Origin of the sequence: Nocardiopsis alba, assembly GCF_000710955.1 — a bacterium.
In the GTDB taxonomy this organism is placed as follows: Bacteria; Actinomycetota; Actinomycetes; order Streptosporangiales; family Streptosporangiaceae; genus Nocardiopsis; species Nocardiopsis alba.
In genome coordinates, this window is sequence record NZ_BAZE01000008.1 from 1 (window position 1) to 115343 (window position 115343).

The following is a 115343-nucleotide window of genomic DNA, read 5'->3' on the forward strand; positions in this document are numbered from 1 at the left end:
CGCGTGCCTGTGGTGCCGCGCACGTGCGCTTCCTATGGAGTGTCGATCTGTTCGCGCGGATGCGGGGGTTGTTCCTGAGGCGGATGGAGGAGCAGGTCCCCGAGGTCCGTGAGGATCCGTTGGGTGAGTGGTTGTCGGGGTTGGCGGCCCGGTACGGGGTTGGTTTCGACGAGGAGTTGGTGGTGGGTCAGGCCACCATCGATCAGGTCCCGGACGTGTTGCGGATACCGGTCGATGACCGGTTGGGGGTGCGGTATCTGGGGATGCGGTTCGTTCCCTACAACGGTCGCGCGGTGGTGCCGGACTGGCTGCGTGAGCGGCCCGAGGGTCGGCGTCTGTGTTTGACGTTGGGGACCAGCGCCACGGATCGGTTCGGTGGGTACACGTTGCCGTTGGGCGAGGTGTTGGAGGCGTTGGGTCAGGTGGACGCCGAGGTGGTGGCCACCGTCCCGCTCAAGGCCCGCCAGGATTTGGGCACGGTGCCTTCGAACGTGCGGTTGGTGGACTACGTGCCGTTGCACGCTCTGGCCGCGACCAGCACCGCCACCATCAACCACGGAGGGCCGGGAACGGTGTTCACCATGGCGGCGCACGCCGTCCCCCAGGTCATCGTGGGGCGGGCGCGTCTGTTCGACGAACCGGTCCTGGCGCGCCGGATGGCGGAGGCGGGCGCGGCCGTGGCCCCGGAGCCCGAGCGGGTCGATACGCGGACCCTGTACGAGGGGGCCGTCCGGGCACTGGAAGGCGAGTCCCTCACCCGCGGGGCCCTGGCGCTGCGGGAGCGAATGGCCTCACAGCACGACCCCGCAGCGATCGTCGAGTGCCTGGAACGGCACACGATCGAACGGCGGCCCGCCTGAACCCTCGGGCGGACCGCCGTTCGGTCGAACTCAGAGCTCAGAGGGTTCGAACCGTGAGTGCTCGGCGGTCAGTCGCTCGATCCGCTCCACCAGCCGGTCCGGGGTGGGGGCGGCGTCCAACGCCTCGCGCAGTCGTTCCGCGGCCCGGGCCGCCTCCGGGTCCGCCATCAGCCGGACGGCCTCCTCGGCCACCGAGTCGGACTCCGCCTCGCCGTGGGGCAGGACGGAGCCGGCGCCGAGCGCGGCAAGGCGCTCCGCCGACGCGACCGCGTCGGGAAGTCCCGGATCGGGCAGGACCAGCTGGGGCACCCCGTGCCGGCCCACCTCGCAGAACGTATCGATGCCTCCCGCGTGCACCGCGAGCGAGCAGGTGGGGGCCAAGGCGTGCAGCGCCCCCTGCCCGACGGCCCGGGTGACGCCGGACGGCATCTCCGCGTCCTCGTCCTCCCCTTCGGGGAGCACGAGCACGATCTCGGTGTTCTCGAGTGTTCCGAGTCCGTCCAGTACCCGGCGCAGGGCCTTGTCGTCGGGGTCTCCTCCGGCGGCCCCGGCGGCGCGCCAATCCAGGAGTACCCGCCGAGGGGCGTCCGGGGCCGGGGTCTCTCCCGGCCTGTCGCGCAGCCAGGTGGGGATGGTGGTCTGGCCGCCGTAGTGGATGTGGCGTAGACGTTCGGGACCGTCCTGCGTTCCGTCCAGCACGGTGGCCAGAGGGGTCAGGGAGAAACGGCCTCGTGTCAGTTCCTCGCCGAAACCGACGCCGTGGCGCTCGGCGTGGGGGGCCAGCCACTCCCGCAGCGGATCCTCGCTCCGGTCCGCTTCCGGCTCGGCCCGCCGGGAGAGGAAGTGTTTACGGAGGGCGCCGTGCAGGTCCGGGCTCCACAGGAAACGCGCGTGAGCGGCGCCGCACGCCTCGGCGGCCACGGCGCCGGCGACCGTCGTCGGTTCCCACAGCACCAGGTGCGGAAGCCACTGCCGGCAGAGCAGGACGAGGTCGTCCAGGATCGGTTCGTTGACCGCCCTCAACCGTTCGTCGGCCAGGGTCCTCTGGACCGAGAGCAGGCTCTCCCAGGACAGGTCCGCGATCTCGCCGGGGTCCGGCAGGAGATCGCGTACGCCCGTGGCCGTTCTCGCCGCGTCGGCGGATCCGGGCGCCTCGCCCGAGGTCTCCTCGCCCACCGCGACCACGGTCAGGCCGGTGTCGGCCGCGGCGTCGACCAGTGCGGAGCGGGTGGCCACACGAACCTCGTGGCCCGCCGCCCGCAGGGCCCAACCCAGGGGGACCATGCTGAAAAGACTCGACCGTGAACCGTTGGCCGCTATGAGGACACGCACGCTCTACCAGTTCCCTTTCGATCGTCATCCGGGCGCGGCGCGCGGGGAGCGCGGCGGTCGCCCGGGGCCCGACCGCCCCGGGGTGGAAGAGGGTCGGGACGCGGGTGTCGAACGGTGAAAATAGCACGGCCCCGCCACCGCGGATAGGTCGGTGATTCGGCCTTGGTCTTCCCTTCCCCATTCTCTTGTACTGTGTCGCCGTCGTTCGACCCCGAACAGGAGCGAACATGAGGGGAATTCTCCTTGCAGGAGGACGAGGAACCCGGCTCCAGCCGGTGACTCGGGCAACGTCCAAGCAGTTGCTTCCGGTCTATGACAAACCGGTGATCTACTATTCACTTTCCGTGCTGATGCAAATCGGTATCCGAGAGATATTGATTGTCTGCGCCCCGGATGCGATGAGCGCATTCCGTGCTCTCCTGGGGGACGGCCGGCACCTGGGGATCGAACTCTCCTACGCGGCCCAGGCCAGGCCCCGAGGGATCGCCGAGGCCCTGGTCATCGGCGAACCCCACATCGCCGGGGGCGACTGCGCCCTGATGCTGGGCGACAACATCTTCCACGGTCCGGGGCTGGGGGAGAGGCTGCGGAAGGCCGCCGCGGACCTCGACGGGTGCGTCCTGTTCGGCAAGGAGGTCGCCGAACCGCGGAGCTTCGGCGTGGCCGGGTTCGACGAGGACGGGGCACTGGTCTCCGTCGAGGAGAAGCCCGAGAACCCCAGGTCGAAACAGGCCGTGACCGGCCTCTACTTCTACGACGATCGGGCCTCCCGGATCGCCGCGGAGCTGAGCCCCTCGCCCCGCGGTGAACTGGAGATCACGGACGTGAACCGTTTCTACGTGGAGGAGCGGAGCGCACACCTCGTTCCGCTCGACGACGACTTCCTCTGGTACGACACCGGGACGGAGGAGTCGTTGTTCGACGCGGGCGCGCACGTACGCCGGTTGACGCACGAACACGGCCTCCGGGTCGGCTGTGTGGAACAGGTGGCCCTGGAAATGGGGTTCATCGACGCGGAGGAGTGTTTCCGTCTGGGACGCGAGATGGGCGACTCGCCTTATGGCCGATACGTGGTAGACGTGGCCCGAAGTCTCGACAGAGAATATCGCGAAGGTGAAGTCCTTTGAGAGTGCTGGTCACCGGCGGAGCCGGATTCATCGGCTCGAATTTCGTCCGACGATTGGTGTCGGGTCACTATCCGGGGTTCGGGGACGTCGAGGTCGTCGTGCTCGACAAACTCACCTATGCCGGAACACGTACGAGTCTCGAATCCGTTCTCGATGACCCGCGGGTCCGGTTCGTGCACGGGGACATCCGCGACGCCGACACGTTGGACGAGGTGCTCTCCGGGGTGTCCGTGGTCGTCCACTGCGCCGCCGAGACCCACGTCGACCGTTCGATCGCGGACGGGTCCGACTTCGTGACGACGAACGTGAACGGGACGTTCACCCTGCTCGATCGGTCGCTCAGGGCGGGTGTGCGCAAGTTCGTCCACGTCTCCACCGACGAGGTGTACGGGGACATCGGCACGGGGGCCTGGGACGAGTCCGACGCGCTGGAGCCCAACTCCCCGTACTCGGCCTCCAAAGGTGCCTCCGACCTGATCGTCAGGGCCTTTCACAAGACCTACGGGCTCCCGGTGAACATCACCCGGTGCTGCAACAACTACGGCCCGTTCCAGTTTCCGGAGAAGCTGCTCCCGCTCTTCATCACCAACCTCCTCGACGGCGAGACGGTCCCTCTCTACGGGGACGGTACGAACGTGCGGGAGTGGATCCACGTGGACGACCACTGCGACGGCATCGCCCTGGTCGCCCTGGAGGGCGCCCCGGGACGGCGGTACAACATCGGTGCCTCCAAGGGCATGACCAACGAGCAGATCACCGGGATGTTGCTGGAGACGATGGGCGCCGATTGGTCCCGCGTGCGCTACGTGGAGGACCGCAAGGGGCACGACCGCAGGTACGCCGTCGACTTCTCCCTGATCCGACGCGAGCTGGGATATCGGCCCAGGATCGACTTCCGTTCCGGGCTGGAGGAGACGGTCCGGTGGTACACCGAACGCCGCGACTGGTGGGAACCGCTCAAGCACCGTATGGCGGTGACCGCCGAGAACGGCGCGTGAACGACCGGAGGGTCGGGGAGCGACCGGGACACCCGTCCCGCCGGCGGGACGAATGCGGCCCCATCATGGGCGTCGTCCGTCCCGAGCACCCGATTCGACATGTGGCAGGAGCATGAGGGAGGACCGATGACCGTGGTCGGTGAAGGCGGCACGGGATACGAGCGGATCACGGCGGCCCGGCTGCTCTCCGAGGGCCTGGAGGCCCCTCGGTTCACCGAACGGCCCTGGGTCGTGCGGTGGGACCTGGAGGCCCGGACCGCGCGGGACCTGCTCCTGGAGGCGATGCCCGAGGAGCTGCGCTTCCGGACCTCCGGTACCACCGGCGAGGGCCGGACCTGGGTCCGGAGCCGGGAACAGCTGTGGGACGAGGCGGGCCTGGTGGCGGACATGCTGGCCGGGGACGATCCCGAGGCCGTCCTGTCCTTCGCGCCGCCCCGACACCTGTACGGCATGATCGTCTCGGTGCTCGTTCCGGCCCGGCTGGGGCTCCCCGTCTGGTACCGGCCGCAGTTCGCCCCCATGCCCGAGGGCACCTCGCACGAGCGTTGGGCCGTCATGGCCATCCCCTGGACCTACCGCATCCTGAGGCGGCGGTCGTCCTGGACCCGTCGTATGCGGCGGTTGAGCCTGGTGCACAGCACCGCCAAGCTCCCGACCGAGGCCGTGGAACTCCTGGAGGAACTCGGGGACTCGGGCTCGATCCTCGAACTGCTGGGCTCCACCGAGACCGGTGTGGTGGCGACCAGGCACTCTCGCTCGGGAGACCGCCACTGGCGGCTCTGCCCGGACTTCGAACTGGTGCGGCCCCGCCCCGGAGACGGCGAGGAACCCCTGGTGGTGAGCGGTCCCCGGCTCGCGCGCCCGACCGAGGGGGGAGCGCCGACCGAGTGGCGGATGGACGACTACGTGACCGCGCTCGACGGGCGAACGATCGAGATGACCTACCGGCGCGGCCGACTCGTGAAGGTGAACGGCCGCAGGTTCGATCTCGACGCGCTGGAGGAGCTGGCCAGGTCCGCTCTCCCGTGCTCGGATCTGGCCTGCGTTCCGGTGACCGACCCCGTGATCGGTGAGCACTTCGACCTGCTCCTGGTGCCGAGGCCGGGGGACGACCCCGCGCGGATCGACCCGACCACGCTGCTGTCGCGGCTGCCCTGCCGACCTCGCCGGATCGCGGTCGTCGAGGGGATCGACCGGTCGGACACCGGCAAGCTGAGGCGTCTCCAACCCGACCCCGGGCTGGAGCTGAGGAGGATCAGTGCAAAGTAGACCCCCGAGCCTGGGAGCCCTGCTCCGCGCGGCGGACTGGGAGGCCTCCATCGAGGCCGACGAGGAGGACGTCTTCCGGATGCGCTCCAGCGTGGGCGCCCTGGAGAAGGCGTTGGCCGACGGACGACTCGTCTATGGGATGAATCGCGGCTACGGGGCACTGGTGGAGTTCAGCGCCTCGGAGTCCGTGGACGAGCAGGGCAGAGGGCTCATCGCGCACCTGGGCACGGCCCAGGGACAGCCGCTCCCCGCGGAGGTGAGCCGGCTCGCGGTATGGATCCGGCTGAACAGCATGCGCTCGGGATACTCGTCGGTTTCCCCCGAACTCTGGGGCGGGTTGGCCGACCTGTGGAACCGCGGGTTCACCCCGGTCATCCCCCGTGACGGCACGGTGAGCGCCAGTGGAGACCTCCAGCCCCTGTCCTCGGCGGCCTCCGCGTTCGCCGGAGAGGGCGAGTGCTGGCACCGCGAGGACGACGGGACCCTCGTGCCCCGCCCGGCCGCGGAGGTCCTGGCCGAGCTCGGCGCGGACCCCGTCCGGTGGCCGGCCCGTGAGGCGCTCGCGTTCGTCAACGGTACGTCGGTCGGCCTGGCCCGCACCGTGCACAACCATCGCGAGGTCCTCTCCCTGCTCCGCGTGGGCGCCCTCCTCACCGGGAGGATGGCCACGCTGCTGGGGGCCGATCCGGTCGCCTATCACCCGGACCTGTCGATGGTGCGCGGTCAGGTCGGCCAGTCCACCGTGGCGGGCTGGATCCGCTCGTACATGCCGGAGTCCGCGGTCCGCGCGCCCTCGCGCCCGCTTCAGGAGCCCTACAGCCTCCGATGCGCCCCTCAGGTGCTGGGCGCGGTCCTGGACCAGTTGGACGCGATGGAGCCGATCCTTCTGCGCGAGGCGGTCGGGGTCACCGACAACCCGGTTCTGGTCGACGGCGAGGTGCTCCACGGGGGTAACTTCCACGCGATGCCCGTCGCGTTGAGCTCGGACCAGCTGGGGCTGTGCCTCCAACAGGTCGCCTTCCTGGCCGACCGGCAGCTCTCGCTCCTGTGCACCCCCGAGACCAACGGCGGGCTCCCGCCGATGCTCACCCCCCGGCCCGGCGCCGGAAGCGGTCTGGCCGGAGTGCAGATCAGCACGACCTCCTTCGTCAGCCGCATCCGCCAGCTCGTCACCCCGGCCTCGCTCACGGCGCTCCCGTGCAACAACGGCAACCAGGACCACGTCCCGATGGCCCTCAACGGGGCCAACGCCGTCTCCGAGGCCGTGGAGCACGCGTGGAACGTCCTGGGGTCCCTGGCCGTGGGTCTGGCCCAGTGCGCGGCCCTGACCGAGTCGGCTCCGGCGGACGGAGACCGGTGGCGGGACCTGGCCCGGATCTGCCCGCCGTTGGAGGCGGACCGGCCCCTGGCCGCCGAGGTCGTCGCCGCCAGGACACTGGTCCGGGAATGGGGCCGTGAGCTGGTCCTCGAGGAGGGAACGCCGTGATACCCGAGACGAACGGTGACTCCGGCGCCTTCACCGACGAGGCCGTCTGGAGCAGGCTGGACGCCGCCCACCTCCCCCTCGGCCCCTTCTCCGACACCACCATCGATCGCTTGATCCGCAGCGCGCGCCTGGGGTCCGCCCCTCGGATCCTCGACATCGGGTGCGGTCTCGGAGCCTGGATCCTGCGCGCCCTCGAACTGCACCCCGACGCTCACGGGGTGGGCATCGACATCTCCCGCAAGTACATGGATCGCGCAGTGTCCGACGCCGAGCGCCGCGGACTGGGCGAACGGTTCGTCGGGCACGTCGGCGACGCTTGGGACATGGACCTGTCCGAGGAGGGGTTCGACCTCGTCATCTGTGTGGGTCTGAGCGACCCCCTCGGTGGTACGGAGAAGGTCCTGCGGGAGCTGATCCGGCCCAGGCTCCGGGACGGAGGCCTGATCCTGCTGGGCGAACCGTTCTGGGAGCGGCCGCCGAACCAGGTCGCCCAGCGTGCCCTCGGTGTGTCCGCCGAGCGTTACCCGGACGCGGACGGCGTCTATGACCGGGTGATGGCCGGGGGTGGGCTGCCGATCGACGTCCACGTGAGCACGATCACGGAATGGGACGAGTACATGTGGGCCTGCGTCCGCGCGTTGGCCGAGTGGGGCCTCGACGACGCCCCCCACGAGCAGAGGGCGGGCATCCTTCGCTTCATGGCGGATTATCGGGACGCCTGGCTGCGCGAGATACGGGGGACCTTGGGCTTCACCACCCTGTTGCTGAGGCCGCTCCCCCTGCCGCTGAGTATTCTGACCGGCCGTCGCCCGGACTGGGCCGCCAAGCCCCGGACGCGGTGACCGCCCCCGCCCCGCGGTGAGACCGGGGCATTCCTGTGCGGCGCGCGTCACAGCGGTGCCCTCAGGCCTCCTCGCCCACCCATCCTCCCCTGGCCGCGGGGCCACCGCTCCCGCAGCCGGGACCCACCGAACGGAGTGTGACCCGGTGTTCGACAACATGGAGATCTACATCCAGGCGGACCCCCTCTTCTATGAGGACCCCCGCCGCTGGGTCCAGGGGCCGCCCTTTCTGAAGACCCACGGTTTCTCGGTGTCGGAACGGCGGGTCCCCGACGGTTGGTCGCGCCGGGACCACGGCCTGTGGACCCACGTCTCCCCTGACGGGGTCGTGCTTCCCGAGCAGGGCTGGAAGATCCACGTGTCGGCGACGTTGGACAACGGCGACGCGCTCTGCGACGAGGTCTGGGACTACTGCGTCGCCGAGGGTCTGCCCTTCAAGTACCTGCTGGATCGCAGGATCCAGTACCTGTGCAACTCCAAGTACGCGCCCCGCGGTTCCAGCGGCAAACTGATCACGATCTACCCCCGGGACGAGGAGGAACTGGAGAAGGTCCTCACCGGGCTGGGCGAGCGGGTCGGCGGTCACGAGGGGCCCTACATCCTCAGTGACCTGCGCTGGGAGCAGGGCCCGCTGTACGTGCGGTACGGGGCCTTCGCCGATCTCCAGTGCCTGGACATCGACGGCCGTCCGGTCCCCGCGATGCGGCGGCCGGACGGCGTGCTGGTCCCCGACCGGAGGCGCCCAGGGTTCTCCGTGCCTCCCTGGGTGAGCCCGCCCGAGTTCCTCGAACGCCAGATGCGGGCTCGGGGCGGCTCGGAGGAGGCCCGCCCCTATCGGGTGGACAAGGCGCTGCACTTCTCCAACTCCGGCGGCGTCTACCTGGCCACACGCCTCAGCGATGGGGAGCGGGTCGTGCTGAAGGAGGCGCGGCCGCACACCGGTGTCGACGGCAACGGCGAGGACGCGATCGTCCGACAGGAACGTGAGAAGCGGGCCCTGCGCCGCCTCGACGGGATCCCGGGCGTTCCTCGTCTGTACGACGAGTTCACGATGGGCGGGCACGGCTTCCTGGTACAGGAGTACCGAGAGGGCCTGCCGATGTACTCCTGGTGCGCCGCCCACCATCCGCTGGTACTCCGGGCCCACCCCTCGCGGGAGGAGATCGCGGAGTTCACCGAGCGGATGCTGAAGGTGCTCCGGACCGTCGAGGAGATCGTCCGGGCGATCCACGATCGGGGGATGGTCGCCGGCGACCTGCACCTGAACAACGTGCTGGTCGGTCCGGACGATCAGGTGACGGTCATCGACTTCGAGCAGTCGTTCGAGGTGGGCGAGGACTGGACGCCGGGGCTGGGCGCCCCGGGGTTCATGGTCGCGCACCGCGAGGGCCGGGGCATCGACGAGCACAGCCTGGCGCTGCTCCGTCTGACGGCCTTCCTCGCCTTCGCCCCCATCTCGACGATGGCCCCGGGCAAGATCCGGTCCTACGCCGACCTGGTCGAGCGGACGTTCCCGGTGCCGCGCGGCTGGACGCGACCGAGCGTCGAGCAGCTGACGGCCGGCGGTGAGGGCACCGACCCCGCACGGGACATCGAGTCCCCCGCGGAGCTGGAGAGCCTCCTGGCGGCCGGGATCAGGGCCGCCGCGACACCCGACCGAGAGGACCGCCTCTTCCCCGGGGACATCGAGCAGTGTGTCTCCGGCGGGTACGGGTTCGCCCACGGCGCGGCCGGGATCCTCTGGGCCCTGGACGTGTGCGGTCACGGTCGACGCCCGGAGTACGAGGAATGGTTCGTCTCCTCGGTGTTCCGGCAGCGTCGCCTCGCCCCGGGCTTCTACGACGGCGTGGCGGGCATCGCGTACACGCTGGACCACCTCGGATACCGGAAGGAGGCCGTGGAGCTGATCGACCGCCACTCGGACACCCCGACCGGCGGCCTCTCCCTGTTCTCCGGCCTGCCCGGGATCGGGGCGTCGCTGCTGCACCTGTCCCGGGACGGGGGCGAGCCCCGGTTCCTCGACAAGGCCCTCGAACTCGCCGACGAGATCGGCGATCGGGTGACCGGTGTCAGGCTTCCGGGGTCGGCGGGCACCGGGACCGAACTGCGCGCCGGACTCATGCGCGGATGGACCGGAGCGGCGCTCTTCTACGTTCGGCTCTACGAGCGCACCCTGGACGAGGGCTGCCTCGACCTGGCCGTGCGCGCGCTCCACCGCGACCTCGACCAGTGCACGGAGAACGACGACGGGGCTCTACTGGTCAGTGATCGAGGGATCCGAGGCCTGCCGCATATCGAGGGCGGCGGACTCGGGCTGGCGCTGGTCGCCCAGGAGATCCTGGCGTACCGGGAGGACGGGCGACTGAGGGAGTCGATCCCGGATCTGGCCCGCTCGGCCCACCCCGTCCTCACGGTGCGAGGCGACCTGATGTTCGGCAAGGGAGGCCAGATCGCGGCACTCGCGCGCCTGGGGGCCGAGAAGAGCGCCGTCGACGACCGCGTCGACGAACTCCGCAGCTTCCTGGTGCCCTACAAGGGCGGACTCGCCCTGCCCAGCGGACGGGGGTTCCGTCTGTCCATGGACCTGGCCACCGGGAGCGCCGGTCTGCTGCTGGCCCTGGCCACCGCGAGAGGGAACGGAGGCCCCTTCCTCCCCCTCTTCCGTGACCTCTCCATCGACACCGGGGTCGGAGGCGCCTGATGAGTGCGGCCGTGTCCGAGCGGGTGGTCAATCGAGGTCTGTCCCACGACCTGCGTGTGGTGAAGGTGGTCCTCTACCGGGACCTGATGCGTTTCCTGTACGACGTCGGTCGTGCCATGGCGACCCTTCTCCAGGGCCTCATGATGCTCTTCGTGATCGGGGTCGGCTTCGGGTCGCTCATGCCCGACGCGCCCGGCGGGGTGGAATTGACGACGGTGATGTTCCCCGGGGTGATCGCGATGCTGGTCATCAGCACCGCCATCGCGTCGGCGGGGTCGGTCGTCTCCGACCGGGAGCACGGTTTCCTGCGGGAGATGCTCGCCTCACCGGCCCGGCGCGGCGCCATCGCGCTGGGCAAGGTGTGCGGCGGTTCCGTCCTGGCCCTGCTCCAGGGCAGCCTGCTCCTGATCATGGCGGGTCTGGCCGGGGTCCCCTATCACCCGGTGCTGCTCCTGCAACTGGCCGGACTCATGTTCGTCCTGGCCTTCACCACCTCCGCGCTGGGGGTGCTCACCGCGACCCTCGTGCGCCACCCCGAGGCCTTCCTCGGTATCTCGCAGATGGCCATCATGCCCCTGGTCCTGCTGTCCGGGGCCCTGTTCCCCATCGCGAACCTGCCGGCCTGGCTCAAGACCATGGCGCTGGTCAACCCGATCACCTACGCGGTCGACCCGATGCGCAGGGCGGTGTTCGAGAGGGTGGAGACCACCCCGGAGGCGGAGGCCCTGTTCAACCCCGGCGTCACCTGGTTCTCCTGGCAGGTGCCGGGGGCGGTCGAGGTCCTGATGGTCGGTGGTGCGGGGCTGCTGTTCTTCGCCCTGGCGGTCAGGAGGTTCGCCAGGATGACGGTCTGAACCGAAGACCCGTCCGCCACCGACCATCACACGCGTACACGCGAGGCCGGCGGGCCGATCAGGAGACGCTCACCTCGGGGACGTAGCGGATCCATCGGCCGCCGGCCTTCTGGAATTCCGTCTCCTTCGCCATGATCTCCTCGGCGTGGTTCCACGCCAGCAGGAGGGCGTAGTCGGGGTAGGCGCGGCGGTACTCCTCGGGCCCGCGCACCGGGATGTGCGTCCCGGGGGTCAGACGCCCCTGCTTGGCGGGGGTGCTGTCGCAGATGAACTCCACCAGGTCGGGGCCGATGCCGCAGAAGTTCAGCACGGTCGCGCTCTTGGCGGTGGCGCCGTAGCCCACGACCCGCTCACCGCGCTCCTTGATCCGGCGCAGCTCCGCGAGCAGGTCGGTGCGCACGCGCTCCACGTTCTCCACGAAACGGGCCAGGGTCGCGGGCGAGGTCAGCTCTCGCCGCTCCTCCTCGACCATGAGCAGCTTGACCGCCTCCGAGGCCTCACGGGCTCCGGCGTGCGCCAGGGTGTAGCGGATCTCGCCGCCGTGCGTGGGCAGGTGCTCCACGTCGACCAGTTCCATCCCGCTGAGCTCGGCCATCCTCGCCACCGACCGCGCGGTGAAGAAGAAGAAGTGCTCGTCGTAGATCTGGTCGAACGAGGTGCGCTCGACGATGTCCCCGAAGTAGGGGTCCTCGAAGACGAACACGCCGTCGGGGCCGAGGAGGGCCTTGATCCCCCGGAGGACGGAGTCGACGTAGGGGATGTGGGAGAAGGTGTTCGCCGAGAAGATCACGTCCGCGTGGCCGTGCTCGGCGAGGATCTCCCGGGCGACGGACTCCTCGAAGAAGTCCTTGCGGACCGAGACCCCCTCGGCCGCGGCGAGGTCGGCGACGCCGCCCGACGGCTCGACACCGAGGTGACGCACGCCGGCCGCGGCGACCGTCTTGAGCAGCACGCCGTCGTTGGAGCCGATCTCGACGACGAAGGGGTCGTCCGAGCTCATCTCGGTCTCCAACAGCCTGGTCGCGATCCCCTCGAAGTGCGCCCGCATGACCGTGGACCCGGAGGACAGGTACGGGTAGTCCTCGTGGAACATGCGCTCGCGGGGGACCTCCTCCATGAGCTGGGCCATCTGGCAGTCGGCGCAGGTGCCCACGGCGAGACGGTAGAAGAACTCGGGCTCCGGGGACTGCGGCAGCCGGAACGCGTCCGCCAAGGGCTGTCGTCCCAGGTCGATGAACTCGGTCACGAGACCTGAACAGATGCGGCACTCGGAAGTGCGGGCCATGAACTACTCCTTGTCGTTCGGTCGCCGCGGGCGGGCCACAGGCCGCCCGCCGCTGGAGGGGGAGAACCGTTACGGGGACGTGCGCGGATGCGGTCGCCGTGCTATTCGGGTGCTCTGTCCGGCCGGGCCAGCCACCAGGGGCTGGACCGGGCCCACTCGGTCGTCCGTTCGATCCCCTCCTGGAGCGGGGTGGTCGCGCTCCAGCCCAACAGGGAACGGGCCTTCGAGGCGTCGGGGACGCGGCGGTTCAGGTCCTGGTAGGCGGAACCGAAGCTCACACCGGTGTCCAGGTCGGCGATGTCGGCCTCGAGTCCGGTCGACTCGATGATCAGCTCGATCACGCTGCGGATGGAGATCTCCTCCGAACCGCCGATGTTGAAGCACTCGCCGTCGGCAACGGAGGAGCGGCCCACGAGAGCGGTCGCCTGCACCGCGTCCTCGATGTAGGTGAAGCTCCGCGTCTGCTTCCCCTGGTCGTAGACGACCGGGGCGATACCGCGCAGCGCCCGGTGCAGACTCCGGCTGACCAGGAACGCGGGACGCTGCCGGGGCCCGTAGAGGTTGAAGTAGCGGATGATGGAGGCCCGCACCCCGTACTGACGCATGAAGGCGAACACGTAGTGCTCGGCCAGGGCCTTGCTCGACGCGTAGCCCCACCGGTCGGCCGTGGTCGGACCCAGCACGCGCTCGGCGTCCTCCCGCCACGGGACGTCGGGGTTCTTGCCGTAGACCTCGCTGGTGCTGGCGAAGACCACCTTCGCGCCCACCTCGCCCGCCAGTTCGAGGACGTTGCGCGTACCGACGACGTTGACGTCGATGACGTCCAGGGGACGGCCCAGGTAGTTGTCGACGCCGACCACCGCCGCCAGGTGGTAGACGGTGTCGACGCCGTCGGTGATGACCTTCGCCAGCTGTTCCTTCTCACGGACGTCGCCCGCGACGAAACGGTCTCCCTCCGGGGAGGGGTGGTCCGTGTGGCGGTCGGTGTCGAAGGTGATCACCTCGTCGCCCGTGGCCGTGAGGTGTTCGACCAGATGACTGCCGAGGAAACCGCGTCCCCCGGTGACGATGACTTTGGCCATGCTCGTTACCGTCCGATCCCGCGATAGGAGTAGCCCGCCTCCCGCAGCGATTCCACTGCGGGGACGGGGAGGTGGGCGCGTCCGTCGACGACGGCGCAGTTCGGGGCGACCTTGTCGCGCAGGAGGGTGAAGTCGATCCGCCGGAACTCTCCGTGCCAGGCGAGGAGCGCCAGACAGTCGGCGCCCTCGACCGCCGCGTCCAGCGACGCGCACGGCGTGGAGCCGAAGATCCGCTCCACCTCGGTCGGTTCGGTCAACGGGTCGTACAGGCGCACGTCCACCCCCGCCGCGCGAAGGTAGGCGACCGCGGGCGCGACCGGGGTCTCCCGCAGATCACCGGTGTCGTTCTTGAACGCCAGCCCCAGGACGGCGACGCGCGCCTCCTCCGGGGCCCTTCCGGCCCGCGCCAGCTCGTCCAGGATCAGCCGTGCGGTCAGCTCCGGCATCGAGTCGTTGACCTTACGGGCGGCGCTGATCATCTCCAGGTCGACGCCGTTCTCACGGGCGGCCCGCCACAGCATCCACGGATCCTTGGTCAGGCAGGATCCGCCGACCCCGACGCCGGGGAGGAGGATGTTGACCCGTCCGTTCCCCTTCGGGATGGAGTTGGTCGCCTCGATGACCTCGATGACGTCCACGTCGAACGAAGCGCAGACCTGGGCCAGCTCGTTCGCGAGGGCGATGTTGTGGTCGACCCACCAGTTGTTGGCCAGCTTGGCGAGTTCGGCGGACTCGGGGGAGGAGCACGAGACCACGTGGGCCCCGAGACCACGCCGCCAGAACTCCTCCGCGGCCGAGGAGCTCTCCCGGCACCACCCGCCGACGATCACCGGCAGGCTGCGCAGTTCGTCGAGGGCGGCGCCCTGGGAGAGACGCTCCGGGCAGAACGCCAGCCCGAAGTCCTCGCCACAGGTGAGACCGCCGCTCTCCAGCAGCGGAACGACCAGCCGTCGGGTCGTGCCCGGGGGGATCGTGCTCTTGAGGATGACCAGCTGACCGGGGCGCAGGTGTCGCGCGAGCTCCTCACAGCAGCCGCGAAGCTGGTCGTCCACCAGACGGCCGTGGTCGCGGGTCGGGGTGCCCACCGAGATCAGGACCACGTCGGAGTCGGACACCGCGCCGTAATCGGTGGTGAAGCGGAGTCTGCCCGTGTCCACGCCTTGGGCGATCATCTCGGGGAGTCCGGGGTCGCGGAAGCGGCTCACGCCCTCGCGCAGCCCGGAGACGGTCTTCTCGTCCTTGTCGACGCCGGTGACCTCCAGCCCGCTCTCGACCAGAGTCGCGGCGAGGCAGGAGCCGACGTATCCCATGCCGATCACGGATACGACAGGACCTCTTCCAACCGGCAGGAAACGCATGCGAACTCCGTTCAGTGTGCATTCGAAGGCGGAATAGGGGCCATCGGATCCACGCATCGATGAATGGACCAGAGATTCGGGGAGAGGCTGTTCGCGGGGCAGGCTACACCGGGGGAGAGGTGTGCACATGCCGCGAGAGTATGTTGACTTCGCGCGGTCCGAGGATTCCCCGGCGGATGAAGGTCCACGTTATGAGAGATCCGGGAGTTCTTCATTCGAGAGGGGAACAAGGTTGAATATCGTGAGTGCGCCGATGATAAGGGAGGCGTGAACATGCGTGTGGTGATCGCGACTCCCGCGGAGCGAACACATTTCCTGAATCTCGTTCCGTTGGCGTGGGCGTTGAGGTCGGCGGGGCACGAGGTGGTGGTGGCGAGCCAGCCGGAGCTGGCCGGTGCGGTCTCCGCCGCCGGGCTGCCCTTCGCCCCGGTCGGACGGGACCACCGTCTACGGGAACTCACCCGTCGGCTGTACAGCCTGCCGGGAGCGGCCGACGCGGTCGACTGGGGCGACGAACGGACCTGGCGGTTGCCGTGGAACGTGCTGCGCGTTCACTACCGACAGATCGTCGGTTTCTGGTGGAAGGCGATGAACGAACTCCTCGCCGACGACCTCGTGGACCTGTGCCGTACCTGGAGACCCGACCTCGTGGTGTGGGAGCCGACGACCTTCGCGGCGGCGGTGGCCGCGCGCGCCACGGGGGCCGCGCACGTGCGCTTCCTGTGGAGTCTGGACCTGATCGCCCGGATGCGGGGTTCCTATCTGGAACGTATGGCGGAGCAGCCCGCCCACTCCCGTGAGGATCCGCTGGGCACGTGGCTGTCGGGGCTGGCGGCCCGTTACGGGGTGGAGTTCGACGAGGAACTGGTGGTCGGACAGCTCACGGTCGACCAGATCCCGCCCGGGATGCGCTTGGACGTCGGGGAAAGGGCCCGGTACGAGGGGTCTCGGTTCGTTCCCTACAACGGTCGCGCCGTGGTGCCCGACTGGCTGCGCCGGCCCGCCGAGGGTCCTCGTCTGTGTCTGACGTTGGGCACGAGTTCGACCGGTTGGTACGGCGGGGACTCCTCTCTGCTCCGGTCCTCCATCGACGTGCTGGGCGAGGTGGAGGCCGAGGTGGTGGCCACCGTCCCTCCGAAGGCGAGGGAGGAACTGGGAACGGTGCCCTCCAACGTGCGGCTGGTGGACTACGTGCCGCTGCACGCTCTGGCCGCGACCAGTACCGCCGCCGTCAACCATGGAGGCCCCGGCAGCGTGCTCACCTCGATGTCCTACGGTCTCCCCCAGGTGATGGTCGCCGACTCCCGGCTGTTCGACACACGACTGTTGGCGCGCGGAGTGGCGGAGGCGGGCGGCGGGATCTCGTTGGAGGCCGACCGCGTCGGCCCGGATGATCTGCGCCGGGCGGCCCTGCGGGTCCTGGAGGACGAGGAAGCGCGTCGGGGCGCGGCGGAGCTGCGCGGACGTATGCGCTCTCAAGGCGGCCCGTCCGCTCTCGTCGGCCGTCTGGAACGACACGTCACCGACGGGCGGACCTGACGGCGGCAGGGGTGTCCCGCCGGCAGGACACCCCGATCGTGGACATCTCCCCGGCGTGCCGCGGGCCCGTCCCGCCGGTGGATCGGGACGATTCGGTACGGAGACGGTTATGCGTGTTGTCGTGGCGACGATCGCCGAACGAAGTCACTTTCTCGCGGTGGTCCCGTTGGCGTGGGCGTTGAGGTCGGCGGGGCACGAGGTGGTGGTGGCGAGCCAGCCGGAGCTGGCCGGTGCGGTCTCCTCGGCCGGGCTGCCCTTCGCCCCGGTCGGCCGGGGGGACGTCCTGGCCCGGGTGCTGCGCCGGCTGCGGGGCCGTTCCGGAACGATGGAGGCCGTCGACTGGCACGACGCGCGGACCTGGGAGCTGCCGTGGTCCGAACTCTCGACACACATGCGACACATGGTGACGTTCTGGTGGCGGATGGTCAATGAGCCCATGGTCGGCGACCTCGTGGACCTGTGCCGTACCTGGAAACCCGACCTCGTGGTGTGGGACCCCATCACCCTCTGCGCCCCGGTGGCGGCGCGTGCCTGTGGGGCCGCGCACGTGCGCTTCCTGTGGGGTGTGGACACCTTCGCCCGGATGAGGGGTTCCTACCTGGGGCGGATGGAGGAGCAGGTCCCCGAGGTCCGTGAGGATCCGTTGGGTGAGTGGTTGTCGGGGTTGGCGGCCCGTTACGGGGTGGAGTTCGACGAGGAGCTGGTGGTGGGTCAGGCCACCATCGATCAGGTCCCGGACGTGTTGCGGATACCGGTCGATGACCGGTTGGGGGTGCGGTATCTGGGGATGCGGTTCGTTCCCTACAACGGTCGCGCGGTGGTGCCGGACTGGCTGCGTGAGCGGCCCGAGGGTCGGCGTCTGTGTTTGACGTTGGGGACCAGCGCCACGGACCGGTTCGGTGGGTACACGTTGCCGTTGGGCGAGGTGTTGGAGGCGTTGGGTCAGGTGGACGCCGAGGTGGTGGCCACCGTCCCGCTCAAGGCCCGACAGGACCTGGGCACGGTTCCTTCGAACGTGCGGTTGGTGGACTACGTGCCGTTGCACGCTCTGGCCGCGACCAGCACCGCCACCATCAACCACAGCGGCTTCGGCAGCGCCCTCACCTGCCTGGAACAGGGGCTCCCGCAGGTGCTGTTCACCGACCGTCGGATGTTCGACACCCCTGAGTTGGCGCGGCGGATCACCGGTGCCGGCGCGGCCGTGCTCTTGGAGTCCGGGTCCGCCGGACCGGAGGACTTCCTCCGCGCGGCGGAGAGGGCCCTGACCGAGACCGGTCTCACCGAGAGGTCGGCATCGCTGGGCGAGTGGATAAGGACCCGGCCCACCCCCGCCGCGGTGGCCGCCGAATTGGAACGGATCGCACACGTTCCGTGAAATCAATCGCGTGAACGAATGACTGCGGAATGTACACGAACTCGAAACAAGGTTTTTCGATATCGATTCGATCCCGCCGACGTTAAGTAAACGTTTACATTCGTGGCGGGCTCGGGGGCTTCGGGGGCCGCCTATCGCCCTGTCGGTGGTTCTGGTCGGCGTGGTGGCCGGGAGAAGGCGAGCATCTTGATGTCCATCCTCGCATTTCATGTTTCGGGTCGGCCTCTTCCTTGCTCGTGGGCATGGCCGCCCATCCTTCTCCGGGTGGCTCGCTGGAAGGGTGAAGAGTCGTCATGAAGCGCCTCTGACCAGTTGAAACCTGCCGACCCCTCTTCATGGAACGGAGTTCCATTTCTCTCGCGCCCCACCTTCGGGCCGGCCTTGTGTCCTGCGGGGGCGGTGGCGCTCGGGGGTGGGTTATGGGCATCCATGAATCGGATATATGACCCGAGGGGTGTGTTAATCGAGTGAAAGCTGGTAAATTACCGCCACCCCCTTACATCGCTCATCGTGCAAGAGGAAGTAATTCATCTCCCATGGTCAAGGTAGCGATGCCTGTAAAAAGCCATACAGAAAGTATCGGCCGCAACTCGCGGCGTAACGGTCGAATCGCCATGCGGGGAGTGACCACACGCAGGACGACACTCCTGCTCCCCACCGGGATGCCGATCGACGATTGGGAGGCCATCGGGCATCACATATTCGTGATCTCCGATTCCTCGGGATGGTGGCTGGGTGACTGGCTGGTCTACGGCCAGGAAAACTATCCGAACCGCTACAAGTGTGCCATCGCGGCTACCTCTCTGGACTATCAGACACTGCGCAACTACGCGTGGGTGGCGCGCAAATTCGTTCCCGAGCGTCGGCGCGAGAAGCTGAGTATGCAGCATCACGCCGAAGTCGCCGGCCTCTCTTTGGAGGAGCAGGAGCACTGGCTCTCCCAGGCCGAGGCCGAGGGATGGTCGAGGAACGAACTTCGGAGACGGACCCAGGCCGGAGCGAAACGTACACCCGCTCAGATCTCCTCCGTGCAGGTGAACGTGAGGGGTTCCCGTAAGGAGCATTGGCAGAAGGCGGCCGAGAGCTCCGGCATGGAACTGGTGGATTGGATCGGTACCACTCTCGACACCGCCGCGCAACACGCGCTGACCTCGGTGGTGGAGAAGGCCGAAGCCCAGTAGAACAACTGAGCGATTCGACCGTTCAAGGAAAAGGGTGAGGATCTTGACCACGTACGTCTGGGGTTACCTGGAGGAGTACGCGCAGGAGCGGGAAGACCTGCTCGACGCGGTGGACACCGTCTTCAAGTCCGGTCAACTGGTGTGGGGTCCCTTCGCCGAGGCCTTCGAGCGGGACTTCGCGGACTACCACGGTGTCGCGCACTGCGCCGGTGTGGACAACGGGACGAACGCGATCGTGCTGGCGCTGAGAGCGCTCGGCGTCTCCCCCGGGGACGAGGTCATCACCGTCTCCAACACCGCCGCGCCGACCGTTCTGGCGATCGACATGGTCGGTGCCGTACCGGTCTTCGTCGACATCGACCCGAAGACCTATCTGATGGACGTCGACCTGGTGGAGGCGGCGATCACCCCGCGCACCAGGTGCATCCTGCCCGTCCACCTGTACGGGCAGTGCGTCGACATGGATCCCCTCCAGGCCTTGGCCGCCGCTCACGACATCCCCGTGCTCGAGGACTGCGCCCAGGCCCACGGCGCGCGCTACAAGGGTCGGATCGCCGGTTCGATGGGGCAGGCGGGCGCCTTCTCCTTCTACCCGACCAAGGTCCTGGGCGCTTACGGCCACGCGGGCGCGACCATCACCGACGACCCGGAGATCGACGCGCGACTGCGCCGGCTGCGCTACTACGGGATGGACGAGCAGCAGTACTACGTCGTGGAGCAGGGGGGCCAGAACAGCCGCCTCGACCAGGTCCACGCCGAGATCCTGCGCCGTAAGCTCACCCGTCTCGACGGCTACATCGAGGCCCGCCGCACCATCGCGGCCAGGTACGACGAGAGCCTGAAGGACCTGCTCGACAGCGGGCTCATCCTGCCCGAGACCGTCGGGTACAACGAGCACTCGTACTACCTGTACGTGGTCCGGCACCCGGAGCGCGACCGCATCATCGAGGCCATGAAGGCCTATGACATCTCCCTGAACATCAGCTACCCGTGGCCGGTGCACACGATGACGGGCTTCTCCCGCTTCGGCTATGGGAAGGGGGACCTGCCGCACACGGAGGAGGTCGCCGGCGAGATCTTCTCGCTGCCGATGTTCCCCTCCCTGGGCGAGTCCAAGCAGGCCGAGATCATCGAGGCCCTGCGTACGACCGTGGAATCCCTGTGACCGGGAGGGACGCCGCTCGTTTCACCGGGTCGGCCTCCGGCCACGGAACCTCCCAGAGCACGGACGACGAGATCTGGGAGTGGTGGACGGGGCTACCGCGTGAGGACGCCTTCGAGGTCGACCCGATCCCCTTCGACCGGATGCGGGGGTGGGGCTTCGACGACAAGGGGAACCTGGTCCACGACAGCGGCCGGTTCTTCTCGATCGAAGGGCTGAGGATCGACACCGACGACGGTGTCATCACCCAGCCGATCATCGACCAGCCGGAGGTGGGCATCCTCGGTCTCCTGATGAAGGACATCGGGGGGACGCCGCACTTCCTGATGCAGGCGAAGTTCGAGCCCGGCAACCTCAACGTCCGACAGCTGTCGCCGACCGTCCAGGCGACGAGGAGCAACTACATCGGCGTGCACAACGGGCGCGCCACCCCCTACGTGGAGCACTTCCGCTCCGCGCCCCGCGAACGCGTCCTGGTCGATGTCCTCCAGTCCGAGCAGGGCGAGTGGTTCTGGCGCAAGCGCAACCGGAACATGGTGGTCGAGGTCGAGGGTGACGTCGAGGAGCGGGAGGGTTTCCGCTGGCTGACGCTCGCGCAGATCAACCGGCTGATGGCCACCGACGACGTGATCAACATGGACGCCCGGACCGTGCTGGCCTGCCTGCCCTTGGCACCCGCCGAGGAACCGGGCCCGGGCGAGCCCGACGACGCCTTCGTCCGGGCACTGCGACGCTCGTACCACGTGAAGGACGACGATCCCGCGGCGGCGAACACGCTGGCCGGGATCGTCGGCCTGCTCACCGACGTCAAGGTCGCCTGTACCCGGGACCGGCGACTCGTTCCGTTGACCGAGGTCGAGGGGTGGTCGATCACCGACGAGGAGATCGTGGACGACGCCCGCCGGGAGTTCCGGGTGATGGCCGTCGACGTGCGGGCCGAGGGGCGAGAGGTGGGTCGATGGACCCAGCCCCTGCTGGAACCTCACGACGTCCACACGGCGGTGTTCCTGACCAAGGACATCGGCGGGGTGCTCCACGTACTGCTCGCGACCCGGGCCGAACCCGGGCTGGCGGACATGGTGGAGTTCGGTCCCACGGTGCGTCTGCGTTCGCCGGAGGAGGACCCCGGGCTTCCCGAGGGGTTCGCTGAGGCGCTCGCGCTCGACGACCCCGAGCGGGTCCGGCGCGACGTCGTGCTCTCCGAGGAGGGGGGCCGGTTCCGTGCGGCACGGACCCGCTACAGGGTGATCGACGCTGGTGGGATCCTGCCCGACCGGGCGCCGGAGGGCCACTGCTGGGCGACGGTGGGACAGCTCACCGAACTCGTCCGCCACGGTGGTTACCTCACCATCGAGGCGCGTACGTTGCTGGCCTGCCTGCACGGCCTCTGGTGAAGAGCGTCCACCGCCGGCGGCGGTGGACGGACGAGCATAGAAAGCGAGATGCCGGATGCGCATCCTCTTCGTGACCCAGGCCGAGAAGACGCACATGCTCAGCATGGTCCCCCTCGCCTGGGCACTGCGGTCCGCCGGCCACGACGTCCGGGTGGCGAGCCAGCCGGACCTGCGCGAGGCCGTCGTCGAGACGGGTCTGCCGTTCTGCGCGGTGGGTCCTCCCTACGCCCTCGAACAGTATCTGCGGGCCTTCAAGGCGTTGGAGAGCCAGCACGTCGACGGTGAGGCCGGAGCGGGCCTGGGCGTGACCGTCGACCTCGACGGTATGGACACCGACGAGCTGCTGGAGCTGTACGGCGGCGTCGTGAACTACTGGCTGCGGATGGTCAACGACCTGATGCTCGACGACCTGGTCGCCCTGTGCCGTCAGTGGGGGCCCGACCTGGTGATCTGGGAGCCCAAGACCTACGCGGGCGGCATCGCGGCCGAGGCCGCGGGCGCCTCTCATGCCCGTTTCCTCTGGGGCATGGACGTACTGACGCAGATGCGCATCGAGATCGAGGACAGGACCCCCGACCCCGAGCAGGCGTGGGAGAGGGACAACCTGGCGCGCTGGCTCGCGGGCCGGGCGGCCCGCTACGGCGTCGAGTTCGGCGAATCGCTGGTCCACGGCCAGGTCACGCTCGACCCCTTCCCCGAGGAGGTCCAGCTGGACCTGGGGACGAGGACGTCCCGTCGACCGATCCGGTACGTTCCCTTCAACGGCGCGGCGCGGGTGCCCGCCTGGCTGCGTTCCCGGCCCGACCATCCCCGTGTGTGCGTGACCATGGGGTCGTCGAGCATGGAGCGTTTCGACGGCAACCACCATCTGGGCGACTTCCTGGCGGCTCTGGCCGAGCTGGACGTGGAGATCATCGCGACCCTGCCGGACGAACAGAGCGAGGAACTGCGGACGTTGCCCGACAACGTCCGGATCTTCTCGCACGTGCCCATGCAACCCCTGTTGGAGACCTGCGACGCGGTCGTCCACCACGGCGGCGCCGGCACCTGTCTGACCGCGATGTCGCTCGGCGTTCCGCAGCTGATCATCTCGGACCTGGTCATGCCCAAGTACCAGTTCGACGAGCGGGTCCTGGCCGGGCGGCTCGCCGCCCAGGGCGCCTCCATCGAGCTCTCCGGTGAGGACGTGACGCCCGCGAGGACGCGGGAGGCCCTCCGGTCGCTCCTGGCCGGCTCGGGGTTCCGTCGAGGGGCGGGCCTGCTGCGCGAACGGATGCTGGGCACACCCACGCCGGCGGAGTTCGCCCGGCGGGTCGAGGAGCTCGTCATGGGGGGCGTCCGGCCGGACTATCCGGTGCCCACCGCCTGACACGGGTCGTGCCGTCTCCGAAACGCCTCGGTCGTGGGCGTCCCCTTCGGAGAGCACCACCAACGAACATCGGGAGAACCTGTTGCTTGTTCCACACCTGGAGACCCGGCGCGTCGTGTTCCGGACCGCCACTCCGGACAGCGCCGACGACCTGTACGACAGCCTGCTGCGCGCGGGGCTGGAGACGCTGCCCGCCCTCGACGACTTCCGCAGCGGTTTCGAGATGGCGGTACAGGAGGACTTCACCCTCTTCGCGATCTGCCTGCGCTCCAACGGCAGGTTCGTGGGCTTCGGAAGCCTGCGGGACCGCGACCCGGCCGGCCACCTGAAGATGGGCATCTCGATGAACACGGAGATGCTCTCCTACGGTGAGGGGGCCGAGGCGATGCTCCTGCTGGCCAACTACGGGTTCGCCCGGTGGGACCACATCCGGCGCGTGTACATCGAGAGCACCGAGGCGAGCATCGCCCGCTTCGGGGCGGCCCTGTCCTCCCTCCGGAGCGAGGTGACCCTGCGCGACCACACCTTCTTCCGCGGTCGGCTGTGGGACATGCACTACTACGCGGTGACCCGTGACGAGTGGGAGCGCGGCGGCGCCCCCGTCCTGGAACGACTGGTCCCTCGGTAGGAGCCCGACGGAAGCGGACGGAACCGTCCGGGGCGGGGAGCCCCCGCCCCGGACGTCCGATACCGCGGAGTGGGGCTCACCACCCACGAACAGGGTGGTGGACGCCGTTCACCGGGTGGAACACTGCGATCATGCTCGGCATCATCGACCTGCCCACCTACCTGGCCGGTCTCATCCTCATCGTGCTCCTCCCGGGGCCCAACTCGATCTACGTGCTCTCCGTGGCCGCGCGCAGCGGCACCCGGGCCGGGTACACGGCCGCCGCGGGGGTCTTCACCGGCGACGCCGTGCTCATGATCCTCGCCGCCGCGGGCGCCGCCACGCTGTTGGGCACCAACCCGCTGGTCTTCGCGGTCGTCAAGTTCGTGGGCGCCGCCTACCTGGTGTGGATGGCGATCGGGATGCTGCGCACCGCCCACGCCATGTGGACCTCCCGGCATCAGCGGGCCGAGGAGCAGCGCGCCGCCGACGCCGCCCCGGCGCCGAGCACCGGAGAGCGGCCCTACCGACGGGCGCTGGTGGTCTCGCTGTTCAACCCGAAGGTGATCCTGTTCCTGATCTCCTTCTTCGTGCAGTTCGTCGACCCGAACTACGCCTACCCGGCGCTGTCCTTCCTGGTCCTGGGTCTGCTGTTGCAGCTGGTCAGCTTCCTGTACCTGTCCGCCCTGATCTTCAGCGGCACCCGGCTGGCGGCGGCCTTCTCCCGGCGTCGGCGTCTCTCCGCCGGAGCGACCTCGGTGGCGGGCGCCCTGTTCCTGGGGTTCGCGGTGAAGCTCTCCCTCAGCACCGCCTGACCTCGGCCGCCCACCACCGCTTCGGCCCGGTCCTCTCCTCATGAGGGCCGGGCCTCGTCCTTTCCGGGGGCACGCTCCCGGGCGGCGGGTTCTCGGGGACCGGTCCGACGCGTCCCGTCGAGAGGGTCGACGATCTTCGGGTGACCGCCCTAACGTTGAGGAGATGAGCGCCGAGAAGATCTCCATGCCCGACCTCAACGGTCGCACCGCCGTCATCACCGGGGCCAACAGCGGCCTCGGCCTGGAGACCGCCAAGGTCTTGGCCGGGCTCGGGGCCCGTGTGGTCCTGGCCGTGCGCGACACCGGGAAGGGGGAGGCCGCCGCCCGGTCGATCGAGGGCGAGACCGAGGTCCGCCGTCTCGACCTCGCCGACCTGGCCTCGGTGCGCGCCTTCGCGGAGGGGTGGAAGGGCGACCTCGAACTCCTGATCAACAACGCCGGGCTCATGGCGGTCCCGAAGTCCACCACCGAGGACGGCTTCGAGACCCAGTTCGGCGTCAACCACCTGGGCCACTTCGCCCTCACCAATCTGCTGCTGGAACACGTCACCGGGCGGGTGGTCACCGTCTCCTCCGGGCTGCACCGGCTCTCGCGCGGTATCCACTTCGACGACGTGAACCTGGAGAAGGGGTACACCCCCTACCGGGCGTACGGGCAGTCGAAGCTGGCCAACCTGCTCTTCACCCTGGAGTTGCAGCGCCGACTCGACGAGGTCGGATCGCCGGTCCTGGCCGTGGCGGCCCACCCCGGTTACGCGGCCACCAACCTTCAGGGGCGTACCGGCAACGCGTTGGAGGACCGGGCCATGGGGGTGTTGAACAAGGTCGTCGCGCAGAGCGCCGCGCACGGTGCCCTGCCCACGATCCACGCCGCCACCCAGGACGTGCCCGGCGCCTTCTTCGCCGGCCCCACGGGTCTGTTCATGAACGGCGCGCCCGGCCCGTCGAGTCGCTCCTCCGCCGCTCGGGACGCCGAGGCCGCCCGTCGGCTGTGGGATCTGTCCGAAGAACTGACCGGGGTCTCCTTCCCGTTGTGAGACCGGTCCGGGGTAACGCCGAAGAACATGGCCAGCGTTACCCCGGCCCGTGACCACCTCCGGGCGGGGAGAACGCGGTGCTGAAACGCCGACGGCCCCAGATGGAGTTACACCATCCGGGGCCGTGCGCCTCAAGGACGACCGGTCAGGGGGTGAGGGTGAGTTCGTCCGTGCTCGCCTCGCGGACGGCCTCCTCGGTCACAGCCCACGGCAGCGAGGAGCCCTCGGCCCACAGCTCCAACTGGTCGTCGTAGTTGGGGTGGAAGGCGTGCCCGGAGTTACCGGTGAGGTGGATCCAGGTGGAGGCGTCCCGGTCGGCCAGGTTCGCGACCATGCGCATGGACGGGACGGTGGTGATGCCGTACCCCTCGGTCGCGTTCCAGCCGGTCGCGTTGACGATGCTCGAACCGCCGGAGCTCTCCACCGGGCCGCGGTTGAACAGCCACTCCACCGGGGCGATCCCGGAGCTGCCGAAGGACTCGTGGGTGGCGGTGAGGGTGTGCAGATCGCCCCAACGCCAGTCGGCGGGGGTGTCGCCGAGCAGGTCGGTGAGCTCCTCGGCGGCCTCGTCCATGGCGGTGGCGAGCACCTCCTCGCGGCCGTCGGCCTTCTCACCCTCCCACCAGGAGGACTCGGGGTCCTCCAGCAGCAGGCCCACCACGTACATGCCGCGCGAACCGGTGTTCATGTCCACGTCGCCCAGCTCGTCGAAGAGCAGCGGCAGCAGGTGGCGCCAGGTGGCGTTGTAGAAGGCGGCGCCCGCCGAGTCGGTGTCGTTGACGTGGTCCCAGTCGGCCAGCTCCTCCTGGGCCTTCGCGGTGACCCCGTCGACCTCGACGTCCAACAGGTAGGGGGTGATGTCGACCGCGGCCTCGTGGCGCGAGTCCATCATCACGTCCTCCATGTCCTGGACGGTGACCGGACCGGCGGCGATCCGCTCCGCCAACAGGTCGTTGATCCGCTGACTCCGGTAGCCGTAGTCCCAGTCGGTGGTGAGGAAGTGCTCGTAGTCCTCGTCGACGACCGACTGGTTGGCGGTGACGATGAACCCGGACTCGGGGTTGAGCACGCTGGGCAGCTCGTCGAAGGGCAGGTACTCCTCATCCCAGTCGTAGTCGGAGTCCCAGCCCGGGGCGGGCCAACGGCCGTCGCCCTCGCCGCGCACCGGCACCCGGCCGGGCGCCTGGTAGCCGATGTTGCCCTCCTCGTCCGCGTAGACGAGGTTCTGCGCGGGGACCTCGAAGCGGGAGGCGCCGGCCCGGAACTCGTCCCAGTCGCGGGCGCGGTTCATGGCGAAGATGGCGTCGGCGGTGGCCCCTGGCTGGAGCGCGGTCCAGCCGAGGGAGACCGCGTAGGGGGCGTCGTCGCCCTCGGAGGGGTTCTCGCCGATGGTGGCCAGGTTCGTGCCGAGCCCGGTGTCGGACATGATCGGCCCGTGGTGGGTGGCGCGGATGGTGATGTCGACGTCCTCGCCGCCGGCGACCTCGATGGTGTCCTCGATGATCTCCAGCGGGCGCTTCTCGCCGTCGACCACGTACTCGTCGCCCTCGATCCGCTCGAGGTACAGGTCCATGACGTCGGGGTTGAGGTTGGTGAAGCCCCAGGCGATGGAGTCGTTCTGGCCGATGATCACGCCGGGCAGACCGGAGAAGCCGAAGCCGCTCACGTCGAAGGGGCAGGCCTCGCTCACCTCGGTGCAGTGGAGGCCGATCTGATGCCAGGTGGAGGGCATGGAGGCCCCGAGGTGGGGGTCGTTGGTCAGGAGCGGGGAACCGGTGTCGGTGTGCTCGCCGGAGACCACCCAGGAGTTGGAGCCCAGGTCGGGGTGGCCGGAGGGGCCGATGAGGTCGGGGATGGTGTCCTGGACGCCGGACAGGTTCGCGAGCGCGTCGAGGGCCTCGTCGGGAAGCTCGGGGGCTGAGGCCAGGTCGGCGTCGGGGGCGGCGCCGTCGTGCTCGTCGGTGTCGGTGATCGGGACGTGCCGCTCGGTCGGGTAGGCCGGGTACAGCTCCTCGATCAGGTCGCGGTCGAGACCGTTGGCGAGCAGCAGGGCGCGGTCGGTCTCCTCCTGGAGGTTGCCGCCCAGGTCCCAGGCCATGGCCTTGAGCCAGGCGAGGCTGTCGGTGGGGGTCCACGGCTCGATGTCGTAGTCGTCGGCGGTGATGCCGAGCAGACCGTACTCCAGGCTCGCGGAGAGCCCGTCGTTCTGGTCGAGCCAGGCGTTCACCCCGGCGGCGTAGGCGTCGAGGTAGCTCCGAGAGTCCTCGTCGAGGAGATCGTACTCCTGCTCGGCGACCCGGCGCCAGCCCATGGTGCGCAGGTAGACGTCGGTCTCGACCTGGGCCTCACCGAAGAGTTCCGCGGTGCGCCCGGCCGTGACGTGACGGCGGAAGTCCATCTCCCAGAAGCGGTCCTGCGCGTGGGTGAAGCCCTGGGCGACGAAGAGGTCCTCGGCGTCGTCCGCGTAGATGTTCGCGACCCCGTACTCGTCGCGCAGCACGGTGACGGGGGAGCCCAGGGCGGGGAGGGAGAGCTCTCCGTCCGTGGTCGGGAAGGACCGGCGTACCGCCCACACCCCCAGGAGGGAGGCGATGAGGGCCAGCACGGCGATCGTCGCTATAAACCACAAAAGGACACGAAGTAGGACATTTTTCCGCAATACACCCATGGCGGAACCATAGAGTGTGCCGCGTCACGTGTTCCAGGCCTCACGACCTGCCGGTTTCAATCGTTACCAACAGGTAGGTAAGGGGAGATCGGGGCGGGATCGGCCCGAGTCGAGCGCCCGCCCCGTGACGTGCCCGGAGAGGGGTTCCGGAGGGCGTTCCCTAAGGTCGGGGCCCCACGAATCGGCGCCCCCTGGAGGCGGAAAGGCCCCGACCGGATCCTTGGCCATCGCCGTGATCGTGGCGGCCCCGAGCCCTGGGGTCGGCTCGGGGCCGCGCGATCAACCCAGGAGTTCCACCAGCCGGTCGGCGATCAGCGGAACGCTGTAGTAGTCCAGCCGGAAGGCCTCCGCGCCCAGCGTGAAGGCGCGTCCCTCCTCGTAGGCCGGGGTGCTCTCCAGGATCGGCGCGGTCTCGGCGTAGTCGGCCGGCTCCTCGCCCTGGGTGTTCACGAACAGCAGCGTGCTGTCGCCGAAGTCGGAGGCGCGCTCGGGGGACAGGCGCACGATGTCCGCCCGCTCGGGCCCGCCCTGGTTCCCCGAGGCGGCGAGGTCCTCGGGCATCTCGTGCAGGGTCAGACCGAGCTCGTCGATCAGGCGGCCCTGCGCGGACTCGGAGGTGAAGACGTTGAACCCGTCCGGGGTGCCGGTGAGCACCACCACGTCCTCCTCGGCGGACAGGGCCTCGGAGGTCTCCGCCACGAGGCGTTCGTACTCCTCGGCGATCTCGTCGGCCCGGTCGCCGCGGTCGAAGGCCTCGGCGTATTGCTCGGTGAGCTCGGTCCAGGGGGTGTCGGACTCGCCGTAGACCACGGTGGGCGCGATCTCCGACAGCGTCTCGTAGGTGTCCTGGTCGATGGCGTCGGCGCCGAAGCCGTTGCCCACGATCAGGTCGGGGGCGGCGGCACCGACCGCTTCCAGGGAGACCTCGGGACCGGGCAGGGGCTCGACGCCGCGTTCGACGGCGACCTCGGCCCACTGGGCGAAGAAACCGTTGTCGTCGGTGAGGGCGGAGGGGCTGGTGGTGGAGGAGGCGGTGACGGGGATGTCGAGGCTCAGAAGCACCGCGGTGCTGGTGACGCTCACCGAGACCACGTTGGCGGGATCGGCGGGGATCTCGGTCTCGCCGAACACGTGCTCCACGGTCCGGGTGCCGGAGGCCTCACCCTCGGTGGTGGAGGGGCTGTCGGTGTCGCCGGGGTCGGTCCCGCAGGCGGCGAGCACGAGTAGGGCGAGGGCGCCGGAGCAGGCCCCGGTGACCAGCGTGGATCTGGAGTGCGTTAGCTTCATGGGAGCAATATTTAGGTAAGGCTATCCTTATGTCAATGTCACGCGATGTGAACCCGACCCTCATGACCGTCCCGCCCCGTCTCAAGCGCGCCACCCGTCCTCCGCGAGGCGTCTCGCCGCTCATCACCGACCTCGAACGGGCCGCAGCCGAGGGGGACACGGACACCGAGGCCTTCTGGGAACGGGTCGAACGGACCGGCACACCGATCGTCGGAGAACGCGACGACCAGGGCCGACGCACCGCCACCTTCCTCTGGCGCGGCGGCGACGAGCTCGCCGACGTCATCCTCACCGCCGACCGGATCGCCGCCGCCGACTCCTACGAGCGCAACCGCATGGAGCGGATCCCCGGCACCGACGTGTGGCACCTCACCTACCTGATGCGCTCGGACTGGCGGGCCTCCTACAGCGTCGCCCCCGTCCCCGCCGACGGCACGCCCGCCCCCGAGAACGCCCTGTCGGCCACCACCCGCACGCGCCGCGAACGCGCCCTGGCCCTCTCCGACCCCGAGGACAGGCCCGCCGTCGCCCGATGGTTCGACGCCCTCGCCCACGCCCGCCCCGACCCCCGCGCCCGCGAAGCGCTGGACGCCCACCACTCGGTGGTCTCCCTACCCGAGGCGCCGCCCCGACTCCGGCACGACCCCGACGCCCCGCGCGGAACCCTCACCCGGCGCACCCTCGCCTCCGAGCGGCTCGGCAACACCCGCGACGTCTGGATCCACCGACCGGCACGGGAACCGGTCGACGGCACCTGGACCGTCGCGATCCTCCTCGACGGACGGACCTGGCACGACCTGCCCCTGGCCCCGCTGCTCGACGGCCTGATCGCCGACGGCACCCTGCCACCGATGCTCACGGTCATGGTCGACTCACTCGACCAGGCCACCCGCACCAGGGAGCTGGCCTGCCACGACCTCTTCGTCGACTTCCTCGACACCGAACTCCTGCCCTGGCTCGGTGAGCTCCACCCCGTCACCGACGACCCCGGCCGCACGCTCATCGCCGGCCAGAGCCTGGGCGGACTCACCGCCCTCTACGCGGCGCTGCGCCGGCCCGGACGCTTCGGACGGGTGCTGTCCCAGTCCGGCTCCTACTGGTGGCCCAACCCCGCCGTCACCGGGGGAGAGACCGAACGCACGGTGCGTCTGGTGCGCGAGGCCGACGCACTGCCCGAACACGTCCACCTCAGCGCCGGCCTGCACGAATGGGCGCTCCTGGGCGCCAACGGCCGCGTCCACGAGGCCCTGATCGAACGCGGCCGGGAACTCGGACTTCCCGGCGACTTCGCGGACTTCACCGAGTACAACGGCGGACACGACAAGGCGTGCTGGCGCGTCGACCTGCCCCACGGGCTGATCGCGCTCACCGAGGACCACGCCCGCTGACCGGGGGCGGGCGCGCGGCACTCAGATACGGGCGCCCGCCTCCACGGCCTCGGCCCGCAGCGTCGACACCAGCTCTCCCGCCGACAGCTCCCGCGAACGCGCGAAACCGGTGCCCGCCCACAGCGCCATGCCCTGCGGGTCGGCCATCCGGGCGGCCGCCGCGCGCAGCGGCTTCGTCATGTGGTGCACCTCGGGGTAGGCGTCGGGCGCGTCCCGGTGCTCGGCCATGAACCGGTTGGTCAACCCACGGGCCGGACGACCGGTGAAGGCCCGCGTCAGCGAGGTCTCCGCGAAGTCGGACCCGGCCAACGCCGCCTTGTGCAGCGGCTGCGCGCCGCTCTCGGGGCAGCGCAGGAACGCCGTGCCCGACTGCGCCGCGGCGGCACCGGCGGCCAACACCGCGGCGACGTCGGAACCGTCCATGATCCCGCCGGCGGCGATCACCGGCACGTCCACCGCGGCCACCACCTCCGGCAGCAGCCCCAGCAGAGGGCGGTCGTCCGCACGCTTCGGGTCGAAGGTGGCCCGGTGACCGCCGGCCTCCAGCCCCTGAACGCACACCCCGTCCGCGCCGCGCTCCACGGCGGTCCGGGCCTCGGCCACCGTGGTGACGGTGACGATCGTCGCCGACCCCACCTCCCGGAACCCGGCCAGTACCTCCGCCGACGGGCAGCCGAAGGTGAAGCTCACGACCGGCACCCGGGCCTGGACGAGCAGGTCGATCTTGGCGGCCCAGCCGTCATCGTCGTACAGGGCCTCGCCCACCTCCACGCCGTAACGGAGCGCGTCCGAGGAGAGCGTGGCGCGGTAGGCCTCCGTCACCGACTCGGGGGCGGCGGCCTCGGAGGGGACGAACACGTTCACCCCGAACACGGTCGTGCCCGCGCCCCGGACCTCCTTCATCCGCCGGGCCAACGCCTCGACGCCCAGGTAGCCGGCGGCCAGCGAACCCAGCCCGCCCGCGCTGTCCACCGCCGTCACCAGCTCGGAGGTCGACGCCCCTCCGGCCATCGGCGCCTGGACGATCGGGCGTTCCCGCAGGAGTTCGGACAGGTCCATGGTCACTCGTTCCCCCCAGGTCGATTCGGGCGCAGGCTAACAGGTCGAGGGTCAGGGGCCCTTCGGCGACTCCTCCCGAGAACGCGTGTCCTCGGAGCGCTCACCGTTCTCCACGTCGAGCTCCTCGGCCTCCGCGTTCCGCCGCACCGCCCAGGTGAAGTCGATGGACTCGGGGACCAGTCGGGACAGGACCAGCGAGGCCATCGCCACCACTAGCGCGAGCACGGACAGCAGGGCGACGGCGGTGGGGATGCTCCACAGGTCCCACAGCAGCCCGAACGAGCCGGTCGTGACCGCGGCGCCGAACAGGGTCACCACCGTCACCGCCGAGAACATCGTGTTCCGGTTCGCGTCGGTGAACATGAGCTGGCTCCACACCCCCGACAGCACACCGCCCAGACCGATCAGGAACTCGGCGAGCACCAGCCCCACCACCAGCGGGATCACGTCATAGGCGGCCAAGAGCAGGGGGAGGGCGATACCGCTCGCCACCACCGGCCCCCACAGATGGGGGCGGTCCCGGTCCACCCAGCGCGCGCAGGCGGCGCCGGCCATCAGGGCCAGGCTCATCACCAGCAGGACCAGACCGTTCAGCCGCACGTCCTCGCCGCCGTACTCGGCGGCCAACAGGGGCTGCCAGGCGACCACGAGGAGCATGGTCGCGACCATCAGCGCGGACGCGAGCAGTACCAGCGGGAGGAAACGGCGCGAGGCGACCAGGACCACCGACTCCACGAGGATCGCGCCGACCCGACGGTCCGGGTCGACCGGCGTGGTGGGGAAGCACTTCGGCGCGAGCAGGGCCAGGACCAGGAGCAGGACGCCGCCCACGGCCACCAGGGGACCGGCGGACAGCCACGTGCCGGCGATCATCACCGAGGCCGCGCCCAGGACCGAACCCAGCCGCGTGGAGACCGCGGAGATCCGGACGATCCGCTCGATACGGGCGGTGCGGTCCGTCGTGCCGACCCGGTTGACCAGGATCGCGCTCAGGGTGCCGGACTTCAGCGAGGCACCGACGTGGCCCAGACACATGCCCACCAGGGTCAGGACCAGGCCCGAGGCCATACCGATGGTGAGGAGCCCGACGCCCCAGAACACGAGGCCGACCGTCAGCAGACGACGGTGTCCGTACCGGTCGCCCAGGGCACCGCTCGGGGCCTCCATCAACAGCCCGATGACCTGTCCCGCCGCGATGATCGCGCCCACCATCCACGGGTCGGCGCCACGGGCGAGGATGACGGTGACGAAGACGGCGCCGTAGACGAAGTCGGCCAGGGTGGACAGGCTCGTGTAGACGCCCAGCCGGGCGAGGAGGGAGACCCTGCCGTCGCCGGGGGAGGCCGTGGGGGTGGCGGGCTCGGTGGTGGGAGGACCAGGGGTTTCGTGTCGGGGGGATGTGGTCATGGCCGGACCGCTTCCGTCGGGACCCGTGCTCGGGCCGTGCGGGTTTCGCCGACGGTAACAGTGCCCGTCCCGGCACTCCACGTGTTTTCAGGCGCCTGAGGGAGGGGTCCGGAAGAGCCGGCCGCTCGGCGCCTCGTCGAGGCCCTCGGGAATGGCGGCTCAGGTCAGGGGCCGGGACCAGGCGACCTCGCGGTCGAGCTGTCCGGTCTCTTTGAACAGCCGTACCTGGTGGGTCTCGCTCAGGACGTTCGCGAGTTCGTACCGGTCGGCCGGCGCGCAGCCCAGGCTCTGCCAGAAGGGGCCGGAGCGGCGGCTGAACAGCCAGGCGGTGGAGGCGCCCTCCTCCGCGGCCTTCTCGAAGGCGAACCGGGCGAGGGCGCTCCCCTTGCCGGAGGAACGGTGCGCGGGGTGGACCGCGACGCTTCTGATGAGCGCGTGCGCGCGGTCGTCGCCGATCTCGTAGCCGGTACTGGCGATGATCGCGCCGTCGTCGTCACGCTCGACCCACAGGCGGACGGTGGGGGAGTCGAGCCCGCTGAGGGTCAGGTCCACGACCTGGAGGAAGTCGGCGAGCGCCGGGGCGTCGTACGCCCTCACCCTGCTCAGGGCGGTGCTGATGCTCATGGTGCGAGTAGATCACCCGGGCCTTCGCGGCCGGCGAGCAGGTGGCCGCGGGCGTTCGAGATGAGACCCGACGACCCTTCCGACCGCGTACGGGCCGGGATCGCGTGTTCGGGAGCGCGTCAGCATACTCGTAAGGGTCCCCGCCCCCCCGGCCAGGAGAAGCCACCATGCTCGACGGTTCCTCGGATCGCTCCGTCTCCAACTCGATGAGGGACGTCCACGGTGGGCTGGTCATCCAGATGCGTGACCAGTTCGGGGAGATCCACCTTCACCAACAGCGGCCGGACGAGACCGTCCCGCTCCCTCCCGTGCACGAATGGCCCCGGTGCGGGGACACGGCGCCCGAGACGGTCGGGGTGCACCCCACCAGACAGAGTGAGGGGCTCCCACCTCTCCCGCCGTACGTGCTCAGGGAGACGGACCGGGAACTCCGCGCGAGGATCCGGGACGCGAAGCGGGGAGGGTTCGTACTGGTCACCGGACCCTCCAGCGTGGGGAAGACCCGTGCCGCGTTCGAGGCCGTTCGGGCGGAGCTGCCCCGCCACACCTTCCTGGCCCCGGCCGAGAACGCCGATCTGAGCGGACTCCCCGCGCTGGCCGGGACCCGTCGGCTTCGGTCGGGTCTGGTGCTGTGGTTGGACGACCTCAACCGCTATCTGTCCCGCGACTCCGTGAACCTGTCCCTCCTGAACCGGCTGATCGAGGCCCGGGTCACCGTGGTGGCCACCATCAACAACAAGGCGCTCAAGGCACAGTTCGATCGGGTCGATGGGACGAGCGACACCGTCCGCCTGCTCAGGGCCGCCGACCCTCTGCCGATCGGGCAGGTCTGGACGGCGGACGAGGTCGATCGGGTCTCCGAGGCGAAGGATGAGCGCTTGGAGGCGGCTTTGACCGCGCAGGAGGGGAGCCCACGCGTCGCCGAGTATCTGGTGGCGGGCCCCCAGGTATTGCGGGACTGGCGTGTGGCCCGCGAACCCGGCGACGACGGTCACCCCAGGGGGTACGCCCTGGTGGCCGCGGCGCTCGATCTGCGTAAGACCGGGCTGTGGAGGCCGCTGTCACGAGAGCTGTTGGAGGAGCTGCACCACCTCTATCTGAGGGAGGACACCGACCCCGAACCGTTGGAGGAGGCCTGGCGTTGGGTGAGCGAGCTACGGTACGGAGTCGCCCGCCTGCTCGTTCCGGACGACACCGGGCCCGGCCTGTGGGACCCCTACTACTACCTCCTGGAGACGGCGCACCGATTCGATGAGGAGGAGATCCCCGAACAGGTGTGGGAGGCCGCCGAGGGACGGCTTCGAGAGGTCACCGATCGCATCTCCTACGGCATGCGGGCCGTGGCCCATGACCGGAAGGAGTACTGCGTACGGGCGCTGCGACCGCTCCCCGTCGATGAGCTGGTCCGGGCGGCCGTCATCGCGGGGAGGAGGGGGCACACCGACATGACCAGACTGGCGTTCGACCTGGCACTGGACATTGACGCGGGCACCGCCCACTACTACGTCGCGCTCCACTACTGGGATGAGGGGCCCACGGACGAGAACATCGGCATCCTACGCAGATCCGCCGAGCACGGGAACCTCGACGGTATGAGCATGCTCGCCCTCTACCTGTTCCTCCGCAAGCGCTATGAGGAGGCCCGGCCGTGGTTCCTACGGGCGGCAGAGGGCGGAGACGTCAGGGCCATGACCCTGGCGGCGCTGTACGCCGAGCGTGAGAAAGACCCCGATGAGGCCGAGAAGTGGTACCGGGCGGCGGCCGAGGCCGGGGGCGCTTGGCAGATGCACGAACTCGGCATCCACCTGCTCCGATACGCAGACCGAGAGGAGGCCGTGGGTCGCCTCGGGGAGGCTTCGGCGAACGGCTATGCCCTCGCCACCTGGGCTCTGGCCGAGCTGATGTTCCAGGACGGAGATCATGATGAGGCCGAGCGGCTTCGTCAGAGTGTTCCCGAAACGGAGCGAGCGGAGCTGATCGTCGAGATCGCCGAGGTCCTCGGACCGATCATGTACTTCCATGAACGGTGGGACGACGCGGAACGACTATGGCGTGCCGCAGCGGAGGCGGCCCCCGATCAACCGGGGCCGCGTGTGAACCTGGGGTGGTTTCTCCACATGAGAGAGCGCCACCAAGAGGCCATCGCGGAGGTGAGAGGCCTCGCCATGAAGGGGGACGAGGACGCGATGCTGCTCCTCTCCTCATGCTTGGAACACACCGACAGCAGGTTCATGGGGCGTGGGTGGTCGAACCTGTGGTTCCGCTCCAGGTACAAGAGCTACTACAGGAGGGTCAGACTCCACGTCATCTGTGCCTGCGCCGCGTTCCTCGTTCCCGAGGCGCTGCTGTTGGGCGCGCTGACCTCTCAGGACACGAATCCGGTTCGAACGCCGCTCCTGGTGGCCGGTCTGGCCGTGTTCCTCGTGGTCCTGACCGTCCCCTACCTGTTCCGCAGGGGCGGGTTCTTCCTGCCCCGACCGGTGGCGACCCTGGCCGCGGTCGGTACGTCGATCGTGGGCCTGGCCCCGGCTCTGATCCTGGGACCGGAGGCCGGTGCCTGGCTGCTTCTCGCCGTGCCCGTGGTCCCCTTCGCTCTGAGGGCGATGTCCGAGCACCTCATCGTCGACCTGGGCCCCGTCGACGATGAGGAAGAGGGGGGGAAGGAGAGGGACGCGAGCCCGTCCGAGTGACCGCCTGTGCCGTGGGCGCGGGGCCTTCCGGTCGGGAAGCTGTTCCTACCGGTCGGTCTCTTCCCTATGACAGGTCTCTTTCAGCAGAGTCTTGAGATCGTCGGTTCCTGTGAGGGGAAATCCTTGAACAGAGCACTCATCTATTAAAGTTTAAAGCTTTATACTTTAATGGATCGTATTTCTGTGAAAGGAAAGCACCGATGGCCACATGGGAAGAGGAGCACTGGCAGTCCAGTGTGGCCTCCGGCGTGCCCCGGTCCGCGCGGCGCGACCGCCTACCTGGCCCGTGAGGTGCTGGAGTTGATCACGATGGCCGAGCGCGCCTTGGCCAGTACCAGGTTCGACACACGTGTCTCGGCCCCCGGCCGTTCCGTGCCGGCGCGGCCGCAGGTCTGAAGGCGGAACGTCCACCTGCTTCGTGCCGGAGTGGTGTCGCGGAGGCATCCACGCGCTGTGAGAAGTAGCGGGCGAGCCCGGACGGGAAACTGTTCCTACCGGTCGAGGTCGGTGTACTTGGTGGCCGTGCCGTAGGCGCGGTCGACGGGGTACCTGGTGTCGTTGAGGTCGATCTTGTCCTTCAGGGCCTGTTCGAGGTCCACGTCCAGGACGGTCGCCAGGCGCAGGAGGTAGGAGAGGACGTCGGCCATCTCCTGGCGTACGGCCTCGGCCTTGGCGGGGTCCTCCATGACCGTCTGGGATTGTTCGGGGGTCAGCCACTGGAACTCGGCGGCGAGCTCGCCCGCCTCACCGGCCAGCGCCATGGCCAGGTTCTTGGGGGTGTGGAACTGTTCCCAGTCCCGCCGCCGCGCGAAGTCGGCCAGGGCGAGCTGAAGCGAGGAGATGGACATGGTCGAGGGATATCACGCTTGAGCGGGGACGGCCCACTCGGACCGGAGAGGGGGAGGGAGTGTCCGGACGTCCTGGCGGCTCGGAGGTCCGGGCACGGGTCTTCGACATGACCTGAGGAGATCTGAGTGGGTACACCCACTCAGATCTCCTTACGTTTCGAGCTCAGGGAGGGCCTGGGCTGAAGATGGTGTGAGTGCCGACCCGACGCCAGATCACGTGCGGCTTGCCTGGGAAGCGTTCGTCTCCGTACTCCCATGTGGCTCGACCATCAGGTGCCCAAGTCATCTCGTAGACACCCGGAGCGCCCTGGACGCCCTTGACCCGAAGGCTGGGGCGGAACTCCCCTTTCTGTACATCGGGCGCGAACTCGCCCGTGACCACGCGCCGAAAGCGCGTGACCTGCTCCCTGGTCAGTTTCTTGAAGTCCGCCTTGAAGCGGGGGGTGGTAGCGAACGTGGCCAACGGATCTTCAGCGCTCCTGTTCAAGAGCGTCGAACATCGACTCCGCGTCCTCGAACTCCTCGGTCCGACCGGCGGCGATCTGCTCACTGGCCTCCCGTTCACCCTGCTGCCACTCCCGGTCCCAGAACCAGGCCTGATCGGCCGGGACCACGGTCATGCCGCGCAGTACGACCTGACCGTCCTCACCGATCTCGAATTCGACCTCGTCGCCTTCACGGATGTGCAGCGCCTCGGTGACCTCCCGAGGCAGAGTGAGCTGGTTCTTACGACGCATCACCGAACGTCGACGTCTCTTCTTCGTGTCCTTCACTTTCGAGGACCTCTCTGTCGTGCTGCGCCGCTTCCCCAACCGGCGGCACCTTGTCTCAATCCTACAGTCAGAAAGTCGGATTTTCCGAAGCCTTGGCGATTCACTTTGGACCTGCCGAGTCTGCGAGCGTCGTTCACCCCCGTGATCGACGGCCACCGCATTCTCCGGATGACGATCGGAGCGGTGCTCACACCTGTGCTCGGCGCACCCGTTCGTCTTCCGGCGGCCGACGGAAGACGTCTACTGTGGCCGCATGCGAGTCGACGACCGGTCTCGTGGCGCGGTGGCCATCATCGCCAACGCCCGCGGAGACCTCCTGCTGCATCTGCGCGATGACCTTCCTCAGATCGCCTGGCCCGGTCATTGGTCGGTGCTGGGCGGTGGGTGCGATCCGGGTGAGAGCCCACGTCAGACGATCGTGCGCGAACTGGACGAGGAGGCCGGGTTGGTCGTCGAGGACTTGGTCGAGCTGTTCGAGGTCCCCGATGTTCACGGGTCCGGGCGGCTTCTCACCTTCTACGCCGGAGTGTGGGACGGAGACGCCGAGGCCCTGCCGCTGACCGAGGGGGTCAAGCTCGCCTGGGTCGCCCCCGATCTTCTCGACACCCTGCTGATGCCGCCCTTCATCCGTACCGCGCTCTATCGCTATCTGGAGGATCGTTCCTGACCACGGCGTTGGCCTGAACGCGGTCGGCTTCGAACGGGAGGGCGAGGGGTGTCGGTTTTGTCTGTTTCTCGACAACATGCAGAAATGACGGGTCGGCCGGGATAGCGTTGCAGGTCAGAAAGACTGCTCCCCGCGCACGCGGGGATGGACCCTTCTTCTCCGCGGCCCGGTTGGTGATCTGCTCCTGCTCCCCGCGCACGCGGGGATGGACCCGACCTCGCCCCAGGTCGAAAACGACCGCCCTTCTGCTCCCCGCGCACGCGGGGATGGACCCGAGCCCCAGGAGACCGTGCTGGTGCGCCATGTCTGCTCCCCGCGCACGCGGGGATGGACCCAGCACGCACGAAACACGAAGGAGCCCTCATGGCTGCTCCCCGCGCACGCGGGGATGGACCCGACCTCAGCCCCAGCGTCCTGGGCCAACTCAGCCTGCTCCCCGCGCACGCGGGGATGGACCCTACGTGACCGCGTACCTGGACGAGAACCCGCACTGCTCCCCGCGCACGCGGGGATGGACCCTCGTCGTGGCCCTCGGTCGCCTTGGTCGTGGGGTGCTCCCCGCGCACGCGGGGTTGGACCTCACTCCTGTCCACGTTCATGACAGTCCCTACCCCTCATCCGTAAGCCAGGTATGCCAACGAAGAGGATCGCGGACGACCTGATGAGGTCGGTGGCCCGGATGCTTTCGGAGGGCACGATCTCGCCCCGGTCGAAGCGCGAACTCGAAGAGGTGTCTTACGCTCTTCGCACGGTTCAACGGCGCTGGAAGGGTTTCCAGAATGGGCGAGCAGCAGGACGTGCGGGCACTGGACTACCTGTACGAGGCCGGTCTCCTCAAACGCTACAAGCGGACCGGCTGGGTCGTTGCCGGTGTCCCTGACCCGGAGTCGATAGCGGACCACTCGCACCGCACCGCCCTCACGGCGGCCGTCATCGCGGAGCTCGAAGGCGCGAACCCAGAGCGCGCCGCGTTCCTGGCCCTGTTCCACGACACTCAGGAGACTCGGCTGACGGACATCCCCTACATCGGGAAGCGGTACCTGAAGGCCTCCAGCAACGCGGAGGTGACCGCGGATCAGACAGCGGGGATGCCGGAGGGTCTCGCGCGGTTGATCGGTGGTGCGGAAGCGGAGTACGAGGCCAAGGAGTCGGCGGAGGCGCGATGCGCGAAGGACGCCGACAAGCTCGAATGCCTTCTCCAGGCCGTGGAGTACCGGGAGCAGGGGACGGACACACAGGCGTGGATCGACACGTCTCTCGCGGCGTTGAAGACCGACGGCGCGCAGAGGCTCGCGAAACTGGCGTTGGACCGGTCGCCGTTGGCATGGATGCACGAGGCGCGGGACTCCAAGCCCCCGAAGTAGCCGGACATGTAGGACGGACCCTGAACCTTGCGCACGCGGGGATGGACCCGATGTTGAGGTCAGACGCCAGGACGGCGCGTCCTGCTCCCCGCGCATGCGGGGATCCCTCATCCCACCCGACCACCCACAGCTCTCACCCCACGAAGCGAGGCCCGCACCACCTCGCCACCGGCGTCGCCGTAGGTCCCACTCGGGTCGCCACCCGCGTCATATCGTCGACCCATGACCACAGCTCAGGAGCTCGCCGGCCAACGTCATCGTGACCACATGCGGAACCTGCTCGTCCAGGCGGCTGAGGGGTTCGGTCTGACTCTGGTCGGGGAGCCGGTGTTCGGGTGGCGGGATCGCACCATCGGCGCTCCCGGACGCGGTCCGCACGGTGACCTGTGGGTGCGGGTCACCACCGAGTTCCCCGCCTGGGCCTCTGGTCGGGCCTGGACCGGTAACTCCGACGCCGACGCGCTCAGTGGGGTGCCGCGGCCCGAGGTCGTCGAGGTCACCGAGTGGGACGACCCTCCCCGCCGAGTTCGTGCCGAGGCCGCCACCCTGCTTCCCGGGGACGTCCTCTCGACCACGCGCTTCCTGCACGGGCGGCCCGAGGCGGGAGAACTCTGGTGGAGCGATCTACGCGACGCTCTCGACCGCCTGGCCGAACAGGACACGGATCGGGTCGCCGTCGACCAGGAGACCATCACCCGGCGCCTGCTGGTGTTCTTCGGCGACGCCATCGATCCGACCGTCACCCGTTGGACGACCGCCCACGGCGACCTGCACTGGAACAACCTGCTCGGCCCCGACCTGGGCGTCCTGGACTGGGAACTGTGGGGGAGCGGCCCGGCCGGTCTGGACGCCGCCACGCTGTACTGCCACAGCCTCACCCACCCCGAGACCGCTGAACGGGTGCGTCGGGCGTTCGTCGACCTGCTCGACACCCCCGACGGGATACGAGCGCAACTGTTCGTCATCACCCGGCTGCTGCTGCGCATCGAGCGCGGCGACGACCCGACCATCGCGCCTCTGCTGCACCGAAAGGCGCGCGAGCTCCTGGACGATCAGAGCCGCTAGCCCCCGCGTCCCGAGCTCCACGCGCCCCGGCCCCCATCGGCCGCGCTCGTTCGCGATGGTGGGCCCCGGCGCGGTCTCCACCGCCCGGAGCCCACCTGAGCCCTCCCGTCCCTCGCGAACGACGTGTGGTCAGGCCACCGACACGATGACCTTGCCGCGCGTGTGCCCATCGGCGACGAGGTCCTGGGCGGCGGCGATCTCCGAGAGCGGGAACTCACGGGCGATCGGCACCCGGAGGCCGCCGTCGGCGATGGCGTCCATGACCTCTTGCAGAGCGTGCTCGAAGCCCGGCTCCCTACCGGTGACGAGGATCCCGCCCTGCTCGGGGACCTCGGGGTCCACGAGCGTCGCGATGGGGGCCGTCTCGCTCGAAAGCGCCCGGAGGTCCGTGAACTTTCCGCCGGTCACCAGGTCGAACGCCGCGTCGAAGGGGCGGTCCGTGGCGGCCCGCGCCCGGGCCTGCCAGCCCTCCCCGTACTCGATCGGGACGACCCCGAGTTCCCGCAGGTGCGCGTGGTTGGCCTGGGACGCCGTTCCGACCACGGTGGCCCCGCGGGCGATGGCGAGCTGGGTGAGGAAGGTGCCCACACCGCCGGACGCGCCGTCGACCAGGATCATGTCGCCACGGGACACCCCCGTGAGTCCGAGGGCCCGTACCGCGGTGCCGCCCCCGACCCCGATCGTCGCGGCGACGCGCAGGTCGACGGAGTCCGGGACGTGTACCAGTGTGGCCGCGTAGGTGTTCACCAGCTCGGCGGCCGCGCCGCTCGGGGAGAGGCCGGCCACCCGGTCACCGGGGGAGAAGCCGGTGACACCGGCACCGATCCGTTCGACCGTTCCGGCGACGTCCATTCCGGTGATCGTGGTGCCCTGGAGCGGGCCGCCGTCGCCGAGCGTCCCGGTACGGATCTTGATGTCGACCGGGTTGACGCTCGCGTAGGAGACCCGGACCTGTACCTCTCCCGCTCCGGGCTCGGGGACCGGGAGTTCGGACACCTGGAGGACGTCGCTATCGCCGTATTCGGTGTAGAAGGCCGCGAGAGTCATGTGGACCATCCCTTCTCTGCTCTTGTGTGTCGTCATGGTCCGAGGAAGTCCGCACGTGGCGTGGGCCCCTCGGGGTGCGGTCGGACCGCTCGATCGGAGTTCTGCCCCGGCTCGGTCATGGCGGGCCCGGCGGTCCAACCGCCGTCGACGGCGCGTTCGGCTCCGGTGGCCACGTTCGCTACCATCCCCCGCTTCAAGGCGGACTTCAATGAAATGGCCGATGATCAGGTCGCTCGTTTCCGGAGTGACACCGGCCGGTCGCCCCCGCGCACGCGGGGATGGACCCTTGGCGAGCTACGTCGAAATGGCGACCCGTACTTGCTCCCCGCGCACGCGGGGATGGGCCGAGGGGCGCACGCGACGTCATCCAGCGGACGCACGCGGGCCGGCGCCGGGGTCAGTCGTTGATCACCGACCACATCCTCAGCGTCGGCCCCTTCCGAAGGGCGTCGTCATCCCGCGGGGGTGTAGGCCCAGAGCCAGATGGCCGGGGTTCCCAACAGGCACAACACCCTGATCACCCATTCGGGGGCCGACTGCCGGCCGGTGGCGAACGGCAGCGGGGAGTGGAACATCCACCATCGTTTCCCCCGGTACTTCAGAGGCCAGGCCAGGGGGACCCCGGCCGGGGTCAACCAGTCGCCGAGGATGTGCACCAGAGCGCCCACGCCGACGGTGATCCCGAACAGCCGCGGGTCGGCGCCCACCAGGTGGGGGGTCGTCGCGACCAGGTAGGTCAGGGTGGCCGCCAGCAGGGCCAGGGACAGGATGGCCGGGGTGGCGCGGGCTCGGCTCTGGCCGGTCACCTCTCGCCAGATCACTCCGATCCCGAGCGCGGTCATCAGCCACACCAGGACGGGTGCTCCCCAGAGTCCGGACGAGGCCAGCAGCCATGCCAGAGCGCCGAAGCCGGCCGCGGCGGGCAGAGTGTGGGTGAGGTGGCGGTGGCCGCCCTCATCGTGGCCGGCCGAGTCCCGCGAGGTCGCGGTCCATCGGTAGACCAGACGGGACAGGCCTCGGGTGAGGTGCGAGATGCCTTCGGTGATCGGGGCCAGGGAGCGGCCGACGCTGGAGTTGGGTTCGTCCAGGTCCGGTAGGAGAGCGGCGCCGGCTCCGACGGCCGCGCAGAGGACGAGGTCGGCGGGGTGGTTGCCGAGGACTGCGCCCAGGGCGGCTCCGGTCAGTAGGCCGGTCGCGGCGTGGGAGGTGCCCATCATGAGAGGGGGTCGCTTTCGTGCCGTAAGGGGTGTTCCGCACCTGTTCGGGAGAGTCCGAGGGTAGATGTGGGGCGGCAACAGAATATGGACACTTTTGTCTTCTTGTAGAGGGAAAAGGTCCTTATAGCGCCTCTGAGGTCGAACGGGGATCTGAGCTCTCACACGTGGGGGTGGTCTGAGGTCAGGGTGCCGTGGAGCTCATGGCCGAGTGGTCCTCCGAGCACGCGGGGATGACCTCGTACATCAGCCGATCGAGGTGGGCAGAGGGGTCTGCTCTTCGCGTATGTGGGCCGATCCCATCTCGTTGAGGTCGGCCCCGGAACCTCGCCCCTGCTTTTTGTGGGGTGTCTAGGCTGGTGGGGATTGGTGTTCGGGTGGGTGGTCGAGGAGTGTCGGTTTTGTCTGTTTCTCGACAACGTGCAGAAATGGCGGGTCGGCTGGGATAGCGTCGCAGGTCAGGAAGACTGCTCCCCGCGCACGCGGGGATGACCCCCGCTCTTCGATGCGGTCGCCAAGGGATTCAAGCTGCTCCCCGCGCACGCGGGGATGACCCCACCCGGGCCCGAGCGGCCGCTCGGAGCAACGGCTGCTCCCCGCGCACGCGGGGATGACCCCACCATCCACGCCCGTCCCAACCGGCGCTACTTCCTGCTCCCCGCGCACGCGGGGATGACCCCCACATCCTGGCGGACCATCCCGTGTCCAGGTTCTGCTCCCCGCGCACGCGGGGATGACCCCCGGCGGGGTTTCTTCGTTCCGTGTTCCATCGGCTGCTCCCCGCGCACGCGGGGATGACCCCGGCCGAAGAGATACAAAGGCTCACTCATCGAGCTGCTCCCCGCGCACGCGGGGATGACCCCCGCCAGGTGCAGCGGGGCCTGGCCGACGCCGACTGCTCCCCGCGCACGCGGGGATGACCCCTGGGTACACGGACACGCCGAGCCTGCCCTGGCGCTGCTCCCCGCGCACGCGGGGATGACCCCCCGACCGAATGGGGCATCGCGCCGCAAGCTCGCTGCTCCCCGCGCACGCGGGGATGACCCCGACTTCACCTTGCCCGTCCTCGGAATGGGCTACTGCTCCCCGCGGATGTGGGGATGGGTGGAGTGGTCGTTCTGGGCGTGGGGAGGCCCCGGGAGTTGGCTTGGTGCTTCCGGGGCCTGGTTGGTTTTGGGGTTATCGGGTGAGGGTGGTGAGGAAGGCTGCCCATTCGTCGGTGGGGAAGGGCAGGTGGCCGTCCGTCCTTCGTTTGGTGTCGCGGATGGCGGAGGTGCCGGGGATGTCGGCGACCTCGACGCAGTTTCCCTGACTTCCGGAGTAGCTGGACTTGCGGAAGTTCAGGGGGTGGGTGGTCTCAGGCATGGTGGGCCTCCGCGCGGCGAGCGGTGGTGAGGAGGGCGGTCCATTCGCTGCTGCTGAAGGTGAGGTGTCCTGAGGCGGGGTTCTGTGAGTCGCGGATGGCGGAGGCGCCAGGGATGTCGGCGACCTCGACGCAGTTGCCAGTCGGCTGACTGTAGGAAGATTTGCGGAAGGTGAGGGCTTCGGCCTGGGGGAGGGGCATCGTCCATCGCTCCTGAGTCGGGTGCTGGGGGAGCCTCAGGGTAACCCGCGAGTTCAGGAACGGTAGAGAACAGTGGTGACCGGGTTTTCCAAATGCCCTAGCTCAGCAGACAGGGGATGGAGACCTGAGAAGCCCTTGGTCCTTCCCAGCCAGGAAGATGGAGGGGTACAGTGGTTCTGGGATGCTTTCAGGTAAAGCACGACAAGGCCCCCAGGCGCAACCTGGGGGCCTTCGTCGTGTCCAGGGCTACTTCGATACGGAGTTCAGAAGCGCAGCCCACTCATCAGAGGGGAAAGCTAGGTAGCCAGCCTCTGGATTCTGGCTGTCCCGGACAGCCGTACCGTAGGTCATATCGGCGACCTCGACGCAGTTTTGAGTGGTAGATCCGCTGTAGGAGGACTTGCGGAACTTCAGGTGGGATGCCTCAGGCATGGTGCGCCTTCACTTCATAGGGATGCAAGTCGGTCCCGGATGAGCGCCCGGGAGTCAGAAACCGATAGAGCTTCCGCTTGCACGTAGTCATAAAAGTGCTGGTAGCGGGTGACTTCTTGCGGTTTCTCCAGATAGAGCTCCTCAGACATGACTTCAAGGTAGACGACAGGGAGGTCGGGAGGAGGGAACTCCATGATCACGAACTGCCCGGTCATCGCTGCGTGCGGCCCCCTGCTCATCGGGAGTACTTGGATGCCGACGTTCGGGCGATTGCCCATCTCCAAGAGGTACTCCAGCTGCCCCTTGAGCTCTGGCGTGATGCGCAGGAGTGCTGCTTCATCGAGGACAGCCCAGAACGTCACCGGATTCATCTTGGTGAACACGTTCTTGCGGAACATGCGAGCGTCCACTCGTTGAGCGAGTTCGGTTTCATCGCTCACCATGCCGTTGCCAGCGATCACTGCCCGGGCGTACTCGGGAGTCTGTAGCAGGCCAGGGATGGACATGGACTCGTAGCTTCGGATGCTGGAGGCTTCGGATTCCAGCCCGACGAATTGGCCACTGCCGAGGGCATCTCCAAACGTGGCCCACCAGCCTTGCTGGTTGGCCTCCTTCGCCAGAGTGACGTAGGAGCTTCGCTCAGCGGGGTCGGTGACCTCGTAGATGTCAAGAAGCATCAAGACGTCATCGGCTTGAACTCGCTTCCACTCGGCGCCCTCCAGCCTGGTCAGCTTCGAAGCCGACCAGCCTCGGTGTTTCCCCGAACGTCGTTTGGCTTCCTTAGCGACCTTGCTGGCAGTCGACCCAGAGGCTTCGCGCAGCTCCCTCAACAGCCTGGAGAGGCGGCGTCGGCGCAGTGTCGGGCTGGCCACGTCTCTGCTCCTCCTTGTAACGGTCACTCGTGCTGCCGATCCTACGTGCGGCCCTGGGGAATCAGACATTTCGCGCACTACCCATCACTAGACGGTGTTCGCAAGAGGAATTCTTTCACCATTATCCAGATGGGTATTGCAAATCTAGATGCAGGACGCAACCATGGACTCACCTGGAAGCACTGCCGGACCTCCCATCCGGCTCCCTGAGAAGAGGTGTGCGCTATGGCGCCCCGTTCCCTGAAGCCCCCTGCCCGACGACATCGCCGTGCGGCGAGGCGGGTGAGGAGCTACGTCCTCGACCTGCTCTCCTCGACCCCCGCCCCCTCACGTGCTCCCTCTCTGACCCCGGTGTTCGTGCCTCGGCCGCGTCGGCCTCTCGAAGCCCTCAACGCATCGGAGGTCCCGCTGTTGGAGCGGGTGTTGACCGGACTGCGGAACCTGCCGGAGGTGGCGTGACGATGATGGATATCCAGACCGAGGCGTTCCTGTCCGCCCTGAGCGATGCCCTCCGACTCCCCGCTCCCGCCACGACCGGCAGGGGTGCCAGCACGTCCCGCTCGGCCGGCCCTTCCGTGCCTCTCTGTTCGCGTTCTCGTTCCGGGGCCGCCAGCGCTTTCCCCTCCTCCTCCGTCTCGGCCGTCACTCCCGCCGCGTATCTGGGTGAGCACCACCCCGCTTTGCTTCGGGCGCGGATGTGTCAGGCTCGGGCCGCGTTGTCGGTGGCGCTCTCCTCCGGTGACCTTGCGGCGGCGATCGCCCTACTCGACCGGCTCACCGAAACCGAGGGGGTCGTCTCGTGAACCGGTCTTGCTTAGAAGCCCATCTGACCTCGGCGGGCCGCACTCGCCGTTGCGTCCGTGCCCGCACGCACGAGGGCGTCCATATGGACGAGTACGGAGACACCTGGGCCCCTCCCGCCCAGGTTCTGGCCGAACTCACCGCCCGCTGGGGCCGCACACACAAGATCGCCTGGACCGGACGGTTCTGGCTGGCCACCCACCATCACCCTCGCGCCCCCTGGCGCAGCCAGATCGAACCCACCCCCGAACAGTTGGAATCACGGCTGCGCGCCCACTACGGGATGCCGCCCGGCCCTCCAGTCGAGCGCACCAAGAGGAGGCGGGATGCGCGCTGAAACGCAGAAGCCTCCGGCTTGGGGCGCGGCCCGCAGCGGAACCCTTCTCGACCGTGAGGAATGGGCGTTGACCAACGCGGCACGCACCTTCGACTACCTGGACTACGGCAAGGACTCCTGGAGCCAGGACCGCCACACCGCCATGCGCATGGCCGAAGCCTCGCCAGGTCTGGCGGGGCAGATGTTGGTGCACCGCAAAGCCCGCGAAGGCGTGGTCGACGCGGTCTGCCACTCCTTCCCCCAAGTCGTGGATCTGGGCTGCGGGTTGCCGACGATGCGCCGGGCCCCGCACGAACGCGGCCGGGTGCTGTGGGGAAGCCGGTCCCGCACGGTCTATGTCGACCACGACCTCGCCGCACTGGCCGCCGCCCGCGCCTGGTGGGAGCATCCGGCCCGGGTCCGGGGAGGCAACGTGCACGTCCTCGACCTGGACCTGCGCTATCCGGCGGGTCTCACCGCCGCGTTGAGCGAGCATCTGGATCTGTCGGTGCCGGTGGGGGTGCTCTCCACTCTGACACTCGACCACTTGGAGGATTCCGAGGTCGCGGGGTTGGTGGAGGCGTTGGCCTCCCGGTTGGCTCCGGGAAGCGGATGGGGGATCACCCACCTGTCCGGGATGAACGGCGCCGCCGACGTCTACACAGGCCAAGCGCAAGAGCAGGGCGCGGATACCCGGCTGGTGGCACGCGAGCCGGACGGGTTGCGAAAGCTCTTCGAGACCGCAGGTTGGCGGTGGCACGTCTCGCCACCGAACGACCCGGGCCGGGGAGAGCCGCCGATCGCCGCCCTGACCACCCTCACCGGAACCACTCGGCCCTGCTGATGCGGCTGTGGAAAAGCCCTGTGCCGCAGACCGCGGAACACTCGGCCGGTGCCTCGGAGGGGCGTTCCCACGAGCGCCCTTCCGGGGCCCGCACGCCGGGCTCGATCACCCGCCTCCCTTCTCCGATCTGGAGTCTTCGAGTGAACGAACATGACGCGGACTCCCTGTGCGCCGAGTCCAAGAAGGCGCTCGGCGTCCACCTGAAGTGGTTGCGCAAGGCGGCCGGGCTGAGCGGCTATCGGTTGTCGGGGGTGGATCAGTCGACGGTTTCTCGGATCGAGACCGGACGCATCCGCCCCTCCCACGAGCTGATGATCCGCCTACTCGACGCCTACGAAGCCGACCAGGAAGGACGGGAGCAGGCCTACCTGTTGTGGGATCAGGCCCAACTCCCACTCCAGACCCGGCGCCGCCAGGTCGAGGGAACGCGTCCCGCGTGGGACCAGGCCGCCCGCCCGGCCTGCGGTCCGACCTTGTTGGCCGGGGCGAGCGCGGCCGAGGACGCCGCCCGCTATCTCACCCGTGCGCAGTGGGCGGGCAACAGTCCGGCCCGCAGGAACGCCCTGTTGGACGACGCCGAAGGACGCCTGGTCCAGGTGCTGGCCGCGCTGCACGCCGCCCGGACACGGACGCGCTGAACGACCACGTTTTTCCACGACCCCCGATAACGACCCCCTTTGAGAGAAGAACATGACGCAGCCGGATGTCGACCCCATGGACCTGCTCACCCCCCAAGAGGTCGCCCAGGCCTTCCGGGTGGATCCCAAGACCGTGCGCCTATGGGCCCAGGAAGGAAGACTGCGCTGGGTCCGCACGCTGGGCGGACATCGCCGCTACTTCAAGGCCGACGTCCAACGCCTGCTCACCGAACCCGGACGATGACCACATGAACAGACATTTCAATGAAAACGGGATGACATGACCGCTCCCGAATAGATCAGCGGTGGACGGTCCGTGATGACCGAGACCGTGATCGGGAGCAACACAAGAACGTGAGGGCCGGCTGGATGTCGGAGCCGCGGGACTGGAGACCCGCCGGCTCCGATCGGGACCCTCCGCGGGGCCGCATCCTTCGGGGTGCGGCCCTGGCCATCGAGTGCCCGATCAGGATGCCCCGAGCGCTTCGACCTCGCGTCCCATGGGTCACACGGAGAGGTGGTGGGGGTGCTTTTCGCTCGTTTTTGTGAAGCGGACTTTTGGGTGGGGGCTGCCAAGGTGCCGGGAGGTTCTTGTCGGTGTGGGGCTCTAAACTCCAGGGAGAAGGTCTGCTCTACGACCTGTGTCGTTGACAGGTCGGGAAGAGGGCGGGGATGGTCGGGTTGAAGAGTCCTGGTCCCGCGTCGATTCCGGGGGTCTCGATGAGAAGCCGAAGAGCTCTGATTTCAGCGCGGCGCCGGGGGCGGATGTACTACCGGATGCCTTCATCGCCCCTGCAAGGGGTAGCAACAAATGGTGTTCCTTGAGCTGGTTGCGTTTGGCCAAGCCCTCATCGCCCCTACGAGGGGCAGCAACATCTGATCTAGATCTGCGGAGGGCACCTGAAGCAGTCCTCATCGCCCCTATGAGGGGCGACTACTCCACTCCCCGTATGCCCCTTGGAGGCGCATTTGGGGCGGTCGGGCAGACTGGCGGGGAGACCATCCCGAGGGAGGACGGATGAACGAGGCGGCGATCCGCGTCTACGGAGCCGACTGGTGCCGGGACTGCCGACGTACGAAGAAGCAGCTGACCGAGCTTCAGGTGCCCTTCGAGTACATCGACGTCGAGCACGACACGGCGGCCACGGAACAGGCCCGGGAGATCTCGGGGCGGACCAACATCCCGGTGGTCGTCTACCCGGACGGCTCCCACCAGGTCGAACCGGCCAACGCGGAGGTCGAGGCGAAGCTCCGCGAGCTGTCGCTGCTCTGACATGAGGACGGCGCCGCACCCTGCAAGCAAGGGTGCGGCGCCGTTTCATTCGACCAGGTCCTCGACGAGGGGCCGTGGGTCCGGCCTACCCCGAAGCCGTGTCAGGAGGCCTGTTCCAACCCGCACCACGCGGCGATGAACAGGGCGATGGACTTGGTGATCCGCCGTACGGACTCGACGTCGACGCGCTCGTCATATCCGTGGATGGCCTCGGAGATCGGCCCGTAGACCAGCGCGGGAACCCCCTGGTACAGGGTGTAGACACGCCCGTCCAGGTAGCCGGGGGTGGTGAAGGTCCTCAGCTCCTCCTCGAAGACGGCCCGGTGCGCTCCGCGCAGAACGTCCTCCGCCTCCGTCCCCTCCGGTAGGACATAACCCTCGGAGTAGAAGCCGGTCCGTTCGCCCACGGCCTGGATGGGGTTCCCCGCATCGTCCGTGGTGGTGTTCCGCAGAACCTCCTCGATCTGCTCCCAGGCGTCGTCGGCGCTCACCCCGGGATAGAGCGCCGCCCGGACCTGGAGCTCGCACCAGGCGGGAACGCTGGACGGCCAATCGCCACCGGTGATCCCACCGAGGTTGAAGTTGATGGGGTGGTCGAGGTCCTCGAAGTAGGGGTGCCGGTCCTTCTCGTCGTTCCAGCGCCGTTCGAGCTCGCGCAGTCTCCCCATCACGTGGTGTGCCGCGTCGATCGCGTTGAACCCCGACGTCATCTCCCTCGGGTGCGTGGGGTGCCCGGCGACGCGCACGGTGAACCAGATGACGCCGACGTTGGCGCGGACCAGCATGTCCTCCTCCGGCTCGGGGATCAGGACGGCGTCGGCGCGGTAACCGCGCTGGATCGTCGCCAGCGATCCGTTGCCGGTGCACTCCTCCTCCGCCACGGACTGGAAGTGGATGCGTCCGGTGGGCATGAACCCGGCCTTGAGCACGGCGTCGTAGGCGAACAGGTTGGCGGCCAGCCCCGCCTTCATGTCGCCGCTGCCCCGCCCGTACAGCCAACCGTCGATGACGGGGGCGTCCCAGGGGGACCGGGTCCATTCCTCGACGGGGCCTTCGGGGACCACGTCGATGTGGCCGTTGAGGATCAGCGAACGACCCCCGCCCTGGGCGGGCGTGTACGTGCCCACCACGTTCTCGACGCCCTCGTAGGAGACCTTGATCTTCCCGGCCCCGGGATGGGCGGAGATCTCCTCGGGGTCGAGCTCCCAACGGTCCATGGCCAGGCCTCTCCGCTCCATGGCCTCGTACATCAGGTCCTGTGCCGAGGACTCCCGAGTGCGCAGGGAGGGATGACGTACGAGTTCCTGGGTGAAGGCCAGTTGGGCATCGAAGGCCTCGTCGACCGCCGCTTCGATACGCGCGATGACTTCGGGTTCGAGGTTCAAGTGGATCTCCTGTACTGAGGTCGTGGTGGGTGTGGGCGGGCGCTTCACGCCTTGGTCGTCGGCGCGTTCTCGGCGGCCCGGACGTCCGCGACCCTGATCCGCTCGCCGGCCACACCGCCGAGCGCGGTGATGACGCAGATGCCGATGAGGACCAGCACCGCGGGCCAGGACGCCCCGTCGTCCACGACCAGAAGCGCGGTGGCGATGAGCGGAAGGAAACCGCTGAGGGTGCCGGCGAGGTTGTAGCCGAGGGAGACGCCGCTGTAGCGCAGCCGGGCCGGGAAGAGATCTGCCAGCAGCGTGCCGGTGACGGCGTAGGCCAGGGTGATGAGGCAGATGCCGATGGTCACCGCGATGGTGATCGCCCAGGGCTCGGCCGTGTCGATGAGCCGGAAGAGGGGGAAGGCGGCCACGCCCGTGGTCACGGCGCCGATCACCGTCATCCGGCCGGGGCCGAAGCGTTCGGCCACGCGCCCGGCGATCAGGGTCGTGACGATCTGGAAGACGGCGGCGACGAGTGTCGCGTTCACGACCGCCTGGCGGTCGACCTCCAGGACGGTGGAGGCGTAGGAGACCACGAAGGTCGTCATCATGTAGAAGCCGCCGACCCCCAGCAGAGCCGCGGCGACCGCCACGAGCAGGCGTCCTCCGGCTTCGCGGAACAGGGCCAGGGCGGGCACCTTGGCGCGGTCCTCCATCTCCAGGAGCTCCTGGAAGACGGGGGACTCCTCCACCTTGAAGCGGATGTAGAGGGCGATCCCGAGCAGCGGGAACGCGGCGAGGAACGGGAGTCGCCAGCCCCAGGCGTCGAACTCGGCCGCGGGCAGCACCAGCACGGCGGCGAAGGCAGCGGAGGAGATGAGAGTGCCGACCGGGGAGCCGATCTGGACCAGGGCGGCATACCGGGCGCGCTGCCGTTCGGGGGCGTGTTCGATGGCGATGGTGATGGCGCCGCCCCATTCGCCGCCCACGGCCAGCCCCTGGAGGAGTCGCAGGACCGCGAGCAGGATGGGCGCGGCGATACCGATCGCGAGGTAGTCGGGGAGCACGCCGATGAGTCCGGTCGCGCAGCCGATCATGACGATGGTCGCCAGCAGCGCGGGTCGCCGGCCGTAGCGGTCGCCGATGTAGCCGAAGATCAGCGCTCCGATCGGCCTGGCGGCGAAACCGACGCCGAAGGTCGCCAGCGCCGCCATGAGACCCGCGCTCGGGTCGAGGTCGGTGAAGAACAGACGGTTGAAGACCAGTGCGGCGGCCATGCCGAACAGGAAGTAGTCGTACCACTCCAGGGCGGTGCCGACGAAGGCGGCGAAGGCGATGCGCTTCGCGTCGGTCGCGTCGACGTTGGGGCCTCGCGCGCTCGGAGTGGTCGGCTGGGGCTGTGACATGTGATCCTCCGGGAGATGTGCACCGGTCGGGCGGACCATCGACGACCAGGTGTGATGTCGATCATCGTCTTGGAAAAACACAACCTTCACAAGCGAAGAACGCCACGAGAACGCCGTCTAAAATGTGCACATGCACAAAACAGGGCAGTCGGAGATCATCCCCCGCGCGGCGGAGGCGTGCCTGGAGGAGCTGGAGGCCATCGCCTGGGCCTACGTCCGCAGGGTGCGCGAGTTGACCGGGTACGCCGAGACCGTCATCGACGACGCCGAGCTGTACGGCACCGCCCGGGCCACGCTCGAACTCCTCCTGGAACTCCTGAGGGGCCGGGAACGCCACGAGGAGCTGCGCGCCCACTCCGTCGAGGTCGGGCGGTCGCGCGCCCGCCGAGGGATCCCCCTGGAGTCACTGCTGCGGGCCGTGCGGATGGACTTCCGTTTCCTCTGGGAGGCGATGCGCGCGCACGTTCCCGAAGAGGACTTCCCCGGCTTCTCGGAGGAGGTCATCTCGATCTGGGAGGCGGTGGAGCTGCACACGACGCACGTGCAGACCGGGTACACGGACGAGATCGCGCGGATGCGCGCGGAGTTGGAGTTGGAGCACGCGTTCCTCCTCCGCCATCTGCTGAGCGGGTTCGGTACGGACGCGCGTCTGCACGCTCAGGCGGCCGAGGCCCTCGGGCTGGATCCCGACGGTGTTCACATCGTCCTGGTGGCCAACGAGAACCACGCGCGCGACTTCAGGGGGTGGGTCGGCGAGGCCCTGCCCGGCGCGTTCCTCCTCCGCCTGGACGGGGTCGAGTTCGCGATCGTTCCCGCCGCCGAGGTCACGGACGCCGCCCGGGAGGCGCTGGCGGCCAGGCCGGTCGGGATCTCTCCGAGCGCCCACGGCATCGGGGAGATCGCCGAGATGTGGCGTCTGGCCTGCGAGTTGGCGAAGTGGGCGCGGGACGGCGCGGCGGCGCGGTTCGAGGACCACTGGACCCGGCTGGCGGGCGCACGCCTGGGGGTGGTCGCCGAGGCCTTCGCCCGGGACGTCCGGGCTTCGCTCGGAAGGTACTCCCAACGCGAGATCGACCTACAGATCGAGACGGTCGAGACCTATTACGAGATCGGTTCCATCACCGAGGTGGCGCGGGTGATGTTCTGCCACCGCAACACGGTGATCAACCGTCTCCGCAGGTTCGCGGAGGCCACCGGGCTCGACGTCGCCAAGCCGGTGGACGCCGCCGCGGCCCACCTGGCGCTGAGCGCCTTCCGTTAGGGGGCCTTCGAGAGGAGGGGCACCACCCCGACGAGGAATCCGGCCACGGGGTGCCGGATCCGAGCCTCACCGGGGCGGGCGGAGCCTCGTGCGGGCGGTGTCGCTCCGACGCGGGCCGCTCAGTCGAGCTCGTCGTCGGAGTCCTCCGCGTCGTCGACGAAGGTCACCGCGGTGCCATAGACGTAAGAGGAACCGGAGACTCCGACGCCGCCGACGATCCGCATGCCCACGACCGCGTCCGCGCCCTGCTCGCGCGCGTCCTGGCTGAGCTTGATGATGGTCTCTTCCGCGTCGTCGACGATGGTGGCCATGACCGGCCACATGTCATCGACTTCGAGGTCGCAGTAGTGCTCGGTGGTGACCACGGGCGTCTTGAGAGTGGACAGGTACTTGTCGGTCTCGTCCTCGACCGTTTCCGGCGCGTGCTCTTCGGACATGGGAGGCCTTCTTCTTCGCGGGGAGGGGGGATTCAGCATGCCAGGTCCCCCCGTACACCGGTGATCCGGGGCTCGTGAAGCGAAGGGCGTGACTCCTCAAAGGAGTGGTCGGATGACCGTTCTCATCGGCCTGTCGACGGGGCTCGGGCGGCGATGAGTTCGACGATGGTGCCGGGTCTACATCGTCGAGACCATCCGACCTCATCTCAAGGGGCAGGCACCATGACCACCACCTACACCTTCGACGTCTTCTCCAGCCTCGACGGCTTCGGCTCCTACGGCGAGGGCGGTGACTGGGGAGGCTACTGGGGCAAGCAGGGCCCCGAGTTCCTCCGACACCGGCTGGACCAGTACACGCCGGACCAGCGGATGATCTTCGGGGCGGGCACCTACCGGGAGTTCGTCGAACTCATGAAGATGGACCCCGCGGAGACCGGCGTGTACGACCCGTGGGTCGCGCGGATGCGGCACCTGCCGACGACCGTCGTCTCCGACACCGTCGAGGAACCCCTCGACTGGCCGGGGGACGCCCACGTCGCGCGCGGTGACGCCGTCGACGTGATCGCCCGGCTCAAGGAGGAGTCCGACGTTCCGTTGCGCTCGCACGGCAGTCTGTCGATGAACCGCGCCCTGATGGCCGCGGGCCTGGTCGACCGGGTCCAGGTGACGATCTTCCCGGTGTTGACCGGCCGGTCCGGGACCGCCCCGATCTTCAAGGGGGCCGAGGACTTCGACCTCGAACTGCTCGAACACCACACCTTCGACGGGCGGATCCAGGAGCTCGTCTACCGCCCCACCCTGCACCACTGACCCTTTCGACCGCGAAGGAGGACATCGTGAGGCTGATTCTTCAGGAGTTCCTGTCATTGGACGGAGTGGCCCAGGGGCCCGGTTCTCCGGATGAGGACACCAGCGACGGTTTCGCGCGGGGAGGCTGGCTGGTCCCGCACATGGACGAGGAGTTCCTGAACGTCGTCATGGGCTGGTTGGAGGGGGCGGACGCGTTCCTGTTCGGTCGCCGCACCTACGAGAACTTCGCCCGCGACTGGCCGACGATGGACCCTGCGGAGGACCCGGCCGCGACGAAGCTCAACGGTCTGCCCAAGTACGTGGCCTCGCACAGTCTCACCGAGGCGACGTGGGAGCCGACCACGATCCTGTCCGGCGACGTGTTCGCCCAGGTGGCCGAGCTCAAGCGGCTCCCCGGCCGGGAGTTGCAGATCCACGGCAGCGCTCGTCTGGGGGCGTCGCTGTTGGCGGCGGGGCTGGTGGACGAACTGCGGTTGATGGTCGCGCCGGTGGTCGTGGGCGACGGCCGTCGGCTGTTCCCGGAACACGGCGTTCCGTCCGGGTTGCGCCTGCGCGGCAACCGGACCACGCCGGGCGGGATCGCGGTCCAGGAGTACGAGGTGGTCGGGGCGGCCGAGTACGGGAGCTACGAGGGCAGCGGGGGTTCCTGAGAGGGGAGTCGCTCGTAAGGGGTACCGGAGCCGGTCGGGAAGGGGTGGAACGCTTCCCTCAGGGCCGTGGGACGTGGTAACTGTGATCCGGGTTACATGGTGGGAAAGGTGGTGAAAACCGCCCGACCGGCCACGGAACCGCTGCCTCCGTACAGCAAGGAGCCCGGACTTGAGCAACACCGACCCCCGTCCCAGTTACGCCTCCGGTACCTCGACCACCCCTCTGCTCGGCGACACGATCGGCGGGAATCTGGCGCGCACCGCCGCCGCCCATCCCGATCGTGACGCGCTCATCGACCGCGGCCTGGGGCTCCGGTACACCTACCGGGAGTTCGACGCGGAGGTGGACCGGGTGGCCTCGGGCCTCCTCGACCTCGGGGTGGTCAAGGGCGACCGGGTGGGCATCTGGTCGCCGAACCGCGCCGAGTGGGTGCTCGTCCAGTACGCGACCGCGAGGATCGGCGCGGTGCTGGTCAACATCAACCCGGCCTACCGCACCCACGAACTCCGCTACGTCCTGGGCCAGGCGGGCGTCTCGGTCCTGATCTCGGCGCCCGCCTTCAAGACCTCCGACTACGCGGGCATGATCGAGGAGGTGCGCGGCGACTGCCCCGACCTGCGCGACGTGGTCCTCCTCGAAAGCCCCGAATGGGACGCGCTGCTCGCGGCGGGGGAGCGGAACGGCCGCGGACCGGTGGCCGATGTGGAGGCGACCCTGTCCCCGGACGACCCGATCAACATCCAGTACACGTCGGGGACGACCGGCTTCCCCAAGGGCGCGACCCTGTCCCACCACAACATCCTCAACAACGGCTTCTCGGTGGGCGAGCTGCTGGGCTACACCGAGATCGACCGGATCGCGCTGCCGGTGCCCTTCTACCACTGCTTCGGCATGGTGATGGGCAACCTCGCCGCCACCAGCCACGGCGCCTGCATGGTCATCCCCGGCCCCGGATTCGAACCCGCCACCGCGCTCGACGCCGTCCAGGCGGAGAAGTGCACCTCGCTGTACGGGGTGCCGGCCATGTTCATCGCCGAACTGGCCCTGCCCGACTTCGACGACTACGACCTCTCCACCCTGCGGACCGGGATCATGGCGGGCTCGCCCTGCCCGGTGGAGGTGATGCGCCAGGTCATCGACCGGATGGGCATGGCCGAGGTGTCCATCTGTTACGGCATGACCGAGACCTCCCCGGTGAGCACCCAGACCCGGCGGGACGACTCCCTGGAGCGTCGCGTGTCCACCGTGGGCCGGGTCGGCCCCCACCTGGAGGTCAAGGTCATCGACCCCGCCACGGGGGTCACCGTGCCCAGAGGCACCCCAGGGGAGCTGTGCACCCGCGGCTACTCGGTGATGCTCGGCTACTGGAACGAGCCGGACAAGACCGCCGAGGTGATCGACCGGGGCCGGTGGATGCATACCGGGGACCTCGCCGTCATGGACGAGGACGGCTACGTGGGCATCACCGGCCGGATCAAGGACATGGTGATCCGGGGCGGGGAGAACATCTACCCGCGCGAGATCGAAGAGGTGCTCTACACCCACCCCGACCTGCTCGACGCGCAGGTCATCGGGGTTCCGGACCAGAAGTACGGCGAGGAGCTGATGGCCTGGGTGCGGATGCGCGAGGGCGCCGAGCCGCTCACGCCCGAGACGCTCCGGGCCTTCTGTCAGGGCCGTATCGCCCACTTCAAGATCCCGCGTTACGTGCACGTGGTGGACGAGTTCCCGATGACGGTCACGGGCAAGGTCCGCAAGGTGCAGATGCGGGAGGAGTCCCTCCGCCTCCTGGACTGAGGACAGGGTCGGCCCCCGCGCCTCGGCGGGGGCCGACCGCCCCGGTCAGCGGGGGTCGAGTTCCTTGCCGAGCATCTCCACGAGCCCGTCCAGCGCGCCGTCCGCGTTCTCGTCATCGCAGGTCAGCGTCACGGTCTGGCCGTGCGAGACGCCCAGGGACATCACGGCGAGCACGCTGCGCGCGTCCACCGCCTCGTGGCCCTCGTGGGAGATCATCACGGGCAGACCGGTCTCGTTGACGGCCTGGACGAACAGGGCCGCCGGGCGGGCGTGCAGTCCGAGGAGGGAACCGATGACAACGGTGCGTTCGGGCATGGTCTTCCTTGAGGGGTCTCGTCGCTTCGGGTCGAGGATCGGCCGGATCCGTTCGATCCGCCACAGGGGTCGGCGCGGTCGCGGGGACGACGCCGTCGGTGGTCATGACGTCGGGCCGGACACGGCGGCCCGGGAGGGGCCCGTGCGGGACGGCCCCGGGCCACGCTACTCCGAGGGACGTCCCGTGGCCATACGTGGACGGTGGGTGTTCGAGGTTCGTCGAAGCCCTACGGGGGAGGCCTTCCCTGGAGTGGGCGGTGAACCGTTCGGTCTCGAGGGGGTACGTGTGGGCGCCGCCGCGCGTCTTTCGCGGCCGGTTGTCCACAGATCCCGGATTCGCTCTGGTGCCGGAGACGGATCCGGGGTTGGGTGGAGAACACGGGAACACACAGCCCCCCGGTGCTCCGGCGGAACCCATCCCCACCGCCGGCGCACGGAACCCACCTGCCGCAGGAGAGACGCATGGAGCAGACGGACACCTCCCCCGCCCCCGACCGGTCGCTCAAGGGGATCGCCGCCGGGCCCGGAACCGCGGTGGCCCCGGTCGCCCGGATGGCGGCGCCACCCTCCCTGCCCGAGGTCGAACCGGAGGTCGGCGACCCCGACCACGAGGAGTCGACCGCCTTCGCCGCCCTGGATCGGGTCGGTGTCGACCTGGAGGAACGAGCCGCCCGCCTCGACGGCGAGGCCGCGGCGGTGCTCAACGCCCAGGCGCTGATGGCCCGCGATCCCGAGCTGCGCAGGCAGGCCGGGGCACTGATCCGCGAGGGCAGGGCGGCGGCCTGGGCCGTGCACGAGGCCTGCGAACGCTATCGGGAGCTGCTCTTGGCCGCCGGCGGCTATCTGGCCGAGCGCGCCGCCGACCTGGCCGACATCCGTGACCGGGCGGTGGCGGTGCTGCTGGGGCGGGCCATGCCGGGGCTGCCGGAGCCGGGCCACCCCTACGTCCTGGTCGCCCACGATCTGGCCCCCGCCGACACGGTGCGCCTGGACCCCGAGCAGGTGAAGGCCATCGTCACCCGGCTCGGTGGTCCCACCAGTCACACGGTGATCCTGGCCCGCGCTCTGGGGCTGCCCGCCGTGGTGGGCTGCCCGGGCGCCGAGGACTTGGCCGAGGGCGCCCTGGTGGCGGTGGACGGCGACGCCGGAACGGTCGAGATCGACCCCTCCCAGGACAGGGTCGAGAGCCTTCAGGGGCGGGCCGAACGCCGTCGTGCTCTGGCCGCCGAGGCCACCGGACCGGGCCGCACCCTCGACGGCGTCCCGGTGGCGCTGTTGCTCAACGCCGGGGAGGCCGACCCGGGCCGGAGCGCCGAACACGACGGTGAGGGCATCGGGCTGTTCCGGACCGAGTTCCTCTTCCTCGACCGCGACGAGCCCCCGAACGTCGCCGAGCAGACCGCGGTCTACACGCGCCTGTTCCGGGCCTTCGCCGGTCGGACGGTGACCGTGCGGACGCTGGACGCCGGCTCGGACAAGCCGCTGGGGTTCGTCGCCACCGGCGAGGAGGCCAACCCGGCTCTGGGGGTGCGGGGCTTTCGGACCTCGCGCGTCCACCCCCACCTGCTCGTCGACCAGCTGACCGCCATCGCCTCCGCCGTACGCGAGGTGGACAAGGACGAGGAGACGGCCCGGATCCGGGTGATGGCCCCGATGGTCTCCACCCCGGCCGAGGCGGGCGAGTTCGTCGAGCTGGCCCGCGCCGCCGGGATCGGCGAGGTCGGGGTGATGGTGGAGGTGCCCGGGGCGGCGCTGACGGCCGAACGGCTGCTGAGCCGGGTCGACTTCGTGTCGATCGGCACCAACGACCTCGCGCAGTACACCATGGCCGTCGACCGGACCCTCGACACGCTCCCCGAGCTTCTCGACCCCTGGCAGCCGGCGCTGTTGGAGCTGGTGGCCAAGGTCGGTGGCGCGGGGGAGAGGTTGGGCAGACCGGTCGGGGTGTGCGGCGAGGCGGCCTCCGACCCGCTGCTCGCCCTGGTGCTGGTGGGGGTCGGGGTGACCGGGCTGTCGATGGCCCCGCCCGCGCTGCCGGTGGTGCGGTACGCGTTGTCCCGGCACACCTTCGCCGAATGCCGCCGGTTGGCCGAGCTCGCCCTGGCCGCCGAGAGCCCGGAACGGGCTCGGGAGGCGGTGCGCGAGGTGGTGCGTCCGGAGGTGGCCGGACTCTGAGGGAGCGGAGAAGGCAAGGGCACGATGGTGGCCAGGGCCGTGCCCTGAGGTGACCGTGCCCGGGGCGCGTCCCGGGCCGGTGCGGGACGCGTCTTGATGGAGATGCCGCAGCGCGCGGGGGTGGTGCGGTGGGTCTCCTGTGGTCGGGGTCCGGTCAGGCGCTCCGGGCCTGAGGGGTGCCCCAGTCGTCGCCGATCGCCTGGGGAAGCAGATCGAGCTGTTCGAGGAAGGAGCGTAGAAGCCGCTCGGTGTTCTGGCAGCCCTCGGAGCACCAGTTCTGGTAGCCGTTGTTGAGGGCGGCGAAGAACACCGCCGCCACGAGGGAGGGGCGAGGGTCGGTGGCGGGGTCGACGCCCGCGCGTTCGCCCACGACCGCGGCGAGCTGCTCCTGCCGCTGTCGGCAGTAACGCAGGTTGGTGTCGAGGATCTCGGGGCTGCGGGCGCTGAGGTCCTCGGTGGCGCCGATGAGGTGCAGACCCTCGCGCTCCAGATGGGCCCAGTGGTCGCGCATCGCGTTGCGCAGGGCGAGGAAGGGCGGCTCGTCGGCGGGCCGGGCGCGCAGGGCCTCGAACAGGATCTGGTCCACGCCCTCGGCGGCGGCCAGGACCACGGCCTCCTTGGAGGCGAAGTAGCGGAAGAAGGTCCGCTGGGAGACGCCGACGGCGGCGGCGATCTCCTCGGTGGTCGTGCCCTCGAAACCCCGCTCGTGGAAGAGGCGGACGGCGGTGTTGATCAGCTCCTGGCGGAGGCGGGCCTTCTTGCGTTCGCGCAGCCCGACCGGCTCGGGGCTCGTCGTGTTCACGGACGCGCCTCCCCTCGTTACCGGCCTCGACCGGATCTCGCCTTCCCCATCGAGGATACATGGGGAGCGATATGACGTCAGTCACTGACTTATGACAGCGGTTGTCAAGTGTCAGTCGCTGACATAATCTCGCCGAGACGATAACGGGATTCCTCGGGGGAGAACATGACGACACAGGCATCGCCGCCGTCGGCGCCGACCGCGCCACCGGACCGGATCAAGGGCGGCTTCACCAAGAGCCCCTGGGCGACCCTGGTCGCCATCGCCTTCGGCGTGATGATGGTGGCTCTGGACGGCACCATCGTGGCGGTCGCCAACCCGGCGATCGGTGCCTCGCTGGGAGCCTCCCTCGCCGAACTCCAATGGGTCACCCACGGCTACCTCCTGGGCCTCGCGGTCTTCCTGATCACCGCGGGCAAGCTCGGCGACCGCTTCGGCCACCGCAACACCTACCTCGTGGGCGTGGTCGGGTTCGTCCTCTCCTCGGTGGCCATCGCGCTGTCGTCCGGCGTGGTCATGCTCATCGCCTTCCGGATCGTGCAGGGCGTCTTCGGCGCGCTGCTGCTGCCCTCCGCGATGGGGCTGATGCGGGCGAGCTTCCCGCCCAGCCGCCTCGGCCGGGCCTTCGGCGTCTTCGGCAGCCTGATCGGCGCCGCCACGGCGGGCGGACCGATCCTGGGCGGCGTGCTCGTGAGCGCGTTCGGCTGGGAGGCCGTCTTCTACATCAACGCCCCGGTGGGCGCGCTCGCCTTGGCGCTGGGGATGTGGCTGCTCTCGGCCAACGCGCCGACCGACCCCGGCAGCCGCATGGACGTGCCCGGCATCGTGCTCATCAGCATCACCATCTTCGCCCTGGTCTGGGCCCTGGTGGAGGCGCCGAGCATCGGCTGGGGCCACCCGATCACCCTGGCCTCCCTGGGGGCCACCCTGGTCTTCGGGCTCGCCTTCGTGCTGTGGGAGCGCAGACCCGAGCAGCCGCTGATCCCGCTCGGCCTGTTCACCAACCCGTCGGTGTCGATCGGCGTGGTGCTGACGGTGCTGATGGCGGTCGGCCTGATGGGCTCCCTGTTCTTCATCACCTTCTACCTCCAGGGCGTGCGGGGGATGAGCCCCGCCCAGACCGGGCTCCAGCTCATCTCCATGACCGCGATGATGGCCATCACCTCCCCGATCGCAGGTCGGATCCTGGACCGGGTCGGTGCCAGACCCCCCACGACGGTGGGCCTGCTGTCCGCGTCGATCGGCATGTTCATGCTCTCCCGGTTGGACGGGGAGACCGGCGTGCCCTACATGTCGGTGGCCTTCGTGCTGCTGGGCGTGGGGCTGAGCCTGGTGATGACCGGCGCCACCGCCGCCATCATCGGCAACGCCCCGGTGCGGTTCGCCGGGGTCGCCTCGGCCGTGCAGCAGGCGGCGATGCAGCTCGGCGGTTCGCTGGGCACGGCGGTCCTGGGCGTGGTCATGTCCGCGACCATCGTCTCCACCCTGCCCTCGCACTACGGTTCCGCCGGGCTGGAGGAGCCCTCCTCGGGTGAGCTCGCCGGTATGCAGAGCACGGTCGCGCAGGGCGGGGCGGTCGTGCCGGAGGGGGCCGACGCCACCGTCACGGCGGCGGTCACCGAGGCCAGCAACCTGGCCTTCCTGGACGGGCTCCACCTGGCGTTCATCATCGCCTCGGCGCTACTGCTGCTGGGCGCGATCCTGGCGCTGTTCATGCGTTCGGGGCGGATGACCGACGGTCCCGTCGTCCACGTGTGATCCGGTTCCGTGCGGCCGAACCCGGCCTCACGCCAGGACCCCGCCCGGGTCGATACGGCCGGCACGGGCGGGCATGGATGTTCATCGAAGACGGCGGGTCGATGTCCCGCCGGACATGACGAGGGCCCCGGTCGATCGGACCGGGGCCCTCGCGGTATCGGGCCGGAGGGGTCGCCTCAGGTCGTGTAGTCGGCGTTGATGCGGATGTAGCCCTCGGTCAGGTCGCAGCCGTAGACGGTGAAGTCGCCGTCGGCGATGCCCAGGTCCACCCCGATGAACACCTCGTCGCCCTTCATGTGGCGGGAGGCGCGCTCCAGGGTCTCCTCGGTGGACTCGGCCGGGAAGGTCTCCACGTCGCCGAAGACGATCCGTACGTTCTCCGGGAGGACGTCGGTCTCGTCCGAGCACTTGCCCACGGCCATCGCGACCCGGCCCCAGTTGGGGTCGGCGCCGTGCACGGCGGTCTTGACCAGTGGGGAGTTCACCACGGCCTTGCCGATCCGCTTGGCCTGGGCGTCGTCGCGGGCACCGGTGATCCGCACCTCGATGAGCTTGCCGGCGCCCTCGCCATCGGAGGCGATCATCCGGACCAGCTTCAGGGCCGCCCCGTACAGGGCCTCCTCGAAGGCGGCGACGTCCACCGGGCCGGCGAGGCCGTTGGCGAAGATCGCGGCGGAGTCGCTGGTGGAGGTGTCGCTGTCGATGCTCAGCGCGTTGAAGGTGCGGTCCACGACCCGGCGGAACACCTCGTCCAGGACCGGCTGCTCCAGTTCGGCGTCGGTGAAGAACCAGGCCAGCATGGTCGCCATGTCCGGCTCGATCATGCCGACGCCCTTGGCCATGCCGGTCAGGGTCGCCTCGCCCACCTTCACGGACACGATCTTGGGGTGGGTGTCGGTGGTCATCATCGCCGAGGCGGACCGGTCCAGGTCGGCCGGCGGGAACTCGGCGGGCAGCCCGTCCAGGTACTCGCGCATCCGCTCCATCGGGTAGGGGCGACCGATGACACCGGTGGAGGCGATCAGGAGATCGTCGGGGTCGATCCCGGCGGCCCGGGCCACGCGTTCCTGGACCTCGCGGGCGTCGCGGGTCCCGATCTGCCCGGTGGCGACGTTGGCGTTGCGGGCGACCACGGTGACCCCTCGGGCCCGACCGTCGGCGGCGGCGTCGCGGCTGAGGCGCACGCTGGGTCCGGCGAAGCGGGATCGGGTGAACACCGCGGACACCACCGCCGGGGTCTGGGAGACCACGGCGAAGAAGTCGTCCTTGGGGTCCTTGATGCCCATGTTTCCGGCCACGCCGACGAATCCGGCGGGAACGGGGGTCTGGCTGCTCATGGTCCTCCTCGGGGAACTCGTGGTCGACAGCCTACTTCGCCACGCCCAAGTGCCCTGATTACGGCCTCTACCTGCGGGGGTTTCGTACTGTTCGGAGACGACGAGGGTGTGACAAGCCCGGGTCGACGGGGTATCCGCCGAGAGTGGAGCAGACCGCTCGGGGGGAGGCGTGTGGTGCGTGATGGTGACTGGCTCACGGAAACGGGAGCGCGGATCCGAGGGGTCCTGAAGGTGATGGTCGACGCCGACTGGCTTCCGGGAGGGGCGGCGGTCATCGGTACCGGAGGAATGTGGGAGTTCGTCGCCGTCGGTCGGATCGACGGCGAACACGACACCGCTCCGGACGTGTCCTACGACGTCGCGAGCCTGACGAAGGTGATGGCGACCTGGCCGTTGGTCGGTAGAGCGGTCGCCGAAGGGGTTTTGGACCTCAACGCTCCGATGTCCGAATACTTTCCGGGGGAGGAGCTTCCCGGGGCCTGGGTGACGACCCGTCAGATCCTCACCCACACCAGCCGACTCAACCAGGTCACCTGGTTGGAGCGGTACGTGGGGACCGACCAGGATCTGGCCGAGGCCATCCTGGAGGACCCGCTGGAGGAGCCCGGCTACCTGTACGTGGACCGCGGCTTCATCCTTTTGGGTCTGTTGTTGGAGCGTCTGTACGGGCGGGGCCTGGACCGGCTGACCGCCGATCTGTGGGACCGGTTGGGGATGCGTTCGACCACCTATGGTCCGCTGCCCCGTTCGCCCCACGTGGCGCCCACCGAACGCCGTCTGGTCGGCACCGCCCCCACCTGGGGCGTGGTGCACGACGAGGCGGCGGCGCTGATGGGCGGGGTGGCCGGGCACGCCGGTGTGTTCAGCACCGCCATCGATCTGGGCGCCTTCGCCCGGGAGATCCTGCGTCTGAGCGAGGACGGCGAAGAGGGGGAGGTCCCGGGCTCGTTCATCAGGGAGAGCTGGACGCCGCAGGTGGACGCGGGCAACGGCCTCTCGCGGGGTCTGGGCTGGCTCATCACCCCGGAGGGGGTGGTCTACCACAACGGTTTCACCGGGACGAGCCTGTTCATGCACCCCGAGAGCGGAAGGTACGTGGGCGTGCTCACCAACGCCGTGCACTACGGGCGCGACCGCACCGGGCTGGTGGATCTGCGTACGGCGGCCCGTGCGGCGCTCATTCCACAGGCCCGCGAATCCTCTTCGTGAGTTCGGCGAGGAGTTCGGCCAGACCGGCGGGGCCGGGGACGACCAGGTCGGCCGCGTCGGCCACCTCGGTGACCTCGTCGGAGGAGGAGCAGACGGTCAGGCCGGGCACGTCGCGCTCGCGCAGGGCCGTGACGGCGGCGAAGGCGGGCAGGTCGCCCAGGTCGTCGCCGGCGTAGAGGACGGAACGCGCCGCCCTCTCCTCGACCAGTGAGGTGAGGGCGGCACCCTTGTCCACACCCTGTGGACGGAGCTCGATCACCATCCGGCCCGGCTCCAACTTGAGCTCGGCACGCTCGGCCAGTTCCTTCAAGGGCTCGGCGAGCAGCGCCAAGGCCCGGTCGGGGTCCTCGGCACGCCGTGTGTGCACGGCCAGCGAACGCCCCTTGTCCTCGATCCAGGTCCCGGCGGGGGCTCCGGAGGCCTTCACCAGGGCGGGCAGCTCGGAACGGACCAACGCCACCCCGGGCGGCGGGTCGGCGGCGATCACCCGCCCGTCCACCCACCGTTCGGCTCCGTAGTGGCCGAGGACGACGATGCCGGGCACCCGGTCCAGCCCGCCCAACAGCACGGCGGTCTCGGCGGGGCGTCCGGTGATCACGGCGACCGTTCCGACCAGGTCGGCCAGGTCGGTCAGTGCCTCGACGATCCCGGCCTGGGGTGCCGAGTCCCGGGGGTCGGCGACGATGGGCGCCAGGGTGCCGTCGAAGTCGAAGCCGGTCAGCGCCGTAGAGGGGTCGTCCAGCAGCGCCGTCAGGGCGGCGCGTCCGGCGTCGGTCGTGGGGGAGAGCAGGGGTCCGGGCTCGGCCGGGGACATGCGAGGACCTCGTCATCGTCGTCGGTGGGGAACGCCGTGGCGGCCCCGAGCGGGATCACCGTCGGGGCCGTGTGCGCGGGGCACGCCATCGTGGTTCAGAGATGGATTCCCAGGCGGCGGGCGTTGCGCTGCCGCTGTCGGTCGGCGCGCAGGCGGCGCAGCCGCTTGACGGTCATCGGGTCGAAGGCCGCGGCCTCGGGACGGTCGACCAGACCGTTGAGCAGTTGGTAGTAGCGGGTCGCGGAGAACCCGAACTCGTCACGGATCGCCTGCTCCTTGGAGCCCTCGAACTTCCACCACTGGCGTTCGAAGGCGAGGATGCGCTGTTCGCGTTCGGCGAGGGCCGACCGGCCGTCTTCGGCCGGACCGATATTCGGCATAGGACACCCCCTGGACGGGTCTTCGGTTGGTCCGGATCGGCGCGACTCATGCTAGCGACTCGACATGCCGTATGAGGAGCGCAAACCCTAGGACTGGCAGCAGAGATACAGTTGCCTTCCCTACCCTGCACAGTACTTGTCCAAGCCGGAATCGTGTGCGCATGACAGAATTGCGAGGGTCCGGGGGAGGGCCCGGCGGAACGCCGACCGCAACGTTCGAGGGAGCCTGACGTGCTCGGGGGCAACAGCCGTAGCAGGACATACAAACGCCATCTGCTGGGCGTCGTGGCGGGGGCCTGCGCGTCCCTGGCCGTGCTGGGGGGAACGGCGGCTCCCGCGGCCGCGGACATTCCCGACTTCAGACCCGAGCAGTGGGCTCTGACGTCCATCGGCGCTCAGGAGGTCTGGGAGCGGACCGAGGGCCGCGGTGTCACGGTGGCCATGCCCGGTGCCTCCGTGGACGAGGAACACCCCGACCTGCGCGACAACGTCGAGATCGACACCGAACTCGGTGAGAACGGGACCGCGAATCAGCAGGGTACGGCCGCGGCCGCCCTGGTGGTGGCGCACGGCCACGGCATGGACGCCGACGGCGGTGTGCTGGGAGTGGCACCGGAGGCCTCCGTCCTGGCGATCCCCACCGAGGGGGACCTGTCCAAGGCGGTCCGGCACGCGGTGGAGAGCGGGGTCCAGGTGATCCTGCTGCCCAGGGCCGGTGACGGGAGCGAGGCGCTGCTGGAGGCCACGGCCTTCGCCACGGATCGCGACACCCTGGTGGTCGGCCCGGCCGGTGGTGAGGAGGACCCCAACGTTCTGGCCGTGGCGGGGGTGGACCAGAACGGGGGACTCGTACCGGAGTCGCCCGACGCCTCCCTCATCGACCTGACCGCCCCCGGCGTCGAGCTGGAGACCGCGGGCCCGGACATGGGACAGACCCAGGTGGACGGCGCGCCCTACGCGGCGGCCATCACCGCCGGAGCGGCGGCCCTTCTCACCGCCGAGTACCCGCAGCTGGACCCGGCGCAGCTTCGCGACGCCATGGTCGAGGGCTCCCAGGAGGGGAGCGGCGGCCTGCCCACGCTGCACGTGGAGTCGGCGATGGCCCGCGCCTCGGGCGAGGCGCAGGACATCCCGCTCATCGACGAGAACCTGGTGCAGGAGGACCAGGGCGTGCACATCCCGCTCTGGATGTGGTTCGCCCTGATCGGCCTGGTCCTGGCGATCATCGTGCTGGGCCTGGTGCTGTGGGTGCGTCGCAGCTCGGCGGACCCGTACGGGGTCAAGGCCGAGCGCGAGGCCGAGGAGGAGGAATTGGCGCTGGAGCGCGCCGCCCAGGCCCGTGAGGGGGAGCGGCCGTCGCGACGTAGGAAGGGCGGCCGTCGCCGCAAGAGCAAGTAGTCGGCGCTATGACCGACGACGAACGGGGTGCCTCTCGGGGTGCCCCGTTCGTCATGTGAGGGGTGGGGGAACGGGGAGAAGAACGGGTCGGCGCGTTCCTTCCGAACAGTGCGAAAGTTGGTTCCGCGTACCGTCATAAAAACGGAGAAAAGCGTCATAGCCGACGGTCAACCCAGGTCAACAGTCCGTCATCGAGGAAATGCGCGTGCATATGTAAGCCACGTGAGAGGTCTTGACTCGCGCATCACCAGGGACAAGGCTGTGTGGAATGTCCTCCCTGAAGTCCCCCTCGCTTCCCTCTCGCGGCGAGCCCCGGCCCGGACCGACCCCACAGGGCCCGGTGAACGGGCGGATCGCCATCGTCCCCCACGACCCCAAATGGCCCTACCTGTTCCGGCAGGAGGCCGACCGGATCCGCGGCGCCCTCGGCGAACGCGCCCTCACCATCGAACACGTCGGCTCCACCGCCGTGCCCGGGCTGGACGCGCGCCCGTGCATCGACGTCCTGATGGTGGTGGACGATCCCGACGACGGCTCGACCTACCTGCCGGAGTTGGAACGGGCCGGCTACAGCATGTCCGTCCGCAGCACGGACCGCGTCGAATACCGGCTTCTGAAGGGTTCCCGGGTCAACGTGAACCTGTTCGTCTTCTCCGAGAACTGCGCCGAACCGCGACGTATGCGCGCGTTCCGCGACCTTCTCATCGCCGACGAGGAGGCCCGCGAGCGCTACGCGGCGTTCAAGCGGGAATTGGGCGAACGCACCTGGGAGCGGCTCCAGGACTACATCGACGCCAGGAACGGGATCGTCGCCGAACTCATGGCCCGGGTGCCCGACGCCGAATGAGGCCCGGTTCGGACGGGTGACGGACACGGAACGGGCCCCGAAGGTCCAGGACCCGTTCCGGTGGAGACGGTCGACTCAGCCCAGGGAACGGAGCTGGTCCTCGAACCAGCGGCGCGGAGGCAGGGCCACCGCCGCCTCGGCCAGACGCTCCCGGCGCTTGCGCCGTTCCTCCTCGGGCATCGTCAACGCGGTGTGCAGCGCCTCGGCGGTGTCCAGCGTGTCGTAGGGATCGACCAGCAGGGCGGCGTCGCCCAGCTCGTCGGCGGCCCCCGCCTCACGGGAGAGCACCAGGGCGCAGTCGCGTTCGGACAGCACCGGGCCCTCCTTGGCGACCAGGTTCATGCCGTCCCTGATGGGGTTGACCAGCAGCACGTCCGCGAGCTGGAACGAGGCGAGGGACCGGGGGTAGTCGTCGTCGACCTCCAGGATCACCGGGGTCCACTCGGCGGTCGAGAACTCCTCGTTGATCTCCTTGGCGGTCCGCAGCACCGACTCGGTGTAGGCGCGGTACTCGGGCACGTCGCCCCGGCTGGGGTAGGCGAACGCCAGATGGGTGACCCGGCCCCGCCACTCCGGGCGCGCCGTCAGCAGCTCCCGGTAGGCCTCCAGCCCGCGCACGATGTTCTTGGACAGCTCGGTCCGGTCCACACGCACGATGAGCCGGGTATCCCCGACCAGGTCGAGCAGGGTACGCCGGCGTTCGGCGACGGCCGGCTCGGCCGCGCTCTCGCGCAGCAGGTCCTCGTCGGCGCCCAGGGCGTGCACGCCCACCTCGATCACCCGGCCGCCGTGCTCCACGGTGCGTCGTTCGAGATCGACGTCGGCACGCAGGATCTCGGCGCAGCAGCGCAGGAAGGCGTCGGCCCAGCGAGGGCTGAGGAAGCCGAGGTGGTCGGCGCCGAGCATGCCCTCCAGCAGTTCCCGCGCCACCTGTGAGGGCAGCATCCGGAAGTACTCCGGCGGGGCCCAGGGTGTGTGCGAGAAGTGCGCGATGCGCAGGTCGGGGCGGCGGTTGCGCAGGATGTGGGGGACCAGGGCCAGGTGGAGGTCCTGGACGGCCACGCGGGCGTTGACGGCGGCCCCGGCCACCAGCGCGTCGGCGAAGGCCTCGTTGTAGGCGCGGTAGTGCCCCCACTGTTCTCGGAAACGTGAACCGAAGGACGGCTTGTTGGGGGTGTCGTACATCATGTGCTGCACGAACCACAGGGTCGAGTTGGACACGTCGGTGTAGGCGCCGGTGAGCACGTCCGCCGGGATGTCCAACATGTGGACGCTCATCCCGCCCAGGTCGTGAGTACGGTCCAGCCGCGCTCCCGGGGCCTCACCGGCGGCGCGCCGGTCGGAGTCCGAGAGGGCGGCGCAGACCCAGAGGGAATCGATCCCGGTGGCCACCGAGATCATCCCCGAGACCAGGCCGCCGCCTCCCCGTCGGTGTTCCAGGGAGCCGTCGGCCGTGGTGGAGAAGGAGACCGGCCCTCGGTTCGAGGCGATGAGGATCTGTGCCTTGTCCACGTCTTGGTCCTCTCAGGAGCGCGTGCGGATGGTGGGACGGTGGGTCCACGTGGAAGGGGCGCCCGGACGAGGGACGCATCCGTAGGTCTCGCCTGCGGGCCCCGGATCCAAACACGGCCAAGGTCCCTCGGGACGCGGTCGCACCACGGAGAACGCCGGAAGCCCGCTCCGACAAGGTCGTCTCAAGTTGTATTGAAATATGAGACGCGAGTGTAATACGGGTCACCCTCGATGGAAAACCGGGCGATACGTCCGTTACAGTGGCGGTGCGTTCTCCGAGGAGAGAGCCACAATTTCATATTGCTCATCCAGAGGGGTGGAGGGACCGGCCCTGCGAAGCCCCGGCAACCATCTCGTCATGTGGACACGCGTTCGTGTCCCGGTCGAGGCAGGTGCCAACTCCGGCCTGGGGTCAAGGTGGCCACCAGGAAAGATGAGGGGAGACGCCTCGCCATGGCGATTGCCGCCACTGAACCCACCGCCGTCCGCGCCTTCGGCCCGGGGACCGCCCTCTCCTGTCGGGAGTGCGGCGAACGCTACGAGCTCTCGCCGATCTTCGCCTGTGGCTTCTGTTTCGGCCCCCTCGAGGTCGCCTACGACTTCGGGAACGTCTCCCGTGAGGAGATCGAGAGCGGCCCCAAGAACATCTGGCGCTACCGCTCCCTCCTGCCGGTCCCCGACAACGTGGCCGATCTCCCCAACATGAACCCCGGCCTGACCCCCCTGGTCCGCGCCGACCGTCTGGCCGCCGAACTCGGCCTCTCCTCCCTGCACGTCAAGGACGACTCCGGCAACCCCACGCACTCCTTCAAGGACCGCGTGGTCGCGATCGCCGTCGAGGCCGCCCGCACCTTCGGGTTCACCACCCTGTCCTGCTCCTCCACCGGCAACCTCGCCGGAGCGGTCGGCGCCGCCGCCGCCCGGGCCGGCTTCGAGTCCTGCGTGTTCATCCCCGCGGGGCTCGAGGAGGGCAAGGTCGTCATGGCCGCGGTCTACGGCGGCAAGGTCGTCGCGATCGACGGCAACTACGACGACGTCAACCGCTTCTGCTCCGAGCTCATCGGCGACCCGGCCGGCGAGAGCTGGGGCTTCACCAACGTCAACCTGCGGCCCTACTACGCGGAGGGCTCCAAGACGCTGGCCTACGAGATCGCCGAACAGCTCGGCTGGCGGCTGCCCGACCAGATCGTCATCCCGATCGCGTCCGGCTCCCAGCTCACCAAGATCGACAAGGGCTTCCAAGAGCTGATCAAGGTCGGCCTGGTCGAGGACCGCCCCTACAAGGTCTTCGGCGCCCAGGCCACCGGCTGCTCCCCGGTGGCCAAGGCCTGGGAGAGCGGCCACGACGTCATCCAGCCGGTCAAGCCGGACACGATCGCCAAGTCGCTGGCCATCGGCAACCCGGCGGACGGGCCCTACGTCCTCGACATCGCCCAGCGCACCGGCGGCTCCATCGAGCACGTGGGCGACGACGAGATCGTCGACGCCATCAAGCTCCTCGCCCGTACCGAGGGCATCTTCGCCGAGACCGCGGGCGGCGTGACCACCGGCGTCCTGCGCAAGCTGGTCCGTGAGGGGAAGCTCGACACCGAGGCGGAGACCGTCATCGTCAACACCGGCGACGGGCTCAAGACCCTCAACGCGGTCGACGCGGGCGTCACCGCCACCATCAAGCCCTCGCTGAAGGCGTTCACCGAGGCCGGGCTGGCCTGACGGTCACCTCCCCGCCCGCCTTTCGCCACCGCACTCACAGACCAGGAGAACCACCACATGAGCGCCAGCGTTCGCGTCCCCACCATCCTGCGCACCTACACCGGTGACGCCTCCGAGGTCAGCGCCGAGGGCTCCACCCTCGCCGAGATCCTCGACGACCTGGAGGCCAACCACCCGGGCATCCGCGCCCGCATCCTCGACGACAACGGCAAGGTACGCCGCTTCGTCAACGTCTACGTCGGCGACGAGGACGTCCGTTTCGAGAAGGGCCTTCAGACGGAGGTCAAGGACGGTCAGCAGGTGTCGATCATCCCGGCCGTGGCCGGAGGCTGCTGAGCCCGAGGTTCCACGCCTCGCATGAGCATGAGGGGCGGACGTCTCGCCGAGACGTCCGCCCCTTCGTCGTGGGACCCGGCTCGTGAGGCCCGGGTGAATCGGGGGGTGCAGGAGGGTGCGGCCGGGGTCGCTCCTGGGTAGGAGGTCACGGAGCGGCCGATCCTCCCTGTTCGCCCACCGCTCAAAACGCCCGGAACGAGGCATGTTCCTCCAGGTGACGGGTGTTCCTCCGGCTGTGGAAATCGTGACCACATCGTTTGCACTCTCCATGGGCGAGTGCTAAAAAGGTGACTGGTTAGCACTCACCTTTGTCGAGTGCTAACCGGATCGAGGCTGCGAGATCACGGGCCTCCGACGGAAGGGTGTCGGGGGAACGCGGTCGTCCGTCGCGGGCGCAGGCCTCGTCCCCGTCGCGTATCAGCCCGGTCACGGGAGGACAAGAACTCAATGGCAGCCAAACTGATCGCGTTCGACGAGGAGGCCCGTCGCGGCCTCGAGCGTGGCATGAACCAGCTCGCGGACGCCGTGAAGGTCACCCTCGGTCCCAAGGGCCGCAACGTCGTTCTGGAGAAGAAGTGGGGCGCCCCCACGATCACCAACGACGGTGTCTCCATCGCCAAGGAGATCGAGCTCGAGGACCCGTGGGAGAAGATCGGGGCCGAGCTGGTCAAGGAGGTCGCCAAGAAGACGGACGACGTCGCCGGTGACGGTACGACCACCGCCACCGTCCTGGCCCAGGCCCTCGTCCGCGAGGGTCTGCGCAACGTCGCCGCCGGCGCCAACCCGGTCGGCCTCAAGCGGGGCATCGAGGCCGCCGTCGCCCGCATCAACGAGGAGCTCGGCAACCTCTCCAAGGACGTCGAGACCAAGGAGCAGATCGCCTCCACCGCCTCCATCTCCGCCGGTGACACCCAGATCGGTGAGACCATCGCCGAGGCGATGGACAAGGTCGGCAAGGAAGGCGTCATCACCGTCGAGGAGGGGCAGACCTTCGGGCTCGAGCTGGAGCTCGCCGAGGGCATGCGCTTCGACAAGGGCTACATCTCGCCCTACTTCGCCACCGACCTCGAGCGCATGGAGACGGTCCTCGAGGACCCCTACATCCTCATCGTCAACTCCAAGATCTCCAACAACAACGAGTTCCTGCCCGTTGTCGAGAAGGTCCTGCAGTCCGGCCGTCCGCTGATGGTCATCGCCGAGGACGTCGCCGACGGCGCCCTCCAGACCCTCGTGGTCAACAAGATCCGCGGCACCTTCAAGTCCGTCGCCGTCAAGGCCCCGGGCTTCGGTGACCGTCGCAAGGCCCAGCTCGGCGACATCGCCGTGCTGACCGGCGGCCAGGTCATCACCGAGGAGGTCGGCCTCAAGCTCGAGAACACCGAGCTGGAGCTGCTGGGCCGCGCCCGCAAGATCGTCGTCACCAAGGACGAGACCACCATCGTCGACGGTGCCGGTGACGCCACCGCCATCGCCGGTCGCGTGAACGAGATCCGCAACGAGATCGAGCGCACCGACTCCGACTACGACCGCGAGAAGCTCCAGGAGCGTCTCGCCCGTCTGGCCGGCGGCGTGGCCGTCATCAAGGCCGGCGCCGCCACCGAGGTGGAGCTCAAGGAGCGCAAGCACCGCATCGAGGACGCCGTTCGCAACGCGAAGGCCGCCGTCGAAGAGGGCATCCTGCCCGGTGGTGGTGTCGCTCTGCTCCAGGCCAGCGTCCCGGCCTTCGAGAAGCTCGACCTGGACGGCGACGAGGCCATCGGCGCCGACATCGTGCGTCGCGCCATCGCCGAGCCGCTCAAGCAGATCGCGGTCAACGCCGGCCTCGAGGGCGGCGTCGTGGCGGACAAGGTCAAGAACCTGGAGCCCGGGTTCGGCCTGAACGCCGCCACCGGTGAGTACACCGACCTGTTCAAGGACGGCGTCATCGACCCGACCAAGGTCACCCGTTCCGCTCTGCAGAACGCGTCCTCGATCGCCGGTCTGTTCCTGACCACCGAGGCCGTCATCGCCGAGAAGCCGGAGAAGGCCGCGGCTCCCGCCGGCGACCCGACCGGTGGCATGGGCGGTATGGACTTCTAAGAGGTCCGAACCTCCGAGGTCCGGATACGCGACCTCGCCCGCGACGACCGGGCGGTCCCCTTCGGGGGTCCGCCCGGTTTCGCCTTTTCCGGGGGCGCTCCCTCGCGGCTCAGTCGATGCCGTGCGGGCGGATCGCGTCGGCGGGCGGATGCCAGCCCGAGGACCCCGGAAGCTCCAGGGACGAGACGGGGCCGTAGGTGCCGCGCTCATAGGTCTCGGGCACGGACGTCAGGTCCACGATCGGGTCGACGATCCGCCACGACTCCTCCACCACGTCGAAGCGCACGAACCTTCCGGGGTCGCCCACCACGGCCCCGCGCAGCACGTTCTCGTAGGCCTCATGACCACGGCCGAGCCGTCGGCCGATGTCGGCGCCGATCGCGATCGGTACCGGGGAATCGCCCTCGGCGCCGGGGGCGTTCAGGGACGTCTCGATGGTCGCCCCCGACCAGGGCTCCAGCTGGAAGCGCACCAGGTCGGCGGGGCCCGGGTAGAGGTCGATCGGGGGCCGCGCGAACTCGACCACCACCTCCCAGGAGGTGAGCGGCAGGTGTTTGCCCGAACGCACGTAGAACGGCACCCCCGCCCACCGCGGGGCGTCCACCCACATGCGCAGCGCGAAGAAGGTCTCCGTGGTGGAACGCGGATCGACCCCCTCCACGTCGAGGTAGCCGTCGTAACGACCCCGCACCACGTCCTCGGGGGTCAGGGTGCGGGTGGCGCGCAGCACCCGCAGTTTCTCGTCCTCGATCGCGGCCGGGTCGGTGGACAGCGGCGGTTCCATGGCCAGGAGGGCGAAGAGCTGCAACAGGTGGTTCTGGAAGACGTCCCGGATCGCCCCGGCCGCGTCGTAGAAGGAGCCCCGGTCCGCCACGCCGAAGTCCTCGGCCATGGTGATCTGCACGTTGTCGACGTGGGCGCGGGACCAGAGCGGTTCGAGCAGGCCGTTGCCGAAGCGGGTCAGCGGCAGGTTGCGCACCGACTCCTCGCCCAGGAAGTGGTCGACCAGGTAGAGACGCTCCTCGGGAAAGCAGGCGAGGAGCCCGTGCCGCAGTCGGCGGGCCGAGGCGAGGTCGTCTCCCAGGGGTTTCTCCACCACCAGGCGGGAATCGTGGGCGAGCCCGCTGTCGGCCAGGGCCCGCGCCACCTCGACGAACAGGGCGGGCGGCACCGCCAGGTAGTGCGCGGTGAACGAGACGCCCCGCAGGGCCTCGCCCAGTCGGGTGTAGGTCTCGTGATCGTCGAGGTCGCCCGAGACCAGGGTCAGCCGGCCGGCCAGGTCGTCGAAGACCGCCTCGTCGATCCGGCCGTCGAGGGCGGTGTCGTGTTCGATGATCGCCTCCCGGGCCCGACGCCGCAGGGTGTCGGTGTCCCAGCCGCTCCGGGCCACGCCCACGATCCGGGCGGGGGCCTCGCCCCGCTCCACCAGGTGGTAGAGGGCGGGCATGAGGTACTTCCGCGTCAGGTCTCCGGTGACCCCGAAGATCACCAGGGCGTCGGCGTCGGGTCCGGTCGTCATCGTGCTCCCCCCACTTCGCGGCGTCCCCGCTCGGTCGGGGCCGCCAAGGGCCGCATACCCGGGGAGAAGGGGGCGGGTGCCCAAGGGCGGGCCAAGAATTCCCGCCGAGCCCCGAACCTCGGTCGTGTTTTTTTGGATCATTCCGTGCTCGCGTGGCCGGGCTTCCTCTCGCGGCGCCGACGTCGCTCGGACAGCCGAACCCGGGCGGGCCCCCGCTGTGCGATCCTGCGGAGCCTGCGTAGCGGAGCACAGTAGGGGAACTCTCGCTCGTCGTCTGGCGAGAGATCGCCCGGCGGCCGCTCGCCACGGATCGGCTCCGCCGATGCCCAACGAAAGCATCCAAAAAACACTCCCTAGAACGTGCCGAGCCGGTCCCGGACCGCGCCCGCCACCTGGGGGGACAGGTCGCTCCGGTCGTACTCCCGCATCGGGGCCCAGCGGAAGCCGGTGTGCTCTTCGGACAGTCGGATCGGGGCGCCGTCGTAGGGGGCGGAGAAGGCGAACCAGCGCTTGCGGTTCCCGCTCCGGGACACATAGTCGAACCAGGAGACGAACGGATCCGGCCGCACGGGGGCGTCGGCCTGCCTGCCGATCTCCTCGTGGAGCTCCCGGGCCAGCCCTTCGAACAGGCCCTCACCCGGTTCCACGCCGCCGGAGGGGAGGTCCTCCCCGCCGGGGAAGGAGGTGTCGTCGGGACGACGGCGCAGCAGCAGGAACTCCCGCCCCTCGGCCCTGTGCAGGATCATCCCCACCGAGAAGCGCGTGATCCCCTCCGCGCGCGCCTGTTCCACCAGCCTCCGCGGGTCCACCGTCGTCTCCATCATGGGGCCGACGGTACAGGTGGGGGCGGTCGCCGGTCCGCGCGGGGCGCCGGCCGTCGTTCAGTCCAGCCTGATCAGGGACCGGTCGACGGCCACCCGCACCGCGGCCGTCCGGGTCTCCACGCCGAGCTTGGCGTAGATCCGTTGCAGGTGCGTCTTGACCGTCGCCTCGGTGATGAACAGGCCCTCGGCGATCTCCCGGTTGCCCGCGCCCCGCGCCAGGAGGCGGAGGATCTCGGTCTCGCGCGGGGTCACCCCGGGCAGAGGGTCGCGTACCCGCCGGACCAGCCGGGCCGCCACGTGCGGGGACAGCACCGTCTCTCCGCGAGCCGCGGCCCGGACCGCCTCGAAGAGCCGGTCGGGAGGGCTGTCCTTCAACAGGTAGCCGGAGGCCCCCGCGTCCAGGGCGCGCATGATGTCGCCGTCGGTCTCGTAGGTGGTCAACACCAGTACCCGGGGCGGGCGCGGCAGCCTCAGGACGCGTTCGGTGACCTCGACCCCGTCGGTGCCCCCGGCCAACCGCAGGTCCATCAGGACCACGTCCGGTTCGCGCAGCCCGATCAACCGCAGCGCGTCGGTGCCGTCGGCGGCCTCGCCGACGACCTCGATGTCCTCCTCGCCCTCGAACAGGGCGATCAGACCGGCGCGCACGATGGGGTGGTCGTCCACCAGGAACAGCTTCACTCGCCCTCCTCGACGGGAAGGGAGACCGACACCCCGGTACCCGCTCCGGGGGCGCTCTCCACGCTCAGAGATCCGCCCAGTTCCTCGACCCGCGCCCGGACGGCGGGCAGCCCGTAACCGCGCCCGGAGGTGGAGCGCGACGTCGAAGGATCGAAGCCGACCCCGTCGTCGCGCACGTCCAGGGTCACCCGGTCGCCGATCCCGGCCAGGGAGACCGCCACCCGCGAGGCCCCGGAGTGTTCGCGGACGTTGGCGAGCACCCCCTGGGCGATGCGCAGCAGGGCGGCGTTCACCGTGTCCGGAAGCCCGTCCAGGTCGCCGTCGCAGGTCAGACCGGCCTCGACCCCGGTCTCCTCGGACAGGGAACGGCACAGGTCGGTGAGCGCCTCGCGCAGCGTCGCGTGCTCCAGGGAGGCCGGTCCCTCGCCCTGGACGAAGGCGCGGGCCTCCGCCAGGTTGTGGTCCACCCCCTCGGTGGCCTGACGGACCAGGGACCGGGAACGGTCCGGGTCGCTCTCCCACGACAGATCGGCGGCGCGCAGCAGCATGCCGGTGCTGGAGAGCCCCTGCGCCACGGTGTCGTGGATCTCGCGCGCCAGGCGCTCACGCTCCTCCAGGACACCGGTACGGCGGTGCGACTCGGCCAGGGCGTCGCGGGTCCGGAGCAGGTCGGCGATGATGCGTCTGCGCTGTTCGCTCTCGCGCTTGATGACCGTGACGGTACCGACCACCATCGCCGCCAACGTCACGGGGACGACGAAGACCGTGGGGTCGTCGACGTCGGTCAGGGCGACCCATCCGGCGGTGGTGGCCACGGCCAGCACCGCGGCGACCACCATCGCCGCCGGGGCGGGCAGCAGCCGCAGCGCCAGGAACAGCAGGGGGATGGCGGCGAAGCCGAACGAGGGCGCGATCCAGACGAGGGCGATCCAGCACACGAGCACACCGGTCAGCCAGCCGTAGAGGACCGCCCGGTGCGCGCGGCGCCACAACAGCAGGCCCACGGCGTACAGAAGGCCCACGACGAGGGCCAACTCCAGGGCGGCCACCGTCCGGTCGTCCAGTTCGTGCCTGATCAGCAGCCGGATCGCCGAGGCGATGAGCAGCGTGAAGAAGCCGATGTGCATGACCGCGTTGAGGAGCGGGCTGCCGACCCCGCCGTCCGAAGCTTTTCGTCCCACCGTTCCCATGGTGCCCACCTACATCAGTATCGGTGTCATCCGATCGGATGACGAGGAAGGTGGCCCGAACGGTGCGCGAGGTTCACTCGCTCACCCGATGGCGACCGGCCGATTCTCGACGAAGGTGGTGGATGTCGAAGACGAGATGTCCACGAAGGGAAAGTGATCGGACATGAAGCGCAACCACCTCATCGCCACCATGGCCGGAGCGGGTCTGGGTCTGGCCGCCGTCGGCGGCGTCGCCGCCACGACCTTCCTGCCCGAGGACGCCCCCGGCGGGCCCGCCCCGGCAGCGGCGGCGGTGGCCCCCCAGGCGGTGGCCGACCACGAGGTCCTCAGCGCCGACGCCCTGCTCGCGGCGGGCGAGGCCGGTCTGGCCGAGGCCCAGGAGCAGGGCCAACAGGTCTCGATCGCCATCATGGACCGTTCGGGTTCGGTCCGGTTGGTGCTCAAGACCGACAACGCCGGTCCGCAGACGCAGGACTCCGCCGAGCAGAAGGCCTTCACCGCGGTCTCCATGGGAAGTCCGACCAGCGAACTGGCGGAGAACGCCTCGGGTGACGGCCCCACCATCGCCGACATCCCCGGCACCCTCTTCCTGGCCGGTGGTGTGCCGGTGACCTCCGACGACGCTCCGATCGCGGGTATCGGCGTGGGCGGCGCGCCCTCCGGAGACATCGACGAGGAGATCGCCCAGGCCGCCCTGGAGGCCTTGGAGGACTACGAGGGCTGAGCGTCCCCCGAAACCCGTACGCGCCGGTCCCCGTGAGGGGGCCGGCGCGGGTGCGTTCGGACCTGGGCGGGGCGGGCGAAGCCGCCGGAGAGGGCCCCGGTCGCCATCACCGCGCGCGCGTGATGCGAAGGACCACCACGAGGGCGATGGTCCACACGATTCCGGCGACCGCGAGGGTGCCGAACACGGGGGCTCCGACCACGTGGGCCAGGCCGCCGAAGGCGAGGGCGGGGAGGGTGGCCCCGCCCAAGGAGAGGAGGGCCGCGGAGGCCCTCTCGACCACGGAGCCCGCCCGGGCGCTGCCCTCGAGGCTGCCCCAGGCGCCGTCCACGCCGATGCCGCCCTCGACTTTGTAGGCGACGGGGGTCTTGTCGAAGACCACGTCGGCCCGCTCGTTGGGAGACTCGTTCTCGAGACGGATCTCCGCGGCGTAGGTTGCGACCCGAGTGACCCGCTTCCGCGGGACCCTTCCCCGGGTATTTCCCATGTGCCAGACCTCCAACGGTCGAGTTGTCAGGGGGGCGGTGCCGTCCGACCCGGTGGAGCCCGTGTCGTACCGCACCCGGTGACGCCGTGGCGTCGAGTGACCACGTCATGAGATTATCATGTACGCAGTTTTTAGGCAGTCATTGGCATCATGAAAGATGCATTGACAGCATGCGTAGTCAGATTGATACACTCCTTCCTGACGGATGAACGATGTGAAGAGACAGGGGGGACCTTGGCGCTCGGCGGTGACGGAACTCGGAGGAACCGGTTCTCCCGTGATCAAGGACCGATCACGTACACCGACGCGACCCGTGGTCTCGGCACCCTCACCGCGATACCGAACGGCCCCCCTCCGTCGCCCGTGAGAACCCTCGGGCGGCGTCTCCCGGCTTCTCCGCGCGCGTGGATCTCCGCGGCATTCCGTTGAACGAACCCTGGTCGAGTCGGAGAAAGAGGATGTGTCATGCCACCCAGGAGCACAGGAACCGAAGTCACGGAGATCTCTCAAAAGCCCGGTCGTTCGACCGGACGACGAGGAGGTGGACCTTCGACGCGCGTCACCGTCAATCTCACCGCTCGTTCGGCCAAGGCCCTGGAAGAGGCGGTCGCGGCCACCGGGGATACACAGACCGACGTGATCAACAGGGCTCTCCAGGTGTACGCCTACCTGGAGTCGGCCATGGCCGAGGGTGACCGTGTCTACGTCGAGAACGCCGAGAGCGGAGAGCGCGAGCGCCTGCGGTTCTTCTGATCCCGTCCTTCGTCGATGGCCGGTCCGAGACCTCACCTCGCCCGCGATGGCGTGACGGGACCGCCCGACGGACCGCCGGGTCTCCTGTTCACCGTGAGCGTCGAGTGCCCACGAAGCGCTTCCGTGATCGGGTGCACCGTCTCCCATGTTCTATGAGAGCGACGATGGGCCTCGGAGGTTCGCGAGGATCCGGGGCTCATCGTCGGTTCCCAAGGCGTTCAGACCCGGATCAGGGTGAGGTAGGCGAAGCCGAGGGTGTCCCGGGCGCCGTGCGTCCGGAAGCGTCGCATCCGGTCGGCCCGCTCACGGACCTCCTCGAAGTCGGGGGCGTCCGGGCTGTTCAGGAGCCATTCCTCGCGGGCCAGGGCGATGCCGTTCTCCATCACGTCCCACTCGTCCACGCCGGCCTCGGACAGGGAGCCCAACCGGAAACCGTGCTCCAGGGCGAGATCGACCAGATCGGGGAGTGGCCGGTACTGGCCACGGGTCCCACGGGTCCCCTCCATCGCCGCGTACTCCTCTTCGGTGGGGGTCCGGCGCCAGAAGCACTCCCCGAACAGGGCCCTGCCGCCGGGGCGGACCAGGTCGGCCAGGGCGGTGAGCGCGTTCTCGGTGTGCGTGACCGGCTCCCCGCCCCACACGTGCGAGGCCCCGATGTTGAACACCACGTCGGCGGGCCCGCCCTTCCAGGCCGCGACGTCGACCACCACCAGTTCGACCCGTTCGTCCAGACCCCGTTCCCTCGCGGCGGCCCGCCCCTGACGGATGTCCTCCTCGTGCAGATCGATCCCGAAGCCGGTGGCGGAGGGCGAGGTGGCGAGAGCGCGTAGGAGGAGCTCGGCCCAGCCGCACCCGAGGTCGACGACGTGCCGGTCGTCGAGGAGACCCAGAGAGCGCACCAGTCGGGCGGCGCGTTCGTCGGAGAGCGGACCGTGGAAGGAGAGGTCACGGTGGTACGGGGGAAGCGCGTGGGAGGACATCCGGACAGGATCGCCGCGCACGGCGACCCTGTCCACCGTTTTTCCGGGACGGCCGCCCCTCAGCCGGTCGGCCGGGCCTCACCGTGCCAGGCGTGCCACAGGTCCGCGTACGAACCGCCCAGGGCGAGCAGTTCGTCGTGGGTGCCCAGCTCGGCGACGCCGCCGCCCTCGACCACGGCGATCCGGTCGGCGTCGTGGGCGGTGTACAACCGGTGCGCGATCGCCACCACGGTACGGCCCTCCAGCACCCCGGCCAGGGAACTCTCCAACCGGCGGGCCGAACGCGGGTCGATCGACGAGGTCGCCTCGTCCAGGACCAGGACCTGCGGGTCGGCCAGCACCACCCGGGCCAGCGCCAACTGCTGTACGTGGGCCGGGTCCAGCGGGTCGCGCCCCGAACCCACCTCGGTGTCCAACCCGTCGGGCAGGGAACGCACCCAGGCGTCGGCGTCCACGGCTGCCAGCGCCCGCCACATCCGGTCCCGGTCCACGTCGGAACGGTCCAGCGACAACGCCAGGTTCTCCGCGATCGTCCCCCGGAACACGTGGCTCTCCTGACTCAGCAGGATCGCCCGCTCCCTCCGCTCCTCGGGGGAGAGATCGGATAGATCGACCCCGCCGACCCGGACGCTTCCGGAGGTCGGCGCGTGCACCCCCGCCAACAGCTTGCCGAGGGTGGACTTGCCGGCGCCGCTGGGACCGACCATCGCGAGCCGTTCACCGGGGCGCAGGTCGAGGTCCACCCCGTGCAGTACCTCGGTGTCGGGGGTGTAGCCGAACCGGACCTCGCGGAGACGGGCCGTGCCGGGGGCGTCCTTCTCGGCCGGGACCGGTACGGGCGTCTCCTCCTCGACCATCCGCACCCCGAGCAGGCGGCGAAGGCTGGTGAACCCCAGCATCAGGATGTCGATCTGGTCGACCAGCTGGTCCACCGGCCGGGTCATCTGCACGGCCAGGAAGACGGCGGTGGCGATCTGGCCGAGGGAGATCACCTCGTTGATGTACAGGTAGCCCGCCAGGAGGAAGGTCAAGGCCGCCGCCAGCTGATAGGCGAACTCCAACGGCGGGAACCACACGCAGCGCAGCCACAGGGTGTACCGCTCGATCAGGTAGGAACGGTGCACGCGCCGGTCGTTATGGGCGTCCTGCCGCTCCTGTCGACCGAGCGCCTCCAGGGTGTGCGCCCCCTCGACGGTGTCGGCCACCCCCTGGGTCAGGTCGGAGTAGGTCTCCATCTCGCGGAGGTAACCGGCCGGCGCCCGACGCCCGTACCAGCGCGTGGTCACGGCGACGATCAGGACCGTCGGCAGCCAGGCCAACGGCAGGGCCGGGTGCACCAGGGCCAGCGCCACGAGCACGACCACCACGGTCGCCGTGCTCACCGCCATGACCGGGACCGCGTGGCGCACCATGAACCCGAGCGTGCCGATGTCACGGCCGGTACGCGAGACCAGGTCGCCCGTGCCCGCGCGCTCCACCGTGCCCAGGGGCAGACGCAGTGTGGACTCCACGAACTCCTCACGGAGCTCGGCCAGCAGGCCCTCACCGAAACGGATGGACAGGGCCACCGACACCAGGACGAACCCGGCGTTGAGCACGAGCGCCCCGATGACGATCAACGCCATCAGGTCGATCCGCCCGGCGTCCGCGCCGGCCCGCACCTCGTCGATGATCCTTCCGAGCACCCACGGGGCGGCGACCGCGGAGGCCGTCGCGCAGCCGTACAGGAGCACGACCGCCAGCAGGGTCCGACCGTGCTCGCGGACGGCCCTGCGCAGCCGGGCCCAGACCACGGGGGCCGGAGCGACCGGGAGCCCGGACGCCTCCTGATCGGAGGCGGGACCGAACACCGGATCGTCGGGGCCGCTGACGAGCGGGCGGTCGGTGGTCGGGATCATGCCATCTCCCCGGCGGTGCGCAGGACGGTATCGGAGTAGCGGGGCGCGAGGGCGAGCAGCTCCCGGTGGGTCCCCTCGGCGCTCACACGGCCGTCCTCGACGAACTGGACGTGGTCGGCGTGGTCCAGCAACAGCGGGCTGGTGGTGACCAGGGCGGTGGCCCGACCCGCGCGCTCGGCGGGCAGCCGTTCGGCGATCGCGGCCTCGGAGTGCGCGTCGACGGCGGACGCCGGCTCGACCAGGATCAGTACCTCGGGGTCCTGGGCCAGGGCCCGCGCCAGCCGTAGACGCTGCTGCTGCCCGCCCGAGTACTCGCGCCCACGCTCGGTCAGCACGGCGTCGAACCCGGCGGGGGAACGGCGCAGCACGTCCTCGGCGGCGGCCGCCCGGACCACCTCGGTCAGACGTTCCTCGGGAAGCCCGCCGTCGGGGGCGAGCTCCTCGCGCAGAGGACCGGAGAAGAGATGGGCGTCGTTGGCGGCGACCAGGACACGACGTCGGGTCTCGCGCAGCGGAAGGTCGCGCAGCCGCACGGTCCGGCCGCCGGTGTGCTCCACCATCTCCGCGCCGGGGCCCTCGCCGTCGTGGTAGCGCCCCAACCGTTCGGTGACCAGCGTCGCGTCGTCCGGATCGGCGCAGACCACCGCGGTGACCCGGCCATGACCGATCACCACGCCGCTGTCCGGATCGCGCAGGTCGTAGGGGCCCTCGGGGCCCGCGACCGGGGTCTCGGGCTCTGGAAGGTCGTGCTCCAGGGCCAGCACCCGGGTGGCCCTGGCCGCCGACACCCGCGCGGAGACCAGCATCGACAGGAACTCCATCAGGTGCCGCAGGGCGACGGCCAGGGAACCGGTGTAGCCGTAGAAGGCGACCAACTGTCCGATGGTGAGCTCACCGGTCAGGGCCAGACGGGCGCCGTACCAGACGATCCCCACCAGCAGCAGACCCGGATACAGCTCGCGGACCGCCTGGAGGGAGGCCTCCCACCAGCCGACCCGGACCCCGGCGTCCCTGACCCGGCGGGACTCCTCCCGATAGCGTCCGCCCACGGTCCGCTCGCCGCCGACCCCGCGCAGCACGCGCAGGCCGGAGACCAGGTCGGTGGCCTGGGTGGCCAGCTCGGCCTGCCGGTCACGGTGCCGCGTCTTGCGCCGGGCGAAGGGACGCAGCAGCGGACCGATGCCCAGGACGATCACCGGCACCGCCACGAGCACGATCAGACCGAAGGTGACGTGCGAGGACAACATGAGGGCGCTGATCGCCGCCATCGTCGTGACGGCGCTGATCGCCAGACCGGACCGCTCGTACAGGTCGCCGATCCGGTCGATGTCGTCGGTGCCCACCGCCACCACCTCGCCGGAGGGCAGTCGCCGGGTCAGGGTGGGGCCCAACCGCGCGGCGCGCGCGGTGACCACCTGCACCGTCCGGTAGGCCGAGGTGTACCAGTTGAAGCAGGAGGCGCGCTCGTAGAGCGGAACGACGGCCGCGGTGACGAGCGCGCACAGGGTGATCCCCGCGAACCACGTCCACAGCGAACGCGGGTCGCCGGCGGTCAGAGCGGAGTCCAGGGCCATGCCGAGCAGGGTGGCGACCATGACGCCGCCCAGGTTGTAGACGGCGCAGGTCACACCCGCCCAGGTGATCGACCGCCACTCGGAACGGGCGAGCCAGAGCAGGTATCGGTCGGCCGAACGGTGGTCGGGGACGCCCGGAGGCTGGGGAAGAACGCGCACGTTCAGGGACTCTAACCAGCGGATCCGAGAGGATCCACCTATTTTCTCGCCTCCCGTAGGGAGGGTGAGGAAGGGCGTCAGGGGAGCTTTCGGGGTGTTCCCCGATGTGCCGGACGGACACGGGCGGAGACGCTGGAGGCATGGACCCGAACATCCCCCGCGCGAACCGGACCGACGGCCCCGCACGACCCCCGCTGCTCCTGAGGATCACCGCCGTCACGATGGCGGCCGCGCTGATCTGGTACTCGCTGGCGGCTCTCAACGACCTGTCGCCCATCGAGGCCGGTGACTCCGGCAACCTCGCCCACTGGATGAACGCCCTGGTGGCCTTCGCCCTGGCGGTGCCGATGGTCTGGGCGGCCCGCAGGTTCCTGGACCGTCGCCCTTGGGAGGGCCTGCGCCTGACCGGGCCGCGCGAGGCCTGGCGCCCCTTCCTCGTGGGCCTGGCCTCGTGGCTGCTCCCCGCCTCGCTGGGCCTGGGGGTCTGTCTCGCCCTGGGGGTGACGATCACCCCGAGCGCACCCACGGCGGAGGTCGTGTTCTCCCTGATGATGGTGGTCGTCCTGGTACTGCTCTATGAGGCGCTTCCCGAGGAGCTGATCTTCCGCGGTCACCTCTTCCGCAACCTCAACACCGTGATGTCGGGCTGGGCGGCCGTCCTGGGCCAGGCGGTGCTCTTCGGCCTGTGGGGGTCCGGTCTGTGGGTGTTCTCCCAGGGCTGGGGCGTGCTCGTCGAACGGCTGCCGCTGTTCATCGGGGTGGCGTTGGTGCTCGGCTGTATCAGGCTGGTCACCGGGAACCTCTGGGCCTGTGTGGGCTTCCACCTGGCCTTCCAGGTCGGGGCCCAGGGCCTGCTCAACTGGGGGCTGTTCGAGGTGAGCGACCTGGACACGGTCATGGGGACCGTCTTCATGCTCCCGCTCGTGCTCGGGCTGCTCACCACCATGATGCTCCTGCGCGACACCGGCACCTGGTCCGAGAAGGTCCCGGACCAGGCGCCGAGAGACTCCTCGGCCGGTCGGTGAGTCGAGATCACGGGAGGGGTCGGTCGTACACGCTGGAGCGGTGTCCGACGTGCACCACCCAGATGATGAGCTTCTCGTTCTCCACGGTGTAGACGACCCGATGATCGCCCACTCGTAGACGGCGGATCTCGGGGGCTCCCACCAGCGCTGTGGTGCCGAACCCCAGAGGGTCCCGCTCCAGTTCCGTGAGCTTGCGGAACACCGTCATGGCGACATTGCGTGGAAGCTTGCGGAGTTCCGAGCGGGCTTCCGGTCGAAAGACGGTTCGGTAGCTCACTCGGGGCCGTCCAAGATCTCCGCCATGACCTCTTCCATCGGGATCCCGGGTTCGGGGTTGTTCATGCGCTCACGCACCATGCGCATGATCTCCTGCTCTTCCAGTTGCTGATATCTGCGCAGGAGGTCGATGGGGACGACGGCGGCGACCTCTCTCCCGCGTCTGGTGATCACGGTCGGTGAGTCCTCCCTGTCGGCACGATCGACGACGTCGGCGATGTGATCACGCACCTGACGAATGGACTCCACCTGCATCTCGCTCATGGTCCCAATGGTACACATGGAACCTTCGGTACGCCTGAAGAAGTATGGAGAACCGAGGGTGGAACGCCGAGAGGCCGTGGAAGGGATCTTCCACGGCCCCTCGGTATCGGATCAGGTGAGCAGGCCTCGCTCGTGGAGAAGGTCGACCAGGTCACGGACGGCGGGGGCGCACAGGGCGCGGTCGGCGTATCCGACCCAGGCCAGCTCGCCGACCTCGTTGTCCGCGGCGATCTCGCCGTCGTACTCGGCGGTGAAGCAGATCAGCCGCACCCGGGTGCCCTCGGGCTGATCGTGGGCGACCTGGTCGATCTCCGCGATCCGCTCGAACGTTCCCGGACGCAGGGACACGCTGACCTCCTCCCGGGTCTCCCGGGCCACGGCGGCCTCGTCGCTCTCGCCGGGCTCACGCTTACCGCCGGGCAGGTACAGCCGGTCGCGGTTCCGCGAACGCACGCACAACAGGCGGCCGTTCTCGATGTGGACCCAGGAGAGGGCGTCGATGACCGAGGGAGATCCGGAGACGTCGGAGGTGGAGGTCGGAGTGGAAGACATGTGGCCACTTTAGGACGGTGGGGAAACGGTCGAAGCGCCGCTTCGAGGTGATCCCAGGCACTACGATCCGTGGATGCCGGCGGTCGCTCGTACCCGTAGGACCGCGCGGACAGGCAGGCCACAGCGAGAGCGGACGCACATGACCTCCTCCAGCACCGGTACCGGTCCGGGCCTCGGCCCCGACCTCTCCGACGAGACCACGGCGAACGGGTCGACCCCCCTTCTAGGGGAGAGCGCGGGCGGACGTGTTCCGCCCCTGAGCCCCGCGCGACGCGAACTGATCGAACGCGTCCACAACCTCTACAGCGCCGCCATCGGCGCCTGTCTCTCTCGCCGGGAGAGCTCCCCCGACCTCCTCGAACGAGCCGCCTCCCTCTTGGCCGAGGAGGCCCGACTGCCCTTCCTCAACACCGAGGAACTCGCACGGGCGGCCGCGGAACTGCCCGACCTCATCGCCGCGCTGCGGGCCGAGCCCGTGCGCGCCCCCGCCGGGGCCACACCCGCGGACCTGCGGCGCGCGCTGTCGGAGGACGACCTGGACACCCTCTTCGGCGTCGCCCTGCGCGACCGGCTCACCGGGATCCCACGCGAACATCCCCGCCTGCTGCTGTTCGGCGGCCAGCCCGGATCGGGCAAGAGCACGCTCCAACGCTCGATCCTGCCCGCCCTGCCGGAGGGGACGGTGAGCTACGACGGAGACGACCTGCTGCGCCTGTCACCCGACTACGAGTGGGCCATGAGCGCCGACGACAGGACCGCCTCCACCTCCGTCTCCCACCAGGTGGGCGCCCTCCACGGACGGGCGATGGAGCATGTGCGCACGGGCCGCTTCGACGTGGTGTGCAGCCACCCGCTGGGCCGCGCGGACTGGGCCTCCGCCTGGGTCTCCGGGTTCAAGGAGGCCGGCTACCGGGTCGAGGTCGCCTTCGTCGCCACTCACGCCTCCAACAGCCGCTTCGCGATCCTGGACCGGCACGCCCGCGCCACCCGCGACCAGGGGTTCGGCCGATGGCTGCCGGAACTCCACCACGACCGTTTCTACCTGGGGGTCCCCAACACCATCGAGTTCCTGGAGACCCACCACCTGGTCGACTCGCTCCACGTGCTCTCCCGCGAGGGCGACGCCCTCTACTCCAACCACCGTGAGAACGGCACGTGGAGGACCGAGCCGTTCGGGCGGATCGCCTTGGAGGCGGAAAGGGGTCGTCGCGAGCTCTGGCGCTCGGAGGACACGCCCTAAAATCCCTCCTCATGGACATCTTCAACGCCAACCCTCTCCTGGTGAGACAGCCCAAGCGCTACTTCACCGACGTCTCCGACTACGAGGTCTTCGACCCCCACGGGCGTCCGATCGCGAGGGTCAAGGAGCAGGGCGCGGACGGAGGCATGCAGGTGCTCCGTTTCATGGCCAAGAACACCGGCGGGTTCGCGCGCCTCGTACACGTCGACGACATGCACGGGCACACGCGGTTGGTCATCCGGAAGCACTGGTCCTGGATGACCGCCTCCACCAGCGTGAATCTGCCGGACGGGCGTCCGGTGGGCTCCATCGAACAGGACTTCAAGTTCTTCGGATCCAGGTTCACCCTCATGGACCCTTGGAAGAGGCCCGTCGGCAGCATCGAGGGCGACTTCATCGGATACGACTTCCGGATCAAGGATCACGCCGAACACGAGGTCGCCCGGGTCGACCGTAAGCTTCCCGACCTCGGGGAGATCTTCACCGCGGCCGACAGCTACGCGCTGCACCACCGTTACCCCTCGCTGCCCGAGCCGCTCCGCACCCTCGTGATCGCCTCCTCCATCGCCATCGACCTGGTCCTGCGCGAAGGCAAGTGACACACGAGGGCGCGTGCCCCGTGCCCCCGGGTCACGACCGGTGCGGCGGGTGCCCGAACGCCTCCTCGAAGGTCGGGTGGTGCACGCCGACGGCCTCGGTGTTCTCCTCCGACCTGAACACGGCCGAGGTGTTCGCGGGCATGTACAGCAGCTCTCCCGGGAGCACCGTGAAGGAGGAGCCGGCGCTCTCGACCGTGACCCGCCCCTTGGTGATCACGGCGGCCTCGTCATAGGGGAAGACGAGGTCGAAGACGCCGCCCCGCCCGAACCGGGAGAAGGCGATGCCCATGGGCGAGCCCTGCTCCCGATCCGCGACGTATCCCACGTAGGCGCGTGAAACCTCGTCCACGGTGACCCAGTCGGTGAGGTCGTCCGAATCGAACACCTGCATGATCGTGGGGTCGAAGAAGCCGCCTGAGTGCTCGGGGCCGCGTGGTGGGGCGGACATGTCGGGCTCCTCGTCCCGCTCGGACAGCGCCCCGAACTCCTCCACCGACACCCCGACGGCCTCCTGGAAGGTGGGGTGGTGGACGCAGACCATCCGGAGCCGCTCCTCGATCTCGAACGTGCCGGGCACGCCGCGCGGCTGATTCAGGATCTGACCCGGGCCCGCGGAGATCACCCCTTCGGCGGTCCGGACGGTCAGCCGGCCCTCGGTGACCACGGACAGTTCGTCGTAGGGCCAGGAGAAGTCGAAGTTCACGCCCGCCTCGAAGTGCACGAAGGCCAGCCCCATGGGGGAGCCCTCCCGCCGGTCGGCGACGTAGCCGACGAACGCCTCCCCGTCGTGGAAGGTGTGCGTCTGCCGTACGTCCTCGGCGGTGTAGCGGGCCACGACGGTGGGATCGAAGAACATGGTGGGTCTCCCGTCAGGTGTGCGATTCGTACGTTTCTTCGGCGGGGCAGGGGATGGCCTGCCCGCCGACCCACGGTCGGACACCGGGCGGTCGGGACCTGATCCGGCCAGGGTGAACCCGGAATAACGGGGCTTCGGGGTTCAGCTCAGGGGGTCGGAGAGGCCATGGCGGCCTGATCCTCGTCGCCGAAGCGCTCCTCCAACTCCAGGGGTGAGGCGTCCAGATCGATCCGCTCCAACGGCACGCCCCGGGCCGCCTCGATGGCGCCCAGTCTGCGGGTCGCACGATCGGCGGCGTACTCGATGAGCCGGCCGGGAGGGAGCTCGTAACGCCGGACCTGCGGATCCCGCGACGGGGTGTCGCCGTGTTCGACGGTGCTCAGCACGTGGGGGAGCAGCTCCTCCAGCCGTTCGTGCACCACGCCCCAGCAGGCGTCGTCCGCGGCCACGTGACGCCGACAGGTGAAGGTGCCCCAGGCCATGTGCCGCCGCTCGTCGTCGCCGATCAGTCGGATGATCCGTCGCATCCCGGGGAGGATGTCGCGCACGGTGCACACGTGGTTCCACGCGTAGTAGCCCGTCAAAGCCAGCGAGCCCTCGATGACGTGGTTGTAGGTGACCGAGGCGCGCACCTGGTTGCGAGGGCTCGGATCGTCGAGCAGGGCCTCCATCGAGGCGGGCAGTTCCTCGTAGAACAGGGCCCGGTAGCCCGGGTTGGTGTCGACGTATCCGTGCAGGTCGTCCCGGACCCCGATCGCGTCGAGCCACAGTCGGAAGGCCTGGACGTGCCGGGCCTCCTCGAAGGCGAACTGTGTCAGGTACATCTCGTCGCCCAGTCGCCCCTCGGCGGCCATGGCGCGCAGGAAGGGCTGGATGTCCTCGGTGACGGCCTCCTCGCCCGCGGCGAAGAGGGCGCACAGACGCAGAAGACGGGTGCGCGCCTCTTCGTCGAGTCGCTCCCAGTCCTCGGCGTCGCGGGAGAGGTCGATGTCGGCGGGGTCCCAGAACCTCGCGTTGCCCTTGACGAAGAGCCGTAGTGGCAGGGAGTCCCAGTTCAGACCGCCCTGACCGAGAGAGCGGAAACCGGAGCGGCGGACGGACGAGGGGATCGGTGTCGGAGCCATGTGCACCTCCGTGCGAGGGGTGGAGGGGGGAGGACTTCGAGGCGCGCCGCCCTCATGATTGGACACGAAGGCCCCTCGTGTAAAGGCCTTGAGGTGATACGGGCCTCACCGCCGGCCCCCGCACGGCGTCGACGACCCGCAACCCGCGATCCGGTCGAGGACGGCGGCGATCCGGCCTCGCCGAAACGGTACGGTCGGGGGTGAACGACCACATGAACGATCTGATCGGGGGACGACGTGTTCTGTGGTGATCCCGGCAGTCCCGGATACGCCGCGTGCGCCGCCCAGTCCCAGCTCTTCGCGCTGGCCTCGGCGATCCCCGCGCTCCTCGGTCTGGCGCTCCTGGTGGCGGCCTTCACCGCCGCCTCGGTCCGAGGCGATCGCGAACTGCGCGCCCGGACCCTGGGCTACTCCCTCGTCGCCTGGGGGATCGCCGCCGGCACCTACGTCATCGGGGTCCTGCCCTCCCTGTGACCGGGGGTTCGGGCGCCCGAACCCCTGCCTCAACCCCCTGGGGTGAAGGTCGCCGGTACTCCCACCTCAACCCCCTGGGGGTGGTGTGGGAGGGTGTGCGGCCGTTACACCCTGCTGTGGCTAGGGCCCGAAAGTGTTTGCTTTGCGCCTCCGCTGGCGCTTCGGCGCGTGTTCGGGCGCCCTAAGAGGGAGCGTTCTTCATCCTCGTCTACGCCTGGCTCGTTCCTCGCGGGCGGCTTGACTCGTCTTGCAGAACACTCCCGGCGCCCGAACGGGCAACCCCCCGTGGCGAGGTAGGAGACCGTGTGCAGCGACCCCCTGGGGTACCGGAGGGTGCGGACTCCCACCTTCACCCCCAGGGGTGTGACCCGCCGATCTCCTACCTCGCCGGCGCCCGAACATCTCTTCAGCTCTCGTCGCCGGCCAGGAGGTCGGAGGCGTCGGTGATCCGGTACGCGTAGCCCTGTTCGGCGAGGAAGCGCTGCCGGTGGGCCGCGTAGTCCTGGTCGAGGGTGTCGCGGGCGACCACCGCGTAGAAGCGGGCGGTGCGGCCGTCGGCCTTCGGGCGCAGTACCCGGCCCAGGCGCTGGGCCTCCTCTTGGCGTGAGCCGAAGGAGCCCGACACCTGCACGGCGACGCCGGCCTCGGGGAGGTCGATCGAGAAGTTGGCGACCTTGGACACCACCAGGGTGCGCAGCTCTCCGGAGCGGAAGGCATCGAAGAGACGTTCACGCTCCTTGTTGCGGGTCTCGCCCTTGATGACGGGGGCGCCCAGACGTTCGCCGAGCTCGTCGAGCTGGTCGATGTAGGAGCCGATGACCAGCACCTGTTCCGCGGAGTGGCGTTCCACGATCTCGCGCACCACCGAGGTCTTGGTCTCGGAGGAGGCGCAGAACCGGTAGCGGTCCTCGGGTTCGGCGGTCGCGTAGGCGAGCCGTTCGGACTCGGTCAGGTCGACCCGGACCTCCACGCAGTCCGCGGGGGCGATCCAGCCCTGGTTCTCCATGTCCTTCCACGGCGCGTCGTAGCGTTTGGGGCCGATGAGCGAGAACACGTCGCCTTCGCGGCCGTCCTCGCGGACCAGGGTCGCGGTGAGCCCTAGACGGCGTCGGGCCTGGAGGTCGGCGGTCATCCGGAAGATCGGCGCGGGCAGCAGGTGGACCTCGTCGTAGACCACCAGCCCCCAGTCCTTGGCGTCGAACAGCTCCAGGTGCGTGTAGACGCCCTTACGGCGGGCGGCCATCACCTGGTAGGTGGCGATGGTGACCGGCCGGATCTCCTTGCGGGTGCCCGAGTACTCGCCGATCTCGTCCTCGGTGAGGGAGGTGCGACGCAGCAGCTCCGTCCTCCACTGGTGGACCGACACCGTGTTGGTGACCAGGATGAGGGTGGTGGCGCCGGTCATCGCCATGGCGGCGGCGCCGACGATCGTCTTGCCCGCGCCGCAGGGCAGGACCACCACGCCCGAGCCGCCGGCGTGGAAACTCTCGGCGGCCTCGCGCTGGTAGCCGCGCAGCTCCCAGTCGCCGTCGGCCAGTTCGATGGCGTGGGCCTCGCCGTCGACGTATCCGGCCAGGTCCTCGGCGGGCCAGCCGATCTTCAGCAGGGCCTGTTTGAGGTTGCCCCGCTCGCTGGGGTGCACGGCGACGGAGTCCTCGCTCAGCCGTTCGCCCAACATGCCCTTGAGCTTCTTGGCGCGGACGACCTCCTCCAGGACCGCGCGGTCCGAGGACTCCAGGACCAGTCCGTGGACCGGGTCGCCGACCAGGGTGAGCCGGCCGTACCGGTCCATCGTCTCGGCGATGTCCACGAGCAGGGAGTGAGGTACCGGGAAGCGGGAGAACCGGATGAGGGCGTCCACGACCTGTTCGGCGTCGTGTCCCGCCGCGCGCGCGTTCCACAGCGCCAGCGGGGTGATCCGATAGGTGTGCACGTGCTCGGGGGCGCGCTCCAGTTCGGCGAACGGGGCGATGGCGCGGCGGCACTCGGAGGCCGACTCGTGGTCGATCTCCAGGAGCAGGGTCTTGTCGGATTGGACGATCAAACAGGACACGCGGGACCTTCCGAAGGACGGTGGACGAGGGGCGACCCCAGATGCAACACCGGAGGCCGCCCGATCATGCCCGTCGGGGTGTCACGACGTCAGGACGGCGAACACGATGATGCCCACGAAGAACAGCACCAGGAGCCCGATGACGACGCCGTTGGCGATCCACGCGTAGCGGGTGAACCGGGAGACCTTCTCGTGGTCGTACTGCTCGCTGACGGCCATGATCGAGAAGATCAGACCGACCGCGGCGAAGATCCCGTAGCAGGAGATCACCAGGAGGACGGAGACGACCAGCGCCGCGATGGCGCCCCCCTTGGGCGGCGGCACCGGGTAGGGGGAGTGGAAGTGACCGGGCGGCGGCGGATAGCCGGGGCCCTGGCCGCCGTAGGGGTCGTGTGGGGGACCGTAACTCATATGTGGTTCTTGCTTTCACTGGGCGGGCGTCGCTGAGGCCCGGGGGTGTGCTGTCGGACGGGGTCGGTCAGATGCCGAGGAGCAGGATGAAGAAGGTGAGGACGAGCACCGGGATCGCGAACACCACGTACAGGGCGGTGTAGGCGAAGGTGCATCCCCAGGTGTAGCGGATGTATCGCTCGACGGCCTCGGTGTCGGGTACGCGCTTCAGTGCCATGACCCCCATGACGATCCCGGGGACGTTGGCGAGCACGATGAAGAACCAGAGCCCCATCGAGAAACCGAGGATCGGTACCACCAGTGTGAGCAGCGCGACGACCAGAGCGGCCACGGCCCCGCCCACACGGGGCGGCGGTCCGGAGGGGTCGAAGGAGGCACGACGCGGCGGCACCGGGGCGGTCCACGGCGGAGGAGGGCCGACCGTAGGGGGCGGAGGAGCGCCCGCGGAGCGGCTCGGCCCGGGGACGGGCGGGCGTGCGAGGGAGGCGGGCTCCCGGGTCCAGAAGGCTCGAGGGTCGTGCGGTTCACCGTTCAAGGTCCACCGAGCCTCCTTTCGATCGATGCCCGACCCGTTCGGGTCGTTCGCGCCGTTTCTGGTCGCATACCCGTCTCGTCCGTATCGGACGCGGTCGGCTCCCTCCCGGTTCTGCCAATCCGGGGTCAGTACTGTGTCACGTCGACGATCCCTTGGATCCAGTCACCCGCCTGGGTGAACATCACGAAGGTCAGGATCACCATCACGAAGAACATGACCCCCGCCGCTCCCAGGCAGTACCAGGAGTAGCGGGTCAGGACCTCGGCCTGATCCGGCCGGCCCCGGTCCCGCGCGTGCGCCGCCCGCACCGCGAACGTGATTCCGGCGATGCCGAAGATCCAGTTGGCGCAGCACAGGGCGGTGATGGAGTGCAGGATCAGCGCCATGGTGGAACTACTGGAGGCGCCCCCGTTCGCGGTGGAGGAGGAGGCTTCGCGCTCCTCGTCCCGTTCCCGCTCCGGGGCCCGATCCCGACCCTTCGGCGTACGGTCCTCGTGCCCGCGGTCGCGGGGGGACGAGGCTCCAGGGGGCAGTGACGCGTTGCTCATGTGGGACTCTTCCCGGGTCCGGACCAACCGATCAGACGCCACTCTAGGGGGTGGCCCCGTCAGGGCGGGCGAGGCCCGGGGCGGTCCGGGCGCGCGCTCAGGCGTCGTCGTCCCCCGCGGCCAGTTCGGCCAGGCCGGTGACGCGGTGGAGCGCGAACCGTTGGACCGCGTCGCGGGTGGTGTCGTAGGCGATGAGGAAACCGCCGTCGATCCGCTCCGGCGCGACGATCCGGCCGACCTGACGGCCGTCGGTGTCGGTGTAGCCGATCCACACGCGGCGCTCGTCGGCGGCGGCCCGTTCCAGGACCTCCACCAAGGCGTTGACGCGGGCCCCGGCCGTGCCGTCCTCGGGCAGGAGCACGGGGACCCTCGCCACCGTCGCGGCCTCGTCCCCCGCGCGCAGGGCCCGGACGGCGGCGCGGATGCCGGCGGAGGTCGGGGCGGCCGAGGACTCGACGTCGGTGTCCGGTTCGGCGCGGCGTACCTCGGGTCGGCTCAGGCTCATGGCGCCGTCACCGCTCTCGGCCACGGGGTGGTAGCCGAGCCGGTCCAGCCGCTCCATCAACGCCGCCCGATTGAGCCCGCTCACCACGACGGTGGGGGCCAGGGCCACCAGTTCGAGGTCGGCGGCCCGCCGGTCGCCGACCAGTTCGGCGAGCAGCGAGGGTTCGTCGCAGCGCAGGTAGCTGGAGGCGCTGCCCGCCCTCAACCGGCCGTGTTTGCGGCCCACGTCGGAGACCAGGTAGCGCAGCGCCTGGGGCAGCGGGGTCCGCGAGTGACGTTCGAGCATCCCGATGATGTCGGTGGTCCCGCGTCCGGCGTCCAGGGCCCGGCGGATCGAGTCCTCGGTGAAGCGGTAGACCGTGGCGCCTCCGGTGGACTCCACGTCGGCGGTGAGCGCGAGCTCCCGGGCCAGACCGTTCACCAACGGGCCCGGGGCCACGGCGGTCAGGTCCCCTTGGACCAGGACGTGGTCCAGGGGCCGGGGCAGCCCGGCGGCGAGGATCTCGGCGGCGCTCTCCTCGTCGTCGACGAGCAGAGGGCGCGTGTGCTCGGCGAGGGCGCCCGCGCCGGTCAGGCCCAGGGCGGCCGCCTCGGTCAGGGCGGTCTCCACCAGTTCGGTGTGCACCGGAGAGCGACGCCGGGGGTGGCGCCAGTCCAGACGGGCGATCAGTGAGGCCGGGTCGGGAGAGGTACCGGGCTCGGCCTCACCGAGTTCGATCAGCACGTCGCGGCGTACCTGGGGAGCGGCGGGACGGACCAACCCCGGGCCGAGGACGTTGCGCACCCGACCGCCGGAGTCGCGAGAGCCGGCCAGGGAGGCCACCCGGTCCGAACCCGCCCAGGCGTGGGCCAGACGCAGCCACCGCCGTTCGGCCGGGCTCTCCCGCCACAGATCGAACTCGCGGGTGGGCAGCCATTCGCCGGACAGCCGGTCGTCGGTGCCGAGCAGCCCGGCGGCGCGGGCCGTCTCCAGGTAGAGGGCGGCGGTGGCGTCGTCGGTCTCCATCGTGCGGGCGGCCCGACGTAGATCGCGCACGCCCAGTCCGCCGTTGCGCAGGACCGCCGCGGGCTCCCGGGACCACTGTTCCAGCAGCTCCTCGATGGCGCGCAGGACGACGAAGGCCTGGCCGGCCGCGGCGCGTTCCACGGCCTCGGGGTCCCGCGCACGTCCCTCGAAGGGCGGGGGCGCTGTGCTCACGTCCCGGAACAGCACGTCCGAACGCAGGTACAGGCCGACCTCGCGGGGAAGGGTGAGCGTGTCGTCCCCCACCGGAACGAGCAGGCCTCGGGCGATGAGCGTCTCGACCGGGGAGGAGGCTGTGGCCAGGGTGATCTCCCGGCGGGCGTCCGAGACGGTGCCGTTGGGCGGCCCCCAGGCGAGCCCGTCCAGGAGCCGGTGCGCCGAGGCGTCGACCTCGCCGATCAGGCCGCGGATCCGATCGGGGTCGGACAGGGCGGTGGCGACCGCCTCCACGGGGGAGTCGGCGGTGCTGTGCGGCACCAGGTCGGCGGCCAGTCGTTCGACCGTACGATGCGGCAGGGCGGCCAACGGCACGCGGGCGGGCGGCCCCAGACGCGCCGGGTGGGGGAGCAGGTCGCGCAGGATCTGGACCGGGCGCAGCCGGCCCCGGTCGGGCCAGACCAGCGCCAGGGAGGCCAGGGTGCGCAGGGCGTCGTCGAGCGGATCACGCCCGGTGCCCCGCGCCGGGGTCATACCGAGAGCGCGGGCGAGGTCGACGGGGAGCGTGCCCACCGGCTCGGACATGCGGTCGTCGCCGAGGGCGACCACGGACTCCAGGACCTGGAGGGTGAACCGGTCGAGACGCTCCAGAGCGCGGAGCACGGCGTTGCGCGAGGTCGCACGGTGGGCCAGGGCGCCCATATCGGTCGGGACCGGTCGGGCCAGGTCCGGCCGGGCGCGCAGGAGGGCCGTGAGCTCGTCGTCGGAGCGCGAGCGGAGCCAGGCGGTGAACGTGGGAGGCCGTCCCGTGGCCGCGTCGTCGGCGGGGTCGCCGGTGGGCTCGGGCCGTGCGTAGTGCGTCATCGGATCCCACGCTAAGCGATCCGGCCATCGACGGTGTACCCGCTCCCCGGCCGGACCTCTCCCAGGTCGTCCGCCCCCACTTCGACGGCCGTATCGGAAGGGAATGGGACATCCGAAACAGAGGGGTGGGGGTTAAAAGGCGGTTCGTCGTCGGCCAATATGGGGCCATGACCCAGCGCTCGGAACAATTGGTACTCGACTATCTCTCGGAAGTCGGACTCGCGCTGCACGGTCGTGTCACGGCGAAAGAGCGGACGGCCTATCTGACGAGCCTGCGCGCGCGTATCGATGAGCGCCGAGAGGCGGCCGGCAACGACGATGTCGACACCGTGCGACGGATCCTTCGAGGTTTCGGAGCTCCGGAACACCTGGTCCAGGAGGAACTGACCGGGCAGGAGATGGACCTCGAGGACGACGAGATGATCCCGCCCAAACCCAGGCACGCGGACCGTCCGCCGCCGCCCTGGCGGGGCGGACCCGGCCAGGGGATCCTCGCCCTCCTGGAGGGGCCCGGGCAGACCGACCAGCGCCTCGACGGTAGGACCTCGCGTAGGCCCGGGGTGGTGCGCAACAGTCTGCTCCTGGTGCGTCACCGGGCTCCGGAGGCGATCGCCCTGCTCATGCTGACGCTCACCGGACTCTGGTGGGACGTCGCCTTCCTGTGGGTGCTCGGCGCCGCTCTCATCCTGCTCAGCCGCGTGTGGAACGCCAAGGACAAGTGGGTCGGGGTGGGGCTGCCCCTGGTGGCCTGCACGGTCGGCGTGGTCGTGTGGGACGGCGAGGCCAGGTTCATCGACCAGTACATCCAGCAGGCCCTTCCCGCCACGGGCGTCCCGGCCCTGGGTATCGCCTCCTTGGTATGCGTGTTCTATCTCTTCCCCAAGGCCGCGCGATCCGCGCGCGCGGCCGATCGCGCCGGCCGCTGAACCCGGCCGTCCCCCTTCCCCGCGTCGGAGGCCCGAGGGTCATCGCTTGGCAAACGCTGGGAATAACCTTTTCCGGTCGGCCCGTTACGGTGCATCCGTACGTGCGGCTTCGGGTAGTCATTTCGGTACACCGCCGCTTTCGCTTCACGGTGGTCACTTCAGGTGAACCTGCCTCCAGCAAGGACACCGACCTGTCGACGGCGCCCCCGACTCCGCCGAGTCCCGTCCCACACTCCGCAACCAGCGGTGACGGGGGCGACGCCGACGTCGACGAGGCCCGGGTGAGTCGTCCCCGGGCCTCGTTCACGTACCGCCATATCGGCCCCGCCACATTTCCTCTCGCTTTGGGAAGCGCCCGGGTACTAGCCTTGTGTCCGACTTTGGAAACCAGGGGTCGCCGGGGTGGGGGAAAGGGTGGACGACACCGTTTCCACCTCCCCACGCGTCACCCGCCAGTGAAAGCATGAGGTCTCTACCGTGCCCACCGGTAAGGTCAAGTGGTACGACGGCGACAAGGGTTTCGGCTTTCTCACCCGTGACGACGGCGGAGAGGTCTTCGTCCATTCCACCTCTCTGCCGCCCGGAACCACATCGCTGCGCCCGGGCCAACGGGTCGAGTTCGGTGTGGCCGAGGGCCGTAAGGGCGCGCAGGCCCTTCAGGTGAAACTGCTCGACGCGCAGCATTCCGTGGCCAAGGCGCGACGCAAGAAGCCCGATGAGATGGTGGTCATCACCGAGGATCTCATCAAACTCCTGGAGAACGTCTCCAACGGCTACCGACGGGGCCGCCACCCCGACAAACGCGAGGCGTCCCGTGTGGCGGCGGTCCTGCGCGTGGTCGCGGACGACCTGGAGGCCTAGGGCCGTGTCGTGGCGGGGACGTTCCGGTCCCCGCCACGACACCGTTCCGGACCCGGTGCGACACGCGGAGAACGCGGTGGCCAGGGTGTTTCCGGTAGGTCCATGAGCCTGTCGGACCCGGCTCGGACGGTGTATCGGACGAACCTTGACCCTCGTTGTGGTCAAATCGGTGCCCCCGATCAGTGAGAATGGGGAACGTGAGCCCTTCTCGACGTTCTCCTGTACCGGACAAGGCATGTATCGACGCGGTGGATCTGGCCCGCTCGGTGGCGGCGGAGGTCGGGCGACCCGAATGGGTGGGTGAGCATCTCACCGCCCAGGTCGAGGACACACGCCTGGTCACCCACTACTTCGAGTGCCTGGACCCCGCCTACCCGGGGTGGACCTACGCCGTGACCGTGGTGCGCGCCTCGCGCGCGAAGAAGGTCACGGTCAACGAGGTGGTCCTGCTGCCGGGCGAGGGCGCGCTGACCGCGCCCGCGTGGGTGCCCTGGAAGGAGCGACTGCGCCCGGGCGACGTCGGTGTCGGGGACCTTCTCCCCACCGACGAGGACGACGAACGACTCGTCCCCGGCTACACGCAGGTGCCCGAGGGCGAACTCGACGCCGAGGGCATGGACCAGCAGATGGTGTGGGAGCTCGGCCTGGGCCGACGCCACGTCCTCTCCGAGACCGGCCGTGAACAGGCCGCGGAGCGCTGGTACAACGGCGACGCCGGCCCGCGCAGTCCGATCGCCACGGCCGCCCCCGCACGGTGCGGCACCTGTGGCTTCATGACCCCGCTCGCCGGGGAGCTGCGCCAGATGTTCGGTGTGTGCACCAACGAGTACGCCCCGGACGACGGCAAGGTCGTCTCGCTCGACCACGGCTGTGGAGCCCACTCCGAAGTACGCCGACCCGGCCCGCGCAACGAGCCGGTCGCGCCGGTCGTCGACGAGATGGGGTACGACCACATCGTCTTCGACGACACCGCCGAGCTGGAGTTGGTCACCTCCGACTCCTGAGCCACGACGGGCCGATCCACCAGGACCCGGAACAGGGCCCCGTCGCCTTCGCGACGGGGCCCTGACGCGTACACGCCATGTCCCGGCCCGAGGCCGTCTCCGGCCGCGCGTGGGCTAGGGTCGAGCTGTCCACCACACTCACCTTGCCGGGCCCGTGCGCGTCCGCGCGCCGGACCGACCGGAACGCGCACCCGCGCGAGGAGCAGACGATCATGGCCGAGCCGGTGAACCCCGTGGCGAACGACCCCTACGACACCGCCGAACTGCGCAGACGTGTGCTCTCGGCGTGGGCGGACGCCCCCGCGCGCTTTCGGGAGGACGCCAACGCCGAGGAGGACTTCGGCCTGGGCGGCTACCGCGACCGTGTGGTCGTCGAGCTGGCCCAGAACGCCGCCGACGCGGCCCGTCGGGCCGGGGTGCCCGGGCGCCTCCTGTTGGCCCTGGACGGGGATCGCCTCACCGTGGCCAACACGGGCGAGCCCCTGACCGTCGAAGGGGTGGAGTCGCTCGCCACTCTGCGGGCCTCCGCCAAACGCGACGATCACGGCTCCGCCGGGCGGTTCGGGGTCGGGTTCTCCGCGGTGGTGGCGCTCAGCGACAACGTCATCGTGGACTCCGCCGGCTCGGCCGTGCACTTCAGCGCCGAACGCGCCAGGGCCGTGCTCGCCGACCTGGTCGACGCCGACGGCACCCACGCCGACCTCGCCGACGAGGTGGCCCGCCGCTCCGGCCACGTGCCCATGCTGCGGCTGCCCTTCCCGGCCGACGTCAGCCCCGAACACCCCGAGGGCGGATACGACACGGTCATCACCCTGGTGCTCCGCGACGAACGCTCGGGTGAGCGCGTTCGGGAGCTTCTGGACCGCACCGGGGAGGCGCTCATGCTGGCCCTGGGCGGGCTGTCCGAGGTGCGGGTGGTGGTCGATGGCGTCGAACGCGTCCTCACCCGTGAGGACGGCGACGAGGCCGTCGGCGGCGACCTGATCACGACCCACCGGAACGGGGGCGGCACGCGGGTCACGCACTGGCGCGTCATCGAACGTTCCGGGGAATTCGACCCCCGACACCTGGAGGAACGGCCCACCGAGGAACGCGAACGCACCTCGTGGTCGCTGACCTGGGCGGTCCCCGTCGACGAGGACGGCGGAATCGGCGCGTTGCCCGCCGACGTCGAGAGCGTCGTGCACGCGCCCACACCCACCGACACCGAACTCGACCTGCCCGCGGTCCTCATCGGCACCTTCCCGCTGGGATCGGACCGGCGGGCCGTGCGTCCCGGTGCCGCCACCGACCTGCTGCTCATGGAGGCCGCCGAGGCCTACTGTGCCCTGCTGCGCCGTTTCGCCCCAGGGGCCGCCCTGGACCTGGTCCCGGCCACCCGGGTGGGCGGCGGCGCCATCGACGCCGTCTTCCGCGCCAGGGTCGCCGAACCGCTCCAGGACACCCCGTTCCTGGCCACCGCCGCAGGGCATCCGATCGCCCCGCGCGACGCGGTCCTGCTCGACACCGGTGGCTCCTCGAGCTCTCCGGAGCTCGTCGAACGGCTCGCCGAACTCGTTCCGCCGCTGCTGTCGGGGGACCTGAGCCCCCGCCATCCGGCACCGGCCTCTCTGAGGGTGCGCCGCCTGGGCCTGGCCGACCTGGCCGACCTGCTGGCCGACGTCCAACGCCCGCCGGCCTGGTGGGCCTCGCTCTACTCGGCGTTGGCCGCGGCCGGGACCGGTGGGGCCGACCTCGACGAACTCGGGGCCCTGCCGGTGCCGCTGGCCGACGGTCGCCTGGTTCGAGGGCCGCGCTCGCTCCTGTCGCCGACCGACGACTGGACCGAGACCACCGACGCCGACGGAACCCGTATCGACCCGGGCGCCCTGGCGACGCTGGGCGTGCGGGTGGTCCACCCCGAGGCCGCGCATCCGCTCCTGCTGCGTCTGGGCGCCGTGGAGGCCGGAGCCGCCACGGTGCTGGCCGACCCCCGCACCGAGGCGGCGGTACGCGATTCGCTGGACGCCGATGACCCCGAGCCGATCGCCGAGGCGGTCCTGGACCTGGTCGCCGCCTCCGGCAGTACGGTCGAGGATCTTCCCTGGCTCTCCGAGCTGGCCCTGCGCGACGACGAGGACGGCTACTCGATCGCCGCCGAGCTCCTCGTCCCCGGCGCCCCGCTCGCCGACCTGCTGGCCGAGGACGCGCCCTTCGGGACCGTGCACGAGGACCTCGTCCACCGCCACGGGATCGACGCCCTGCGCGCCGTGGGGGCCGTCTGGGAGCTCACCGTGCTCCGCGCCGAGGAGGTGGCCCTGGGGGAGGACCCGGCGTCCGCCTTCGACGGGACCGCCGGCGAGGGCGGGCCCGACGGGCTGGAGGAGTGGGCGGACGAGGTCGTCGAACGGCTCGGCGATCCGGACCTGCCCCCCGTCGTCCCCGAGCTGGTGTGCGTCGCCGACCTGGACTACATCGCCGACGACGCCTGGCCCCGGGCGTTGGAGATGCTGGCCACGGGGCCGTTGCGCGAGGCCGTCACCGAACCGGCCCGACTGCTCATGCCCGACGGTCGGGTCGTGGACCTGCCCTCCTACACCGCCTGGTGGCTGCGGAGCAGGGCGCTGCTGGGCGGGCACGCGCCGGTGGAGCTGCGCACCGCCGACGCCGATCCGGCGCTGCGCGGACTCTACGACGAGGTGCCCGCCGAGGTGGACCCGGAGTTCGCCCGGGCCCTGGGGGTGCGGACCTCGCTGGAGGAACTGCTCGCCGACCCGGACGGGCCCGACGACCTGCTGGCCCGCATGGCCGATCCGGAGCGGCACGTCGACCGGGCGTCCCTGCGCCGCCTGTGGACGGCGCTGGCCGACGTCGACGCCGACCTGGTCTCACCGCCCACCCTGGTGCGGGCGGTCGGCGAGGGACGGATCGTGGTCGCCGACGCCGATGACGTCGTGGTGGTGGACTCACCCGACCTGTTGCCCCTGTTGGAGGAGCGGCCGGTCGTCCTGGCCGCCACCGAGGTCGCCGAACGCCTCGCCGACGTGCTCGACCTGGACCTGGCCTCGGAGATCGTCGTGGGCAAGGTGACCTCCGCCGGGCGGGTCAGGGCGGTGCCGGACGAGATGGAGCCGTTCCTCGCGGACGCGGAACGGGCCGACCGCACCTACCTGCACCACGAGAGGCTCGTCGTGGACGGGGTCGAGGTGGACTGGTACGTCGGAGACGGCACCGTGCACGCCTCCGGGACCGAGGGGCTGGCCCGGGCGCTGGCCCTGCGGGCCGGACGATGGTCGCGTCGTCACCTGCTGGCGGCCGTCCTGCGCGACCCCTCGGCCGCCGCGCGGCTGCTCACCGAGGTCGACCTGGAGTAGGGGCGAGTCTCAGCCGAGGGCGGCGAGGAGCCGCTCTCCCAGGCCCTCCTCGGGGTCGTCCCAGGCGGTGACCTCCACCGGGTCCCCCACGGACACCGTCCCGGGGGCGGTCACGGCGAACTTCGACCCGAAGGCCACACCGCCCGTGTCCACCCGACGGTAGCCGGCCAGGGCGCGCAGCGGCTCGGGGCCGGAGCGCACTCCGGTCGTCTGGTCCACGGTGGTGACCGCGCAGCGGACGCACACCTTGGCGTAGCCGAGCTCCGCCCCGCCCACGCGGACCGAGCGCACCCGGTCCTCGGTGTGCGGATCGTCCCAGCCCGACACCACGATGTTGGGGCGGAAACGCTCCATGGGCACCGGGGAGCCGCCGGAGGCGAGGACGCGTTCGTTGAGCAGGTCCAGCGAGGACAACGAGGTCATCAGCGCGGCGTGGCCGTCGGCGAAACCGGCCGTGCCCGCGATCAGGCCGCCGGTCACACGCCGGTGGTCGGAGGGCACCCGCACCAGACGGCTCGGCGTCCCCAGGGTCTCCGTCAACCACGCTGCGGCCTCGTCGCCCTGGTCGACGCCCTGGAACGGCTTTCCGTGCATGGTCACGTCCAGACGGGGCCCCTCGACGACGGTCTCCAGTTCCACGGGCGTGTGTCCGTCGATGGACAGTGAGAGCCGGGAGCCGTCGGAGGAGAGGCCGGGGACGATCCGCGCCATCCGAGGGTCCTTGCGCTGACTGCGGAAGGTCCCCGCGTCGTCCACCACCATGAACTCGCGGTCGTGGGCGATACCGGCGGGGGTGAGTCGGGCGGTGGTCAGGGTCAGGCCCGCGCACCCCTTCACGGGATGGACGGTGAGCGCGTGCACACGTGCGAGAGGAGCGGCGGTCATGCGTTCACGCTATCCGGACCCGGTCGGGAGGGGTATCACCAGGCCCCTCGTGATCAGCGGGCGACCCGGAAGAAGCCCTCGGAGATGAGGGTGCGCAGAGCCTCGGGGGTGCGCTCGCGGATCATCTCGGGGTCCTCGCCCATGAGTTCGGCGATGGCGTCGAGCAGCGGCCCCACCGGCATGGTGCCGTCGCAGACGCTGGCCAGGGCGGCCTCCACCGTTCCGACCCGTGCCACACGACGGGCGCCCTCACGCTGGCGGAGCAGGATCTTCTCCGGGTCGGGGGCCCCGGGGACGGCCACACGCTCCTCGATCACGCCCGGGGCGAGCGCCACGTGGGCGGACAGCAGCGCCGCGTCGGTGAGGCGGTGGGCGGTCATCGCCCCGTCCACGACGTCGGGAAGGTAGCGGCCGACCGGCTGCTCCACCTCGTGGCGCAGCTCCTCCACCCGGACGGTGGCGTCCTGGGCGACGTCGTTGCGCAGGCTGATCCAGCCGAAACCGATGCCCTTGATGCCCTCGCGCTCGAAGTAGTCCAACCAGGCGTCGTAACGGCGGGTGTACTCGGGGGTGCCGTGCTCGCAGGAGTCGCGCAGCCACAGTTCCACGTACTCGGCCGGGTCCTGGACGTCACGCTGGACCACCCAGCCCGAACAGCCGGTGCCGGTGATCCATCCGCCGACGCGGTCGGCCCAGTCGTCGCCGTCGGTGTGCGTCCAGTTGGCGAGGAACTGGGCCCAGCCGCCCTCGGTGAGGTGGGCCGGTGCCTGGCGGACCAGCTCGGCGCAGACGGTGTCGCCGGGAAGGTCGGACTCGCGGTAGGTGAATCTGGCGGTCTCCGGGGTGATGACGAACGGGGGGTTGGAGACGATCAGATCGAAGCGCTCGCCCTCCACCGGCTCGAACAGGGACCCCTGGAGAAGACGCGCGTCGGTGATGCCGGACAGCGCCAGGCTGATCCCGGCCAGGCGCACGGCGCGCGGGTTGAGGTCGGTGGCGACCACCTCTTGGGCCCGGGAGGCCAGGTGCAGGGCCTGGACACCACAGCCGGTGCCCAGGTCCAGGGCGCGTTCGAAGGGCCCGTCGACCATCAACCGGGAGAGGTTGGCCGAGGCCCCGCCCGCGCCGACGACGTGGTCGTGACCGGGGACGTCGCCGCTGCCCGGACGCACCTTGGGGTCGGAGACCACGAAGCCGGGACGGTCGTCCTCCAGTTCCCACGGGCCCAGGTGGACCAGGGCGCGCACGACCGGGCCCTCGGGGCCCTCGTCGACGGTGACCAGCCCGGTCCGGACGAGTTCGTCCACGGGAAGGATGGCGGCGGCGGCGCGCAGCGGGATGGGGCTGCGCAGCCACCACAGGCGAAGGAGCAGCCCGAGACGTTCCTCCCCGCCGGTGGCGCGCAGGGCGGGCACCAGCTGTTCGCGGGCCAGGGCCTTGGCCGCGGCGTCGCCGAGGCGATCGCGGACCCCGGACACCGTGTAGTCGGCATCGATGAGGATGCCGCGGAGGCGGTCGGCGAGAGCGCGTGGGAATTCTGTCTCAGACACCCGCCCATTATCGGTCAGGCCGGCGGTGCCCCGGTGGTGGCGAGGGTGTGAGTCAGGAGGTTCCGCTTCGACGTTCGGCCCGATCGGCGGCGCGTTCCGCCGCGTTCTCCCGCTTACGGAACAGACGGGGGATGTAGAGGAAACCGAAGACACCGAGGGCGATTCCGGTCACACAGACGCCGATCCACCACCGTTCCGAGGCGGGGAGCCCGTCGCCCATGGCGAGCAGCACGACGAGGGCGACCGCCCACGCGATGGTGCCGATGGCGGCCGGCACTCGGTAGTCGCTTTCGTGAACTTCCGGGTCGGGCCGGCGAGGTGTACGCACGGCCTCAGGCTATCCGGTGCGGCCTTCGGGGGAGTGAGGTGGACCGTACCGCGAGGTCGGAGCGGAGATGCGTTGGTCACATCCCATGAGCAGGTCATCCGACCATATGGCGATTCCTATGAATCTCGTGCGAAAGGTGTGTCCCGGGTTGTATGAAGATGCAACTAATCTGGCCCCGAATCCTCGTTGTCCCGTAACACGACCAGGTCAGGCTGATGACGTGAACGCACCAACTCCCTCCTCCTCGGACACCCGCAGAGCCCCTGCGGGGCCCCTGGACGCCTACTTCAAGATCACGGAGCGGGGCTCCACCCTCGGAACCGAGATCCGCGGTGGCTTGGCGACCTTCTTCGCCATGGCCTACGTCGTGGTCCTCAACCCGCTGATCCTCGGCACGGCCGAGGACGTCAACGGCGACCTGCTCGGGATCCCCGAGGTCGCCGCCATGACCGCCCTGGTCGCCGCGATCTCCTGTGTCCTCATGGGCATCGTCAGCCGCTACCCCTTCGCCATCGCGGCGGGCATGGGGCTCAACGCGGTCGTCGCCTACGGGATCGCGCCCCTCATGCCCTGGGCGGACGTCTTCCTGCTGATCATCGTCGAGGGCATCTTCCTGCTGATCCTCGTGCTCACCGGGTTCCGCACCGCGGTCTTCGCGGCGATCCCGCCCGGGCTCAAGGTGGCCATCGCCGTCGGTGTGGGCCTCTTCCTCGCCATGATCGGTCTGGCCAACGCCGGCTTCGTCCAGGCGGGCGAGGGCACCCCGGTCCAGCTCGGTAACGGCGGCCTCAACGGCTGGCCCATCCTGATCTTCGTCATCGGCCTGCTGATCAGCATCGCCCTCTACGTGCGCAAGGTCCGGGGCGCCCTGCTCCTGGGCATCGTGATCACCACGGTCCTCGCCATCATCGTCGAGGCGGTCTTCGGCGACGGCGGCGATCGTCTCGGTTGGGGCGCGATCGTCCCGAGCCTGCCGAGCAGCCTCGGCGACGTCGTCGCCATGCCCGACGTCTCCCTGTTCCTCCTCTTCACCGACGGTGGGTTCAACATCGTCGCGCGCTGGTCGGACGTCGGGATCGCCACGGTCCTGATGCTGATCTTCACCCTGCTGCTGGCCGACTTCTTCGACACCATGGGCACCATGGTCGGCGTCGCGCGTCAGGGCGACCTGGCCGACGAGGACGGCAACATCGAGGGCACCCGCGAGGTGCTGGTCGCCGACTCCCTGGGCACCGTCCTGGGCGGTATGGGTTCGGCCTCGGTCGCCACGCTGTACGCCGAGTCCGCGGCGGGTGTCGCGGAGGGTGCCCGTACGGGTCTGGCCCCGATCGTCACCGGCTTCATGTTCGTGATCGCGGCGTTCTTCACCCCGCTGGTCAGCCTGATCCCGTTCCACGCCGCCACCCCGGTGCTGGTGATGGTGGGCTTCATGATGCTGACCCAGGTCACCAACATCGACTTCAAGGACCCGGCGATCGCCATCGGATCGTTCATGGCGATCACGATGATGCCGTTCACCTACTCGATCGCCAACGGCATCGGCTTCGGTCTGATCGCCTACGCCTTCGTCATGATGGTGACCGGTCGCGCCCGCCAGGTGCACCCGCTGCTCTGGCTGATCTCGGTGGTCTTCCTGATCCACTTCGCGGAGGCGCCGATCTATGCGCTGATCGGCTGATTCCTCCCGAATCACCAGGGTGTTCCCTCCGGCACATCGGGCTCGAACCCGTGTGTCGGGGGAATGAGAACGACTGTGGACGGCGTTGGCTCGAGTGATGAGTCAACGCCGTTTACTTCTTCTCGCCCCTCACACCACCGTCGCGGTGGTGGTTTCAGCCTCCCTCCACGGACACGTTCCCGCGGGGAGGGGATGATGCGACGAATCGCGATGTTCCGTTCCCTCGGTGTCCGTAACTACCGGATCTACGCCCTCGGTCAACTGGTCTCCAACCCCGGCACCTGGATGCAGAGGATCGCCCAGGACTGGCTGGTCCTCCAGCTCAGCGGCGGCAGCGGGATCGCGCTGGGCATGACCACCGCCCTCCAGTTCCTGCCGATGCTGTTCTTCGGGCTCTGGGGCGGGGCCATGGTCGACCGCTTCGACAAGCGCAGACTGCTGATCCTCACCCAGTCCGCCATGGGCGTGCTCGCGGTGGGCCTCGGTGTCCTGGCCACCCTGGGCGCGGCCCAGGTCTGGCACGTCTACCTCTTCGCCTTCGGGCTGGGCATGATCACCGTGCTCGACAACCCGGGGCGTCAGGCCTTCGTGCCGGAGATGGTCGACCGTGAGCTCCTGCCCAACGCGATCGCCCTCAACAGCGCCAGCTTCCAGCTCGGCAGGGTCACCGGCCCCGCGATCGCCGGTCTGCTGATCGCCGCCATCGGCAGCGGCCCCGTCTTCATGATCAACGGCGCCTCGTTCGCCTTCACGATCGTCGCCTTGACCATGATCCGCACGGCCGAGCTCAACCCCACCGAGCCCGTACCGCGCGGCAAGGGGCAGATCCGCGAGGGCCTGCGCTACATCGGGGGCAGACACGACCTCGTCCTGCTGCTGATCCTGGCCGCCTCGGTGCAGTTCTTCGGAGCCAACAGCCAGAACCAGATCGCGCTCGTGGTCAACAACGTGTTCGAGAACGGAGCCGAGGCCTTCGGCGTGGCGGCGGCCGCGCTCGCGGTCGGTGCTCTGGCCGGCGCTCTGTTGGCCGCCCGACGCGAGCACCCCCGGCTGCGGCTGGTCCTCATCGGCGCGATGGGGTTCGGAGCGGCCCAGGTGTTCGCGGGCCTCATGCCGGGCTACGTTTCCTTCGTGGTGGTCCTGGTGCCCATGGGCGTGCTCTTCATGACCTACGTGACCACGCTCAACGCCACCTTCCAGCTCAGCGTCGACCCGAGGATGCGGGGACGGGCGATGAGCATGTTCCTGCTGGTCTTCATGGGCGTGGCGCCGATCGGGGCTCCGGTGGTGGGCCTGCTCGCCGACGCCTTCGGCCCCCGGGTCAGCCTCATCGTCGGCGGTGTGGTGACGGTCCTGGTGGTCGGGGTGCTCTCCGCCCTGCTCATGCGGGTCAAGGAGGTGGGAGTGCGCGACCTGCTGTCCCGGAAGTCCGACGCCGCGACCGTCGAGGTCCCCGAGAAGGGGGAGACGGGCCCGGAACCGACCGGAACGGACGGGGCCGCGCGCACCCTGGATGCCCCCACGGACGAGGTGATCCCCGAGACGCCACGTCCTCCGGAGAAGCCGTCGACCGCGGAGGACGAGGACGAGGACGAGAGAACGGTCAGGCGGTGACCACACGGGTCACCACGGACACCGAGCTCACCAACAGCAGCACCAGGATCGTGCGACGGAAGAGCTCGGCGTCCAACTTCCGGAACAGCCGTTCTCCGATGAACGTGCCGATCAGCAGGGCGGGGGCGCCCGAGAGGACGAGCCCGCCCACCTCCGGCGTCAACTGACCGCCGAACACGAAACCCACCAGTGTCGCCACGCTCGTCGCGGAGAACGCCACGGCGAGCGTGGCCCGCTGGACCCGGGGCGCCAGGTCGGCCAACCGCGACCCCTGGAGACCGGCCACCAGGATCGGTCCGTCGATCGCCGTCGCCGCGAACGAGGCGCCCGACAACGCGCTCATGCCCGCCACGGCGACCATCCCGCCCGGGACCCGCACCCGGCGCCACACCAGCAGGGTCCCCGCCACCACCGACGCCGCGATCAGCGTCAACAGGGTCGACTCGGACAGGACGTTGAGCGCCCACAACCCGAACGGGACACCCGCCAGGGTGCACACCACCAGCAGTGACGCCCCTCTCCGGTCGACGTGCGCGCGGTCGCGCGCCATGACCCACAGGTTCAACGGCACCGCCAGCGTCGCCGCGACCACGACCGCGCTCACCGGGTCCAAGAGGAGCGCCAACGGTGGGACCGCGACGAGGGCGAAACCGAAGCCGGCGGCGATCCGGACCATGGCGGCCACGGTCAGCACGACGAAAACGCAGATGAGAACGGACATGAGAGCTGCTCACTGGAAAGGTGGGAAGGACTCGAAGACCCTACTCGGGGTCGAGCGGTGGAGAAAGAGGAGAGCATGAGGTCGTTCGTCGCGCTGTGGCCCTCCCCGGAGGTCGTCGAGACCCTGGACCGCGCGGTGCGGCACGTCCGACGGCGGGTGCCGGAGGCCAAGTGGACCAGACGAGAGGAATGGCACCTCACCCTGCTCTTCCTCGGCGAGGTGGACGGCGCCCTCATGCCCGGCCTCCTCGAGGCCCTCGACCGCGTCCTCGACGGGTATCCACCCCTCGACCTCTCCCTCGACGGCTGGGGGGTCTTCCCCTTGAGCGCCCCGCGCGCCTCCGTGGTCTGGGCGGGGGTGACCGGGGAGCACCTCATCGGGCTGGTGGACGGGCTACGGGAGGCGGCCCGATCGGCCGGGGTCCGGGTCGAGTCACGGCCCTTCGTCCCCCACCTGACCCTGGCCCGCGCCCGCCCGCCCCTGGTCACCGAGCGGATCCTGCGCACACTGGGCCCGCCGCCCCGGGCCGGTTGGCGCTCCGACCGGATCGACCTCGTCGAGAGCCGCCGTGTGGGAGAGAGCCGCTACCGCGCCGTCCGCTCCTGGGAGACGTCCGGACGGTAGCGGATATGAGTGGAGCCCGAGGTCAGGGCTTGCGGGCCAGCCCGCCGTACTGGTCGACGTGCTCGGGCACACCGGCGTCGGTCGTGTCCGGGCGCCAGCGGGACACCGAGACCACGCCGGGCTCCAACAGCTCCATGCCGTCGAAGAACTCCTCGATGCGCTCGGGAGAGCGCAGGTGCATCGGAGCGGCGCTGTTGGCGTTCCAGTGCTCGGCGGCCTCGACGACCTCCGCGGAGGTGTTCGTGGAGTCGTTGGCGGCGAAGTGGCTACCGGAGGGGAGGGCGTCCACGTAGGCCCGGACCAGAGAACGGGCCGTGGCGTCGTCGGCGATGTGGCCGAGGGTGCCCATGATGGTCAGACCGATCGGCCGGGTGAAGTCCAGGTGCTCCCGGGCGGCGGCCAGAACCTTCTCCGGCTCGTGCATGTCGGCGTCGACGTAGTGGGTCGTCCCCTCGGGAACGCTCGTGAGCAGGGCACGGGCGTGGGAGAGCACGAGGGGGTCGTTGTCGACGTAGACGACGCGGGACTCGGGGGCCAGGGCCTGGGCGACCTCGTGGGTGTTGTTCGCCGTGGGAAGGCCGGTGCCGATGTCCAGGAACTGGCGGACCCCGGCCTCGAGCACCAGATGGGTGACGACCCGGACGAGGAAGGCCCGGTCGGCGCGGGCCGCGGTGACGATGCCCGGGAAGATCTCCCTGATGTGGTCGCCGACCTCGCGGTCGGCGGGATAGTTGTCCTTGCCGCCCAGCCAGTGGTTCCACACTCGGGCGGAGTGCGCGGTGGCGGTGTCGATCACGGGTTCGTTCACTGTGCCGGCCTTCGTGCAGGGGGTAGGGCTGACAGGGTAACCCCGGGCGACACCGGAACCCTTGCCCCGTAGGGCCTCCGACCCTGATGGCGTAAGAGAGGTCCCCGTGCGCCGGGGCTCTCCGCGGTGGGTCAGAACAGGGCGGACTCGATCTCATCCCTCAAAGGGAAAATGTAGGCCTCTGGAGAAATATTCCACTGCCTAGGATTCTCGGCGAGCTCACCCTCGATCTTGAGGCTCTCGTCCACGTCGTCCTCGGAGAAGGGGACGCTCTCGTCCTCGACGAGCGCGTGAATCGAACGAACGATCATGAAATGCCTCATTTTATTCGGATCGTCGGTGAAGATGATCCGTTCCGGGGCCGGATCCATGTCCATCAGCGGCTTTTCGATGAACTCGTCCAGATCCGGGATCGCCCTCCACGGATCGAGCACCTCGGGGGCGTAGCCATTCGCCTGAAGGGCGAGAATCGATGTCCGACCGGTGGCGCCGTCGGCGAACATCGTCGTCACGGGTTCGACACCGTCGCCGGGAACCTCCTTGGAGAGCCAGGGTCGAACCTCGGGAACGGAGTCGCCGTTCCAGGAATGCTCCCAGAACATCTCCCCGGTCTCGGCGTGCAAGGCCTCGACGTGCACCGTCCCCTCGCCCGGGCACGCGTACGAAGCCAGCACTCTCCTTTCCAGAGTGGCCACCCCGACCTCTCGGGGACCTCCGGAGGCACACGCCCGGCTCAGATCCCGCTCCCATAGCGCCTCGCTTCCGGCCAACGAGGAGGAGGCCACGACGGCGTCCTGCTCGACCCGGACCCTGGAGTCCTCGGTCAGCTCACCGATGCCCTCCGAAGCCGAACCCCACGCGCGATGGGAATCCAGCACGTTTCCGGTCTTCGAGCCGAGCACCACCGTCCACACGGATTCGATCGGCCCCAGCGCTTCGCGGTACTCGACGACGACGGAGGCCCCATCGGCGGTCACCCCCACATCCGTGATGTCCTCGGCCGGGTAACTCCAGACCTCCTCCACGGGGTCCATCGCCACGGAGACGACCTCGTCCGCGAGAACAGCCACCGCTCCGTCCGAGGAGACCAGGAGATCCTCCTCCACGACCCGTCCGCTCTCCACCAGGAATTCCTCGACCGCGGCCAGATCCCCCAGGGTCAGAGGAGGCCGGAAGTACTCGGTGTCGGTTTCATGGACCACCGCCTCCATCGGAGTCCCACAGGAGGAAAGAAGGAGAACCGAAGCGACGCAGAGCACCGTTCTGTTCAGCGATCTCATAGACGAACCGGTTCCGTTCTTCTCTTCTCTCAAAGTCGACGAAGGGGACTTTAACCGCTCGGTGGGACCAAGCGCAGATCGAGGGACATCGGAACCCTCCGTGGGACCTCGTGAGCGACCTTTCCACGCCGAACACGCGCCCCTCACCGGCGACGCGTCATCGACAGAGCCGCGTTCCCCGGCGGCCGTTCCCCGATGACCGGAGCGGACGATCGCGTTGACGGGCGGCATCCGGGCCACCGGCCTTCGGACGTTCGGGGGCGGTGTGGTTGCTCACGTCCGGGCGCGGCCCGGCGAGCGGCGATTCCGCGTAGACCGTGAGGATCCGCCCGGCCATGAGGTTCGGGGCCCTTCGGACAGGAAGGCACGGGTCGGACCCCTGCCGGAGCGCCCGGACCCTGGGGCTAACCTGGGGTGGCGAATCCCAACGAGCACCGGAGCGGGGCACGTCATGAGCATGCTCACCAACAACCGCAAGCAGCGCTGGCTGCTGCCCGTGGTGCTCGGAACGATCATGCTGATCGTGGTCCTGGGCTCCTTCTTCGGCTGAACCGGTCCGGCCGGCGTCCCTCGGGCTTGACCTTGACACAGGTGTCAGGCTTTTAGCGTGCCGGCATGTCCTCGCACACGCTCCGTTCGGGAGCACCCTGGTACCTGGCCCTGGTCGCCTTCGCGGTCGGGACCGACGACCTCGTCATCGCCGGCCTTCTGCCCGCCATCGCCCGCGACCTCGACATCGGGGTCGCCGCCGCCGGACAGGCGGTGACGGTCTTCTCGATCACCTACGCCGTGGCCGCCCCCGTGCTGGCCGTGGCCACCGCCCGGCTGCCCCGCCGCGCCCTCCTCCTGACCGGGCTCGCCCTGTTCGCGTGCGTCAACCTCGCGACCGCGCTCGTCCCCGGCTACGCGTCCCTGCTGGTGATGCGGGTGGTCGCCGCCCTGATCGCGGCGGTGCTCACCCCGGTGGCCTTCTCCATGGCGGCTCGACTGGTCGCGCCGGAGCACACCGGACGCGCGGTCGGCACCGTGGCCGCCGGGCTGACCGTCTCTCTCTTCCTCGGAGTGCCGATCGGCTCCCTCCTGGGCTCCCTCTTCGGCTGGCGCGCGACCTTCCTGGCCGTGGCCCTGTTCACCGGTGCGGTCCTCGCCATCGCCGCCTCGCGTCTGCCCGCCCTCGACGGGGCGCCGGAGGCCGGACTCCGGCACCAACTGGGCAGTCTGGGGAGACCGGCCATCCTGACCTGTGTGCTCGGAACCGTCATGGGGGCGAGCGGTGGGTTCATGGTCTACACCTACATCGCGCCCCTGACCCGCGACCTCACCGGCACCGGAGGGGTCGCTCTGGCCCCCCTGATCGCCGTCGTCGGCGCGGCCGGGGCCGTCGGGACCATGGTCTGCGGTCGGGCCACCGACCGGTGGGGCGCCGACCGGGTCCTGCTCGTCTCCTTCGCCGGGATGATCGCGACCAGTCTGACCCTGGCCGCGCTCGGGTACCTCGGC

Annotated in this window: 105 protein-coding genes, 2 CRISPR repeat arrays and 1 riboswitch (1 of these 108 running past the window's edge); of the genes, 54 read left to right on the top strand and 51 right to left on the bottom strand. The window is 69.6% G+C overall.

Annotation, left to right across the window (positions count from 1 at the left end):
• Positions 1-860 (top strand): nucleotide disphospho-sugar-binding domain-containing protein (locus tag TR33_RS15475; protein ID WP_042283999.1); only part of this gene is annotated, 860 nt, incomplete at its 5' end.
• Between the two features lie 30 nt (positions 861-890).
• On the opposite strand, the gene TR33_RS15480 is transcribed toward TR33_RS15475, so the two are convergent.
• Positions 891-2144 carry a nucleotide disphospho-sugar-binding domain-containing protein gene (locus TR33_RS15480; RefSeq protein ID WP_052358174.1) on the bottom strand — a complete coding sequence of 418 codons (1254 nt, stop codon included), beginning with the start codon at positions 2142-2144 and terminating at the stop codon, positions 891-893.
• Between the two features lie 275 nt (positions 2145-2419).
• On the opposite strand from TR33_RS15480, the gene TR33_RS15485 reads away from it, so the two are divergent.
• The 7 genes from TR33_RS15485 to TR33_RS15515 all read left to right on the top strand — a co-directional run bounded on the left by TR33_RS15485 (position 2420) and on the right by TR33_RS15515 (position 11469).
• Entirely contained in the window at positions 2420-3319 is a 900-nt protein-coding gene (locus TR33_RS15485; protein ID WP_014908547.1) for a sugar nucleotidyltransferase, read from the top strand.
• A 2-nt stretch (positions 3320-3321) separates the two neighbouring features.
• The gene (gene rfbB / locus TR33_RS15490; RefSeq protein ID WP_017533179.1) at positions 3322-4317 is read left to right on the top strand and encodes a dTDP-glucose 4,6-dehydratase; all 996 of its coding nucleotides are present in this window, start codon (positions 3322-3324) and stop codon (positions 4315-4317) included.
• A 126-nt stretch (positions 4318-4443) separates the two neighbouring features.
• Positions 4444-5586, top strand: coding sequence for an AMP-binding protein (locus tag TR33_RS15495; RefSeq protein ID WP_042283803.1), 1143 nt, complete (start codon positions 4444-4446; stop codon positions 5584-5586).
• Positions 5576-7072, top strand: coding sequence for an aromatic amino acid ammonia-lyase (locus TR33_RS15500; protein WP_017533181.1), 1497 nt, complete (start codon positions 5576-5578; stop codon positions 7070-7072). The genes TR33_RS15495 and TR33_RS15500 overlap by 11 nt, the downstream gene beginning before the upstream one ends.
• A complete protein-coding gene (locus TR33_RS15505) occupies positions 7069-7914 on the top strand; it encodes an SAM-dependent methyltransferase (RefSeq protein WP_017533182.1) in 846 nt (281 codons plus the stop codon). Before TR33_RS15500 ends, TR33_RS15505 begins: the two co-directional genes overlap by 4 nt.
• 145 nt (positions 7915-8059) lie before the next feature.
• A complete protein-coding gene (gene lanKC / locus TR33_RS15510; protein ID WP_042283806.1) occupies positions 8060-10615 on the top strand; it encodes a class III lanthionine synthetase LanKC in 2556 nt (851 codons plus the stop codon).
• Positions 10615-11469 (top strand): ABC transporter permease, encoded by an 855-nt coding sequence (locus tag TR33_RS15515; protein WP_017533184.1) that lies wholly within the window; start codon positions 10615-10617, stop codon positions 11467-11469. The genes lanKC and TR33_RS15515 overlap by 1 nt, the downstream gene beginning before the upstream one ends.
• Before the next feature lie 58 nt (positions 11470-11527).
• On the opposite strand, the gene TR33_RS15520 is transcribed toward TR33_RS15515, so the two are convergent.
• The 3 genes from TR33_RS15520 to TR33_RS15530 all read right to left on the bottom strand — a co-directional run bounded on the left by TR33_RS15520 (position 11528) and on the right by TR33_RS15530 (position 15155).
• Positions 11528-12754 (bottom strand): class I SAM-dependent methyltransferase, encoded by a 1227-nt coding sequence (locus TR33_RS15520; protein ID WP_017533185.1) that lies wholly within the window; start codon positions 12752-12754, stop codon positions 11528-11530.
• Positions 12755-12855: 101 nt separating this feature from the next.
• Positions 12856-13836: an NAD-dependent epimerase/dehydratase family protein gene (locus tag TR33_RS15525; protein WP_017533186.1), complete on the bottom strand. Its 981-nt coding sequence runs from the start codon at positions 13834-13836 to the stop codon at positions 12856-12858.
• Between the two features lie 5 nt (positions 13837-13841).
• Positions 13842-15155, bottom strand: coding sequence for a nucleotide sugar dehydrogenase (locus TR33_RS15530; protein WP_267880659.1), 1314 nt, complete (start codon positions 15153-15155; stop codon positions 13842-13844).
• A gap of 312 nt (positions 15156-15467) precedes the next feature.
• Between TR33_RS15530 and TR33_RS15535 the strand changes: the two genes are divergently transcribed.
• From TR33_RS15535 to TR33_RS15575, 9 genes are all read left to right on the top strand, one after another.
• Complete coding sequence (locus TR33_RS15535) at positions 15468-16733, top strand: activator-dependent family glycosyltransferase (protein ID WP_042284000.1); 1266 nt, start codon at positions 15468-15470, stop codon at positions 16731-16733.
• 109 nt (positions 16734-16842) lie between these two features.
• Positions 16843-18108 (top strand): nucleotide disphospho-sugar-binding domain-containing protein, encoded by a 1266-nt coding sequence (locus tag TR33_RS15540; protein WP_042283808.1) that lies wholly within the window; start codon positions 16843-16845, stop codon positions 18106-18108.
• A gap of 614 nt (positions 18109-18722) precedes the next feature.
• Complete coding sequence (locus TR33_RS15545) at positions 18723-19289, top strand: LmbU family transcriptional regulator (protein ID WP_014910516.1); 567 nt, start codon at positions 18723-18725, stop codon at positions 19287-19289.
• Positions 19290-19332: 43 nt separating this feature from the next.
• On the top strand, positions 19333-20454 hold the full coding sequence (locus TR33_RS15550) for a DegT/DnrJ/EryC1/StrS family aminotransferase (RefSeq protein ID WP_042284002.1): 1122 nt from the start codon (positions 19333-19335) through the stop codon (positions 20452-20454).
• On the top strand, positions 20451-21845 hold the full coding sequence (locus TR33_RS15555) for an NDP-hexose 2,3-dehydratase family protein (protein WP_042283809.1): 1395 nt from the start codon (positions 20451-20453) through the stop codon (positions 21843-21845). Before TR33_RS15550 ends, TR33_RS15555 begins: the two co-directional genes overlap by 4 nt.
• A gap of 55 nt (positions 21846-21900) precedes the next feature.
• Positions 21901-23214, top strand: a complete 1314-nt coding sequence (locus TR33_RS15560) for a nucleotide disphospho-sugar-binding domain-containing protein (RefSeq protein ID WP_042283811.1) — start codon at positions 21901-21903, stop codon at positions 23212-23214.
• An 82-nt stretch (positions 23215-23296) separates the two neighbouring features.
• Positions 23297-23842: a GNAT family N-acetyltransferase gene (locus TR33_RS15565; RefSeq protein ID WP_014913033.1), complete on the top strand. Its 546-nt coding sequence runs from the start codon at positions 23297-23299 to the stop codon at positions 23840-23842.
• Positions 23843-23973: 131 nt separating this feature from the next.
• Positions 23974-24636, top strand: a complete 663-nt coding sequence (gene leuE, locus TR33_RS15570) for a leucine efflux protein LeuE (protein ID WP_014909903.1) — start codon at positions 23974-23976, stop codon at positions 24634-24636.
• A 163-nt stretch (positions 24637-24799) separates the two neighbouring features.
• Positions 24800-25672, top strand: a complete 873-nt coding sequence (locus TR33_RS15575) for an oxidoreductase (RefSeq protein ID WP_042283813.1) — start codon at positions 24800-24802, stop codon at positions 25670-25672.
• Positions 25673-25817: 145 nt separating this feature from the next.
• Here the strand turns inward: TR33_RS15575 and TR33_RS15580 are convergent, their stop codons facing one another.
• Positions 25818-28277 (bottom strand): penicillin acylase family protein, encoded by a 2460-nt coding sequence (locus TR33_RS15580; RefSeq protein ID WP_042283814.1) that lies wholly within the window; start codon positions 28275-28277, stop codon positions 25818-25820.
• 342 nt (positions 28278-28619) lie between these two features.
• A complete protein-coding gene (fepB, locus tag TR33_RS15585) occupies positions 28620-29627 on the bottom strand; it encodes a Fe2+-enterobactin ABC transporter substrate-binding protein (RefSeq protein ID WP_017533194.1) in 1008 nt (335 codons plus the stop codon).
• A gap of 35 nt (positions 29628-29662) precedes the next feature.
• Between fepB and fes the strand changes: the two genes are divergently transcribed.
• Entirely contained in the window at positions 29663-31015 is a 1353-nt protein-coding gene (fes, locus tag TR33_RS15590; RefSeq protein WP_042283816.1) for an enterochelin esterase, read from the top strand.
• A 21-nt stretch (positions 31016-31036) separates the two neighbouring features.
• Here the strand turns inward: fes and TR33_RS15595 are convergent, their stop codons facing one another.
• From TR33_RS15595 to TR33_RS15605, 3 genes are all read right to left on the bottom strand, one after another.
• Positions 31037-32074 (bottom strand): nitronate monooxygenase, encoded by a 1038-nt coding sequence (locus TR33_RS15595; protein WP_042283818.1) that lies wholly within the window; start codon positions 32072-32074, stop codon positions 31037-31039.
• 51 nt (positions 32075-32125) lie between these two features.
• Complete coding sequence (locus TR33_RS15600; RefSeq protein ID WP_042283820.1) at positions 32126-33481, bottom strand: MFS transporter; 1356 nt, start codon at positions 33479-33481, stop codon at positions 32126-32128.
• Between the two features lie 159 nt (positions 33482-33640).
• Positions 33641-34105, bottom strand: coding sequence for a GNAT family N-acetyltransferase (locus TR33_RS15605; protein WP_042283822.1), 465 nt, complete (start codon positions 34103-34105; stop codon positions 33641-33643).
• 167 nt (positions 34106-34272) lie between these two features.
• Between TR33_RS15605 and TR33_RS15610 the strand changes: the two genes are divergently transcribed.
• Both TR33_RS15610 and TR33_RS26405 read left to right on the top strand, forming a co-directional pair.
• Positions 34273-36795 carry a tetratricopeptide repeat protein gene (locus TR33_RS15610; protein WP_042283823.1) on the top strand — a complete coding sequence of 841 codons (2523 nt, stop codon included), beginning with the start codon at positions 34273-34275 and terminating at the stop codon, positions 36793-36795.
• A 234-nt stretch (positions 36796-37029) separates the two neighbouring features.
• Positions 37030-37191 (top strand): hypothetical protein, encoded by a 162-nt coding sequence (locus TR33_RS26405; RefSeq protein ID WP_017533199.1) that lies wholly within the window; start codon positions 37030-37032, stop codon positions 37189-37191.
• Between the two features lie 95 nt (positions 37192-37286).
• Here TR33_RS26405 and TR33_RS15615 read toward each other — a convergent pair whose 3' ends face one another.
• Both TR33_RS15615 and TR33_RS15625 read right to left on the bottom strand, forming a co-directional pair.
• Positions 37287-37643 carry a nucleotide pyrophosphohydrolase gene (locus TR33_RS15615; protein ID WP_017533200.1) on the bottom strand — a complete coding sequence of 119 codons (357 nt, stop codon included), beginning with the start codon at positions 37641-37643 and terminating at the stop codon, positions 37287-37289.
• Positions 37644-38113: 470 nt separating this feature from the next.
• Positions 38114-38380, bottom strand: coding sequence for an AbrB/MazE/SpoVT family DNA-binding domain-containing protein (locus tag TR33_RS15625; RefSeq protein WP_017533201.1), 267 nt, complete (start codon positions 38378-38380; stop codon positions 38114-38116).
• A gap of 289 nt (positions 38381-38669) precedes the next feature.
• Here TR33_RS15625 and TR33_RS15630 point away from each other — a divergent pair, with 289 nt between their 5' ends.
• From TR33_RS15630 to TR33_RS15640, 3 genes are all read left to right on the top strand, one after another.
• Entirely contained in the window at positions 38670-39083 is a 414-nt protein-coding gene (locus TR33_RS15630; protein WP_017533202.1) for an NUDIX domain-containing protein, read from the top strand.
• Positions 39084-39206: 123 nt separating this feature from the next.
• A CRISPR array of direct repeats spans positions 39207-39663; the repeat unit is 29 nt; unit sequence CTGCTCCCCGCGCACGCGGGGATGGACCC.
• Positions 39664-39862: 199 nt separating this feature from the next.
• Positions 39863-40447: an HD domain-containing protein gene (locus TR33_RS15635; RefSeq protein WP_017533203.1), complete on the top strand. Its 585-nt coding sequence runs from the start codon at positions 39863-39865 to the stop codon at positions 40445-40447.
• Positions 40448-40669: 222 nt separating this feature from the next.
• Positions 40670-41512 (top strand): phosphotransferase, encoded by an 843-nt coding sequence (locus TR33_RS15640; RefSeq protein ID WP_042283825.1) that lies wholly within the window; start codon positions 40670-40672, stop codon positions 41510-41512.
• Between the two features lie 129 nt (positions 41513-41641).
• Here TR33_RS15640 and TR33_RS15645 read toward each other — a convergent pair whose 3' ends face one another.
• From TR33_RS15645 to TR33_RS15665, 7 genes are all read right to left on the bottom strand, one after another.
• On the bottom strand, positions 41642-42559 hold the full coding sequence (locus tag TR33_RS15645; RefSeq protein WP_052358181.1) for an NADP-dependent oxidoreductase: 918 nt from the start codon (positions 42557-42559) through the stop codon (positions 41642-41644).
• A 32-nt stretch (positions 42560-42591) separates the two neighbouring features.
• Positions 42592-42732, bottom strand: a complete 141-nt coding sequence (locus TR33_RS26640) for a hypothetical protein (protein ID WP_159068793.1) — start codon at positions 42730-42732, stop codon at positions 42592-42594.
• 279 nt (positions 42733-43011) lie between these two features.
• Positions 43012-43773, bottom strand: coding sequence for a metal-dependent hydrolase (locus TR33_RS15650; RefSeq protein WP_234305855.1), 762 nt, complete (start codon positions 43771-43773; stop codon positions 43012-43014).
• Between the two features lie 467 nt (positions 43774-44240).
• Positions 44241-44820: a CRISPR direct-repeat array (repeat unit 29 nt; unit sequence CTGCTCCCCGCGCACGCGGGGATGACCCC).
• Positions 44821-44952: 132 nt separating this feature from the next.
• Positions 44953-45138 (bottom strand): DUF397 domain-containing protein, encoded by a 186-nt coding sequence (locus TR33_RS15655; protein ID WP_042283832.1) that lies wholly within the window; start codon positions 45136-45138, stop codon positions 44953-44955.
• Positions 45131-45337: a DUF397 domain-containing protein gene (locus TR33_RS15660; protein WP_042283835.1), complete on the bottom strand. Its 207-nt coding sequence runs from the start codon at positions 45335-45337 to the stop codon at positions 45131-45133. The genes TR33_RS15655 and TR33_RS15660 overlap by 8 nt, the downstream gene beginning before the upstream one ends.
• A 246-nt stretch (positions 45338-45583) precedes the next feature.
• Positions 45584-45769, bottom strand: a complete 186-nt coding sequence (locus tag TR33_RS26060) for a DUF397 domain-containing protein (protein WP_084570261.1) — start codon at positions 45767-45769, stop codon at positions 45584-45586.
• Positions 45770-45783: 14 nt separating this feature from the next.
• A complete protein-coding gene (locus tag TR33_RS15665) occupies positions 45784-46641 on the bottom strand; it encodes a helix-turn-helix domain-containing protein (RefSeq protein WP_234305856.1) in 858 nt (285 codons plus the stop codon).
• 282 nt (positions 46642-46923) lie between these two features.
• Here TR33_RS15665 and TR33_RS26065 point away from each other — a divergent pair, with 282 nt between their 5' ends.
• From TR33_RS26065 to TR33_RS15695, 6 genes are all read left to right on the top strand, one after another.
• Complete coding sequence (locus TR33_RS26065) at positions 46924-47100, top strand: hypothetical protein (RefSeq protein WP_234305857.1); 177 nt, start codon at positions 46924-46926, stop codon at positions 47098-47100.
• Positions 47101-47527: 427 nt separating this feature from the next.
• The gene (locus tag TR33_RS15675) at positions 47528-47779 is read left to right on the top strand and encodes a hypothetical protein (protein WP_042283840.1); all 252 of its coding nucleotides are present in this window, start codon (positions 47528-47530) and stop codon (positions 47777-47779) included.
• Positions 47769-48602, top strand: coding sequence for an SAM-dependent methyltransferase (locus TR33_RS15680; RefSeq protein ID WP_234305858.1), 834 nt, complete (start codon positions 47769-47771; stop codon positions 48600-48602). The genes TR33_RS15675 and TR33_RS15680 overlap by 11 nt, the downstream gene beginning before the upstream one ends.
• Before the next feature lie 140 nt (positions 48603-48742).
• Complete coding sequence (locus TR33_RS15685; RefSeq protein WP_042284005.1) at positions 48743-49240, top strand: helix-turn-helix domain-containing protein; 498 nt, start codon at positions 48743-48745, stop codon at positions 49238-49240.
• Positions 49241-49316: 76 nt separating this feature from the next.
• The gene (locus tag TR33_RS15690) at positions 49317-49484 is read left to right on the top strand and encodes a BldC family transcriptional regulator (RefSeq protein ID WP_014908989.1); all 168 of its coding nucleotides are present in this window, start codon (positions 49317-49319) and stop codon (positions 49482-49484) included.
• A 774-nt stretch (positions 49485-50258) separates the two neighbouring features.
• Positions 50259-50513: a glutaredoxin domain-containing protein gene (locus TR33_RS15695; RefSeq protein WP_014909624.1), complete on the top strand. Its 255-nt coding sequence runs from the start codon at positions 50259-50261 to the stop codon at positions 50511-50513.
• A gap of 101 nt (positions 50514-50614) precedes the next feature.
• Here the strand turns inward: TR33_RS15695 and TR33_RS15700 are convergent, their stop codons facing one another.
• Positions 50615-51898, bottom strand: coding sequence for an ArgE/DapE family deacylase (locus tag TR33_RS15700; protein WP_042283844.1), 1284 nt, complete (start codon positions 51896-51898; stop codon positions 50615-50617).
• A 44-nt stretch (positions 51899-51942) separates the two neighbouring features.
• Positions 51943-53286 carry an MFS transporter gene (locus tag TR33_RS15705; RefSeq protein ID WP_042283846.1) on the bottom strand — a complete coding sequence of 448 codons (1344 nt, stop codon included), beginning with the start codon at positions 53284-53286 and terminating at the stop codon, positions 51943-51945.
• Positions 53287-53416: 130 nt separating this feature from the next.
• On the opposite strand from TR33_RS15705, the gene TR33_RS15710 reads away from it, so the two are divergent.
• Complete coding sequence (locus TR33_RS15710) at positions 53417-54547, top strand: PucR family transcriptional regulator (RefSeq protein WP_199806147.1); 1131 nt, start codon at positions 53417-53419, stop codon at positions 54545-54547.
• A 119-nt stretch (positions 54548-54666) separates the two neighbouring features.
• On the opposite strand, the gene TR33_RS15715 is transcribed toward TR33_RS15710, so the two are convergent.
• The gene (locus tag TR33_RS15715) at positions 54667-54984 is read right to left on the bottom strand and encodes a heavy metal-binding domain-containing protein (protein WP_014913610.1); all 318 of its coding nucleotides are present in this window, start codon (positions 54982-54984) and stop codon (positions 54667-54669) included.
• A 222-nt stretch (positions 54985-55206) separates the two neighbouring features.
• Between TR33_RS15715 and TR33_RS15720 the strand changes: the two genes are divergently transcribed.
• The 3 genes from TR33_RS15720 to TR33_RS15730 all read left to right on the top strand — a co-directional run bounded on the left by TR33_RS15720 (position 55207) and on the right by TR33_RS15730 (position 58242).
• On the top strand, positions 55207-55794 hold the full coding sequence (locus tag TR33_RS15720; protein ID WP_042283849.1) for a dihydrofolate reductase family protein: 588 nt from the start codon (positions 55207-55209) through the stop codon (positions 55792-55794).
• A gap of 26 nt (positions 55795-55820) precedes the next feature.
• Positions 55821-56444: a dihydrofolate reductase family protein gene (locus tag TR33_RS15725; protein WP_017533218.1), complete on the top strand. Its 624-nt coding sequence runs from the start codon at positions 55821-55823 to the stop codon at positions 56442-56444.
• A 169-nt stretch (positions 56445-56613) separates the two neighbouring features.
• Entirely contained in the window at positions 56614-58242 is a 1629-nt protein-coding gene (locus TR33_RS15730; RefSeq protein ID WP_042283851.1) for an AMP-binding protein, read from the top strand.
• A gap of 45 nt (positions 58243-58287) precedes the next feature.
• Here the strand turns inward: TR33_RS15730 and TR33_RS15735 are convergent, their stop codons facing one another.
• Positions 58288-58557: an HPr family phosphocarrier protein gene (locus TR33_RS15735; RefSeq protein ID WP_014909910.1), complete on the bottom strand. Its 270-nt coding sequence runs from the start codon at positions 58555-58557 to the stop codon at positions 58288-58290.
• Positions 58558-59019: 462 nt separating this feature from the next.
• On the opposite strand from TR33_RS15735, the gene ptsP reads away from it, so the two are divergent.
• Complete coding sequence (ptsP, locus tag TR33_RS15740) at positions 59020-60732, top strand: phosphoenolpyruvate--protein phosphotransferase (RefSeq protein ID WP_042283853.1); 1713 nt, start codon at positions 59020-59022, stop codon at positions 60730-60732.
• Between the two features lie 154 nt (positions 60733-60886).
• Here ptsP and TR33_RS15745 read toward each other — a convergent pair whose 3' ends face one another.
• The gene (locus tag TR33_RS15745; protein WP_014912106.1) at positions 60887-61534 is read right to left on the bottom strand and encodes a TetR/AcrR family transcriptional regulator; all 648 of its coding nucleotides are present in this window, start codon (positions 61532-61534) and stop codon (positions 60887-60889) included.
• A gap of 165 nt (positions 61535-61699) precedes the next feature.
• Between TR33_RS15745 and TR33_RS15750 the strand changes: the two genes are divergently transcribed.
• Complete coding sequence (locus TR33_RS15750; protein ID WP_017533222.1) at positions 61700-63292, top strand: MFS transporter; 1593 nt, start codon at positions 61700-61702, stop codon at positions 63290-63292.
• Between the two features lie 176 nt (positions 63293-63468).
• Here TR33_RS15750 and argJ read toward each other — a convergent pair whose 3' ends face one another.
• Complete coding sequence (gene argJ, locus TR33_RS15755) at positions 63469-64629, bottom strand: bifunctional glutamate N-acetyltransferase/amino-acid acetyltransferase ArgJ (protein ID WP_017533223.1); 1161 nt, start codon at positions 64627-64629, stop codon at positions 63469-63471.
• 174 nt (positions 64630-64803) lie between these two features.
• Here argJ and TR33_RS15760 point away from each other — a divergent pair, with 174 nt between their 5' ends.
• Positions 64804-65838, top strand: a complete 1035-nt coding sequence (locus tag TR33_RS15760) for a serine hydrolase domain-containing protein (protein WP_026124747.1) — start codon at positions 64804-64806, stop codon at positions 65836-65838.
• Here TR33_RS15760 and otsB read toward each other — a convergent pair.
• Both otsB and TR33_RS15770 read right to left on the bottom strand, forming a co-directional pair.
• On the bottom strand, positions 65807-66652 hold the full coding sequence (gene otsB / locus TR33_RS15765) for a trehalose-phosphatase (protein ID WP_017533225.1): 846 nt from the start codon (positions 66650-66652) through the stop codon (positions 65807-65809). The genes TR33_RS15760 and otsB overlap by 32 nt on opposite strands.
• A gap of 95 nt (positions 66653-66747) precedes the next feature.
• On the bottom strand, positions 66748-67032 hold the full coding sequence (locus TR33_RS15770; RefSeq protein WP_014908429.1) for a DUF3263 domain-containing protein: 285 nt from the start codon (positions 67030-67032) through the stop codon (positions 66748-66750).
• Positions 67033-67263: 231 nt separating this feature from the next.
• Here TR33_RS15770 and TR33_RS15775 point away from each other — a divergent pair, with 231 nt between their 5' ends.
• Positions 67264-68430, top strand: coding sequence for a S8 family serine peptidase (locus TR33_RS15775; protein ID WP_042283854.1), 1167 nt, complete (start codon positions 67264-67266; stop codon positions 68428-68430).
• A 268-nt stretch (positions 68431-68698) separates the two neighbouring features.
• Positions 68699-69277, top strand: a complete 579-nt coding sequence (locus tag TR33_RS15780; protein ID WP_014910340.1) for a GrpB family protein — start codon at positions 68699-68701, stop codon at positions 69275-69277.
• A 75-nt stretch (positions 69278-69352) separates the two neighbouring features.
• Here the strand turns inward: TR33_RS15780 and TR33_RS15785 are convergent, their stop codons facing one another.
• Positions 69353-70789, bottom strand: coding sequence for an alpha,alpha-trehalose-phosphate synthase (UDP-forming) (locus TR33_RS15785; RefSeq protein ID WP_014913438.1), 1437 nt, complete (start codon positions 70787-70789; stop codon positions 69353-69355).
• Positions 70790-71090: 301 nt separating this feature from the next.
• Positions 71091-71229, top strand: a riboswitch (SAM riboswitch).
• Between the two features lie 13 nt (positions 71230-71242).
• On the opposite strand from TR33_RS15785, the gene thrC reads away from it, so the two are divergent.
• From thrC to groL, 3 genes are all read left to right on the top strand, one after another.
• Positions 71243-72502, top strand: coding sequence for a threonine synthase (thrC, locus tag TR33_RS15790; RefSeq protein ID WP_042283856.1), 1260 nt, complete (start codon positions 71243-71245; stop codon positions 72500-72502).
• Between the two features lie 57 nt (positions 72503-72559).
• On the top strand, positions 72560-72838 hold the full coding sequence (locus TR33_RS15795) for a ubiquitin-like small modifier protein 1 (RefSeq protein WP_014908476.1): 279 nt from the start codon (positions 72560-72562) through the stop codon (positions 72836-72838).
• Positions 72839-73285: 447 nt separating this feature from the next.
• Positions 73286-74917, top strand: coding sequence for a chaperonin GroEL (gene groL / locus TR33_RS15800; RefSeq protein WP_014908880.1), 1632 nt, complete (start codon positions 73286-73288; stop codon positions 74915-74917).
• A gap of 109 nt (positions 74918-75026) precedes the next feature.
• On the opposite strand, the gene zwf is transcribed toward groL, so the two are convergent.
• The 4 genes from zwf to TR33_RS15820 form a co-directional block, all read right to left on the bottom strand.
• Positions 75027-76436, bottom strand: a complete 1410-nt coding sequence (gene zwf / locus TR33_RS15805) for a glucose-6-phosphate dehydrogenase (protein ID WP_017533228.1) — start codon at positions 76434-76436, stop codon at positions 75027-75029.
• A gap of 353 nt (positions 76437-76789) precedes the next feature.
• On the bottom strand, positions 76790-77260 hold the full coding sequence (locus TR33_RS15810; protein WP_017533229.1) for an NUDIX hydrolase: 471 nt from the start codon (positions 77258-77260) through the stop codon (positions 76790-76792).
• A 57-nt stretch (positions 77261-77317) separates the two neighbouring features.
• Positions 77318-77941 (bottom strand): response regulator, encoded by a 624-nt coding sequence (locus tag TR33_RS15815; protein WP_017533230.1) that lies wholly within the window; start codon positions 77939-77941, stop codon positions 77318-77320.
• Positions 77938-79122, bottom strand: a complete 1185-nt coding sequence (locus TR33_RS15820; protein ID WP_234305859.1) for a sensor histidine kinase — start codon at positions 79120-79122, stop codon at positions 77938-77940. Before TR33_RS15820 ends, TR33_RS15815 begins: the two co-directional genes overlap by 4 nt.
• A gap of 172 nt (positions 79123-79294) precedes the next feature.
• Here TR33_RS15820 and TR33_RS15830 point away from each other — a divergent pair, with 172 nt between their 5' ends.
• Positions 79295-79855: a GlcG/HbpS family heme-binding protein gene (locus TR33_RS15830; RefSeq protein ID WP_042283859.1), complete on the top strand. Its 561-nt coding sequence runs from the start codon at positions 79295-79297 to the stop codon at positions 79853-79855.
• Between the two features lie 106 nt (positions 79856-79961).
• Here the strand turns inward: TR33_RS15830 and TR33_RS15835 are convergent, their stop codons facing one another.
• The 4 genes from TR33_RS15835 to TR33_RS15855 form a co-directional block, all read right to left on the bottom strand.
• Complete coding sequence (locus TR33_RS15835) at positions 79962-80237, bottom strand: hypothetical protein (protein ID WP_234305860.1); 276 nt, start codon at positions 80235-80237, stop codon at positions 79962-79964.
• A gap of 1076 nt (positions 80238-81313) precedes the next feature.
• The gene (locus TR33_RS15845) at positions 81314-82075 is read right to left on the bottom strand and encodes an SAM-dependent methyltransferase (protein WP_042284007.1); all 762 of its coding nucleotides are present in this window, start codon (positions 82073-82075) and stop codon (positions 81314-81316) included.
• Positions 82076-82134: 59 nt separating this feature from the next.
• Positions 82135-83973 carry an ABC transporter ATP-binding protein gene (locus TR33_RS15850; RefSeq protein ID WP_084570263.1) on the bottom strand — a complete coding sequence of 613 codons (1839 nt, stop codon included), beginning with the start codon at positions 83971-83973 and terminating at the stop codon, positions 82135-82137.
• Complete coding sequence (locus tag TR33_RS15855) at positions 83970-85706, bottom strand: ABC transporter ATP-binding protein (protein ID WP_042283860.1); 1737 nt, start codon at positions 85704-85706, stop codon at positions 83970-83972. Before TR33_RS15855 ends, TR33_RS15850 begins: the two co-directional genes overlap by 4 nt.
• A 140-nt stretch (positions 85707-85846) precedes the next feature.
• On the opposite strand from TR33_RS15855, the gene TR33_RS15860 reads away from it, so the two are divergent.
• The gene (locus tag TR33_RS15860; RefSeq protein WP_042283862.1) at positions 85847-86731 is read left to right on the top strand and encodes a CPBP family intramembrane glutamic endopeptidase; all 885 of its coding nucleotides are present in this window, start codon (positions 85847-85849) and stop codon (positions 86729-86731) included.
• A 7-nt stretch (positions 86732-86738) separates the two neighbouring features.
• Here the strand turns inward: TR33_RS15860 and TR33_RS15865 are convergent, their stop codons facing one another.
• From TR33_RS15865 to TR33_RS15875, 3 genes are all read right to left on the bottom strand, one after another.
• Complete coding sequence (locus TR33_RS15865) at positions 86739-87008, bottom strand: type II toxin-antitoxin system RelE family toxin (RefSeq protein ID WP_017533240.1); 270 nt, start codon at positions 87006-87008, stop codon at positions 86739-86741.
• Entirely contained in the window at positions 87005-87271 is a 267-nt protein-coding gene (locus tag TR33_RS15870) for a type II toxin-antitoxin system Phd/YefM family antitoxin (protein ID WP_017533241.1), read from the bottom strand. The genes TR33_RS15865 and TR33_RS15870 overlap by 4 nt, the downstream gene beginning before the upstream one ends.
• A gap of 111 nt (positions 87272-87382) precedes the next feature.
• On the bottom strand, positions 87383-87823 hold the full coding sequence (locus TR33_RS15875; protein ID WP_014911689.1) for an NUDIX hydrolase: 441 nt from the start codon (positions 87821-87823) through the stop codon (positions 87383-87385).
• A 139-nt stretch (positions 87824-87962) separates the two neighbouring features.
• Here TR33_RS15875 and TR33_RS15880 point away from each other — a divergent pair, with 139 nt between their 5' ends.
• Together TR33_RS15880 and TR33_RS15885 are read left to right on the top strand one after the other, a co-directional pair.
• A complete protein-coding gene (locus TR33_RS15880) occupies positions 87963-89063 on the top strand; it encodes a zeta toxin family protein (protein WP_042283863.1) in 1101 nt (366 codons plus the stop codon).
• 11 nt (positions 89064-89074) lie between these two features.
• Entirely contained in the window at positions 89075-89662 is a 588-nt protein-coding gene (locus TR33_RS15885) for an LURP-one-related/scramblase family protein (protein ID WP_042283865.1), read from the top strand.
• A gap of 31 nt (positions 89663-89693) precedes the next feature.
• On the opposite strand, the gene TR33_RS15890 is transcribed toward TR33_RS15885, so the two are convergent.
• Together TR33_RS15890 and TR33_RS15895 are read right to left on the bottom strand one after the other, a co-directional pair.
• Entirely contained in the window at positions 89694-90518 is an 825-nt protein-coding gene (locus tag TR33_RS15890) for a EutQ-related cupin domain-containing protein (protein WP_042283867.1), read from the bottom strand.
• 146 nt (positions 90519-90664) lie between these two features.
• Entirely contained in the window at positions 90665-91642 is a 978-nt protein-coding gene (locus TR33_RS15895; protein ID WP_042283869.1) for a R2-like ligand-binding oxidase, read from the bottom strand.
• A 237-nt stretch (positions 91643-91879) separates the two neighbouring features.
• Here TR33_RS15895 and TR33_RS15900 point away from each other — a divergent pair, with 237 nt between their 5' ends.
• Entirely contained in the window at positions 91880-92116 is a 237-nt protein-coding gene (locus TR33_RS15900; RefSeq protein ID WP_042283871.1) for a hypothetical protein, read from the top strand.
• A gap of 406 nt (positions 92117-92522) precedes the next feature.
• Here TR33_RS15900 and TR33_RS15905 read toward each other — a convergent pair whose 3' ends face one another.
• The 5 genes from TR33_RS15905 to TR33_RS15925 form a co-directional block, all read right to left on the bottom strand.
• Positions 92523-94169, bottom strand: a complete 1647-nt coding sequence (locus TR33_RS15905) for a DNA repair helicase XPB (protein ID WP_042283872.1) — start codon at positions 94167-94169, stop codon at positions 92523-92525.
• A gap of 81 nt (positions 94170-94250) precedes the next feature.
• Positions 94251-94580 (bottom strand): hypothetical protein, encoded by a 330-nt coding sequence (locus TR33_RS15910; protein ID WP_017533247.1) that lies wholly within the window; start codon positions 94578-94580, stop codon positions 94251-94253.
• Between the two features lie 67 nt (positions 94581-94647).
• Positions 94648-94971, bottom strand: coding sequence for a hypothetical protein (locus TR33_RS15915; protein ID WP_014911761.1), 324 nt, complete (start codon positions 94969-94971; stop codon positions 94648-94650).
• A 269-nt stretch (positions 94972-95240) separates the two neighbouring features.
• Positions 95241-95663, bottom strand: a complete 423-nt coding sequence (locus TR33_RS15920; protein ID WP_042283874.1) for a hypothetical protein — start codon at positions 95661-95663, stop codon at positions 95241-95243.
• Between the two features lie 97 nt (positions 95664-95760).
• Positions 95761-98211, bottom strand: coding sequence for a helicase-associated domain-containing protein (locus tag TR33_RS15925; RefSeq protein ID WP_017533248.1), 2451 nt, complete (start codon positions 98209-98211; stop codon positions 95761-95763).
• Positions 98212-98378: 167 nt separating this feature from the next.
• On the opposite strand from TR33_RS15925, the gene TR33_RS15930 reads away from it, so the two are divergent.
• The 4 genes from TR33_RS15930 (at position 98379) to TR33_RS15945 (ending at position 104355) form a co-directional block, all read left to right on the top strand.
• A complete protein-coding gene (locus TR33_RS15930; protein ID WP_042283876.1) occupies positions 98379-99137 on the top strand; it encodes a hypothetical protein in 759 nt (252 codons plus the stop codon).
• A 477-nt stretch (positions 99138-99614) separates the two neighbouring features.
• Positions 99615-99998 (top strand): cold-shock protein, encoded by a 384-nt coding sequence (locus TR33_RS15935; protein WP_026124752.1) that lies wholly within the window; start codon positions 99615-99617, stop codon positions 99996-99998.
• Positions 99999-100246: 248 nt separating this feature from the next.
• Positions 100247-101002 carry a DUF3027 domain-containing protein gene (locus TR33_RS15940; protein ID WP_026124753.1) on the top strand — a complete coding sequence of 252 codons (756 nt, stop codon included), beginning with the start codon at positions 100247-100249 and terminating at the stop codon, positions 101000-101002.
• Positions 101003-101214: 212 nt separating this feature from the next.
• Positions 101215-104355 (top strand): sacsin N-terminal ATP-binding-like domain-containing protein, encoded by a 3141-nt coding sequence (locus TR33_RS15945; RefSeq protein ID WP_042284010.1) that lies wholly within the window; start codon positions 101215-101217, stop codon positions 104353-104355.
• 9 nt (positions 104356-104364) lie between these two features.
• On the opposite strand, the gene TR33_RS15950 is transcribed toward TR33_RS15945, so the two are convergent.
• From TR33_RS15950 to TR33_RS15960, 3 genes are read right to left on the bottom strand one after another with little or no spacing between them, the layout of a single operon-like run.
• On the bottom strand, positions 104365-105240 hold the full coding sequence (locus TR33_RS15950; protein ID WP_036567658.1) for an MOSC domain-containing protein: 876 nt from the start codon (positions 105238-105240) through the stop codon (positions 104365-104367).
• Positions 105241-105293: 53 nt separating this feature from the next.
• Positions 105294-106790, bottom strand: a complete 1497-nt coding sequence (locus TR33_RS15955; RefSeq protein ID WP_014910585.1) for a DUF7059 domain-containing protein — start codon at positions 106788-106790, stop codon at positions 105294-105296.
• Positions 106791-106842: 52 nt separating this feature from the next.
• On the bottom strand, positions 106843-107118 hold the full coding sequence (locus TR33_RS15960; protein ID WP_026124756.1) for a DUF2530 domain-containing protein: 276 nt from the start codon (positions 107116-107118) through the stop codon (positions 106843-106845).
• A 220-nt stretch (positions 107119-107338) separates the two neighbouring features.
• Between TR33_RS15960 and TR33_RS15965 the strand changes: the two genes are divergently transcribed.
• Positions 107339-108796, top strand: coding sequence for an NCS2 family permease (locus TR33_RS15965; protein ID WP_026124757.1), 1458 nt, complete (start codon positions 107339-107341; stop codon positions 108794-108796).
• 195 nt (positions 108797-108991) lie between these two features.
• Positions 108992-110410 (top strand): MFS transporter, encoded by a 1419-nt coding sequence (locus tag TR33_RS15970; protein ID WP_042284011.1) that lies wholly within the window; start codon positions 108992-108994, stop codon positions 110408-110410.
• Here the strand turns inward: TR33_RS15970 and TR33_RS15975 are convergent.
• Positions 110400-111131: a sulfite exporter TauE/SafE family protein gene (locus tag TR33_RS15975; RefSeq protein ID WP_014908304.1), complete on the bottom strand. Its 732-nt coding sequence runs from the start codon at positions 111129-111131 to the stop codon at positions 110400-110402. The two genes, TR33_RS15970 and TR33_RS15975, sit on opposite strands and share 11 nt — an antisense overlap.
• A 75-nt stretch (positions 111132-111206) precedes the next feature.
• Here TR33_RS15975 and thpR point away from each other — a divergent pair, with 75 nt between their 5' ends.
• On the top strand, positions 111207-111755 hold the full coding sequence (gene thpR / locus TR33_RS15980) for an RNA 2',3'-cyclic phosphodiesterase (protein ID WP_014911113.1): 549 nt from the start codon (positions 111207-111209) through the stop codon (positions 111753-111755).
• 22 nt (positions 111756-111777) lie between these two features.
• Here the strand turns inward: thpR and TR33_RS15985 are convergent, their stop codons facing one another.
• Positions 111778-112563 carry an SAM-dependent methyltransferase gene (locus TR33_RS15985; protein ID WP_042283879.1) on the bottom strand — a complete coding sequence of 262 codons (786 nt, stop codon included), beginning with the start codon at positions 112561-112563 and terminating at the stop codon, positions 111778-111780.
• Positions 112564-112694: 131 nt separating this feature from the next.
• Positions 112695-114074 carry a hypothetical protein gene (locus TR33_RS15990; protein WP_234305862.1) on the bottom strand — a complete coding sequence of 460 codons (1380 nt, stop codon included), beginning with the start codon at positions 114072-114074 and terminating at the stop codon, positions 112695-112697.
• Positions 114075-114458: 384 nt separating this feature from the next.
• Between TR33_RS15990 and TR33_RS15995 the strand changes: the two genes are divergently transcribed.
• On the top strand, positions 114459-115343 hold the 5' portion of the coding sequence (locus tag TR33_RS15995) for an MFS transporter (RefSeq protein WP_042283884.1). Its footprint extends 333 nt past the window's final position; the window shows 885 of its 1218 coding nt (coding positions 1-885); the start codon lies at positions 114459-114461; its stop codon lies off the right edge, out of view.

Excerpts from the sequence above, each read along its gene's own strand:
- TR33_RS15480 (WP_052358174.1), bottom strand. The coding sequence starts at position 2,144 with ATGGTCCCCCTGGGTTGGGCCCTGCGGGCGGCGGGCCACGAGGTTCGT.
- TR33_RS15485 (WP_014908547.1), top strand. The coding sequence starts at position 2,420 with ATGAGGGGAATTCTCCTTGCAGGAGGACGAGGAACCCGGCTCCAGCCG.
- TR33_RS15495 (WP_042283803.1), top strand. The coding sequence starts at position 4,444 with ATGACCGTGGTCGGTGAAGGCGGCACGGGATACGAGCGGATCACGGCG.
- TR33_RS15515 (WP_017533184.1), top strand. The coding sequence starts at position 10,615 with ATGAGTGCGGCCGTGTCCGAGCGGGTGGTCAATCGAGGTCTGTCCCAC.
- TR33_RS15520 (WP_017533185.1), bottom strand. The coding sequence starts at position 12,754 with ATGGCCCGCACTTCCGAGTGCCGCATCTGTTCAGGTCTCGTGACCGAG.
- TR33_RS15525 (WP_017533186.1), bottom strand. The coding sequence starts at position 13,836 with ATGGCCAAAGTCATCGTCACCGGGGGACGCGGTTTCCTCGGCAGTCAT.
- TR33_RS15535 (WP_042284000.1), top strand. The coding sequence starts at position 15,468 with ATGCGTGTGGTGATCGCGACTCCCGCGGAGCGAACACATTTCCTGAAT.
- TR33_RS15540 (WP_042283808.1), top strand. The coding sequence starts at position 16,843 with ATGCGTGTTGTCGTGGCGACGATCGCCGAACGAAGTCACTTTCTCGCG.
- TR33_RS15545 (WP_014910516.1), top strand. The coding sequence starts at position 18,723 with ATGCGGGGAGTGACCACACGCAGGACGACACTCCTGCTCCCCACCGGG.
- TR33_RS15560 (WP_042283811.1), top strand. The coding sequence starts at position 21,901 with ATGCGCATCCTCTTCGTGACCCAGGCCGAGAAGACGCACATGCTCAGC.
- leuE (WP_014909903.1), top strand. The coding sequence starts at position 23,974 with ATGCTCGGCATCATCGACCTGCCCACCTACCTGGCCGGTCTCATCCTC.
- TR33_RS15575 (WP_042283813.1), top strand. The coding sequence starts at position 24,800 with ATGAGCGCCGAGAAGATCTCCATGCCCGACCTCAACGGTCGCACCGCC.
- fepB (WP_017533194.1), bottom strand. The coding sequence starts at position 29,627 with ATGAAGCTAACGCACTCCAGATCCACGCTGGTCACCGGGGCCTGCTCC.
- fes (WP_042283816.1), top strand. The coding sequence starts at position 29,663 with ATGTCACGCGATGTGAACCCGACCCTCATGACCGTCCCGCCCCGTCTC.
- TR33_RS15595 (WP_042283818.1), bottom strand. The coding sequence starts at position 32,074 with ATGGACCTGTCCGAACTCCTGCGGGAACGCCCGATCGTCCAGGCGCCG.
- TR33_RS15600 (WP_042283820.1), bottom strand. The coding sequence starts at position 33,481 with ATGACCACATCCCCCCGACACGAAACCCCTGGTCCTCCCACCACCGAG.
- TR33_RS15605 (WP_042283822.1), bottom strand. The coding sequence starts at position 34,105 with ATGAGCATCAGCACCGCCCTGAGCAGGGTGAGGGCGTACGACGCCCCG.
- TR33_RS15610 (WP_042283823.1), top strand. The coding sequence starts at position 34,273 with ATGCTCGACGGTTCCTCGGATCGCTCCGTCTCCAACTCGATGAGGGAC.
- TR33_RS15615 (WP_017533200.1), bottom strand. The coding sequence starts at position 37,643 with ATGTCCATCTCCTCGCTTCAGCTCGCCCTGGCCGACTTCGCGCGGCGG.
- TR33_RS15625 (WP_017533201.1), bottom strand. The coding sequence starts at position 38,380 with ATGCGTCGTAAGAACCAGCTCACTCTGCCTCGGGAGGTCACCGAGGCG.
- TR33_RS15630 (WP_017533202.1), top strand. The coding sequence starts at position 38,670 with ATGCGAGTCGACGACCGGTCTCGTGGCGCGGTGGCCATCATCGCCAAC.
- TR33_RS15635 (WP_017533203.1), top strand. The coding sequence starts at position 39,863 with ATGGGCGAGCAGCAGGACGTGCGGGCACTGGACTACCTGTACGAGGCC.
- TR33_RS15640 (WP_042283825.1), top strand. The coding sequence starts at position 40,670 with ATGACCACAGCTCAGGAGCTCGCCGGCCAACGTCATCGTGACCACATG.
- TR33_RS15645 (WP_052358181.1), bottom strand. The coding sequence starts at position 42,559 with ATGACTCTCGCGGCCTTCTACACCGAATACGGCGATAGCGACGTCCTC.
- TR33_RS15650 (WP_234305855.1), bottom strand. The coding sequence starts at position 43,773 with ATGGGCACCTCCCACGCCGCGACCGGCCTACTGACCGGAGCCGCCCTG.
- TR33_RS15655 (WP_042283832.1), bottom strand. The coding sequence starts at position 45,138 with ATGCCTGAGACCACCCACCCCCTGAACTTCCGCAAGTCCAGCTACTCC.
- TR33_RS15660 (WP_042283835.1), bottom strand. The coding sequence starts at position 45,337 with ATGCCCCTCCCCCAGGCCGAAGCCCTCACCTTCCGCAAATCTTCCTAC.
- TR33_RS26060 (WP_084570261.1), bottom strand. The coding sequence starts at position 45,769 with ATGCCTGAGGCATCCCACCTGAAGTTCCGCAAGTCCTCCTACAGCGGA.
- TR33_RS15675 (WP_042283840.1), top strand. The coding sequence starts at position 47,528 with ATGGACGAGTACGGAGACACCTGGGCCCCTCCCGCCCAGGTTCTGGCC.
- TR33_RS15680 (WP_234305858.1), top strand. The coding sequence starts at position 47,769 with ATGCGCGCTGAAACGCAGAAGCCTCCGGCTTGGGGCGCGGCCCGCAGC.
- TR33_RS15690 (WP_014908989.1), top strand. The coding sequence starts at position 49,317 with ATGGACCTGCTCACCCCCCAAGAGGTCGCCCAGGCCTTCCGGGTGGAT.
- TR33_RS15695 (WP_014909624.1), top strand. The coding sequence starts at position 50,259 with ATGAACGAGGCGGCGATCCGCGTCTACGGAGCCGACTGGTGCCGGGAC.
- TR33_RS15705 (WP_042283846.1), bottom strand. The coding sequence starts at position 53,286 with ATGTCACAGCCCCAGCCGACCACTCCGAGCGCGCGAGGCCCCAACGTC.
- TR33_RS15710 (WP_199806147.1), top strand. The coding sequence starts at position 53,417 with ATGCACAAAACAGGGCAGTCGGAGATCATCCCCCGCGCGGCGGAGGCG.
- TR33_RS15715 (WP_014913610.1), bottom strand. The coding sequence starts at position 54,984 with ATGTCCGAAGAGCACGCGCCGGAAACGGTCGAGGACGAGACCGACAAG.
- TR33_RS15720 (WP_042283849.1), top strand. The coding sequence starts at position 55,207 with ATGACCACCACCTACACCTTCGACGTCTTCTCCAGCCTCGACGGCTTC.
- TR33_RS15735 (WP_014909910.1), bottom strand. The coding sequence starts at position 58,557 with ATGCCCGAACGCACCGTTGTCATCGGTTCCCTCCTCGGACTGCACGCC.
- ptsP (WP_042283853.1), top strand. The coding sequence starts at position 59,020 with ATGGAGCAGACGGACACCTCCCCCGCCCCCGACCGGTCGCTCAAGGGG.
- TR33_RS15750 (WP_017533222.1), top strand. The coding sequence starts at position 61,700 with ATGACGACACAGGCATCGCCGCCGTCGGCGCCGACCGCGCCACCGGAC.
- argJ (WP_017533223.1), bottom strand. The coding sequence starts at position 64,629 with ATGAGCAGCCAGACCCCCGTTCCCGCCGGATTCGTCGGCGTGGCCGGA.
- otsB (WP_017533225.1), bottom strand. The coding sequence starts at position 66,652 with ATGTCCCCGGCCGAGCCCGGACCCCTGCTCTCCCCCACGACCGACGCC.
- TR33_RS15770 (WP_014908429.1), bottom strand. The coding sequence starts at position 67,032 with ATGCCGAATATCGGTCCGGCCGAAGACGGCCGGTCGGCCCTCGCCGAA.
- TR33_RS15780 (WP_014910340.1), top strand. The coding sequence starts at position 68,699 with ATGTCCTCCCTGAAGTCCCCCTCGCTTCCCTCTCGCGGCGAGCCCCGG.
- thrC (WP_042283856.1), top strand. The coding sequence starts at position 71,243 with ATGGCGATTGCCGCCACTGAACCCACCGCCGTCCGCGCCTTCGGCCCG.
- TR33_RS15795 (WP_014908476.1), top strand. The coding sequence starts at position 72,560 with ATGAGCGCCAGCGTTCGCGTCCCCACCATCCTGCGCACCTACACCGGT.
- groL (WP_014908880.1), top strand. The coding sequence starts at position 73,286 with ATGGCAGCCAAACTGATCGCGTTCGACGAGGAGGCCCGTCGCGGCCTC.
- zwf (WP_017533228.1), bottom strand. The coding sequence starts at position 76,436 with ATGACGACCGGACCCGACGCCGACGCCCTGGTGATCTTCGGGGTCACC.
- TR33_RS15810 (WP_017533229.1), bottom strand. The coding sequence starts at position 77,260 with ATGATGGAGACGACGGTGGACCCGCGGAGGCTGGTGGAACAGGCGCGC.
- TR33_RS15830 (WP_042283859.1), top strand. The coding sequence starts at position 79,295 with ATGAAGCGCAACCACCTCATCGCCACCATGGCCGGAGCGGGTCTGGGT.
- TR33_RS15845 (WP_042284007.1), bottom strand. The coding sequence starts at position 82,075 with ATGTCCTCCCACGCGCTTCCCCCGTACCACCGTGACCTCTCCTTCCAC.
- TR33_RS15850 (WP_084570263.1), bottom strand. The coding sequence starts at position 83,973 with ATGATCCCGACCACCGACCGCCCGCTCGTCAGCGGCCCCGACGATCCG.
- TR33_RS15860 (WP_042283862.1), top strand. The coding sequence starts at position 85,847 with ATGGACCCGAACATCCCCCGCGCGAACCGGACCGACGGCCCCGCACGA.
- TR33_RS15870 (WP_017533241.1), bottom strand. The coding sequence starts at position 87,271 with ATGAGCGAGATGCAGGTGGAGTCCATTCGTCAGGTGCGTGATCACATC.
- TR33_RS15875 (WP_014911689.1), bottom strand. The coding sequence starts at position 87,823 with ATGTCTTCCACTCCGACCTCCACCTCCGACGTCTCCGGATCTCCCTCG.
- TR33_RS15880 (WP_042283863.1), top strand. The coding sequence starts at position 87,963 with ATGACCTCCTCCAGCACCGGTACCGGTCCGGGCCTCGGCCCCGACCTC.
- TR33_RS15885 (WP_042283865.1), top strand. The coding sequence starts at position 89,075 with ATGGACATCTTCAACGCCAACCCTCTCCTGGTGAGACAGCCCAAGCGC.
- TR33_RS15890 (WP_042283867.1), bottom strand. The coding sequence starts at position 90,518 with ATGTTCTTCGATCCCACCGTCGTGGCCCGCTACACCGCCGAGGACGTA.
- TR33_RS15895 (WP_042283869.1), bottom strand. The coding sequence starts at position 91,642 with ATGGCTCCGACACCGATCCCCTCGTCCGTCCGCCGCTCCGGTTTCCGC.
- TR33_RS15910 (WP_017533247.1), bottom strand. The coding sequence starts at position 94,580 with ATGAGTTACGGTCCCCCACACGACCCCTACGGCGGCCAGGGCCCCGGC.
- TR33_RS15920 (WP_042283874.1), bottom strand. The coding sequence starts at position 95,663 with ATGAGCAACGCGTCACTGCCCCCTGGAGCCTCGTCCCCCCGCGACCGC.
- TR33_RS15925 (WP_017533248.1), bottom strand. The coding sequence starts at position 98,211 with ATGACGCACTACGCACGGCCCGAGCCCACCGGCGACCCCGCCGACGAC.
- TR33_RS15930 (WP_042283876.1), top strand. The coding sequence starts at position 98,379 with ATGACCCAGCGCTCGGAACAATTGGTACTCGACTATCTCTCGGAAGTC.
- TR33_RS15945 (WP_042284010.1), top strand. The coding sequence starts at position 101,215 with ATGGCCGAGCCGGTGAACCCCGTGGCGAACGACCCCTACGACACCGCC.
- TR33_RS15950 (WP_036567658.1), bottom strand. The coding sequence starts at position 105,240 with ATGACCGCCGCTCCTCTCGCACGTGTGCACGCGCTCACCGTCCATCCC.
- TR33_RS15970 (WP_042284011.1), top strand. The coding sequence starts at position 108,992 with ATGCGACGAATCGCGATGTTCCGTTCCCTCGGTGTCCGTAACTACCGG.
- TR33_RS15975 (WP_014908304.1), bottom strand. The coding sequence starts at position 111,131 with ATGTCCGTTCTCATCTGCGTTTTCGTCGTGCTGACCGTGGCCGCCATG.
- thpR (WP_014911113.1), top strand. The coding sequence starts at position 111,207 with ATGAGGTCGTTCGTCGCGCTGTGGCCCTCCCCGGAGGTCGTCGAGACC.
- TR33_RS15990 (WP_234305862.1), bottom strand. The coding sequence starts at position 114,074 with ATGCCGCCCGTCAACGCGATCGTCCGCTCCGGTCATCGGGGAACGGCC.